Origin of the sequence: Bradyrhizobium sp. 132, from assembly GCF_023074185.1 — a bacterium.
GTDB lineage: Bacteria > Pseudomonadota > Alphaproteobacteria > Rhizobiales > Xanthobacteraceae > Bradyrhizobium.
Genome location: NZ_JADPKY010000158.1, coordinates 114,616 through 229,958, shown reverse-complemented (window position 1 = coordinate 229,958; position 115,343 = coordinate 114,616). Strand labels below are relative to the sequence as shown.

97 protein-coding genes and 3 pseudogenes (2 of these 100 only partly in view) are annotated in these 115,343 nt (G+C 64.1%); 62 read left to right on the top strand and 38 right to left on the bottom strand.

All coding sequences use genetic code 11. The annotated features are described in order from the left end of the window. From IVA74_RS34845 to IVA74_RS34810, 8 genes are all read left to right on the top strand, one after another. Positions 1-1,653 carry the 3' portion of a DUF3369 domain-containing protein gene (locus IVA74_RS34845; protein WP_247351856.1) on the top strand. The gene continues 93 nt to the left of window position 1, outside the view, so 1,653 of the gene's 1,746 nt are visible here — the last part of the coding sequence; its start codon lies beyond the left edge, outside the window; its stop codon occupies positions 1,651-1,653. Positions 1,654-1,663: 10 nt separating this feature from the next. Beyond that, a complete protein-coding gene (locus tag IVA74_RS34840; RefSeq protein ID WP_247351854.1) occupies positions 1,664-2,401 on the top strand; it encodes a response regulator in 738 nt (245 codons plus the stop codon). 286 nt (positions 2,402-2,687) lie between these two features. Beyond that, positions 2,688-3,299 carry a sigma-70 family RNA polymerase sigma factor gene (locus IVA74_RS34835; protein ID WP_247351852.1) on the top strand — a complete coding sequence of 204 codons (612 nt, stop codon included), beginning with the start codon at positions 2,688-2,690 and terminating at the stop codon, positions 3,297-3,299. Between the two features lie 368 nt (positions 3,300-3,667). Continuing rightward, a complete protein-coding gene (locus IVA74_RS34830; RefSeq protein WP_247351851.1) occupies positions 3,668-4,366 on the top strand; it encodes a cytochrome c biogenesis protein CcdA in 699 nt (232 codons plus the stop codon). Positions 4,367-4,398: 32 nt separating this feature from the next. After that, positions 4,399-4,962: a thioredoxin family protein gene (locus IVA74_RS34825; RefSeq protein WP_247351849.1), complete on the top strand. Its 564-nt coding sequence runs from the start codon at positions 4,399-4,401 to the stop codon at positions 4,960-4,962. An 87-nt stretch (positions 4,963-5,049) separates the two neighbouring features. Further along, the gene (locus IVA74_RS34820; RefSeq protein ID WP_247351847.1) at positions 5,050-6,027 is read left to right on the top strand and encodes a hypothetical protein; all 978 of its coding nucleotides are present in this window, start codon (positions 5,050-5,052) and stop codon (positions 6,025-6,027) included. 348 nt (positions 6,028-6,375) lie between these two features. Beyond that, a complete protein-coding gene (locus IVA74_RS34815) occupies positions 6,376-6,969 on the top strand; it encodes a L,D-transpeptidase (RefSeq protein WP_247351845.1) in 594 nt (197 codons plus the stop codon). Positions 6,970-7,022: 53 nt separating this feature from the next. After that, positions 7,023-8,060: an amino acid ABC transporter substrate-binding protein gene (locus IVA74_RS34810; RefSeq protein ID WP_247351867.1), complete on the top strand. Its 1,038-nt coding sequence runs from the start codon at positions 7,023-7,025 to the stop codon at positions 8,058-8,060. A 278-nt stretch (positions 8,061-8,338) separates the two neighbouring features. Here IVA74_RS34810 and IVA74_RS34805 read toward each other — a convergent pair whose 3' ends face one another. After that, positions 8,339-9,478 carry an acyl-CoA dehydrogenase gene (locus IVA74_RS34805; protein ID WP_247351843.1) on the bottom strand — a complete coding sequence of 380 codons (1,140 nt, stop codon included), beginning with the start codon at positions 9,476-9,478 and terminating at the stop codon, positions 8,339-8,341. A gap of 139 nt (positions 9,479-9,617) precedes the next feature. Beyond that, positions 9,618-10,817: an acyl-CoA dehydrogenase family protein gene (locus tag IVA74_RS34800; protein ID WP_247351842.1), complete on the bottom strand. Its 1,200-nt coding sequence runs from the start codon at positions 10,815-10,817 to the stop codon at positions 9,618-9,620. 135 nt (positions 10,818-10,952) lie between these two features. Between IVA74_RS34800 and IVA74_RS34795 the strand changes: the two genes are divergently transcribed. After that, complete coding sequence (locus tag IVA74_RS34795) at positions 10,953-11,498, top strand: carboxymuconolactone decarboxylase family protein (protein WP_247351840.1); 546 nt, start codon at positions 10,953-10,955, stop codon at positions 11,496-11,498. 90 nt (positions 11,499-11,588) lie between these two features. Beyond that, positions 11,589-12,083, top strand: a complete 495-nt coding sequence (locus IVA74_RS34790) for a VOC family protein (protein WP_247351838.1) — start codon at positions 11,589-11,591, stop codon at positions 12,081-12,083. An 88-nt stretch (positions 12,084-12,171) separates the two neighbouring features. On the opposite strand, the gene IVA74_RS34785 is transcribed toward IVA74_RS34790, so the two are convergent. Both IVA74_RS34785 and IVA74_RS34780 read right to left on the bottom strand, forming a co-directional pair. Beyond that, entirely contained in the window at positions 12,172-13,419 is a 1,248-nt protein-coding gene (locus tag IVA74_RS34785) for an MFS transporter (protein WP_247351836.1), read from the bottom strand. 140 nt (positions 13,420-13,559) lie between these two features. Next, a complete protein-coding gene (locus IVA74_RS34780; RefSeq protein WP_247351835.1) occupies positions 13,560-14,807 on the bottom strand; it encodes an MFS transporter in 1,248 nt (415 codons plus the stop codon). 230 nt (positions 14,808-15,037) lie between these two features. Here IVA74_RS34780 and IVA74_RS34775 point away from each other — a divergent pair, with 230 nt between their 5' ends. The 5 genes from IVA74_RS34775 (at position 15,038) to IVA74_RS34755 (ending at position 21,557) form a co-directional block, all read left to right on the top strand. Beyond that, positions 15,038-17,107, top strand: coding sequence for a prolyl oligopeptidase family serine peptidase (locus IVA74_RS34775; protein WP_247351833.1), 2,070 nt, complete (start codon positions 15,038-15,040; stop codon positions 17,105-17,107). A gap of 462 nt (positions 17,108-17,569) precedes the next feature. Then, a complete protein-coding gene (locus IVA74_RS34770; protein ID WP_247351831.1) occupies positions 17,570-19,198 on the top strand; it encodes a hypothetical protein in 1,629 nt (542 codons plus the stop codon). A 49-nt stretch (positions 19,199-19,247) separates the two neighbouring features. After that, positions 19,248-20,291 carry a TAXI family TRAP transporter solute-binding subunit gene (locus IVA74_RS34765; RefSeq protein WP_247351830.1) on the top strand — a complete coding sequence of 348 codons (1,044 nt, stop codon included), beginning with the start codon at positions 19,248-19,250 and terminating at the stop codon, positions 20,289-20,291. After that, the gene (locus IVA74_RS34760; RefSeq protein WP_247351828.1) at positions 20,288-20,917 is read left to right on the top strand and encodes a hypothetical protein; all 630 of its coding nucleotides are present in this window, start codon (positions 20,288-20,290) and stop codon (positions 20,915-20,917) included. Before IVA74_RS34765 ends, IVA74_RS34760 begins: the two co-directional genes overlap by 4 nt. Before the next feature lie 25 nt (positions 20,918-20,942). Beyond that, positions 20,943-21,557 (top strand): hypothetical protein, encoded by a 615-nt coding sequence (locus tag IVA74_RS34755; protein WP_247351826.1) that lies wholly within the window; start codon positions 20,943-20,945, stop codon positions 21,555-21,557. Here IVA74_RS34755 and IVA74_RS34750 read toward each other — a convergent pair. Next, positions 21,547-22,230, bottom strand: a complete 684-nt coding sequence (locus tag IVA74_RS34750; RefSeq protein WP_247351824.1) for a DUF938 domain-containing protein — start codon at positions 22,228-22,230, stop codon at positions 21,547-21,549. The two genes, IVA74_RS34755 and IVA74_RS34750, sit on opposite strands and share 11 nt — an antisense overlap. A gap of 227 nt (positions 22,231-22,457) precedes the next feature. Here IVA74_RS34750 and soxX point away from each other — a divergent pair, with 227 nt between their 5' ends. The 11 genes from soxX (at position 22,458) to IVA74_RS34695 (ending at position 31,760) form a co-directional block, all read left to right on the top strand. After that, positions 22,458-22,817, top strand: a complete 360-nt coding sequence (soxX, locus tag IVA74_RS34745; RefSeq protein WP_247351822.1) for a sulfur oxidation c-type cytochrome SoxX — start codon at positions 22,458-22,460, stop codon at positions 22,815-22,817. A 25-nt stretch (positions 22,818-22,842) separates the two neighbouring features. Then, complete coding sequence (gene soxY / locus IVA74_RS34740; protein ID WP_247351821.1) at positions 22,843-23,328, top strand: thiosulfate oxidation carrier protein SoxY; 486 nt, start codon at positions 22,843-22,845, stop codon at positions 23,326-23,328. 15 nt (positions 23,329-23,343) lie between these two features. Beyond that, positions 23,344-23,655: a thiosulfate oxidation carrier complex protein SoxZ gene (gene soxZ, locus IVA74_RS34735; RefSeq protein ID WP_247351819.1), complete on the top strand. Its 312-nt coding sequence runs from the start codon at positions 23,344-23,346 to the stop codon at positions 23,653-23,655. Beyond that, positions 23,655-24,518 carry a sulfur oxidation c-type cytochrome SoxA gene (gene soxA / locus IVA74_RS34730; protein ID WP_247351817.1) on the top strand — a complete coding sequence of 288 codons (864 nt, stop codon included), beginning with the start codon at positions 23,655-23,657 and terminating at the stop codon, positions 24,516-24,518. The genes soxZ and soxA overlap by 1 nt, the downstream gene beginning before the upstream one ends. Continuing rightward, positions 24,515-24,820, top strand: a complete 306-nt coding sequence (locus IVA74_RS34725; RefSeq protein ID WP_247351816.1) for a hypothetical protein — start codon at positions 24,515-24,517, stop codon at positions 24,818-24,820. The genes soxA and IVA74_RS34725 overlap by 4 nt, the downstream gene beginning before the upstream one ends. A gap of 55 nt (positions 24,821-24,875) precedes the next feature. Next, positions 24,876-26,627: a thiosulfohydrolase SoxB gene (soxB, locus tag IVA74_RS34720; RefSeq protein ID WP_247351814.1), complete on the top strand. Its 1,752-nt coding sequence runs from the start codon at positions 24,876-24,878 to the stop codon at positions 26,625-26,627. After that, positions 26,624-27,082, top strand: coding sequence for a hypothetical protein (locus IVA74_RS34715; RefSeq protein WP_247351812.1), 459 nt, complete (start codon positions 26,624-26,626; stop codon positions 27,080-27,082). The genes soxB and IVA74_RS34715 overlap by 4 nt, the downstream gene beginning before the upstream one ends. 264 nt (positions 27,083-27,346) lie before the next feature. After that, positions 27,347-28,384, top strand: a complete 1,038-nt coding sequence (locus tag IVA74_RS34710; protein WP_247351811.1) for an MBL fold metallo-hydrolase — start codon at positions 27,347-27,349, stop codon at positions 28,382-28,384. 90 nt (positions 28,385-28,474) lie between these two features. Continuing rightward, complete coding sequence (locus tag IVA74_RS34705) at positions 28,475-28,642, top strand: hypothetical protein (protein WP_247351809.1); 168 nt, start codon at positions 28,475-28,477, stop codon at positions 28,640-28,642. 145 nt (positions 28,643-28,787) lie between these two features. After that, positions 28,788-29,996 (top strand): MFS transporter, encoded by a 1,209-nt coding sequence (locus IVA74_RS34700; protein WP_247351807.1) that lies wholly within the window; start codon positions 28,788-28,790, stop codon positions 29,994-29,996. Positions 29,997-30,044: 48 nt separating this feature from the next. Next, a complete protein-coding gene (locus IVA74_RS34695) occupies positions 30,045-31,760 on the top strand; it encodes an amidohydrolase family protein (protein WP_247351805.1) in 1,716 nt (571 codons plus the stop codon). A 108-nt stretch (positions 31,761-31,868) separates the two neighbouring features. Here the strand turns inward: IVA74_RS34695 and IVA74_RS34690 are convergent, their stop codons facing one another. Further along, the gene (locus IVA74_RS34690) at positions 31,869-33,194 is read right to left on the bottom strand and encodes an MFS transporter (RefSeq protein WP_247351803.1); all 1,326 of its coding nucleotides are present in this window, start codon (positions 33,192-33,194) and stop codon (positions 31,869-31,871) included. A gap of 143 nt (positions 33,195-33,337) precedes the next feature. Between IVA74_RS34690 and IVA74_RS34685 the strand changes: the two genes are divergently transcribed. The 4 genes from IVA74_RS34685 to IVA74_RS34670 are packed head-to-tail and all read left to right on the top strand — an operon-like array spanning position 33,338 to position 37,936. Then, entirely contained in the window at positions 33,338-33,991 is a 654-nt protein-coding gene (locus IVA74_RS34685; protein WP_247351801.1) for an ABC transporter ATP-binding protein, read from the top strand. Next, complete coding sequence (locus IVA74_RS34680) at positions 33,988-36,450, top strand: ABC transporter permease (protein ID WP_247351799.1); 2,463 nt, start codon at positions 33,988-33,990, stop codon at positions 36,448-36,450. Before IVA74_RS34685 ends, IVA74_RS34680 begins: the two co-directional genes overlap by 4 nt. Continuing rightward, positions 36,440-37,522 carry a lipocalin-like domain-containing protein gene (locus tag IVA74_RS34675; RefSeq protein ID WP_247351797.1) on the top strand — a complete coding sequence of 361 codons (1,083 nt, stop codon included), beginning with the start codon at positions 36,440-36,442 and terminating at the stop codon, positions 37,520-37,522. Before IVA74_RS34680 ends, IVA74_RS34675 begins: the two co-directional genes overlap by 11 nt. Before the next feature lie 27 nt (positions 37,523-37,549). Then, a complete protein-coding gene (locus IVA74_RS34670; RefSeq protein WP_247351795.1) occupies positions 37,550-37,936 on the top strand; it encodes an MAPEG family protein in 387 nt (128 codons plus the stop codon). A gap of 84 nt (positions 37,937-38,020) precedes the next feature. On the opposite strand, the gene IVA74_RS34665 is transcribed toward IVA74_RS34670, so the two are convergent. From IVA74_RS34665 to IVA74_RS34655, 3 genes are all read right to left on the bottom strand, one after another. Continuing rightward, a complete protein-coding gene (locus tag IVA74_RS34665; RefSeq protein WP_247351793.1) occupies positions 38,021-39,211 on the bottom strand; it encodes an ABC transporter substrate-binding protein in 1,191 nt (396 codons plus the stop codon). A 155-nt stretch (positions 39,212-39,366) separates the two neighbouring features. Continuing rightward, positions 39,367-42,531, bottom strand: a complete 3,165-nt coding sequence (locus IVA74_RS34660; RefSeq protein ID WP_247351791.1) for a multidrug efflux RND transporter permease subunit — start codon at positions 42,529-42,531, stop codon at positions 39,367-39,369. Beyond that, entirely contained in the window at positions 42,528-43,739 is a 1,212-nt protein-coding gene (locus IVA74_RS34655; protein WP_247351789.1) for an efflux RND transporter periplasmic adaptor subunit, read from the bottom strand. The genes IVA74_RS34660 and IVA74_RS34655 overlap by 4 nt, the downstream gene beginning before the upstream one ends. 355 nt (positions 43,740-44,094) lie before the next feature. Here IVA74_RS34655 and IVA74_RS34650 point away from each other — a divergent pair, with 355 nt between their 5' ends. The 7 genes from IVA74_RS34650 to IVA74_RS34620 all read left to right on the top strand — a co-directional run bounded on the left by IVA74_RS34650 (position 44,095) and on the right by IVA74_RS34620 (position 52,487). After that, positions 44,095-45,249, top strand: coding sequence for an iron-containing alcohol dehydrogenase (locus IVA74_RS34650; protein ID WP_247351787.1), 1,155 nt, complete (start codon positions 44,095-44,097; stop codon positions 45,247-45,249). A gap of 18 nt (positions 45,250-45,267) precedes the next feature. Further along, the gene (locus IVA74_RS34645) at positions 45,268-46,818 is read left to right on the top strand and encodes an AMP-binding protein (RefSeq protein ID WP_247351785.1); all 1,551 of its coding nucleotides are present in this window, start codon (positions 45,268-45,270) and stop codon (positions 46,816-46,818) included. Positions 46,819-47,012: 194 nt separating this feature from the next. Beyond that, a complete protein-coding gene (locus tag IVA74_RS34640; RefSeq protein WP_247351784.1) occupies positions 47,013-48,611 on the top strand; it encodes an ABC transporter substrate-binding protein in 1,599 nt (532 codons plus the stop codon). Positions 48,612-48,646: 35 nt separating this feature from the next. After that, positions 48,647-49,594 carry an ABC transporter permease gene (locus tag IVA74_RS34635; RefSeq protein WP_247351782.1) on the top strand — a complete coding sequence of 316 codons (948 nt, stop codon included), beginning with the start codon at positions 48,647-48,649 and terminating at the stop codon, positions 49,592-49,594. Positions 49,595-49,603: 9 nt separating this feature from the next. Further along, positions 49,604-50,497 carry an ABC transporter permease gene (locus IVA74_RS34630; protein WP_247351781.1) on the top strand — a complete coding sequence of 298 codons (894 nt, stop codon included), beginning with the start codon at positions 49,604-49,606 and terminating at the stop codon, positions 50,495-50,497. Further along, positions 50,497-51,504, top strand: coding sequence for an ABC transporter ATP-binding protein (locus IVA74_RS34625; RefSeq protein WP_247351779.1), 1,008 nt, complete (start codon positions 50,497-50,499; stop codon positions 51,502-51,504). The genes IVA74_RS34630 and IVA74_RS34625 overlap by 1 nt, the downstream gene beginning before the upstream one ends. Beyond that, the gene (locus tag IVA74_RS34620) at positions 51,501-52,487 is read left to right on the top strand and encodes a dipeptide ABC transporter ATP-binding protein (protein WP_247351777.1); all 987 of its coding nucleotides are present in this window, start codon (positions 51,501-51,503) and stop codon (positions 52,485-52,487) included. Before IVA74_RS34625 ends, IVA74_RS34620 begins: the two co-directional genes overlap by 4 nt. A 147-nt stretch (positions 52,488-52,634) precedes the next feature. On the opposite strand, the gene IVA74_RS34615 is transcribed toward IVA74_RS34620, so the two are convergent. The 7 genes from IVA74_RS34615 to IVA74_RS34585 form a co-directional block, all read right to left on the bottom strand. Beyond that, positions 52,635-54,611, bottom strand: coding sequence for an acetyl-CoA carboxylase biotin carboxylase subunit (locus IVA74_RS34615; protein ID WP_247351775.1), 1,977 nt, complete (start codon positions 54,609-54,611; stop codon positions 52,635-52,637). Then, positions 54,608-56,224, bottom strand: a complete 1,617-nt coding sequence (locus IVA74_RS34610; RefSeq protein WP_247351773.1) for an acyl-CoA carboxylase subunit beta — start codon at positions 56,222-56,224, stop codon at positions 54,608-54,610. The genes IVA74_RS34615 and IVA74_RS34610 overlap by 4 nt, the downstream gene beginning before the upstream one ends. A 113-nt stretch (positions 56,225-56,337) precedes the next feature. Continuing rightward, on the bottom strand, positions 56,338-57,204 hold the full coding sequence (locus IVA74_RS34605) for a 3-keto-5-aminohexanoate cleavage protein (RefSeq protein WP_247351771.1): 867 nt from the start codon (positions 57,202-57,204) through the stop codon (positions 56,338-56,340). Positions 57,205-57,401: 197 nt separating this feature from the next. Then, entirely contained in the window at positions 57,402-58,202 is an 801-nt protein-coding gene (locus tag IVA74_RS34600; protein WP_247351770.1) for an AraC family transcriptional regulator, read from the bottom strand. A gap of 174 nt (positions 58,203-58,376) precedes the next feature. Then, a complete protein-coding gene (locus IVA74_RS34595) occupies positions 58,377-59,033 on the bottom strand; it encodes a glutathione S-transferase (protein WP_247351768.1) in 657 nt (218 codons plus the stop codon). Beyond that, positions 59,033-60,196 carry an acyl-CoA dehydrogenase family protein gene (locus IVA74_RS34590; RefSeq protein ID WP_247351766.1) on the bottom strand — a complete coding sequence of 388 codons (1,164 nt, stop codon included), beginning with the start codon at positions 60,194-60,196 and terminating at the stop codon, positions 59,033-59,035. The genes IVA74_RS34595 and IVA74_RS34590 overlap by 1 nt, the downstream gene beginning before the upstream one ends. 15 nt (positions 60,197-60,211) lie before the next feature. Continuing rightward, a complete protein-coding gene (locus IVA74_RS34585) occupies positions 60,212-61,348 on the bottom strand; it encodes an acyl-CoA dehydrogenase family protein (protein ID WP_247351764.1) in 1,137 nt (378 codons plus the stop codon). A 261-nt stretch (positions 61,349-61,609) separates the two neighbouring features. Here IVA74_RS34585 and IVA74_RS34580 point away from each other — a divergent pair, with 261 nt between their 5' ends. Both IVA74_RS34580 and IVA74_RS34575 read left to right on the top strand, forming a co-directional pair. Further along, positions 61,610-63,160, top strand: coding sequence for a long-chain fatty acid--CoA ligase (locus IVA74_RS34580; RefSeq protein ID WP_247351762.1), 1,551 nt, complete (start codon positions 61,610-61,612; stop codon positions 63,158-63,160). Positions 63,161-63,247: 87 nt separating this feature from the next. Continuing rightward, on the top strand, positions 63,248-64,468 hold the full coding sequence (locus IVA74_RS34575; protein ID WP_247351760.1) for an ABC transporter substrate-binding protein: 1,221 nt from the start codon (positions 63,248-63,250) through the stop codon (positions 64,466-64,468). Positions 64,469-64,533: 65 nt separating this feature from the next. On the opposite strand, the gene IVA74_RS34570 is transcribed toward IVA74_RS34575, so the two are convergent. Both IVA74_RS34570 and IVA74_RS34565 read right to left on the bottom strand, forming a co-directional pair. After that, positions 64,534-64,950 (bottom strand): hypothetical protein, encoded by a 417-nt coding sequence (locus IVA74_RS34570; protein ID WP_247351758.1) that lies wholly within the window; start codon positions 64,948-64,950, stop codon positions 64,534-64,536. Between the two features lie 212 nt (positions 64,951-65,162). Continuing rightward, positions 65,163-65,933 (bottom strand): helix-turn-helix transcriptional regulator, encoded by a 771-nt coding sequence (locus IVA74_RS34565; protein ID WP_247351757.1) that lies wholly within the window; start codon positions 65,931-65,933, stop codon positions 65,163-65,165. 186 nt (positions 65,934-66,119) lie between these two features. Here IVA74_RS34565 and IVA74_RS34560 point away from each other — a divergent pair, with 186 nt between their 5' ends. From IVA74_RS34560 to IVA74_RS34540, 5 genes and pseudogenes are all read left to right on the top strand, one after another. Then, positions 66,120-68,381 carry a marine proteobacterial sortase target protein gene (locus IVA74_RS34560; RefSeq protein WP_247351755.1) on the top strand — a complete coding sequence of 754 codons (2,262 nt, stop codon included), beginning with the start codon at positions 66,120-66,122 and terminating at the stop codon, positions 68,379-68,381. Between the two features lie 199 nt (positions 68,382-68,580). Next, positions 68,581-69,150 carry a class GN sortase gene (locus tag IVA74_RS34555; protein ID WP_247351753.1) on the top strand — a complete coding sequence of 190 codons (570 nt, stop codon included), beginning with the start codon at positions 68,581-68,583 and terminating at the stop codon, positions 69,148-69,150. 108 nt (positions 69,151-69,258) lie between these two features. Then, positions 69,259-69,714 (top strand): annotated as a pseudogene (locus IVA74_RS34550) (glycosyltransferase); the annotation flags it as partial. Between the two features lie 36 nt (positions 69,715-69,750). Beyond that, complete coding sequence (locus IVA74_RS34545; protein ID WP_247351748.1) at positions 69,751-71,970, top strand: acetate--CoA ligase family protein; 2,220 nt, start codon at positions 69,751-69,753, stop codon at positions 71,968-71,970. Positions 71,971-72,126: 156 nt separating this feature from the next. Further along, entirely contained in the window at positions 72,127-72,957 is an 831-nt protein-coding gene (locus IVA74_RS34540) for an MlaD family protein (protein WP_247351746.1), read from the top strand. Positions 72,958-72,960: 3 nt separating this feature from the next. Here IVA74_RS34540 and IVA74_RS34535 read toward each other — a convergent pair whose 3' ends face one another. Continuing rightward, positions 72,961-76,008 (bottom strand): autotransporter domain-containing protein, encoded by a 3,048-nt coding sequence (locus IVA74_RS34535; protein WP_346730997.1) that lies wholly within the window; start codon positions 76,006-76,008, stop codon positions 72,961-72,963. A gap of 546 nt (positions 76,009-76,554) precedes the next feature. On the opposite strand from IVA74_RS34535, the pseudogene IVA74_RS34530 reads away from it, so the two are divergent. Next, positions 76,555-76,761 (top strand): annotated as a pseudogene (locus tag IVA74_RS34530) (helix-turn-helix transcriptional regulator); the annotation flags it as partial. A gap of 71 nt (positions 76,762-76,832) precedes the next feature. Here IVA74_RS34530 and IVA74_RS34525 read toward each other — a convergent pair. After that, positions 76,833-78,335 carry an NAD(P)/FAD-dependent oxidoreductase gene (locus IVA74_RS34525; RefSeq protein ID WP_247351744.1) on the bottom strand — a complete coding sequence of 501 codons (1,503 nt, stop codon included), beginning with the start codon at positions 78,333-78,335 and terminating at the stop codon, positions 76,833-76,835. 124 nt (positions 78,336-78,459) lie between these two features. Next, a complete protein-coding gene (locus tag IVA74_RS34520) occupies positions 78,460-79,218 on the bottom strand; it encodes a trypsin-like serine protease (RefSeq protein WP_247351742.1) in 759 nt (252 codons plus the stop codon). 104 nt (positions 79,219-79,322) lie between these two features. On the opposite strand from IVA74_RS34520, the gene IVA74_RS34515 reads away from it, so the two are divergent. Further along, positions 79,323-79,958 (top strand): HAD-IA family hydrolase, encoded by a 636-nt coding sequence (locus IVA74_RS34515; protein WP_247351741.1) that lies wholly within the window; start codon positions 79,323-79,325, stop codon positions 79,956-79,958. A gap of 131 nt (positions 79,959-80,089) precedes the next feature. On the opposite strand, the gene mtnA is transcribed toward IVA74_RS34515, so the two are convergent. The 3 genes from mtnA to IVA74_RS34500 form a co-directional block, all read right to left on the bottom strand. Then, on the bottom strand, positions 80,090-81,205 hold the full coding sequence (gene mtnA, locus IVA74_RS34510) for an S-methyl-5-thioribose-1-phosphate isomerase (protein ID WP_247351739.1): 1,116 nt from the start codon (positions 81,203-81,205) through the stop codon (positions 80,090-80,092). Positions 81,206-81,223: 18 nt separating this feature from the next. Further along, positions 81,224-82,099: an S-methyl-5'-thioadenosine phosphorylase gene (locus IVA74_RS34505; protein ID WP_247351737.1), complete on the bottom strand. Its 876-nt coding sequence runs from the start codon at positions 82,097-82,099 to the stop codon at positions 81,224-81,226. Positions 82,100-82,243: 144 nt separating this feature from the next. Continuing rightward, entirely contained in the window at positions 82,244-82,516 is a 273-nt protein-coding gene (locus IVA74_RS34500) for a phosphopantetheine-binding protein (protein ID WP_247351734.1), read from the bottom strand. Positions 82,517-82,874: 358 nt separating this feature from the next. On the opposite strand from IVA74_RS34500, the gene IVA74_RS34495 reads away from it, so the two are divergent. The 7 genes from IVA74_RS34495 (at position 82,875) to IVA74_RS34465 (ending at position 92,644) form a co-directional block, all read left to right on the top strand. Beyond that, the gene (locus IVA74_RS34495; RefSeq protein ID WP_247351731.1) at positions 82,875-84,092 is read left to right on the top strand and encodes an acyl-CoA dehydrogenase family protein; all 1,218 of its coding nucleotides are present in this window, start codon (positions 82,875-82,877) and stop codon (positions 84,090-84,092) included. A gap of 94 nt (positions 84,093-84,186) precedes the next feature. Continuing rightward, entirely contained in the window at positions 84,187-85,167 is a 981-nt protein-coding gene (locus IVA74_RS34490; protein ID WP_247351728.1) for an amino acid--[acyl-carrier-protein] ligase, read from the top strand. 37 nt (positions 85,168-85,204) lie between these two features. Next, positions 85,205-86,080 (top strand): acyl-CoA acyltransferase, encoded by an 876-nt coding sequence (locus IVA74_RS34485; RefSeq protein WP_247351726.1) that lies wholly within the window; start codon positions 85,205-85,207, stop codon positions 86,078-86,080. A 328-nt stretch (positions 86,081-86,408) separates the two neighbouring features. Beyond that, a complete protein-coding gene (locus IVA74_RS34480; protein WP_247351724.1) occupies positions 86,409-89,276 on the top strand; it encodes a PAS-domain containing protein in 2,868 nt (955 codons plus the stop codon). A 204-nt stretch (positions 89,277-89,480) separates the two neighbouring features. After that, entirely contained in the window at positions 89,481-90,458 is a 978-nt protein-coding gene (locus IVA74_RS34475) for a tripartite tricarboxylate transporter substrate binding protein (RefSeq protein ID WP_247351722.1), read from the top strand. A gap of 187 nt (positions 90,459-90,645) precedes the next feature. Next, positions 90,646-91,131, top strand: a complete 486-nt coding sequence (locus tag IVA74_RS34470; RefSeq protein WP_247351720.1) for a tripartite tricarboxylate transporter TctB family protein — start codon at positions 90,646-90,648, stop codon at positions 91,129-91,131. A gap of 4 nt (positions 91,132-91,135) precedes the next feature. Then, complete coding sequence (locus tag IVA74_RS34465; RefSeq protein WP_247351719.1) at positions 91,136-92,644, top strand: tripartite tricarboxylate transporter permease; 1,509 nt, start codon at positions 91,136-91,138, stop codon at positions 92,642-92,644. Positions 92,645-92,654: 10 nt separating this feature from the next. Here IVA74_RS34465 and IVA74_RS34460 read toward each other — a convergent pair whose 3' ends face one another. Further along, the gene (locus tag IVA74_RS34460) at positions 92,655-94,349 is read right to left on the bottom strand and encodes a bifunctional diguanylate cyclase/phosphodiesterase (protein WP_247351717.1); all 1,695 of its coding nucleotides are present in this window, start codon (positions 94,347-94,349) and stop codon (positions 92,655-92,657) included. Between the two features lie 221 nt (positions 94,350-94,570). Here IVA74_RS34460 and IVA74_RS34455 point away from each other — a divergent pair, with 221 nt between their 5' ends. Further along, entirely contained in the window at positions 94,571-94,831 is a 261-nt protein-coding gene (locus IVA74_RS34455) for a hypothetical protein (RefSeq protein ID WP_247351715.1), read from the top strand. 6 nt (positions 94,832-94,837) lie between these two features. On the opposite strand, the gene IVA74_RS34450 is transcribed toward IVA74_RS34455, so the two are convergent. From IVA74_RS34450 to mtgA, 3 genes are all read right to left on the bottom strand, one after another. Beyond that, entirely contained in the window at positions 94,838-95,479 is a 642-nt protein-coding gene (locus IVA74_RS34450) for a hypothetical protein (protein WP_247351713.1), read from the bottom strand. 142 nt (positions 95,480-95,621) lie between these two features. Further along, a complete protein-coding gene (gene rpmF, locus IVA74_RS34445; protein WP_007598106.1) occupies positions 95,622-95,804 on the bottom strand; it encodes a 50S ribosomal protein L32 in 183 nt (60 codons plus the stop codon). 168 nt (positions 95,805-95,972) lie between these two features. Next, positions 95,973-96,647 (bottom strand): monofunctional biosynthetic peptidoglycan transglycosylase, encoded by a 675-nt coding sequence (gene mtgA, locus IVA74_RS34440; protein ID WP_247351711.1) that lies wholly within the window; start codon positions 96,645-96,647, stop codon positions 95,973-95,975. Between the two features lie 160 nt (positions 96,648-96,807). Between mtgA and IVA74_RS34435 the strand changes: the two genes are divergently transcribed. Both IVA74_RS34435 and IVA74_RS34430 read left to right on the top strand, forming a co-directional pair. Next, positions 96,808-97,731, top strand: coding sequence for a polyprenyl synthetase family protein (locus IVA74_RS34435; RefSeq protein ID WP_247351710.1), 924 nt, complete (start codon positions 96,808-96,810; stop codon positions 97,729-97,731). A gap of 7 nt (positions 97,732-97,738) precedes the next feature. Continuing rightward, positions 97,739-98,428, top strand: a complete 690-nt coding sequence (locus IVA74_RS34430) for a DUF1345 domain-containing protein (protein WP_247351708.1) — start codon at positions 97,739-97,741, stop codon at positions 98,426-98,428. Positions 98,429-98,467: 39 nt separating this feature from the next. Here IVA74_RS34430 and IVA74_RS34425 read toward each other — a convergent pair whose 3' ends face one another. Beyond that, positions 98,468-100,300 carry a caspase family protein gene (locus IVA74_RS34425; RefSeq protein WP_247351707.1) on the bottom strand — a complete coding sequence of 611 codons (1,833 nt, stop codon included), beginning with the start codon at positions 100,298-100,300 and terminating at the stop codon, positions 98,468-98,470. Between the two features lie 167 nt (positions 100,301-100,467). After that, complete coding sequence (locus tag IVA74_RS34420) at positions 100,468-100,896, bottom strand: GFA family protein (protein ID WP_247351705.1); 429 nt, start codon at positions 100,894-100,896, stop codon at positions 100,468-100,470. Between the two features lie 94 nt (positions 100,897-100,990). Here IVA74_RS34420 and IVA74_RS34415 point away from each other — a divergent pair, with 94 nt between their 5' ends. The 3 genes and pseudogenes from IVA74_RS34415 (at position 100,991) to IVA74_RS34405 (ending at position 103,945) form a co-directional block, all read left to right on the top strand. Continuing rightward, complete coding sequence (locus IVA74_RS34415) at positions 100,991-101,365, top strand: nuclear transport factor 2 family protein (protein WP_247351703.1); 375 nt, start codon at positions 100,991-100,993, stop codon at positions 101,363-101,365. A 53-nt stretch (positions 101,366-101,418) separates the two neighbouring features. After that, a pseudogene (gene bla, locus IVA74_RS34410) lies at positions 101,419-102,289 on the top strand (class A beta-lactamase). A 45-nt stretch (positions 102,290-102,334) separates the two neighbouring features. Next, positions 102,335-103,945 (top strand): Na+/H+ antiporter, encoded by a 1,611-nt coding sequence (locus tag IVA74_RS34405; protein ID WP_247351701.1) that lies wholly within the window; start codon positions 102,335-102,337, stop codon positions 103,943-103,945. A gap of 22 nt (positions 103,946-103,967) precedes the next feature. Here the strand turns inward: IVA74_RS34405 and IVA74_RS34400 are convergent, their stop codons facing one another. From IVA74_RS34400 to IVA74_RS34375, 6 genes are all read right to left on the bottom strand, one after another. After that, the gene (locus IVA74_RS34400; RefSeq protein ID WP_247351699.1) at positions 103,968-104,786 is read right to left on the bottom strand and encodes an N-acetylmuramoyl-L-alanine amidase; all 819 of its coding nucleotides are present in this window, start codon (positions 104,784-104,786) and stop codon (positions 103,968-103,970) included. A 3-nt stretch (positions 104,787-104,789) separates the two neighbouring features. After that, positions 104,790-106,127 carry a Rieske 2Fe-2S domain-containing protein gene (locus IVA74_RS34395; RefSeq protein WP_247351696.1) on the bottom strand — a complete coding sequence of 446 codons (1,338 nt, stop codon included), beginning with the start codon at positions 106,125-106,127 and terminating at the stop codon, positions 104,790-104,792. 85 nt (positions 106,128-106,212) lie between these two features. Next, entirely contained in the window at positions 106,213-107,109 is an 897-nt protein-coding gene (locus tag IVA74_RS34390) for a TauD/TfdA family dioxygenase (RefSeq protein ID WP_247351694.1), read from the bottom strand. Positions 107,110-107,263: 154 nt separating this feature from the next. After that, positions 107,264-108,547 carry a flavodoxin-dependent (E)-4-hydroxy-3-methylbut-2-enyl-diphosphate synthase gene (ispG, locus tag IVA74_RS34385; protein ID WP_247351692.1) on the bottom strand — a complete coding sequence of 428 codons (1,284 nt, stop codon included), beginning with the start codon at positions 108,545-108,547 and terminating at the stop codon, positions 107,264-107,266. 12 nt (positions 108,548-108,559) lie between these two features. Further along, positions 108,560-109,513 carry a DMT family transporter gene (locus tag IVA74_RS34380; protein ID WP_247351690.1) on the bottom strand — a complete coding sequence of 318 codons (954 nt, stop codon included), beginning with the start codon at positions 109,511-109,513 and terminating at the stop codon, positions 108,560-108,562. Positions 109,514-109,549: 36 nt separating this feature from the next. Continuing rightward, positions 109,550-110,044: a transcriptional repressor gene (locus IVA74_RS34375; RefSeq protein WP_247351688.1), complete on the bottom strand. Its 495-nt coding sequence runs from the start codon at positions 110,042-110,044 to the stop codon at positions 109,550-109,552. Between the two features lie 157 nt (positions 110,045-110,201). On the opposite strand from IVA74_RS34375, the gene IVA74_RS34370 reads away from it, so the two are divergent. From IVA74_RS34370 to IVA74_RS34360, 3 genes are read left to right on the top strand one after another with little or no spacing between them, the layout of a single operon-like run. Then, complete coding sequence (locus IVA74_RS34370) at positions 110,202-110,684, top strand: MarR family transcriptional regulator (protein WP_247351687.1); 483 nt, start codon at positions 110,202-110,204, stop codon at positions 110,682-110,684. Next, positions 110,677-111,840, top strand: coding sequence for an HlyD family secretion protein (locus IVA74_RS34365; protein WP_247351685.1), 1,164 nt, complete (start codon positions 110,677-110,679; stop codon positions 111,838-111,840). The genes IVA74_RS34370 and IVA74_RS34365 overlap by 8 nt, the downstream gene beginning before the upstream one ends. A 16-nt stretch (positions 111,841-111,856) precedes the next feature. Then, the gene (locus tag IVA74_RS34360) at positions 111,857-113,413 is read left to right on the top strand and encodes an MDR family MFS transporter (RefSeq protein ID WP_247351683.1); all 1,557 of its coding nucleotides are present in this window, start codon (positions 111,857-111,859) and stop codon (positions 113,411-113,413) included. 41 nt (positions 113,414-113,454) lie between these two features. On the opposite strand, the gene IVA74_RS34355 is transcribed toward IVA74_RS34360, so the two are convergent. Both IVA74_RS34355 and IVA74_RS34350 read right to left on the bottom strand, forming a co-directional pair. Beyond that, positions 113,455-114,546 (bottom strand): ecdysteroid 22-kinase family protein, encoded by a 1,092-nt coding sequence (locus tag IVA74_RS34355; RefSeq protein WP_247351681.1) that lies wholly within the window; start codon positions 114,544-114,546, stop codon positions 113,455-113,457. Between the two features lie 46 nt (positions 114,547-114,592). Then, positions 114,593-115,343, bottom strand: the final stretch of a protein-coding gene (locus tag IVA74_RS34350; RefSeq protein WP_247351679.1) for a HAMP domain-containing methyl-accepting chemotaxis protein. It continues 941 nt past the right edge of the window; 751 of the gene's 1,692 nt are visible here — the last part of the coding sequence; its start codon lies off the right edge, out of view; it ends in the stop codon at positions 114,593-114,595.

The following is a 115,343-nucleotide window of genomic DNA, read 5'->3' as shown; positions in this document are numbered from 1 at the left end:
GACGACGATCAGGCCGTGCATGACGGCACCCGCTTCGCGCTGTCGGACTACAGTCTCAACGGCCAGGGCCTGGAGATCCTCTCTGCCCATTCCGCGGCGGAAGGTCGCAAGCTGATGGCCGCGCACAGCGACATCGCCGCCGTGCTGCTCGACGTCATCATGGAAACCGACGTCGCCGGCCTCGACCTGGTCGAGTACATCCGCAACGAGCTCAAGAACGAGACCGTGCGCATCATCCTGCGCACCGGGCAGCCCGGCCAGGCGCCCGAGCGGCGCGTGATCGTGCAGTACGACATCAACGACTACAAGGCCAAGACCGAGCTCACCGCCGACAAGCTGTTCACCTCGCTGACCGCGGCGCTGCGCTCCTACCAGCAGCTCGAGCGCATGCTGCAGACCCGGCGCGGGCTCGAGATCATCATCGACGCCGCCTCGACGCTGTACGATTTCAAGTCGATGCAGCGGCTCGCCGAGGGCGTGCTGACCCAGCTCGCCTCGCTGCTCAATGTCGATTGCGCCGGTATACTGGTTTTGCGCGACAATGGCGGCATCGACCCCGAGCTCTCGGTGCTCGCCGGCAGCGGCTGCTACAGCCGCTTCATCGGCATGACCACCTCGAAGGCGCTCGACCCCGAGCTGCGCCAGATGGTGGAGGACGCGTTCCAGCGCCGCAAGAACGAGTTCGCCGACCACCGCAGCGTGATCTATTTGCGCACCGGAAGCGGCCGCGAGGTCGTTGTGCTGCTCCAGGCCGAGCGCGAGCTGTCGGAGACCGACCGCTCGCTGGTCGAGATATTCTCCAGCCGGCTCTCGATCGCCTTCGACAACGTCATCCTCTACCAGCAGCTCCAGGCCGCCAACACCCAGCTGGAAGACCGCGTCGCCCAGCGCACCCGGGCGCTGATGCAGGCCAACCGCCGCCTCTCGGCGCAATGGCTGCGGCTGCAGCGCGCCAACGGCTTCAAGAACGAGATTCTCGGCACCGTCGCACATGATCTGAAGAACCCGCTCGGCGTCATCCTCGGCCGCACCGAGATGCTGAAGGAGCTGATCTCGACCGGCGCGTCGTCAAGCGGCGTGGTCGCCCAGGTCGATCACATCCGCGATGCGACGAAGCGCCTGACCACGATGGTCGACCATCTGATCTCGGATGCGATGGCCGATGCCTTCGACATCACCATCCGCCGCGAGCCGGTCGACGTTGCGGCCCTGGTCAAGGAGGTCGCCGAGGCCAACCATCCGCTCGCGGTCAACAAGCAGCAGGCGATCAGCGTCATCGCGCCGGCCAACATCGTCACCATGTGCGACACCGACCGCATCCGCGAGGCGATCGACAATCTCATCAGCAACGCGATCAAATACTCACCGATCGGCGGCAAGATCGATGTCGCCGTCAGCCATGAGGGCGGCGACACCATCGTCCGCGTCAGCGACGAGGGCGCCGGCCTGTCGCCGGAGGATCTCGGCCGCCTGTTCGGCCGGTTCCAGCGGCTGTCCGCAAAACCGACCGCCGGCGAGAGCTCGACGGGGCTTGGGTTGTCCATCGTCAAGCGTATTATCGACATGCATGGCGGCGAAGTGACCGCCGAGAGCGAGGGCCCCGGCAAGGGCTCGACCTTCACCATCACCCTCCCCGCGACAGAAATCCCGTGATTTCAAGACCATGACCCAAAGCCAGCACATCATGATTGTCGATGACGAGGCCCCGGCCCGGGAGATGGTCGGCGATTACCTCAAGATGCACGGCTTCACCGTGACGCTGTGCGACGGCGGCAAGTCGTTGCGCACCGCGATCGACGGCAGCATGCCCGACCTCGTCGTGCTCGACCTCAACATGCCCGAGGAAGACGGGCTCTCGATCATCCGCGACCTCAAGAGCCGCATCAACGTGCCGGTGATCATGCTCACCGCGACGGCGAGCCCGATCGACCGTGTCGTCGGCCTCGAGCTCGGCGCCGACGATTACGTGGCAAAGCCGTGCGAGCTGCGTGAGCTGATGGCGCGCATCCGCTCGGTGCTGCGCCGGAGCACGCCGGTGAAAGCCGTGGCGGCGGAAGCGGCGGCTGCGAAATCGGACAAGGAGCAATTGGTACGGTTCGGGACAAAGTGGCTCGATCTCGAAGCGCAGGCCTTGCGCGACGACGAGGGCAACGAGCATCCGCTGACCGCATCCGAGTTCGGGCTGTTGAAGGTGTTCGCGGCCAACCCGAAGCGCGTGCTGTCGCGCGAGCGCCTGCTGGAATTGGCCAACGCGCGCGACGCCGAAGCCTTCGACCGCGCCGTCGATCTGCGCATCATGCGCATCCGCCGCAAGATCGAGCCCGATCCGACAAAACCCGCCGTGATCCGCACCATCCGCGGCGGCGGCTATTTGTTCTCGCCGGTCGGGGAGAAGGCTTGAGTGTCGTCCTCGCGAAAGCCAGGACGACATCGGGGTTGAGGCGACAGCGAACGCAAAGGCCCGAAATACGTTCCAAGCGTCCCTAACCCCCGCCCCGTATTTTCCGTATATTGAAATTCCACGCCTTTTTGCCCCGAATGTTTCGTCGCACCCTATCCGACGAAACAATTTGGCGGCGCACGAAACCATTTTCCTCTTTTCGTGCAGACGTCCCGAAACGTTGGCTCATTAACACTTTGCTCGAAGGAAACGCCGCTCGGTTGCGGCGCTACGGGGAGCCAGGTCAATGCCGAACGTCATCGCCATCAACGCCCAAGCCAGCCAGAGCATCATCGCCGCTCAGGCGACCTCGGACGACATGCTTCTCGAAAGCATTGCCGACGGCAACCGTACGTCCATGCACATCCTTTATTGCCGTCACAGTGTGCGCGTCTACCGCTTCATCCTGCGGATCGTGCGGGACGCCACCACGGCGGAAGACCTCGTCAGCCAGGTGTTTCTGGATGTCTGGCGGACCGCCGGCCAATTCCAGGGCCGCTCGCAGGTCTCGACCTGGCTGCTCTCGATCGCCCGCTTCAAGGCGCTGACCGCGATGCGCCAGCGGCGCTTCGAGGACATCGACCAGGAAGACGTGCGCCAGATCGCCGATGGTTGCGACACGCCTGAGACCTCGCTCGACCGCAGCGACACCAGCGCCATCCTGCGCGCCTGCGTTCAGAAACTGTCACCCGCGCATCGCGAAATCATCAACCTCGTCTACTACCATGAGAAGTCGGTGGAGGAGGTCGGTCAGATCATCGGCATCCCGCAAAGCACGGTGAAGACCCGCATGTTCTACGCCCGCAAGCAACTGGCTGAGTTGCTTAAGGGCGCCGGCGTCGAGCGTTTCGCTGCCTAAAGATGAATTATTTCAAAGAGATAGGATTTCGCAATGGCCCTATCCCGGACACGGAAGTGTTACCGCGGACGAAACAATTGAAACAAAGCACAACATCAGGCGGAAAAACTTCCCTCCTATAAAGATCACATACGGTTTCGTTAAACCTCCCAAGACCTCCAACGACCCGGACGGGATGCCCCCCTCCGGGTCGTTTTGTGTTTTGGGGGTCTGTGGGGCCAACCACGGGCTCCCGCCTCTCCCGCTTGCGGGGAGAGGGGGCACACCGCCGATGCGGCCACGGCTTCCCCGTCACGAACGTGTGACGCCGCGTAACGTCCGCCCCATCCCGCCCGAACTCCTCTCGTGACCCCCATCACGAGTGCCCCATGCTCGAACTCACCTTCGCCCTCCTTGCCGGCGTCCTCACCATCGCCGCGCCCTGCACGCTGCCGATGCTGCCGATCCTGCTCGGCGCCTCGATCGGGCGCGCGGGACACTTGCGGCCGGCGATGATCGTGCTCGGCTTCGTCATCTCGTTCTCGGCGACCGCGTTGCTGCTCGGCGCAATCACGCGGCTGTTCGATTTCGATCCGAACGTGCTGCGCGAGGCGGCATCGATCCTGCTGCTCGGCTTCGGTCTGTTGATGCTGTGGCCGGCGCCGTTCGAATGGCTGTCGATCCGGCTCAATGGCTGGCTCGATCTCGGCAATTCCAACGCTACGCAGCGCGAGGGCGCGCTCGGCGGGCTCTTGCTCGGCACCACGCTTGGCCTGGTCTGGACGCCCTGCGCGGGCCCGGTGCTCGGCTCGATCCTGACGCTGGTCGCGACCGCGAAGAATTTTGGCTGGGCCGGCACGTTGCTGGTGGCCTACGCGATCGGCGCGGCGATTCCGATGCTGGCGATCGCCTATGGCGGGCAGGCCGCGACCACGCGGGTGCGCAGCCTCGCCCGCATCTCGCCACGGCTTCAGCAGGGCTTTGGCGTCGTGGTGATCGGCTTCGCCCTCGCCGCCTATTTCCAATACGACACGCTGATCGTGGCGTGGCTCACCGGCTTTTATCCCACCGGCCAGATCGGCCTGTGATCATCGCGCATCTCAACCGGAGGACTCATCCCATGACTTTCAAACTGCTCGCCGTCTCCGCCGCACTGATCGGCATCGCTGTGACCGGCGCCGTCATCCCGCGTTTCTGCGACGAGGCCGCGCGCGCCGTGCCTGTCGTCACCGCTGCCGCCAGCCAGGAGGCCGCGCCCGACTTCGCCGGCATCAACAACTGGTTCAACTCCAAACCGCTGAACATTGCCGATCTCCGCGGCAAGGTCGTGCTGGTGGACTTCTGGACCTATGGCTGCGTCAACTGCGTCAACACGCTGCCGCACGTCACCGAAATCTATGCGAAATACAAGGACAAGGGCCTCGTCGTGGTCGGCGTGCACACGCCGGAATTCCCGTTCGAGCGCTCGGCCTCCAACGTCCAGGCCGCACTGAAGCGCCACGGCATCACCTATCCGGTGGCGCAGGACAATGATTCCAAGACCTGGAACGCGTACCGCAACCGATATTGGCCGGCGCAATACATCATCGACCAGAACGGCAAGATCGTGTTCCAGCACGAGGGCGAAGGCCGCTACGACGAGATTGATCGCACCGTGGCAAAGCTGCTGAACGCCAATAGCTGATGCCCGGGCTGCGGCGGTCCCGCCCTTGTTGCTTGACTCCACGGACCCGTCCGTGGAGTTTCGCGGCAACGCAATCAGCCGCCCGCGATGGACGACGCCAGCACCAGCACCGACATTCGCCTTCGTGAAGGCGCCTCGATCGCGCAGCGGCTGGTCATGGCCGGCTTTGCGGCCGCCGTTGCGCTGTGCTTCACGCCGGGCCTGTTCACGCACGACACCCTGGAAGTGATCATCTCCGTGGTCGCGCTCCTCGTGGGAGCAGCGTTCGTCGGCGTCATCATGCTGGCGCCGGCGGTGGTGTGGATCATCACGGCGGACGAGATCTTGATCGGAGAGCAGCGCCCGTTCGGAAAACTCCGGACGCGGGTCGTCGCCAAAGACGACATCAGGGGATTGCAGGTTCCCGGCAGCAAGAGGGCGAAAGCCCGCTTTCGGCTCGCCTTCACGCTGGCCTCCGGGGAGCGCCTGACATCCCCGCCGATCGCCGATGTCACCCACGTGCACGACACGGTGGCGCGGATCGCCGCACAATTCGACGTTCCCGATGTCGAGTCCCCCGTCAATCCGCTCGATGCCAGCAATCCCGAGATGCGTCTCGGCGACCCCCTCGAGCCGTTTTCCACGAGGGACATAAGGATCGTCGCACTGATCGTCGTCGCGCTATGTACCGTTCCCTACGCCTACAGGCTCTGGCGTGGCCTGTCGCCCGGGCCGGTCGACATGATGCTGCTGCCGGTTGGCGCGATTGCCGCTTTCGCCGTGCACAGATACGCCAATCTCGTGACCGGCGCTTTCTGGATCATCCGCCAAGGCGATATCCGCGTCGAACGCCTGTGGGGCGACGGCACGTTGCGCGCCGACCATATTGAAGGGCGCCAGGTGAAGACGATCACGGTCGAGCGCCGCGGCCGGTCGGAAGACGAGCACTGCATCGTTGTGATCCGGTTGCTCTCAGGACAACGGTTTCGCAGCCCGCGCATCGGTTCGCGGCCTGAGGCCCGGGCCGTAGGCGCCGAGATCGTCCGGCGCCTCGGGATCGCGGCTGAGAGCAATCAGATCCAGTAACAAGGTTGCCCTTCGGCTCACGTGATTTGGCCGCGTGCTCGCTCTAACCTCTCCCGCTTGCGGGAGAGGTCGGCGCAGAGCGCCGGGTGAGGGTTCTCTCCTCTGGGGGAGTCTTCCTGCGGAGCTACCCTCTCCCCGACCCTCCCCCGCAAGCGGGGAGGGAGCACATCGCGCCCAGCTCACTGCTTTTCGCGCCATGCCCCGTTTGTGGCATTGCCCGCGCTCCGCCAAAAAACCAAAGCATTCTCGTGACATACCAGCCGGGCGCAGCATCAACTTGCCATGAAGCTGCCCCTGGGTTCAGATGGTTTCTGATGATTTGCGCTGTGGCAGCGGGGAGAGCTTGAAATGACGGATATTCGTCGCCTGACTGGGATGTTTGTGGCTGCGATCGGCCTGGTCCTGGCCATCCCGCATGCCTACGCCCAGCAGCCCGACCGCGGCGACGAGCCGGGCCTGGTCGCCGACGATGCCTACCAGCTCGATCCGGAATGGCAGAAGCAGGTCGTCTACTTCCGCACCACCGAAGCGCCCGGCACCCTCATCATCTCGACCGCCGAACGGCATCTCTATCTGGTGCAGCCCGGCGGTCGCGCAATCCGCTACGGCATCGGCGTCGGCCGCGATGGTTTTCAGTGGCAGGGGCTAGTGAACATCACCAACAAGAAGGAGTGGCCGGACTGGACGCCACCGCCGGAGATGATCCAGCGCCAGCCCTATCTGCCGCGCTTCATGGCCGGCGGCCCCGGCAATCCGCTCGGTGCGCGCGCCATGTATCTCGGCACCACCGTCTACCGCATCCACGGCACCAATCGGCCCGACACGATCGGCACCAAAGTGTCCTCGGGCTGCTTCCGGCTCGTCAACCACGACGTCGCCGATCTCTACGATCGCGTCCCTGTCGGCACCAGGGTGGTGATCCGGCAGAAGCCCGAACTCTGATCTTCCCGCTTCGTCCAAATTCCTTTTCCCGATATTTTCGAGAGAGCAACATGATGCGCACTTTTCGAGGCGGCCTGCTGATCGGGCTCGCAGTCGCCGTGCTGGTCGCCGTCCTGGCCATCATCTATGAATTCTACGACACCCGCACGCTGAAGCGCACCGTGCGCCGCGGCGAAGTGCTGTGCGGCGTCAACAAGGGCCTGCCGGGGTTTTCGATCCCCGACGACAAGGGCAACTGGACCGGCTTCGACGTCGATTTCTGCCGTGCGGTGGCCTCCGCGATCTTCAACGATCCGAACAAGGCGAAATTCGTCGCGCTCGATGCCAGCGAGCGCTTCAAGGAATTGCAGAGCCGGAAAGTGGACATCCTCTCGCGCAACTCGACCTGGAGCATGGCGCGCGAACTCGAATATGACCTCTATTTCCCGGCGGTCGCTTATTATGACGGCGCAGGCTTCATGCTGCCGCGCGCGCGCAACAAGGAGACCGCACTGGACCTGACCGGCAGCAAGGTGTGCGTCCAGACGGGGACCACCACGGCGCTCAACGTCGCGGATTACTTCCGTGCGAACAATATGAAGTACGAAGAGATGAAGTTCGACAAACTGGACGACGTCGTGAAAGCCTACGACACCGGCAAATGCGACACGCTGAGCGCCGACGTCTCCCAGCTCTACGCGCTGCGGATCAACCTGTCGAAGCCCGGCGACCACATGATCCTGCCGGACATGATCTCCAAGGAGCCGCTCGCCCCCGTCGTGCGCCAGCGCGACGACGACTGGATGATGATCGTGAAGTGGACGCTGTACGCGATGATCAACGCCGAAGAGCTTGGCGTCTCCTCGGAAAACATCGACGAGGCCCTGAAGTCGAAGAAGCCGGAAGTGATGCGACTGGTCGGCACCGAGGGCAATTACGGCGAGCAGCTCGGCCTCACCAAGGACTGGGTCGTCCGCATCATCCGCAACGTCGGTAATTACGGCGAGATGTACGAGCGCAATATCGGCGAGAAGTCCAAGCTGAAGATCCCGCGCGGGATGAACCAGCTGTGGAATGCCGGTGGCGTGCAGTACGCGCCGCCGGTGAGATAAGGAGCTCTATCCGCCGTCATTGCGAGCGGAGCGGGGCTCGCGCCACATCCTCATTCGTCATGCCCGGGCTTGTCCCGGGCATCTACGTTTGAGGCACATTAAGAACGTAGCTGGCCGGGACAAGCCCGGCCATGACGACCTACGTAACGGGTGGCGCTCTCTCCCCCTCATCCTGAGGAGCGCGGAACGCGCGTCTCGAAGGATGCAGGCCCCAGCCGGGCCTTCATGGTTCGAGATGCCGCGCAAGAGCACGGCTCCTCACCATGAGGAGATGGAGTTCAATACCCTCTTGCCCTTGCCAACTGCTCGGTGTGGTAATTGGCGTCCCCGAACAATTCCTCGCACACACGCGCGCGCTTCATGAAGAAGCCGATGTCGAACTGGTCGGTCATGCCCATGCCGCCGTGCATCTGCACGCCTTCCTGCACCGCGCGCGTGGCGGTGGTGCCGGCGCGGGCTTTTGCCACTGCGACGGCTGAGGCGGCCTTGGCAACGTCCGTATCCAGCGCCTGAAGCGCCTTGATCGTCGCGGCGCGGGTGATCTCGATGTCGACATAGAGCTCGGCGGCGCGGTGCTGCAGCGCCTGGAATTCGCCGATCAGCTTGCCGAACTGCTTGCGGCTCTTCAGGTATTCCACCGTGCGGTTGAACACCTCTTCGCTCAAGCCCACCATTTCGGAGGCGACCGCGCCGCGGCCGATATCGAGCACGCCGTCGAGCAGCGCGGCACCCTGGTCGACTTCGCCGAGCACGCTGTCGGCATCGACTTCGACATTGGCAAGCTCGATGCGCGCCGCGTTGTGCGCGTCGACCATGATGGTGCGCTCGATCGCAACGCGCTTGGCCTTGGGGTTGACCAGGAACAGCGTCAGCCCCTCGCGCTCGCCGGCGGCGCCCGCGGTGCGCGCGGCGACGATGAGGAGGTCGGCGACATGGCCGTCGACGACCAGCGCCTTGGCGCCGGAGAGCCTGAAACCGTTACCGGCACGCACGGCCTGAAGGCTGGTCTGAAGCGGACGATGCTTTGCGCCCTCGTCGACCGCGAGCGTCGCGAGCAGCGAGCCATTGGAAATCTTCGGCAAATATTCCGACTTCTGCGCGGCATTGCCGCCACGGTTCAGCGCCGAGGCCGCGACCACGCTGGTGGCGAGGAAGGGCGACGGCATCAGCGTGCGGCCGATCTCCTCCATCACCACGCCGGCCTCGACATAGCCGAGGCCGCTGCCGCCGAACTCTTCCAGCACCAGCAAGCCGGCAAAACCCATCTCGGCGAAGGAATGCCAAAACTCCCTGGAGAAGCCGGTGGGGTCTTTGCTGTCACGCAGATGGCGCAGATGCGACACCGGCGCCTTGTCGCTGATCAGCCTGCGCGCGCTGTCGCGGAGCATCGATTGTTCTTCGGTGAGGACGAGGGCCATGGTGAGCTCCAACACAGTGCGGTTCGGCTGATTCGGTGGTGACCCTCATGGTGAGGCGACGCGTCAGCGCCGTCTCGAACCGTGCAGGCCATCCTTCGAGACGCGGCCTGACGGCCGCTCCTCGGGATGAGGACTTCGCTTACGCCCCCGGCAGATCGAGGATGCGCTTGGCGACGATGCCGAGCATGACCTCCGTCGTGCCGCCCTCGATCGAGTTGGCCTTGGTACGCAGCCAGGCGCGCGGACGAGCTCCTTGCTTCGAACGCTCGCTGTCCCATTCCAGCGCTTCGACGCCGCCGGCCGACATCAGAATCTCGTAACGACGCTTGTTGAGCTCGGTGCCGTAATATTTCATCGCCGAAGAGAACGCCGGATGCGCCTGACCCGCCTTGGCGAGGTCGACCGCGCGCTCGGCGCAGGCCGCGAGCGCGGCCTCGTCGACGTCGAAGCTGGCGATCCGGCCGCGCAGCATGGGATCGTCGAGCCGTCCCAGCGCATCGGTGCCGACGGAATCCGCCGCGATCTGGCCGAGCGGACGACCGACGCCGCGCTCGCCCATGCCTGATATCATCGCGCGCTCATGCTGAAGCAGATATTTTGCGACGTCCCAGCCGCGGTTGACGGTGCCGACCACATGCGATTTCGGCACGCGGACATTGTCGAAGAAGGTCTCGCAGAACGGCGAGTAGCCGGAGATCAGAAGGATGGGCTTGGTCGAGACACCCTTCGAGGTCATGTCGAACAGGATGAAGCTGATGCCGTCGTGTTTCTTTGCCGCGGAATCGGTGCGCACCAGGCAGAAGATCCAGTCGGCGTAGTTGGCATAGGACGTCCAGATCTTCTGGCCGGTGATGACGAAATCATCGCCGTCGCTCTCGGCACGGGTCTGAAGCGAAGCGAGATCGGAGCCGGCGTTCGGCTCGGAATAGCCCTGGCACCAGCGGATCAGGCCCGCGGCGATGTTGGGCAGATGCTCCTTCTTCTGGGCGTCGTTGCCGTATTTCAGAAGCGCCGGCCCGAGCATCCAGATGCCAAAACTCGACAGCGGCGGCCGCGCACCCAGCTTGGCCATTTCCGCGCGCAGCACCTTGTGTTCGGCAGCGCTGAGACCACCGCCGCCATATTCCTTCGGCCAGTCCGGCACGGTCCAACCCTTGTCGCGCATGCGCTCGAACCAGATGCGCTGCGGCTCGGATGCAAACTTTGCGTTACGCCCGCCCCAGAAGACGTCGGCGTCGGAGGTCGCGGGCTTGCGCATTTCCGGTGGGCAGTTGGCTTCCAGCCAGGCGCGCGTCTCGCTGCGGAATGTTTCGAGATCGGCGTTTTCAGCATCGCTCATGGGCGTTTCCATCAATCAAAAACGACTTGTTGTCGGCGACTCTGGGCCATCACCTCGTGGAATTCAACCACTTCCGCGTCCCGCATCGGCTATAGTCGCTGCCACGGCGAGCTTGAAAACAAAGAGGAAACAACAATGCGCCTGAAGCTTCTTTCGCCTGGCGAAATGAACGAGAGCCAGCGGCAGACCTATGACGAGTCGATTGCCGGCAAACGCGGCAAGCCGCCGGCACCGATGATGGCCTGGCTCAATAGCCCCGACATGGCCCGTCACGCCACGCGACTCGGCGAGGTCCTGCGCTACGACACGATCTTCCCCGCGAAACTTTCGGAGATCGCGATCCTGGTGACGGCGCGGCACTGGACAGCGCATTACGAGTGGTATGCGCACAAGCGCCTGGCGCTTGCGGGCGGTATGAAGCCCGAGATCATCGACGCCATCCGCGACCGCCGCACGCCCGTCTTCGACGATCCCAAGGGCAAGATGATCTACGACGTCGCGAAGTCATTGCACGAGGGCCACGGCGTCGAGAAGGGCCTCTATGACGAGGCGGTGAAGGTGCTCGGCGAGCGCGGCGTCGTCGAGGTAATCGGACTGTGCGGCTATTACACAATGGTGTCGATGACCCTGAACACGTTTGAGTTCGAGCTGCCGGAGGGCGAGGTCCAGGAGCTGGCTTGATTGCCGATTCGGAAACGCTGGGTTTCGGAATAGCCCCGTAGCGGTGTGCCGAGGCTCGCCTTATGTGGAATTCACCAACGGAGCAGCCACATGTCGCAAAGCCCAGCCGTCCATGCCGGCACCAGGATCGGCCACGTTCACCTCAAAGTCGCCGATCTCGATCGCGCGCTCGGCTTCTATTGCGGCGTGCTCGGCTTCGAGCTGATGCAGCGGATGGGCTCCGGCGCGGCCTTCATCTCGGCCGGCGGCTATCACCACCACATCGGGCTCAATACCTGGGAGAGCAAGGGCGGCTCGCCGCCGCCGCCTGATGCGACCGGTCTCTATCACACCGCGATCCTCTATCCGACACGGCCCGCGCTGGCGGATGCGCTGCACCGCGTGCTCTCGGCCGGCATTGCGCTGGACGGCGCCAGCGACCATGGCGTCAGCGAGGCACTGTATTTGCGCGATCCCGACCAGAATGGCGTGGAGCTGTATCGGGACCGGCCCAGGGAGCAATGGCCGTTCGGGCCGGACGGAAAGCTTGCGATGGTCACGAAGCGGCTGGACCTGGAAGAGCTGCTGAAGCAGCGCGAAGCGTGAACTACGCTCTCGCACTCTCGTCATTGCGAGGAGCCCTTTGCGACGAAGCAATCCAGGCTGCCTCTGCGGAAGACTCTGGATTGCTTCGCTACGCTCGCAATGACGACGCAGAATGCGACCTGCCTCGCACCATGATCAACGCCGCCGCCACCACCTCCAGCGCGATGCAGAGATAGAACGGAAGCGCATAGCCGCCCGAAAAGTCGCGCAGGAAACCGACCATCCCAGGGCCGAACGCGTAGGTCACCTGGTTGATCGCGGTGTTGAGGCTGATCAGCACGCCGAACGAGGCGGAGTCGAATTCCTGCTGCACGATCAGCGACGGCAGCGTGATGAGATTGCCGACGGAGAAGCCGAACAACGCGCAGGCGGCGATCAGAACGTAATCATTGTGCAAATTGATGACGACGAGAAGCGCCACGGCCTGGCTCAGGAACGACAGCGCGGACGCAAGCCGCTGGTTGAGGCGGTCGATCACCAGCGAGAACAGCACCCGGCCGATCACCGCCATCGCCGTCAGCACCGCGACGGCCACGGCGGCGCGCTCGCGTCCGATCACGGGATCGAGGAACGAGATCAGGTGGACGATGAAGCCGACCTGCGCGAACAGCACCAGCGCGAACGCGATGGTCACGGTGAGGAAGCCGACGTCGCGCAACGCCCCGGCGCGGATCTGCGCCGACGATTGCGGCTTTGCTTTCGTCGCTGCACGCCGACCATGGAGATCGGGCGGATGGCCGACGACAATCAGGATCACCGGCACGAGCAGCGCCAGCATGGCGCCGGCGACGGTGAACATCGCGCTGGCGAAGCCGATATGACCGATCAAGGTCACCAGCAGCGGCACGCCGACGATGCCGCCGAAGCTTGCGCCGTTCAGCGCCAGGCTGATCGCCATGCCGCGCTTCTGGTCGAACCACAGGCTGATCGTGTTGGTGATCATCGCCAGACTGGTGCCGGCCCAACCGAAGGCGAGCAAGGCGTTCGCGAGATAAAGCTGCCACGGCTCGCGCACCGCGCCGATCGCGACCGCTGCGACCGACATCGCCAGCGTGCCCGCGATCAGGCCGAGGCGCGGCCCGTACTTGTTGACGGCCTCGCCGACGAAAACGACGAGCAGCGCGCCGAACAGATAGAAGAACGTCGTGCCGGATGAGATCAGCGAGGCCGACCAGCCGCGCGCGCGCTGGAGCTCGGCGACATAGACGCTCTGGCTGTAGAAGCCGAGGCCCCAGCCGAAGGTCGCGAGCAGGAAACAGACCGCGACGATGCGCCAGCCTTCGTAACTGAGAGAGGATTCGTCGATGGATGCGTCGTGCCGGGGATTGTCGAGCATTTGCGCTTGTCCTTTGTTTCCCCGTGAGCGCCGCGCTTCACGCCCGCATGTTCATGACGGGCATCATGTAACAACCCAAGCCCCGAAAATCACTTCGACCCGGGTCGAACTATCAACGCTGCTGACAGTCTCCTGCCACCTTAAATCGCATCCGGGAGCTCACCCATGGCCGCGTCCAGCCGCGCCTTGCGGCGGCGGGCAAAGGAGGCGAACGAAAGCACGGCGAGGCCGAACAGCACCGGTGGGAACACCACCATGTTCACCGCGGACCAGCCGTAATTGGCGAGCAATTGGCCGGACGAGAACGAGCCGATCGCCATCATGCCGAACACCAGGAAATCGTTGAAGGCCTGCACCTTGTTGCGCTCCTGCGGCCGGTGCGTCTCCAGCACCAGCGCGGAAGCACCGATGAAGGAGAAATTCCACCCCACACCGAGCACGATCAGCGTCGCCCAGAAATGCATTGCGGTGATGCCGGACAGGCCGATGCCGGCCGCACCGGCCTCCAGCAGCAAGCCGGCGGCAACGACCTTCGGCGCGCCGAAGCGCGCAATCAGCGCGCCCGTGAAGAAGCTCGGCCCGTACATGGCGACGATGTGCCATTGAATGCCGAAATTGGAATCGGAAAGGCTCAGGCCGCACAACTTCATGGCGAGCGGCGCCGAGGTCATCACCAGATTCATCATGGGGTAGGAGATGACGCCGCACAGCGCCGCCGCGATGAAGCGTGGCTGGGTCACGATATCGAGCAGCGGACGCCCGCCGTGCAGATCGGCCGGCGCCGGCTTCGGCATGTCGACTCCGGCGACGATGCTCATCGCGACCAGCGCGACCGCGGCCTGCACCAGGAAGCTGAAGGCGAACAGATAAGGCTGCCAGACGTCCATGGTCCATTGCACGAGCTGCGGACCGAGCACGCCGGCGAACACGCCGCCCGCCATCACCCAGGAAACCGCCTTGGGCCGGTACGCCGCGCTGGCGCCGTCGGCGGCGGCGAAGCGATAGGATTGCGCCACCGCGCCGTAGAGACCGCCGAGGAAGGTTGCGACACAGAACAGCGCGAACGAGGCCTGCAGGATCGCGAACGAGCCGAGCAGACCGGTGAGCGTACCCAGACCCGTGCCGATGATGAACGCCCAGCGGCGACCGAAGCGGCGCGAGATCGCGCCGGTCGGCAAGGTGCCGGCCGCAAGCCCCAGCACATACATCGACAGTGGCACGGTCGCGAGCGACATGTCGGGTGCGAGCGTCGCACCGACGATCGAGCCGGTGGCGAAGATCACCGCCGAATTGGCGCCGGTCAGCGCCTGAGCGGCGGCAAGGCGCCCCACATTGGCGCGCACGCGTGCGTCGGCGGCGATCTCATTGGCTGCAGTCACGTCTAACATCGGCATTTCCGCCCCAAGAGGCTTTCACGGGGCTTTCAAGCGACCCTGTTGATTCCAGGCACTATGGCGGGTGATTCCAGGCACTATGGCGGGGCGCGCCAGGGCGGGCAACCGGCGCAAACGGGCGCAGGCCATGCCTCTGACGCAATCGGGCCGATGATAATGGGCCGCGCTCTTGACGGCTTGCGCTCGATCAAATCCTATCCGCCGCGATCTCAGGAGTTTCGTTCATGTCCGTCGACGACAGGCCTACGCTCAGTGCTCCCGACGACGATCCCTGGCTGTGGCTGGAGGAGATCGAGGGCAAGCTGGCGCTCGATTTCGTCGCGCGGCAGAACAGCCTGACGCTCGACGCGTTTGGCGGAAAGGCTTTTGAGCGCGATCGCGACATCCTCGCGGCGATCTACGATCGTCCCGACAACATCCCCTATGTCAGCCGGCGCGGCGACGACCTGCACAATCTCTGGAAGGACGCGACAAACCCGCGCGGCCTGTGGCGGAAAACTTCGCTTGCGGAGTTTCGCAAACCGCATCCAGCGTGGGAGATCATGCTGGATGTCGACCAGCTCGCCGCGCGCGAAGGCGAGGACTGGCTGCTGAGCGGCATCACCACACAGCCGGGAAACTCGCGGGCGATTTTGAGCCTGTCGCGCGGTGGCAGCGACGCTGTCACCTTGCGCGAATTCGACATCGACACCAAGAGTTTCGTTGAGGACGGATTTGCGCTGCCGGAAGCCAAGGGCGGCGCCGATTGGCTCGATGCCGACACGCTGCTGCTGTCGAGCGCCCATGGCGAAGGCATGGCGACGAGTTCGGGATATTCACGGACGGTTCGCCTGTGGCGGCGCGGCCAGCCTGTCGATCAGGCGCAAATGATGATCGAGACCACGGCCGATCATATGGCCATGTCCGGCATGGCCGACGACACCGCCGCGGTCCCACGCAGCTGGTTCGTCGACCAGATCGACTTCTTCAATCATGCGATCTGGCTGCGCGATGCAGACGGCACGACGACGAAGCTCGACCTGCCGACCGGCATCTGGATGCAGGCGCATGGCGACTGGTTCGCGATGAAGCTGCGCGAAGCCTGGTCGATCGATGGGAGAACCTATGCCGCCGACACCGTGCTCGGCATGTCGCTCTCGGCATTCCTCGCCGGCAGCCGCGATTTCGCGGTCCTGTTCGAGCCGGAGCCACGCCGCGCCCTGCAAGGTCTGTTCTGGGCCGGGGGCAGACTGGTGCTGTCGATCCTCGACGAACTCCAGCCGCAATTCGAGATATGCACGCCGTCCGCCACGAGCTGGAGCCGCGAGTCACTCGGCGGCCTGCCGCAGATCGGCGTCGTTGACATCTGGCCACTGGACCGCCATCCCTCCGAGAGCAATGGCGACCTGCTTGCCAATGTGCAGGATCCGCTGACGCCGCCGTCGCTGCTGCTGATGGAGCGCGGTGTCGCGAGCCCGATTGTGTTGAAGCAGGCGCCGAAGATTTTCACTGCCGACGGCCTCGTGGTGACCCAGCACGAGGCGATCTCGATCGACGGCGAGCGCATTCCCTACGTCCAGACCGGCCCCGCCGGCGAGAGCGGCGATGCGCCGGTCTATATGAGCGCCTATGGCGGCTTCGGTCTCTCGGTGAAGCCGTATTACAACGCATCGCTCGGCAAGCTGTGGCTGGACCGCGGCGGCACGACGGTGCAGGCGAATTTGCGCGGCGGCGGCGAATTCGGCACACGCTGGCACGATGCCGGCCGGCTCGCCGGCAAGAAACTGTCGCACGACGATTTCGCCGCGGTCGCCGCCGATCTCGTCCGCCGTGGCGTGACCAAGGCGAAGCGCATCGCCGCGCAGGGCGGATCGAACGGCGGCATCCTCATCACCAACATGCTGGTGCGATACCCCGAACGTTTCGGCGCGCTGTTCTGCACGATCCCGCTGATCGACATGCGCCGCTACACAAAGCTGCTCGCCGGCGCGAGCTGGATCGCGGAATATGGCGATCCTGACAAGCCGGATGAGTGGGACTGGCTGAAGACGTACTCCGCCTATCACAACGTCAAAGCCGGCCAGTCCTATCCGCCGATCCTGATCGCCACCACGCGGCGCGACGACCGCGTCCATCCCGGGCATGCGCGCAAGATGGCGGCAAAGCTCCAGGCGATGGGTTATGAAGCCTGGTTCTACGAACCGGAAGCAGGCGGCCACGGCTACGGCAAGGACAACAAGGAGCGCGCCGGCTTCGAGGTGCTCGGCTTCCGGTTCTTGAAGAACAAGATCGGGTGGGAGGACGGCGAGGCGTGATCGCCTCTTGCCTGAGTTCAGCGCACGCCGCCCAGCAAGTGGTGCACCTCTCCCGGTTGCGGGAGAGGTCGGCGCGTCCCGGGCGATGCGAAGCATCGTCCCGCGCGCCGGGTGAGGGTTTTATCCTCTAGGGGGTACCCCGTTGCGGAAACACCCTTTCCGCAGCCCTTCCCCAGCCCTCCCCGCAGGCATAGGGGAATCGCATGTGGCACCGCTGCTGCAGGCGAGGTGGAATAACGACTTCCTCCTCTCCGTCCTCGCCATATGCGATAACCCTACCCCCGCGCGGCGAGCCGGAGCGGCGGAGAATTTAATTTGATTTTGCATTAAAATTATGTGTTATATATTCAATTCAGCTATCTTATTTATTCTATGACATTAATTAATTCGATGAGTACCAAAACCATGCGACCAGGCCGATTAATCACGCCATTGTAGTTGTTATTGAAAGAGGCGTGATGCATGCGCCGCCCAATTGATATTGCGCCGAGGAACGGAGAAGACATCTGGGTGGAAGATGCGGCCGGGGCTGTTGAGGCCGCCCACTGGTCGTGCGAGGAGGGCAAATGGGTTTGGACGGACGGCTCTCCGATCGACATCGCGCCGACCCATTGGTATCCCGCAACCGAGGATGTCGATCCAGAGGATGAGCCGTCAGGCAGTTCGCTCGCGGCGGCTGTGATCTTGATCGTCGCAATCTTCGTGGGAGCAACCCTGCTCGGTGTGTTCGAGCCATTCAACGCGCGAACGGCTCAGGAGGCGACGCGCATCGACGGCGAAAGTGTCGTCAGCCTCGGTCGGCAGGCGGAAATCGCGACCAATTCGCAAGCAGCACCTCAGCCAGAAACGATTGGAGCCCCGGTGTTGGCGGTGCCGGCAAGCACGGGCGGGCAGCAGCTCGTCGACGATTCTCCCCGCAGAGATCCACTCGCCAGCGAACTGGCCGGGGCGCGCAAGGAGCTTGACGAGGCGGTCCAGCGCACGCAGGCGGCTGAAATGGCCACGGAGCGGCTGCGGCAATCGCTTCAACAGGAGCAAGCTCACAGCGCCGCGCTCGTGGACGAACTCGCCGGAACCCGCAGCGAGATCGAGACGCGGAACCAACAATCGCGCGACGCGGAGGCTATCGCTGCGCAGCAGAGAGATGCGGCGGCTCAGGACATCGCAGAACTGCGACGGTCAGTGGAGAAGGAGCGGGACAGGAGCGCCGTGCTCGAGAAGCAGGTGAACGCCGCGCAAGCAGCGACCGCGACCGCTGTGCAACAACGCCACGAGGCACAGTCACGCGCCGCGGCACTCGCGAGTGAACTTGCCGGAATACCTCGCGGACCGCTCACGCCGGATGGTGCGGCAGCTGAGCAAAGCGATCTAAAGGGACAGGAGATCGCGGAATTGCGGCAGTCCCTGCAGCAGGAACGGGAAAGGAGCGCCGTTCTCGTCGCAGAGGCCAAAGCGGCGCGAGCGGTAACGGCCGACGCCGAACAACAACGCCGCGCACTCGAAGAAGCCAGAGCGCACGCCGCTACGCTGGCGAGTAAGCTTACCGAAATGCGCCGCGAAATCGAAAGCCGGAACGTGCAATTGCGTGAGGCGGCCGATGCGGCTTCGCAGCAGGGACTGGCAGCGGGCCGAGAGATCGCCGATTTGCGGCAGTCGCTGCAGCAGGAGCGGAGCAGGGCCGACGCCAGGGAGAGGGACCACGCATCGGCAGGGCGCCCCGATGAGCGCGGCCCGGAGCAACCACCTGCAGGCTCGATCTTGCCGACGACGCAGAACGTGAAAGTGACCTCAGCGGAGCCGCTGATAGTTTCAGAGCAAAACGAGGTGGAGGCCAGATTGATCCCGCGCGCCAGGGAATTGCTCGATCAGGGAAATATTGGTGCAGCGCGAATTGTGCTTGAGCTCGCGGTTGAGAAGGACATTGCACGAGCAAGTTTCATGCTCGCGGAAACATATGATCCTGCGGTTTTGTCGGCCTGGGGTACCTATGGAACGCGCAGCGAAGCGGTCAAGGCGCGAGAACTCTACGCCAAGGCACAGAGAGGCGGCATTCGCGAGGCCAAGGAACGGCTGGATGCGTTGCATCCCTGAGTCTTGTTGCAGAACGGAAGGCTGCGATGGCGATCGAGAAGGGAACGACATGAACAAGGTGCCAAGGTCACTCTCGCTGCTGCTGGTCACCGCGCTGGTGCCAATGGCCATTCTGCTTCAGCCGGCCTGCCTGAAAGCACAAACTGGGAAAAACTCCACGGGCGATGCACAATTCGTCCGACGGCCACTCCCGCAAGTGAACGAAAAAGACCGAATGAACGCCTGGACGGTCGGCCTTGCCGGCGGCCTGCTCGAGGGCGCGCCGATCCGTCTCGCCGCAGAAATGGCCCGGGTCGTTGACGACGGTGCAGACCTGCATCTGCTCCCGATCGTCACTCGAGGCGCTACCGACAATCTTAATGCGCTGCTCTATTTGCGTGGTGTCGATACCGCCATCATCAATTCCGACGCGCTCGATGAATACAAGCTTCAGGTACCGCAGATCCAAAGTCGCATCACTTATCTGCTCAATCTTTTTCCGTCTGAGCTGCACATTTTCGTGCGACCGGAGATCACAAGCCTGCAGGATCTTGCCGGCAAGAAAGTGAACTTCAATACCCAGGGCACCGCAGCCGCCTATTCAGGACCGCTGATCTTTAGCCGTCTCGGCATCGAGATCGACAAGGCGTTCATTCCGCATCAAGTTGCCCTGGAGCAGATGCGCAAAGGAGAGATGTCGGCCGTCGTGTTCATCACATCGAAACCCGTCGACGCCTTCGTGCGCGGCCGCTGGGAGGCGGGATTCAAGTTTCTCCCAGTCCATTACGACAGGAAGTTCGAGGACTATTATCTGCCCGCGACCTTGGACGCAAATGAGTACCCCAATCTGATCAAGCAGGGTGAGCGGGTCTCGACCATCGCGGTGCCGACAGCACTTGTTGCATTCAACTGGCCGCCGCGATCGAACCGCTATCAACGCGTGGCGCGCCTTGTCGAGTACCTGTTCTCGCGCGTCGATCGCCTGCAGGCGCCCGGCTTTGACCCGAAATGGCGGTCGATCAATCTCGCGGCAACCGTCCCCGGTCTCACCCGCTTCCAAGCCGCGCAGGAATGGCTAGACCGCAAAGCGCGCAGCGCACAGGCGCCGCCATGAAGACTGCTGCTCCTCCACTCGCCGTCGCCTTCAACATTGCCTGCGGAATCGCGTACGCGCAAAGCACGAGCGATTCCATGGAAACACGCGGGGCATGTTCGGCGATGAAGGGATCAGCACAGCTGGAGTGTATGCAAGATTTGTCACCTAAGAGTCCACCGCCTGGACGGCGCGGGACGGATGATAGCTGGCTGGTCAGCGAGACCACATCGCCGGTCGACTATTCACCGGTCGTCACCGCCACCATCTCTTCTGTCAGCGGCCCGAACGGCGCCGCGATGCAACTCGCTATCCACTGCCGCAAAGGTCGCACGGAAGTCATGATCGCGGGACCGGCGCTCTCACGCGGCGCCAACGAATATGCTGTCTCTTATCGACTCAATGCGGATCCGCCAATTCAACTTGCGGCCGCCTCGCCGTCGTTCGGGTCTGGAATCGCTTTGGGAGGCGATGCCGTGCAATTGCTGAAGTCATTGCCCGATGACGGTAGCATCATTGTGCGTCTTTCCAGCCGCACCGGCGCAGTGCAAGAGGGACAGTTCCGGCTCGGCGGATTCAAGAACGTGCGTGAAAAAATGGCGGCTGCGTGCAAATGGCCACATAGCGTCGCCAGACCAGGAGGGTGATGGTCATGGAGCGGGGAGAAACAAGATGATCAGTCTGAAGTCGGCAATCGCAGTCATCAGCGGCTTGGCGATGATGTTGCTGGTCGGGCCAAACGTCCAGGCCGAGTCGGACAACCATATGATCCCGCAGGCGAGTGAGAGCGTAGCGAGCAATCAGAAACACCCGGGCGGACACAGGCAGGCGAGAAAGCCGGCGCAGAATCAAACAATTAACCGGGCCCCCGCGAGTGAGACGCGGCTGGCTCAAGCAACAAAACCCGAGATCGCCAATAAGTCGCATCGGCTGATCCTGCAAGTGAATTCCAACGAACCCGCGATGATGAACTTGGTACTCAACAATGCAACCAACGTCGCGCAATACTACCGCGAGCTCGGTGAGGCTGTGTCGATCGAGGTCGTCACCTTTGGCCCCGGCCTTCACATGCTGCGCGATGACACTTCGCCGGTAAAGCCGCGCATCGAGGTGCTCGCGATGAGCCATCCCGAAATTTCTTTCAAGGCCTGCGGAAACACCCAGGAAAATATGCGTAAGGCGGAGAACAAGGACATCAACCTGATTGCTCAGGCGACGGTTGTTAAATCCGGCGTCGTCCGCGTTATGGAGCTGCAGGAGCAGGGCTGGAGCTACATCAAACCGTGAGGTCACGCGAAAACACCAGGGTCAGATTGTTCGCCGGCATGTCGATCGTATCGACGAGGCGAAGACCTACGCCGCGTGCGAGGCTCTCGACGTCGCTGATGTCGCGCACGCCCCAGTCGGGATTGCCTTCACGCAAGGATGTGTCGAACACGGCATTGCTGAGCGCGGTGTGCTTGCCGTCGCGCTTGAAGGGGCCGTAGAGGAACAGCTTGCCGTCGGCCCGCAAATAGCGGCCGGCGCCGGCGAACAGGCCCTCGGCGACCTCCCATGGCGCGATGTGGATGACATTGGCGCAGAACACGGCGGCAAGACTTGTCGGCCCCTGCCCGCTCGTCATCTCCGGACACCAGTCGGGATCCGTGAGATCGATCCGCAAGGGCGAGCGGATGTTTTGCAGGCCGGCATGAACGCGCCAGGCCTCGATGCTCTTGAGGTGGCGCTGGTTGAGATCGCTGGGCCACCAGATCAGGCCGGGCGTGTGGCGGGCGAAGTGGACCACGTGCTGCCCGGTTCCGCTGCCGAGCTCGACCACGTCGCCGGTGCAGCCGGCGAGATGCTTTTCCAATACCGCCCAGAGCGATTCGTGATTGCGATGAAACGCAGGTGCATCGAGGCGGCCATCCGACTCGACCCGCCCGCCGTCCCTGCCAAATTCGACGACATATTCAGCCAATTGAAGTCCCCGGAAAAGAAGAAGCAGACGAAAACGCGATCAGAGCCAAGCGCCCGAGAAAAAATGACTGGCCCCAACAGGCCTTACGGACGAACTAGCTCCTTAAGTTGCAATGCAGAAGATATTAACTCCATTTTGCGGCCTGCATAGTCTTGATTGTCAGAACGAGCCGGGTGTGCTTTTGAGCACTATCTTTGGTACACCAGATCATGTTTCGGGACGACGCCTTGACCGCCTTTCCCTGCAAACCCGCCCTGCTCGTTGCGCTGGCCGCCTTGGGGCTCTTGGCGGCCGCGACCCCGGTACGGGCGCAATCCGCCGTGACCGAGGGCCAGAAACTCGCTTTCGACCGCGGCAAGGGCAATTGCCTGACCTGCCACGTCATCAAGAGTGGCGACCTGCCGGGAACGATCGGGCCGGAACTGAAGGACCTCAAGGCCAAGTACCCCGATCGCAACGAGCTGACCGCGATCATCTTCGACGAGACCAAGCGTAATCCGCAGACCATGATGCCGCCGTTCGGCCGGAACCGGATTTTGACCGAACAGGAGATCAGCGCGATCGTTGATTTCCTGCAAACCCTGTGACCGCCGGCACGCCAGGAGACCTGAGATGACCGCACTCACCGGCCCACGCGCGACGCGGCGCCTGATCCTCCAGGGCGCGGCCTCGGTCGCGCTGCTCGGCCTCGGCAATCTGCCGTTCGCTCCCGCGCGCGCCGCGGCCAACGACAAATATCCGGAAGAGGCCTTCAGGCAGAAGAGCGAAGCGGACGCCATCAAGGCGCTCTACGGCAGGACCGCCGAGCCGTCCGACAAAGTCAAGCTGGATGCCCCCGAGATCGCCGAGAACGGCGGCGTCGTGCCGATCTCGGTGACGACGACGCTCGACAAGGTCACCTCGATCTCGTTCTTCGTGGCCGAGAACCCGAGCGCACTGGCCGCGAGCTACAAGATTCCCGAAGGCACGATCCCTGGTGTCGCCAACCGCCTGAAGATGGCCAAGACCACCAACGTCGTCGCAATCGTGGAGGCCGACGGCAAGCTCTACAGCGCGACCAAGGAAGTCAAAGTCACCGTCGGCGGCTGCGGCGGCTAAGCGAGGAAGTTCGACATGGCATCCAGCATTCGCGTCCGCGCCACCGCCAACGGCGACATCACCGAGGTTCAGGCGCTGATCCAGCATCCCATGGATACCGGCTTCGTCAAGGATGCCAAGGGCGAGTTGATCCCCGCGCATTACATCCAGGAGCTGAAGTTCGAATGTAACGGCAAGGACGTCTTCGTCGCCGATTGGGGCACCGCCATTTCCAAGGACCCCTACGTCAAGTTCAGCTTCAAGGGCGCCAAGAAGGGCGACGATCTCAAGATCTCCTGGACCGACAACAAGGGTGGCTCGGACACCAACACCGCGAAGATCGCGTGATGAAGGCCCGCATCTCTCTCCTGCTTGGCTCGTTGAGTGCCGCGCTCGTCGCGTTCGCCCTCGCCTCTCCGCGTGTGGTCGCGGCCGACAAGGTCGATCCCATTGCCGATGCGAAAGCGTTCCAGAACTTCTTCTTCCAGAAGTTTCCGACCGTGAAGCACGAGGATTTCGTCAACGGTCCTTATTCCATGAACGAGGACATGAAGCGGCAGTGGCAGGAGAAGGAGGAATTCCCGCCTTACGAGTTCGCGCTCGACGCCGGCAAGGAAATGTTCGCGACCCCGTTCAAGAACGGCAAGACCTATGCCGATTGCTTCCCGAACGGCGGCATCGGCGTCCGCCAGAACTATCCTTACTTCGACGAGAAGGAAGGCAAGGTCGTCACGCTGGAGCTGGCGCTCAACCGCTGCCGCGAGGCCAATGGCGAGGCGCCCTATTCCTACGTCAAGGACGAGATGGCCTCGCTCACGGCGTACATGGCCTTCACCTCGCGCGGCAAGCCGATGGACATCAAGATTCCCGATGATCCCCGCGCGCTCGCGGCGTTCGAGAACGGCAAGCGGTATTTCTACACCCGACGTGGCCAGATGAATTTCTCCTGCGCGAGCTGCCATGTGCAGAGCCCGGGCGAGCGCATCCGCGCCGAGATCCTGGCGCCGGCGCTGGGCATCTTGAACGCGATGCCGATCTACCGCTCCGAATGGAGCGGCATGGGCACGACCACCCGCCGCTTCGTCACCTGCAACAGCCAGACCCGTGCGGTTCCGCTGGAGCCGCAGGCGGATGAATATCGCGACGTCGAGTATTTCCTGTCCTACGTCGCCAACGGCCTGCCGATATCGGGCCCGGGAGCGCGGCCATGAAGCGGTCACTTCCTCTCGCCATGCTGCTCGCCTTGGGCCTCGCGCCGGCGGCGCGCGCGGCAAATGAGGCGGATTACAAGACGGCCTATTTCGCCGCCGAAGCCGCATCGAAGGAGGCCGCCAGCTTGCGCCACCAATGGACCGTGACCGTCTCGGCGCTGGCCGCGGCCAAGAAGGCGGGCGATGGCGGCGATTTCGACCGCGCCGTGGCCGCAGCCAAGCAGGCCGAGGCGCTGGCGAAGGCGTCGATCTTCCAGGCCATTTCCGAAAAAGAAGCCTGGAAGGCGATGGAAATCCGCTAGACTGTTCGCTCGTGCAACAGCCTTGCGACCATTAGAGGGCGCGGAGAATTTCTGGATGGCGATCCGCCGCCGCGATTTCCTGAAGAATGCTGGCCTCGCCGCCGCATCGCTCAGCCTGCCGCGGCTTGCGCGCGGAGCCGAGGCCGCGAGCATTTACGACCTCGAACGGTTCGGCAATGCGCGCGTCCTTCACCTCACCGACACGCATGCGCAGCTCAATCCGGTCTATTTTCGCGAGCCCAGCGTCAATATCGGCATCGGCGAGATGGCGGGGCGGCCGCCGCATCTGGTCGGCCGCGCCTTCCTCGAACGTTTCGGCATCCGGCCCGACAGCGCGGATGCCTATGCCTTCAGCTGCTTCGAGTTCGAGAAGTCCGCAGGCCGCTTCGGCAAGCTCGGCGGCTTCGCCCATCTGAAGACGCTGATCGACCGCCTGCGCGGCGATGCCGGAGAAAAGCACTCCGTGCTCGTTGACGGCGGCGATCTCTGGCAAGGCACGGGGCTCACCAACATCATGCAGGGCCGCGACATGGTCGAGGTCGCAAACCTGCTCGGTATCGAGGCGATGACCGGGCATTGGGAATTCACCTATGGCGAGCAGGCGCTGCGCGACAATCTCAGGCGCTTCAAGGGCGAGTTCCTGGCGCAGAACGTTTTTCTCACCGAGGAAGCCGCATTCAACGACGCGCCCGCCTTCGACAAGGCGACGGGGCGCGTGTTCAAGCCCTCGGTGATCAAGGAGCTAGGGGGCCATCGCGTCGCGATCGTCGGCCAGGCCTTTCCATACGTGCCGATCGCGCATCCCAAACGGTTCACGCCGGACTGGACCTTCGGCATCCGCGAGGAAGAGCTCCAGAAGCATGTCGATGGCTTGCGCGGCACCGACAGGGTCGACGCAGTCATCCTGCTGTCGCACAACGGCATGGACGTCGATCTCAAGCTCGGAAGCCGCGTCACCGGCATCGACGTCATTCTCGGCGGCCACACCCATGATGCGATCCCGCAGCCGATCGCGGTGAAGAACGCGAGCGGCACCACGCTCGTCACCAACGCCGGCTCCAACGGAAAATTTTTGGCCGTGCTCGACCTCGCGCTCGACAAGGGCAAGGTCAGCGATGTCAAATATCATTTGCTGCCGGTCTATTCCGAGCTGTTGAAACCCGATCCCGGGATGGCCGAACTGATCGGCCGGTTGCGGGCGCCCTTCGTCACCGACTGGTCGGAGAAGATCGCAACGCCCGATCGCCTGCTGTATCGCCGCGACAATTTCGCCGGCCCGGTCGACGAGCTGATCTGCACCGCGCTGCGCAGCGAACTCGATGCCGAGGTCGCACTGTCGCCGGGCTTCCGCTGGGGCGTCACCGCGCTGTCCGGCCAGGCGCTGACCATGGAGGATTTGCTTGCGGAAACCGCGATCAGTTATCCCGAGACCTATGTGCAGGAGATGACCGGCACGCAGATCAAGGACGTGCTGGAAGACATCTGCGACAATCTCTTCAATGCCGATCCCTATTACCAGCAGGGCGGCGACATGGTGCGCGCCGGCGGGCTCAGCTACACCTGCACGCCGACGGCTGCGATCGGCAGCCGCATCTCCGAGCTGAAGCTCAATGGCGGCAAGGCGGTTTCCGCAAACCACCGCTACAAGGTGGCGGGCTGGGCCTCCGTCAACGGCCAGCAAGGCGCGCCGGTGTGGGAGGTCGTCGCCAAATATCTGCGCTCGGGCCGGATGTCACAGGAGCGGCTCGGCTCCGGCGTCACGCTGAAAGGCGTCGAGGGCAATCCAGGTATTGCAGGACAGGGATGATGCGATCGCAGATATTATCCGCGATGCTGCTGGCGCTGCTCGCCTTCGCTGCCACGCCGCTCGCTTACGCACAGCAGGTGCCACTCCAGGACAGGCCGTTCGCGGAGCACAAGGTCGTGTTGCAGCTCTCCGATGGCGATGCCAAGAAGCAGGCGCTGGTGCTGAGCGTCGCCAACAATTTGCTGAAGGCCTACGACCCCGACAAAATTGCGATCGAGGTGGTGGCGTTCGGTCCCGGCATCGATCTGCTGTTGTCAGGCAGCGAGCGCCGCAAGCAGGTCGAGAGCCTGATCGCGCAAGGCGTACGCTTCGACATCTGCCTCAACACCGTCGACACGATCGAGCGGGAGACGGGCAAGCGGCCGGAGTTCATTCCCGCGGCGACACCGGTGCAAGTCGGGGTCGGGCAGATCCTGTTTCTGGCGGAGAATGGGTACACATTGGTGCGGCCGTAATCTTTGGCGGGCGCGCGGGCCGGCATGGTTCGAGACGCGCCGTAAGGCGGCGCTCCTCACCATGAGGATCGAGGACTTCCCCGCGAAGACGCCCTCATCCTGAGGGCCCGCCAAAGGCGGGCGTCTCGAAGGATGGCCACAGCGAGGCCGCCGCGAACGGTACGTAAAATATTATTCCCTATTTCACTCCCGACACAGTGACTTGCTTCTCTTTTCAGCCCATGGCGTAGTAGAAACTGGAATCAGCTCACGCCGGGTCTTGCCATGATCTTCCGCCAGCTCTTCGACAGTGTTTCGGGTACCTACAGCTATCTTCTGGCGAGCCGCCCCGGCGGCGAGGCGCTGATCCTCGATCCCGTACTGGAGAAAGTCGACCGCTACTGCCAGCTGCTGCGCGAGCTCGACCTCAAGCTGGTCAAGGCGGTGGACACGCATCTGCACGCCGACCACGTCACGGGGCTCGGCGAGCTGCGCGACCGCACCCATTGCATGACCGTGATGGGCGACCAGACCAAGGCCGACGTGGTGGCGATGCGGGTTGCCGACGGCGACAAGGTGACGATCGAGGGCCTGTCGCTCGATGTGATGTACACGCCCGGCCACACCGACGATTCCTATTCCTATCTGATGGGCGACCGCGTCTTCACCGGCGACACGCTCCTGATCCGCGGCACCGGCCGCACCGATTTCCAGAACGGATCTTCGCGCGCACAATACGAGTCGATCTTCAATCGGCTGCTGAAGCTGCCGGACGAGACGATGGTGTTCCCGGCGCATGACTACAAGGGCGACACCGTCTCCACCATCGGCGAGGAGAAGCGCTACAATCCGCGGCTTCAGGTGCGCTCGGTCGATGACTATATCGAGCTGATGGCCAATCTGAAGCTGCCCAATCCGAAGATGATGGACGTCGCAGTGCCCGCCAACATGCATGTCGGCCTGCATCAGGAGGAGCTCGAGAAAGAGGGCCGCGCGCTCAGCGCCGTCGAGGCGATCCGCTCGCTCGGCCGGCCCGACATCCTGCTGGTCGATTTGCGCGAGACCAATGAGCGGATGAAGCACGGCATGCTCGAAGGCGCGCTGCATACGCCCTATCCATCCATTGAAGACAGCCTCAAACCCGGCGGCATGCTGCGCGAGGTCGCGGCCGCCACTGGGCGCCGCGTCGTGTTCTTCTGCGCCTTCGGCGAACGCTCGGCGATGGCTGTGGCCGCCGCCAAGGAGACCGGGCTCACCAACACCGCGCATATCGCCGGGGGGATCGATGCCTGGAAGAAGGCCGGCGGGCCGGTGGTGCACTGACGACGGCCTCGCCGCCATTCTTGAGATAGATCAGGAACCGCCCATATAGTCGGGCTAGGACGGATGCAGCATCACCATCCGGGAGTAGCCATGGCCAAGATCGGCAAGCCGAGCGAGCCGCCAAAGACGAAGACCAAGACGGCCGAGAACAAGGCAAAGCAGCCTCCGCCCCCGCGCGAGATCGACGACGATTACGAAGACGGCGATTTTGCTACACCGAAGCGTGATCGCCATGGGAATGACGATGAGCCGTTGTGAGGGGGTGATGTTCGCCCTACGACCGCTGAATGATCGAGATCGCAGCCAGTCACCTCTGCTACCTGCCATGCGCCTGCGTTCATGGACAAATAACCGCTGTCCCCGATAATTTGCGCGTCTCCAAATGACGTGAAACGGAACTGCAATGGTTGACGTTCTTGCCGCACCGCAGCAAGGCAAGGCGGACAGCGCGCTACGCACGCTGACCGGAATTTCGATCGCGCATTGGGTCAGCCATTTCCATCTGCTGGTCCTGCCGATGCTGTTCCCGTTCCTGAAAAGCAAGCTCGGCGTCGGCTATGTCGAGCTCGGCTTCGCGCTTACCGTGTCCGCCGTGGTATCGGGGCTGACGCAGGCGCCGACCGGCTATCTTGTCGACCATTTTGGCGCGCGAAAGATCCTGCTCGGCGGCCTCACCCTCGGCGGGATCGCGCTGATCCTGCTCGGCCTGCACCTGAGCTACACCTCGTTGATCGCCTGCGCCGTGCTGCTCGGGCTCGCCAACAGCGTCTACCATCCCGCCGATTACGCCATCCTCGCCGAGCACATGGACGAAGCGCGGATGGGCCGTGCGTTCTCGATCCACACTTTTGCCGGCTATTTTGGTGGCGCGGTCGCACCCGCAATCGTTGCTGCTCTCGTCACGGTGTCTGGCGGTGGCGGTGCGCTGATCGCATCGGGCGCGATCGGTGTTCTGGTCGCGCTGTTGCTGGTGGCCATGAACATTCCCGATGCCGGCGCGCACAAATCAAAGCCGGGCAACGAGAGCGCATCGAAGCAGGCCGTCATCACGCCGGCGCTGATCACGCTGACAGCGCTGTTCATGCTGCTCAGTCTGTCGGTGGCCGGCATCAACAATTTCGGCGTGGTGGCGCTGATGAGTGGCTATGGCGCGACCTATTCCGCAGCCAATGTCGCGCTCACCGCGTTCCTCGGTGCAAGCGCCGTCGGCGTGCTCGCGGGCGGCTTCCTCGCCGACCACACCGAGCGCCACGGCTATGTCGCCGCCGCCTGCTTCGCTGCGAATGCGCTGATCGTGCTGCTGATCGCGCTGGTGACGCTGCCCGGCTGGATCCTGACGGCCGCGATGATGATGGCAGGCTTCCTCTCCGGCGTGATCGCACCCTCGCGCGACATGCTGGTGCGCAATGCAGCACCTCCCGGCGCGGCAGGCCGCGCCTTCGGCATCGTCTCCACCGGCTTCAATCTCGGCGGCATCGTCAGTCCGCTGTTGTTCGGCTGGATCATGGACCAGAGCGCGCCGCATTGGGTGTTCGGGGCGTCCGTGATCTTCATGCTGGCGACGGTGGTGCTGTCGCCGTTCACGGAGCGGAAGCGGCAAGCCAAGGCGTAGCTACAACGCCAGGACGACAAGAAACAACAACAACCGGGAAGAAACACCATGAGCAACCCTGATCTCGTGATCCGCGGCGGCACGGTCGCGGATGGAAGCGGCGGCGAGCTGTTCGAGGCTGACGTCGCCATCACCGGCGGCAGAATCAGCGAGATCGGAAAGGTCGCTTCAAAGGGACGGGACGAGATCGACGCGCGCGGCAAGCTCGTCACGCCGGGCTTCGTTGACGTTCACACCCATTACGACGGCCAGGTCACCTGGAGCCAGGACATGACGCCGTCCTCGCAGAACGGCGTCACCACCGCGATCATGGGCAATTGCGGCGTCGGCTTTGCGCCGTGCAAGCCCGCCGACCACACCCGCCTGATCCAGCTCATGGAAGGCGTCGAGGACATTCCCGAGCCTGTCCTGAGCGCCGGCATCCCCTGGGCATGGGAGAGCTTTCCGGATTACATGGAATGGCTCTCAAAGCGCGATTTCGACATCGATGTCGGCGCGCAGCTGCCGCATGCGGCGCTGCGGGTCTATGTCATGGGCGAGCGCGGGGCGCGCCGCGATCCTTCAACGGCGGAAGACAACGCGGCGATGGCAAAGCTCGCGGGCGAGGCGGTGCGCTCGGGCGCGCTGGGCTTCTCGACCTCTCGCACCCTCAACCACCGCACCTCGACCGGCGATTTCACGCCGACGCTGAAGGCCGGCGAGGACGAGCTCACAGCGATTGCGGGCGCGATGCATCGTGAGGGACGCAGCGTTCTGCAATTCGTGCTCGATCTCTCCACCATCGACGAAGACTTGCCGATGATGCTGCGGGTGGCTGACGCCACGAAATGCCCGATCTCGTTCTCGATCACGCAGAACGACAAGGCGCCGCAGCGCTGGCGCCAGACGCTGGACGAGATCAATGCGGCAGCGAAGCGTGGCCTCTCGATCACCGCGCAGATCGCCGCGCGGCCCGTCGGCCTCCTGCTCGGGCTCGAGCTGTCGCGAAACCCGTTCCAGACCCATCCGAGCTACAAGGCGATCGCGCATCTGCCGCTGAAGGAGCGGCTGGCGCGGTTGCATCAAAGCGCGGTGCGGGAGGCAATTTTGAGCGAGACGGCGACTGCGACCGACGATCCGCTGTTCTTCCGTCCCAACTACGACAAGATGTTCTTGCTCGGCGATCCCCCCGATTACGAGCAGCCGCCGGAGAACGCGCTGGGCCCGCAGGCGCGCAAGCAGGGCCGGCAGCCGGAGGAGCTCGCCTATGAGGCGATGCTGTCGGACGACGGCCGCGGCATGCTTTACGTGCCGTTCCTCAACTATGCCGACGGCAATCTGGATGCGACGCGCGAGATGCTGATCGATCCGCAATCGGTGCCCGGCCTCTCCGATGGCGGTGCGCATTGCGGCATCATCTGCGACGCGAGCTTTCCGACCTATCTGCTGACGCACTGGACACGTGACCGCAAGCGCGGCGAGAAGCTGACGATCCCGTTCGTGGTCGCCGCGCAATCGCGCAAGACCGCGCTCTCGGTCGGCCTCACCGATCGCGGGCTGATCGCTCCCGGCTATAAAGCCGACGTCAATGTGATCGACTATGACCGGCTGCATTTGCATCCGCCGAAGGTGCATTACGATCTGCCGGTCGGCGGACGGCGGCTGTTGCAGGATGTCGATGGTTATGAGGCGACGATCGTGTCGGGCATGGTGACGCGACGGCAGGGCGAGGCCACGGGAAGACGGCCGGGGAAGTTGATTCGGGGTGCGCAGGGGATGCAGTAGCGCTAAGGCGCGGAGGCGCTGCCTCTATCTCCGGTGTCGTCCCGGCCTAATGGGCAATTGCGCACGAGGCCGGGACGACAGTGTTGGTTGGAACGAGCAGCGCGCTCCTTACGTCGCCGACACCGCGCTCTTCAGCGGCGCAGCTTGCGGGGCTTCACTACCGGTCAGCCTGGCCCTTTCCGTGTTCGGCCAGAGCAGAAGCAGCCCGAGCAGACCGGAGCCGACCATGACCGCCGCGTTGATGGTGAAGCCGGTCATGTAGCCGTCGAGCATGCTGCCGGAGCGCTGGATCACGGCGCCCATGACGTTGGGCGCGATGATGCCGGAGAGAGTGTAGAGCGCGCCGTAGATCGCGAGGATCGCGCCGCGCTGCGACGTCGGCGTGAACTCGCCGAGCATCGGCGGGCAAACGACATAGATTGCGCCGCACAGGCCCGAGCCGACGACGAGTAGCGCGATCTGCAATCCAGCGCCCTGCACATGCGGCATCGTCGCCAGGATCAGACCGCCGATGATCAGCGGCACCGAGCCGAGCACGCCGCGCGAAATGCGCGTGGTATAGCCGCGCGCATTCATCACCTGCGAGATCCAGCCCGTGAGAATAACGATTGTGGCGCCGAACACCCAAGGCAGGATCGAGACGAAGCCGGCCTGGCTCTGCGTGAACCCAAGACCCTTGACGATGAATGGCGTGAACCAGGTGAGGCCGAGCGACAGCGCCCAATAGGCGCCGAAGGTCGCGATCACGCAGCCGAGAAAGGTGCGTGAGGTTAGAAGGCGCAAGTAGGGGATTTTCGGTTGGGTCGCTGCCAGAGCCTGCGTATCCTCCAGCGGGCCTTCCTGGCCGAACGCGAGCCAGGCACAAACCCACATCAGGCCAACGACGCCGAGCGCGCCGAAAGCATAGTGCCAGGAATGGTTGACGATGATCCAGTTCAGCGCCGGCACCGCGAGGATCACACCGAAGGCCGAACCTTGCGACAGGATCGCGGTCGGCAGCGTCCGCTTCTCGTCGGGGAACCATTTGTAGATCGCGTGCGCGGCGACCGAGAAGGCGGGGCCTTCGCCGGCGCCCAGCACGATGCGGCAGATCAAGAACGTGGTGAACGAGACGGTGCCGACCATCGGAAACTGCGCCAGCGCCCAGACCACCGCCAGCGCGAGCAACACCCAGCGTGTCGGCACCTTGTTGACGATGAAGCCGACTACGATGGCGGAAATCGAGAACAGGAAGAAGAACGAGGAGCCGAGCAGACCAAACTGCTCCGGTTGGAGATTCAGGTCTGCCATGATCGGCACGCCGGCGAGGCCGACGACGATCTTGTCGGCGAAGTTTACCAGCATGAACAGAAACAGCAGAAAGGTAACCGTCCAGGCTCCCTTTGGCGTCCCCATCGTCTTGCCCGCCACCGCTGCCGTTCCCTGAGCGCTCATGATTCCCCCCGTCGTCTTTTTGGCACTTTTTTGATTTGACCGTCCTGGAAGCTAACAACGGCTTCGAGACCAACGCAACCCGGCATTTCCGGAGCAAGTGTGCTACGCAGCAATTCCGCTAATTCCGTCCGGCGCCATTCATCGTGCTGAGCATTCGAAACCTCTCCAAGACGTTCTCTTCGGCCGGCGAGCCGGTCCATGTGCTGCGCGGCGTCGATCTCGACCTCGAGGCCGGCGAGCGGGTCGCGCTGACCGGCGAATCCGGCAGCGGCAAGAGCACGCTGCTGCACCTGATCGCGGGGCTCGATGCCGCCGATGGCGGCACGATCCGGCTGGAAGGCACCGAGGTCACCAAGCTGTCTGATGCGGGGCGTGCAGGCCTGCGGCGCGATCGGATCGGCCTGGTGTTTCAGCAATTCAATCTGATCCCATCGCTCTCGGTCGCGGACAATCTCGCCTTCCAGGCGCGGATCGCCGGCCGGCATGATGCAGCCTGGTCCAGGGAGTTGATCGAGCGGCTCGGGCTCGACAGCCTGCTCAAGCGTTATCCAGAACAATTATCAGGCGGACAGCAGCAACGGGTCGCGATCGGCCGGGCGCTGGCGACAAAGCCCTCGCTGCTGCTGGCGGACGAGCCGACCGGCAATCTCGACGAGGCCACCGCCGAGGATGTGCTGGTCCTGACGCGCGATCTCGTCACGCGCACCGGCTGTGGCTTCCTGATGGTGACGCACAGCCTGCATCTGGCTGCCACACTCGATCGCCAGCTCGTCCTGCATGCAGGCCGGATCGCATGAGGCGCGCGCTCTGGATCCTCGCCGTGCTGCTCAGCCATTGGCGGCGCCACAAGATGCAGTTCGCGACGCTCCTGATCGGGCTGATTTCGGCAACGGCGCTGTGGAGCGGCGTACAGGCGATCAACCAGCAGGCACGCAACGCCTATGACCGCGCCGCGGCGACCTTCGGCGGCGCGCGCACCGCGATGCTGGTCGCACCTGATGCCGCGACCTTTTCGCAGGAGCTGTTCGTCAAGCTCCGCCGCGCCGGCTGGCCGGTTTCGCCGATGCTGGAGGGACGGGTCCAGGTCAACGGACGCTCGGTGCGATTGCTCGGGATCGAGCCAGTGACGCTGCCGGCGGATGTCGGCAACGCGCCGCGCCTCGGTGCTTCGGATCTCGGCAGCTTCATCGCGCCGCCGGGCCAGACGCTGGTGGCGCGGGAGACACTGAGCGATGTGCAGGAGCAGGAAGGCGCGGCACCACCGATGAGCAACGGCGCAAAACTGCCGCCGCTGCGCGTGCTGCCGCAGCTCGTGCCCGACGTGCTGGTGGTCGATATCGGCGTGGCGCAGCGGCTGCTGAACAAGCCGGACCAGATCTCGCGGCTTCTGATCGGCAAACCGAAGGGCAAGCCCGCGCCATTGGCGAGCGTCGTCGGCGACCAGTTGCAGCGGGTCGAGCCGAATGCGGAGACCGAGCTGGAGCGCCTCACCGACAGCTTTCATCTCAACCTCACCGCGTTCGGCCTGCTGTCGTTCTTTGTCGGTCTCTTCATCGTCAATTCGGCCGTCGGTCTCGCCTTCGAACAGCGGCTGCCGATGCTGCGCACGCTGCGGGCCTGCGGCGCCTCGGCGCGACTGGTCAACATTGTGCTGGTGGTCGAGCTGGTGGCACTGGCGCTGGTCGCCGGCCTGATCGGGCTGGTGTGCGGCTATTTCATTGCCGCCGCGCTGTTGCCCGACGTCGCGGCGTCGCTGCGCGGGCTCTATGGCGCGCAAATCCCGGGACAGCTCACGCTGCGCTCCGAATGGTGGCTCGCGGGTATCGGCATCAGCATTGCCGGCGCGCTGGTCGCGGCCGCGACCAGCCTGATCAAGGCGGTCAGGATGCCGGTGCTGGCGACCGCGCAGCCGCGCGCCTGGCAACAGAGGCAGCGCCGCTGGCTGATCCTGCAGAGCGGGGCTGCATGCGCCGTGTTCGCGGTCGCGCTGCTGCTGCTCCAGTACGGACAGTCGCTGATCGCGGGCTTTGGCGTGCTGGCAGCACTGATGCTCGGCGCGGCCCTGATCCTGCCGGCCTTCCTCGAACTCATCCTGCTCGTCGGTCAGCGTTGTGCACGAAAACCGCTCGCGCTGTGGTTCTGGGCGGACAGCCGGCAACAGCTCTCCGGGTTGTCGCTGGCGCTGATGGCGCTGCTGCTCGCGCTCGCCGTCAATGTCGGCGTCTCCACCATGGTGGAAACGTTCAGCCGCACTTTCGTCGGATGGCTCAACGGGCGGCTCGCAGCCGACGTCTACATCAGCGCCTCCGACAATGCGAAAGCCGTCGCGATCCGCAACTGGCTGAAGGAGCGCCGCGATGTCCAGGCGATCCTGTCGGGCGGGCGTGCCGAGACGCAAGTGCAGGGCCAGCCGGTGGAGCTGTTCGGCCTGCCCGACCACGCGCTCTATCGCGAGCGCTGGCCGTTGTTGGAGGCCGCGCCACGCGCCTGGACCCAGCTCGTGCCCGGCAATGCCGCCTTCATCAGCGAGCAGCTGAGCCGCCGCCTCAACGTCCGCGTCGGCGATGTCTTGGAGGTGCCAGCGCCGGGCGGGACCTGGGAGCTCGACATCGTCGGCATCTATGCCGACTACGGCAACCCCAAGGGCCAGCTGGCGGTGAATGTCGCGGCGCTGATCCGGCAATTTCCGCAGACGCCGCAGACGCGGATCGGCCTCATTGTCGCCAGGGAGAATATCCCCGGCCTGATCGCAGCGCTGCAGAAGCAATTTGCGCTCGACGACCGCAGCGTCGCCGACCAGGCGACGGTGAAAGCGGAATCGATCCGCATCTTCAACCGCACCTTTGCGGTCACTTCCGCCTTGAATGCGTTCACGCTCGGCGTCGCCGGGATCGCGCTTCTGACCAGCTTGCTCACACTGGCGAACTCGCGCCTGCCGCAACTCGCGCCGCTCTGGGCGATCGGCATCACGCGGCCTCGCCTCGCCGCGATCGAATTGACCAAGACGTTGTCGACCGCGCTGTTCACGTCGCTCTTGGCTGTGCCGCTCGGACTGTTGGTGGCGTGGTGCCTGATCGCGATCGTCAACGTAAAAGCGTTCGGCTGGCGGCTGCCGTTCCACGTGTTTCCGCTGCAATTGGTCGAGCTGGTCGCGGTCGCGCTGCTCGCCGCGTTGCTTGCCGCCCTGCTGCCGATGATCCGACTGGCACGGATGCAGCCGGCGAACCTCGTCAAGGTGTTTGCCAATGAACGCTGACAGGATTTCGCGGCGCACTTTCGCCGGCGGCATCGCCGCGCTCGCGGCTGTTCGCCGCGCCAGCGCGCAAGGTTATGCCGGGCTCGGCGGGACGGCCGACGGCTTTGCGAAGGTAACGCCCGGGAAAACGTTCGCCTTTCCGAACGATCACGGGCCGCACCCGGAGTTTCGTATCGAGTGGTGGTATCTCACGGCGAATCTCGTCGATGCCGGCGGCGCGGCTTGCGGCCTGCAATGGACGCTGTTCCGCCAGGCAGCGCAGCCGGGACCGCAAGGCGAGGGCTGGGCCAATCAGCAAATCTGGATGGCGCATGCCGCGGTGACGCGCGCCGACACCCACCGCTTCAGCGAACTGTTTTCGCGCGGCGGTGTGGGCCAAGCCGGCGTCACGGCAAAGCCGTTTGCGGCCTGGATCGACGATTGGGCGATGAACGGATCCGAGCGCATCGGCGACCGAACCCTGGCGCCGCTGACGCTGAAGGCCTCGGGTGCCGATTTCAGTTACGCGCTGACGTTAGAGGCCGATCGTCCCTTGATATTGCAGGGCGATGGCGGCTACAGCCGCAAGTCGGAGCGCGGGCAGGCCTCCTACTATTACAGCCAGCCGTTCTATCGCGCCCGCGGCAGGCTCACCATCGACGAAAAGACGCTCGATGTTTCCGGCCAGGCCTGGATGGACCGCGAATGGAGCAGTCAGCCGCTCGACACCGACCAGACCGGCTGGGACTGGCTGTCGCTGCATCTCGCGTCGGGCGACAAGCTGATGCTGTACCGGCTGCGCCAAAAGGGCGGCAAGGATTATCCGTTCGGCAACTGGATCAGCGCCGCCGGCGACACGCAAATGATCGCGGGCAACGACATCCAGATGAGTCCGAGGGCGACCGCCGAGGTCGCGGGACGCAAGCTGCCGGTGGAATGGCAGATCGCGATCCCCTCGCGATCGTTCTCGATCCTCTGCAAGCCGCTCAATCCAAAAGCCTGGATGGGGACCGGCTTCTCCTATTGGGAAGGGCCGATCAGCTTTGCCGGCACGCATGACGGCGTTGGCTATCTCGAGCTGACCGGGTATTGAACCGGGACCTCTTCGAAGGGATTAGCGATGTATCACCTCACCGGCCTCGTCACGCTGCTGGCGATCCTGTTCTACTTCTTCACAGCCATGAACGTGTCACGCTCGCGCACCAAAACCGGCGTCAAGGTGCCGGCAATGTCGGGCCATCCGGATTTCGAGCGCGCGTTCCGAATCCAGATGAACACGCTGGAATGGATGCCGATCTTCCTGCCGGCTCTTTGGCTGTTCGCGATCTATATCGGCGACGCGATCGCAGCGGGAATCGGCGCGGTCTGGATCGCCGGTCGTATCTTCTATTTCATCGGCTATTCAAAGGCCGCCGCAAAACGCGGCCCGGGCTTCATGATCCAGGGCATCGCCGCGATTGCGCTGTGGGCGGGGGCGCTGGGAGCCCTGGTATTGCGGCTGGTGTAGGGGGCGACAGCGTGAAGTAGCATGGGCCCCGGCTCTGCGGTGCACCGCCGAGAGGCGCTGCACCGCGTCCGGGACACAAGAAGCCTACTTCGTCAGCGGGCAGCCGCTTTCCTTGGCGGTGAAGAATGCCTGATCGCCCGGAACAACCGCGAGCTGCTTGTAATAGTCCCACGGCTTCTTCGACTCCGAGGGCTTTTTGACCTCGAACAGATACATGTCGTGGACCATGCGGCCGTTCTCCAGCACCTTGCCCTTGGCGAAGGCGTCGTCGACCGGCAGCTCCTTCAGCTTCTTGGAAACCGCTTCAGTATCCTTTGTGCCGGCCGCCTTGACCGCCTTCAAATAGCTCAGCGTCGCGGAATAGGTGCCCGCGTGGATCATGCTCGGCATCCGGCCGGTGCGCTTGAAAAAGCGTTCGGAGAAGGCGCGCGTGGTGTCATTCTGATCCCAATAGAAGCCTTCGGTCAGGACCAAGCCTTGTGCCGCCTGCAGGCCTAGACCGTTCACCTCGGCGAGAGTCATCAGGAGACCGGCTAGCTTCTGGCCACCCTGCACGATGCCGAACTCGGCCGCCTGCTTGATCGAGTTGGTCGTATCCTGGCCGGCATTGGCGAGACCGACGATCTTCGCCTTCGAGCTCTGCGCCTGAAGCAGGAAGGAGGAGAAGTCCGAAGAGTTGAGCGGCACGCGCACTGAGCCGACCACCTTGCCGCCATTATGGATGACGATCTCGCTGGTGTCCTTCTCGAGCGCGTAGCCGAACGCATAGTCGGCAGTGAGGAAGAACCAGGTGTCGCCGCCGGCCTTGGTCAGCGCGCCGCCGGTGCCAACCGCAAGCGCATGGGTGTCGAAGGCCCAGTGGAAGCCGTAGGGCGAGCATGCAGCGCCGGTGATGCTCGAGGAAGCCGCACCGACCACGATGTCGATCTTCTTCTTTTCCTTCGACAATTCCTGCACGGCCAGCGCCACCGACGACGTCGTCAGTTCCGTGATCATGTCGACGTTGTCGGTGTCGTACCAGCGCCGCGCGATGGAGGTGGCGAGATCAGGCTTGTTCTGGTGATCAGCGGTGATCATCTCGACCTTCTGGCCGAGCACTTCGCCACCAAAATCCTCGATCGCCATCTTGGCAGCTTCGACCGAGTATTTCCCGCCGTAGTCGGCATAGACGCCGGACTGGTCGTTGAGAATGCCGATCTTGACGCCTTGCGCGAAGGCTGGCGCCGCCAGCAGCAACGCCGACGTCGCGACAGCGGCCAAAAGTGCTGATTTCATAGGTTAGCTCCCAGCAGTGTTCTGTTTTGAAATCGCGCAGATATTAGTGAAGAACCCCGCGCCTGCCCATCCATTGCATGTTGGTCGTTAGTATGAAGGGCGGCACCATAATGCGCCGTCATCCAGGCTTTCGCAGGGACGACGCTGTGGGAACATCACGCCACGACCTCGGACTTCTTCTCGTTCTTCCCCTCCGCCAGATTCCTCACCACCACGTAGAAGATCGGCGTGAACAACAGGCCGAACAAGGTGACGCCGATCATGCCGAAGAACACGGCGACGCCGACGGCTTGCCGCATCTCCGAGCCCGAGCCGGACGATATCACCAGCGGCAGCACGCCAAGGATGAAGGCAAAGGACGTCATCAGGATCGGCCGCAGGCGCAGGCGGCAGGCGTCGATCACGGCTTCCAGCCGCGGCTTGCCTTCCTTCTCGATGTCACGGGCGAACTCGACGATCAGGATCGCGTTCTTTGCCGCCAACCCAACCAGCACGACGAAGCCGATCTGGGTGAGGATGTTGACGTCCTGCCCCATGATGCGCACGCCGATGGTGGCGGCGAGCAGGCACATCGGCACGATCAGGATCACCGCGAACGGCAAGGTCCAGCTGCCATATTGGGCGGCGAGCACGAGATAGACGAACAGCACGCAGATCGGGAACACCAGCAGGCCCGCATTGCCGCCGGTGATTTGCTGGTAGGAGAGGTCGGTCCATTCGAAGGTGAAGCCGCTCGGCAAGGTATCGTCCGCGAGCTTCTTGACGGTGTTGAGCGCGGTGGTCGAGCTCACGCCCGGCGCTGGCTCGCCTTGGAGCTCGGAAGCTGCATAGAGATTGTAGCGAGCGACGCGGTCAGGGCCGGAAACATCCTTGAAGTCGACCACGCTGCCGAGCATCACCATGTCGCCGGAGGCGTTGCGCGTGCGCAGCCGCGCGAGGTCGCTGGGCTCCTTGCGGAACGGGAAATCAGCCTGCGCAGTGACGTGATAGGTGCGGCCGAACAGGTTGAAGTCGTTGACATAGGTCGATCCGAAATAGGTCTGGATCGTGTCATTGATGTTGGCAATGGGAACGCCGAGCTTCTGCGCCTTGGTGCGATCAATGTCGACGAAGAGCTGCGGCGTGTTGGCTGAGAACGGCGAGAACACCGTCGGAGCGAGCAGCAAGGGCGATTTGCGCGCCGCGGCGACGAGTTCGTCGGTCGCGGCCGCGAGCATCTCCGGCCCGCGGCCTTGCCTGTCCTGGATGCGGATGGTGAAGCCTCCGCCAGTGCCGATGCCGGGCACGGCCGGCGGCGGAATCACGATGATGAAGGCGCCCTGGATCGCAGCGAGGCGTTTGCGCAGCTCGCCGGTGATGGCGTTCGCGGACAGGCCCTTCTTCATCCGCGCCTCCGGCTCATCGAATACCGGAAACAGCGCCGCCGCGTTGCCAGCCTGCGTGCGCGTGGCGCCGGAGAAGCCGGCGAAGGCGGCGACGCGGACGATGCCGGGCGTATCCAGCGAGATCCGCTCGATCTCGCGCACGACCTCGGTGGTGCGCGCCAGCGAGGCCGCGCCCGGCAATTGCACGGAGATAATGACGTAGCCGCGATCCTGCGCCGGAATGAAGCCCTGCGACGTGGTCGCGATCAGCCAGCCAGCGCTGCCGATCAGCACGACATAGATCAGGATCATCACCACCGAATGCCGGATCACGAAATTGGCGAGGCCGGCATAGCCATGCGCGAGACGGTCGAACACGCGATTGAAGACGCCTGTGAAAGCGTTCCAGCCGCGTGCGAGAAGGTTCCAGCGCGCCGGCGGCCGCTTCTCCTCGTGCGGAACGAGCAGAAGCGAGGCCAGCGCCGGCGACAGCGTCAAGGAGCAGAAGCAGGAGATTGCGGTCGCAACCGCAATGGTGACGGCGAATTGCTGAAAGAATTGTCCGGAAATACCACCCAGGAACGCGGTCGGGACGAACACCGCGCACAGCACCAGCGCGATCGACACCAGTGCGCCGCCGACCTCCTCCATGGTCTTCAGCGCGGCGTCGCGCCGGCTCATGCCGTGCTCGAGATGTCGCTCGACATTCTCGACCACCACGATGGCGTCGTCGACCACGATGCCGACGGCGAGAACGAGACCGAACAGCGTGAGATTGTTGATGGAGAAGCCGAGCGCCGCCATCACCGCGAAGGTACCGACCAGCGAGACCGGAATCGCGATGATCGGTATGATCGCGGGCCGCCATCCTTGCAGAAACACCAGAACCACGATGACCACGAGCAACATGGCCTCGTAAATGGTCTTGATCAGCTCGTGGACGGACTGCGCGATAAACTCGGTCGGGTTGTAGCCGATATTGAAGTCGAGGCCCTTCGGAAAGCTTTCCTTCAGCTTCGTCATCGTGTCCGAGATGTTTTTCGCGGTCGCGAGGGCGTTCGATCCCGGCCGCTGCGTCACCAGCATGGCGACCGCCGATTTGCGCAACAGGAAGCTGTTGGTGGAGTAGGCCAGCGCACCGAGCTCGATACGCGCGACGTCGCGCAGGCGTACCGTACGGCCGTCGGAGCCCGCCTTGATCAGGATGTCCTCGAACTGCTTCTGGTCCTTCAGGCGCCCCGTGAAGGTGAGGTTCGGCTGGAAGGCGCGGTCGGAAATCGGCGGTTCGGCGATCTGGCCACCCGCGATCTGCACGTTCTGCGCGCGGATCGCGGCGAGCACTTCGGCCGAGGTCAGGCCGAGATTGGCGATTCGATCCGGGTCGAGCCAAAGCCGCATCGAATAGTCACGCGCACCAAAAATCTGGATGTCGCCGACGCCGTCGATGCGCAGCAGCTGGTCACGGACCTGGAGCAGCGCGTAATTCGAGATGTAGAGCTGGTCGAAGGTGTCGTCGGGCGACAGCATGAACACGACCATCAGGATGTCGGGCGAGTTCTTGCGCGTGGTGACGCCATTGCGCTGCACTTCCTCCGGCAGACGCGGCTGCGCAATCGCGACGCGGTTCTGCACCAGCACCTGGGCCTTGTCGAGATCGGTGCCGAGCTTGAAGGTGACGGTGATGGTGAGCTGGCCGTTCGAGGTCGCCTGGCTGTAGAGATACAGCATGTCCTCGACGCCGTTGATCTCCTGCTCGATGGGAGCTGCGACCGTGTCGGACACGGTCTGCGCGGAGGCGCCGGGATATTGCGTGGTGACGACGACGGTCGGCGGTACCACTTGCGGATATTCGGAGACCGGCAGCGTGGTATAGGCCAGCGCGCCGACGATCAGCAGCACGATCGACAGCACCATCGCGAGGATAGGCTGATTGATGGAGAGACGGCCGAGATTCATGATTTGTCACCCGGCTTGCCACCGGCCGGCGCAGTCTGCGGCGCGACCTTGGCGCCGACACGGGCGCGCTGGATGCCGTTGACGATGACGCGATCGTCGGGCTTCAGGCCTTCACGGATCACACGCAGGCCTTCATCGAGCGGCCCAAGCGTCACAGGACGTGCCTCGACGGTGTCATCAGGCTTCACCACGAACACGATCTTGCGGGACTGGTCGGTCGCGACCGCGACGTCCGGAATCAACAACGCCTCATAGGGCGCGCTGCCGATCAGCCGGACACGGCCGAATTGGCCGGGCAAGATCGAGAGATCGGTGTTCTTGACCACGGCGCGGCTGCGCAACGTGCCGGTCGAGACATCGAGGCGGTTGTCGAGGAAGTTGATCGAGCCCTCATGCGACGGCTTGGTCTCGCCGGCGAGCGTCACCTGCACCGGGTTCGCGGTATCGCGCGAGCTGGGGCGGCGACCCTCGAACCACAGCTTGCTGTATTTGATGAAGGTCGCCTCATCCATGTCGAAATAGATGTAGATCGGGTCGAGCGTCACGATCGAGGTCAGCAGCGTCGACGAGCCGTTGTCGCTGCCCTGCACGAGATTGCCGGGGCTGACGAGATGGCGGCCGACGCGGCCGGTGAGCGGCGCAGTCACATGCGTGAACTCGATGTTGAGTCGCGCGGCCTTGAGTGCGCCTTCGGCCTGCGACACCGCGGCGTGTGCCCCCTGCAAGGCCTGGCGGCGCTGGTCGACGACCTGCTCGGAAACCGCGCTGGTCTGAACCAGGCTCAAGCCACGGTCGAGCTCGCGCTTGGCAAGCTCCACCTTGGCGCGTGCGTCGGACAGCTGGCCGTCCGCCTGCTCGGCCACCGCCTCGAACGGACGCGGGTCGATGACGTAGAGCAGATCGCCCTGATGCACGATGGCGCCGTCCTGGAACTCGACGGAGTTGACGAAGCCGCCGACGCGGGGGCGCACCTGCACCTCCTCCGTCGCCTCGAAGCGGCCGGTGAATTCGTCCCAATCCGTGACGGTGCGCTTGACCGGCTGGGCGACGGTCACCGGCGCGGGCGGCGGTGCACCCGCCTGCGACGTCGGCTGGCCGCAACCGGCGAGAGCGAATACCGCAACGAGAAGCCCGGCGATCGCGCGAGGTCGAGGCGAAACGAGATCGTGCATTTTGACAAACTGCTCGCTTCCGTCCGGTCCACTCATTCCAGGTCCTCGCCTAAAAGCCGCGGAAAAGGCAGGGTACGCCTCTACCCGCGGGCGCCACAAGATGGGTCGCAATGATGAACTGTTCAAGACCATCGCACGCGCAATGCTCGGAAGAATGCCCTGGCCGGATGGCGGGTTGACACGGACATAGCGGGCTTCGCACGCGATGATTAGCGGGCGGGATGCGAATGGAGCTATTCGCCGGGCTCATCAATGGCAGGAGGCGGTGCGTCGAAGGGGTCACCCTCCGCTGGAGATGGGAGCGGGGCCAGCGTCTTCGCACATGACGGCCGGAGCCGGCTCCGCTAGATTACCCCCAGAAGACAAGACGAATTGTCCGGGGAGGACAGGCGTGCACCAGGGACGTGTCGTTTACGGCGCGATCGAGGAGGTTGTGTTCGGCCACCCCGCGGCCGACGCCGTGGTCGCGCAGATGGACCGGCTGGGGACGCGTCGCGCCTTCCTGATGGTGTCGGGCACGCTCAACCGGCAGACCGACGAAATCGCCAAGATCAAACAGGCCCTGGGCACACGCTGCGCGGGCGTCTTCGATGCCATGCCGGCGCACACCCCGCGCGAGGCGGTGATCGCCGCCACCAATGCGGCGCGGGAAGCGGGCACAGACCTGATCGTCACCGTAGGCGGCGGCTCGGTCACCGACGGCGCCAAGGCGGTACAGCTTTGCCTCGCCAACGGCATCGACGATATCGACGGCATCGAGCGTATCCGCGTGCACAAGGGCGTCGCGCCCGAGATGACCGCGCCGACTGTGCGCCAGATCAGCGTACCGACCACGATCGCAGGCGGCGAGTTCAGCTCCATCGCGGGCGTCACCGACCGCACCACGCATGTGAAGCAGATGCTACGGCATCCGCTCGCGGTGCCGCGCGCGACCATCCTCGATCCCGCCATCACCGTGCACACGCCGGAATGGCTGTTTCTTTCGACCGGCATCCGCGCCATCGATCATTGTGTCGAGGCGATCTGCTCGCGCGAGACGCACCCTTATGCCGACGCACAGTCGGTGAAAGGCCTGGCGATGCTCGCCGACGCGCTGCCGCGGGTGAAGGCTGACCCGTCCGACCTCGGCGCGCGGATGGATGCGCAGATCGGCACCTGGCTGTCGATGGGCGCGCTCGCCGCCGGTGTGCCGATGGGGGCAAGCCACGGCATCGGCTACGTGCTGGGCGCGACCTTCGCCGTGCCGCATGGCTACACCTCCTGCGTCATGCTGCCGGCGGTGATGCGCTGGAATGCGCGCGACAATGCCGAGCGCCAGACGATCGTCGCAGCCGCGATGGGCTTTCCCGGCCACAAGGCAGCCGATGTGCTCGATGCCTTCATCCGCTCGCTTGGCATGCCGCGCAGCCTCGCTGAGGTTCACGTCTCGCCGGAGCATTTCGACGCCATCGCGGAGGCTGCAATGCGCACGAACTGGATCCCGCGCAACCCGCGCAAGATCGACGACCCTGCGCAGTTGCGCGAAATCCTGCTTCTTGCCGCATGATCTAAAGCCGGAGGACTGATGTACCCAGGTTACCATGCCCGCCTGCGCCCGCTCCAGCCCGCCTTCATCATGGCGGCGACCGGCGAGGCCGTCACCTATCGCGAGCTCGATGCGCGCAGCAACCGGCTGGCGCATTTGTTTCGCAAGCACGGCTTGAAGCGGCTCGACCACTACGCGATCTTCATGGAGAACAATTCCCGCTACATCGAAGCCTGCGGCGCGGGCGAGCGATCCGGGCTGTACTACACCTGCATCAACTCGTTCCTGACGCCGGGCGAGCTCGCCTATCTCCTCGTCAACAGCCAGTCGAAAATCCTGATCACGTCGGTTGCGAAGCTCGATATCGCCCGCGAGGCGATCAACGCCTGCCCCGAGATCAAGCTGTGCATCGTTGCCGACGGCCCGGGCGAGAGTGAGCGCATCGTCGGCCTCGCGGAGGTGACCGCCGATCAGCCGACGGCGCCGCTCCACGATGAATGGCTCGGTACAGCCATGCTGTATTCATCGGGCACGACGGGGCGGCCGAAGGGCATTATTCGGCCACTGCCGGAGGAGCCGCCGAAGCACAATCTGCCGCTGTTCGATTTCCTGACGAAGCTCTGGCAATACCGCGAGGGCATGGTCTACCTCTCGCCGGCGCCGCTCTATCATTCGGCGCCGCAGGCCGCCGTGAACCTCACGATCCGCATGGGCGGGACCGTGATCATCATGGAGACGTTCGATCCCGAGCGTTACCTCCAGCTCGTCGAGCAATGGGGCATCACCCACACCCAGCTGGTGCCGACGATGTTCTCGCGCATGCTGAAGCTGCCGGAGGGGGTGCGAAAGCGCTACGATCTCTCCTCGATCGAGATCGCGATCCACGCCGCCGCGCCCTGCCCGGCCTTGGTCAAGGACGACATCATCAAATGGTGGGGACCGATCATCCACGAATATTACGGCGCGACCGAAGGCCTCGGCTTCACCGCCTGCGACAGCGCGGAATGGCTCGCCCATCGCGGCACCGTCGGCAAGGTGCTGCTCGGCGACCTCCATATTCTCGACGAGAACATGAAGCCATGCCCCACCGGCACTCCGGGACAGGTCTGGTTCAAGACGGCCACGCCATTCGAGTATTTCAACGACCCCGAGAAGACGAAAGAGGCGCGCTCGGCCGATGGCAGTATGAGCACGGTGGGTGACGTCGGCTATGTCGACAAGGACAGATTCCTTTATCTAACGGACCGCGCCACCTTCATGATCATCTCCGGCGGGGTGAACATCTATCCGCAGGAATGCGAGAATCTGCTGATCACCCATCCGAAGGTCGCGGACGCCGCGGTGTTCGGCGTGCCCAATCCCGATCTCGGCGAGGAGGTCAAGGCGGTGGTGCAGCCGATGCCCGGCGTCGTGCCGGACCCGGCACTCGCCGAAGAGCTGATCGCCTTCTGCGGGGCGTCGCTGTCGCGGCAAAAGGTGCCGCGCTCGGTCGATTTCGAGAAGAAATTGCCGCGGCTGCCGACAGGGAAGCTGTACAAGCGCCTGCTAAGGGACCGGTATTGGGGGAACAAGGCGTCGAGGATCGTGTGAGCCCCGATGTCGTCCCGGCGTTCGCCAACGATGCCGGAGGAACTTCTCTCACATCGCGAGAGGAAATCGCCTGCGGCCTTCCGTCATCCGAATTGTCGAGAGCGTGGGCGGCCTTGCCGGTTGCCTCCCTCCGCCAGCGTCGCTATCGTCCATTCAAACAGGCCGCGAAAGGCCGAGGTCCAGGGAGGACGAGGATGCGGAGCGTACGAGCGCTCGCCGCAACGGCGGCGCTATCTTTGCTGGCGTTTTCGACGATTACATTGGCCGGCGAGCCCAAGCAGGGCGGGATTTTGCGGATGTACCACCGCGACAGTCCCGGCAATGCCTCGATCCACGAAGGCGCGACCTACTCGCTCAATGTTCCCTTCATGCCGGTGTTCAACAACCTCGTCATCTACAAGCAGGACGTGGCGCAGAACAGCATGGACACCATCGTGCCCGAACTCGCCGAGAGCTGGGCCTGGGTCAACGACAACAAAACATTGACCTTCAAGCTGCGCGCGGGCGTGAAGTGGCACGACGGCAAGCCGTTCACCTCGGCGGACGTCAAATGCACCTTCGACATGCTGATGGGCAAGTCACAGCAGAAGTTCCGGCAGAATCCGCGCAAGAGCTGGTATGAACAGGTCAACGACGTCTCCACCAACGGCGATCTCGAAGTCTCCTTCAACCTGAAGCGGCCGCAGCCTTCGCTGCTGGCCCTGCTCGCCTCGGGCTACACGCCGGTCTATCCCTGCCACGTCTCGCCCGGCGACATGCGCACCCATCCGATCGGCACGGGGCCGTTCAAGTTCGTCGAGTTCAAGGCCAATGAATCGATCAAGCTGACCCGCAATCCGGACTATTGGCGCAAGGGCCGGCCCTATCTCGACGGCATCGAGTTCACCATCATCCCGAATCGCTCGACCGCTATCCTCGCCTTCGTCGCGGGCAAGTTCGACATGACCTTCCCGACCGAGGTCAGCATTCCGCTGTTGAAGGACGTCAAATCGCAGGCGCCGAACGCGGTCTGCGTGGTCGAGCCCAACAACGTTGCGACCAACATCATCGTCAATTCGTCCGCGCCGCCGTTCGACAACATCGACATCCGTCGCGCCATGGCGCTGTCGCTGGACCGCAAGGCGTTCATCTCGATCATGTTCGAAGGCCAGGGCGACGTCGGGGGCACCATGGAGCCCGCGCCGGCCGGCCTCTGGGCCATGCCGAAGGAGATGCTCGAGAGCATTCCGGGCTACGGCCCCGACATCACCGCCAACCGCGAACAAGCCAAGAAGCTGATGCAGAAGGCCGGCTACGGCCCCGACAAGCACCTCGCCGTCAAGGTCTCGACCCGCAACATCCCGGTCTACCGCGATCCCGCGGTGATCCTGATCGACCAGCTCAAGAGCATCTATATCGACGGCGAGCTCGACGTGGTCGAGACCGCAAACTGGTTCCCGAAGATCGCGCGCAAGGATTACATGCTCGGGCTCAATTTGACCGGCAATGCCGTCGACGATCCCGACCAGTCGTTCTACGAGAACTATTCCTGCGGCTCCGAGCGCAACTACACCAATTACTGCAACAAGGAGATCGAGAAGCTGTTCGACGTGCAGTCCCAGGAGACCGACCTCAACAAGCGCAAGAAGCTGGTGTGGGACATCGACAAGAAGTTGCAGGAGGACGTCGCCCGCCCGATCATCTTCCACGCACGGACCGGCAGCTGCTGGCAGCCTTATGTCAAGGGCGTGACGGTGATGTCGAACAGCTCGTATAATGGATATCGGTACGAGGATGTCTGGATGGACAAGTAGCGCTAGCCGCGGACGGGTTCGACGGGAGGCGATGCATGTTTGCCTATCTGGTGCGGCGCCTGTTCCTGATGCTCGTGACCCTGTTCGGGATCTCGGTCGTCATCTTCTTCCTGCTGCGCATCGTCCCCGGCAACATCGTCGACATCCTGTTTGCCGCGGCCGGCTATGTCGATCCCGCCGACAAGGCCAGTCTGGAGAAGGAGCTCGGCATCGACCAGCCGCTGGTGGTGCAGTATTGGCACTGGATCAGCGGTTTTCTGCGCGGCGACTTTGGTTACTCCTATGTTTCCGAGAAGCCGGCGCTTCAGGAGATCCTGCCACGGATTCCGATCACCGCACGGCTCGCCGGGCTGGCGTTGTTGTTCTCGGCGTCGATCGGCATTCCCTTGGGCGTCATCAGCGCGGTGAAGCAGGGAACGAGGCTCGATTACGCGTTGCGTGTGGTGAGCCTCAGCGGATTGTCGCTGCCTTCGTTCTGGCTCGGCCTCTTGATCCTCACCGCGTCGGTGGCGATGTTCGGCCAGATGCCGATCTTCAACCCGAATCCGGCGACATGGCTGGAAGCCTTCGCAACCTATGCCGTGCCCGCCGCCGCCGTCGGCTTCCGCAGCGCTGCACTGACCATGCGCATCACCCGCTCCTCGATGCTGGAGGTGCTGCGGCAGGACTATATCCGCACCGCGCGCGCCAAGGGCGCATCGGATGCCGCCGTGAACTATCAGCATGCGCTCAAGAACGCGATTCTGCCCGTCATCACCGTGATCGGAATCGAGGCGGCGTTTCTGATCGGCGGTCTCATTGTCACGGAGACCGTGTTCAACATCCCCGGCGTCGCCCGCTTCCTGGTCGAGGCGATCCGCTGGCGCGACTATCCGATCGTGCAGAACCTCGTGATGCTGATTGCGATTGTGGTGGTGAGCGCGAATTTCATTGTCGACATGCTCTACGCGGTGTTCGACCCGCGCATCCGATTTACGGATTAGGAGATCAGTTTGACCGCGATCGACTATGACGTTGAACTGAGGCGCGCCGGCGCCTACGCGCCCGGCGGCTGGCGGCGCGTGCTGTTCCTGGCGCAGCGGCACGTGCTGGGCGCGGCTGGGCTCGTGATCATGACCCTGTTCGTGTTCACCGCGGTCTTCGCCGACTTCATCGCGCGTTATGATCCCCTGACGATCGACGCAGCCCGGGCGCTGGGCCGCCCAAGCCTGTCGCACTGGATGGGGACGGATTCCTTCGGCCGCGACGTCTTCAGCCGCATCATCCATGGCGCGCGGATCTCGCTGGCGGTCGGGATCGGCTCGACTGCGCTCGGCGGCACCATCGGCGTGATCGTCGGATTGACCTCAGGCTATCTCTCCGGCTGGGTCGATCTCGTGTTCCAGCGCGTCTCCGACGTTCTCCAGGCGTTACCGCTGCTGGTCCTGGCCCTGATCATGACCGCCGCGCTGGGTCCCTCCTTGCCGAACGTCATCATTGCGATCGCCATTCCACTGATCCCGACCGTGTCGCGCGTCATCCGTGCCAACACGCTGGCGCTGCGCGAGCTGCCGTTCATCGAGGCCGCCAAGTCGATCGGCATGAGCGAGGTGCGGATCGCGCTGCGCCATGTGCTGCCGAACACGCTGGCGCCGCTGATCGTGCTCGCGACCGCCCAGCTCGGCTCGACCATCCTCACTGAAGCCTCGCTCTCCTTCCTCGGTCTCGGCATTCCCGAGCCTTATCCGTCATGGGGCCGCATGCTCTCTGAATCCGCCGCCGAATATGTCCGCACCGCGCCATGGCTGGTGATCTTCCCGGGCATCGCGATCAGCCTTGCGGTGTTCGGCGCCAATCTGTTCGGTGACGCCTTGCGCGACATCCTCGATCCCCGGCAGCGCGGCTGATGGCGGACAAATCCGATCTCGTGCTCGATGTGAAGAACCTGAAGACGGTGTTCTTCACCAACTCCGGTCTCTTCAAGGCCGTCGATGACGTTTCCTTCACGGTGAGGCGCGGCGAGACGCTCGCGATCGTCGGCGAATCCGGCTGCGGCAAGAGCGTCACGGCCCTCTCCCTGATGCGGCTGGTGCCGGATCCGCCCGGCCGCATCGTCGGCGGCTCCGTCACGCTCGAAGGCACTGATCTTCTGGCGCTGGACGAAGCTGAGATGCGCGCGATCCGCGGAAATCGCATCTCCATGATCTTCCAGGAGCCGATGACCTCGCTCAATCCGGTGATGCGGATCGGCGACCAGATCGTCGAGGCGGTGCGGCTGCACCGGAACATGTCGAGCAAAGAGGCCCGCGACATCGCGATCGAGATGCTGCGCCTGGTGCGCATCCCCGAGCCGGCTCGGCGCGCGCGGGAATATCCGCATCAACTCTCAGGCGGCATGCGCCAGCGCGCCATGATCGCGATGGCGCTGGCGTGCCGGCCGGCGCTGCTGATCGCGGACGAGCCCACCACCGCGCTCGACGTCACCATCCAGGCGCAGATTCTGGCGCTGATCCTGGACCTTCAGAAGGAGCTCGGCACCGGGCTCGTGCTGATCACGCATGATCTCGGTGTCGTCGCGCAGACCGCGCAGCGCGTCATCGTGATGTATGCGGGTCGGAAGGTCGAGGAAGCCAGCGTCGAGGCGCTGTTCGCCGCGCCAAAGCATCCCTACACGCGCGGATTGATGGCCTCGATACCGGCAGTGCCGGCGCCGGGCGTCGCCGCGCAGGCACGGCTGAACGAAATTCCCGGCACGGTTCCGTCGCTGGTGCGACTGCCAAAGGGTTGCGCCTTCGCGCCGCGCTGCACGCTCGCGATCAAGCGCTGCGAGGCCGAATATCCGCCGCTCATCGATTGGGGCGGCGGCCATCTCGCGGCCTGCTGGCGCGCGGCCGAAGTGGCGGAGGTGGCATGACCGAGGCGCTGCTCGAAGTCACTGACCTCAAGAAACACTATCCGGTGCGCGCCGGCGTGTTGCGCCGACAAATCGGCACAGTGCATGCGGTCGACGGCGTCTCATTTTCGGTTGGCACCGGTGAGACGCTCGGCCTTGTCGGCGAATCCGGCTGCGGCAAGTCGACGGTGGCACGCAGTGTGCTGCGGCTGGTCGAGCCGACCTCCGGCCAGATCCGCCTCGACGGCGAGGACATCACTCGCCTCTCCAAGGCTGCGCTGCGGCCGCACCGTCGTTCGATGCAGATCGTGTTCCAGGATCCGTTCGCGTCGCTCAATCCGCGCATGACCGCAGGCGACATCGTCGGCGAGCCGCTGCTCGTGCACGGACTCGCGACCGGCAAGGCACTGGAGGCGCGTACCGCAAAGCTGTTCGAGCAGGTTGGCTTGCGGCCCGACCAGATGCGCAATTTTCCGCACCAATTCTCCGGCGGCCAGCGCCAGCGCATCTGCATCGCGCGGGCGCTCGCGCTGGAGCCGCGGCTGATCGTCTGCGACGAGCCGGTCTCCGCGCTCGACGTCTCGATCCAGGCGCAGGTGATCAACCTGTTGATCGATCTGCAACGCGAGCACGGCTTCTCCTATCTCTTCATCGCGCATGACCTCGCCGTGGTCGCCCATATCAGTCACCGCGTCGCCGTGATGTATCTCGGCCGCATCGTCGAGATTGCCGACAAGGACGAGCTGTTCAGGAACCCGCGCCATCCCTATACGCAGGCCTTGCTCGCCTCCGTGCCGATCGCCAACCCACTCGCCAAAAAGCTCACGCCGCTGGTCGACGGCGACGTGCCAAGCCCGGTCAATCCGCCGTCGGGCTGCGCGTTTCACACCCGCTGCCGGTTTGCGATGGAGCGGTGCAAGACGGAGCGGCCGGCGCTGGTGGGCGCGGGCGACGGACACCAGGTGGCGTGCTTGCTCAATGACGGGACGGGGCGGGGCTCTTGATTAGGCGCACGCCTTGCCGGGACGAAGTGCGAGACGGCACTATCTCCCCATCGTCATTGCGAGCGCAGCGAAGCAATCCAGAATCTTTCCCCGGATGCAGTCTGGATTGCTTCGTCGCTTCGCTCCTCGCAATGACGAGCTGCCGCTCTACCCAGCCCCGATCTCAGCCACGATTTTCCCCGTCGTGACCTGCTCGCCCTCGGCGACGTCGATCGCCGCGACCATCCCGTCGATGCCGGCCTTGTGGACGTGCTCCATCTTCATCGCTTCCAGTGTCATCACCGGCTGACCGGCGGTGACGCGCTCACCCGGCTTGACCAGCACGGCAACGACGCGGCCGTTCATGGCGGCACGGACTTTTCCGTCGCCACCATTTGTTGCAGCGGCCTTCGGCGCGGCGAAGGTGAGATCGGTCGCCGCGAGCGGGATGCCGCGGTACTGGAGGTAGAGCCGGTCGCCGTCGCGCAGGAATTTTGCGCTGTCCATCACGCCGTCATGGCGAAAGCGGATCACGTCGAGGTCGAGCTGATCGACCTCGAACTTGTCCTGCCGGCCGTCGATGGCAACGGTGTAGCTGCCATCGCGCTCCCGGGTGACTTCGAGCTCATGCGTCTGGCCGGCGATATCGATCTTTGCCGGTAGCGGAAACGTTGCCGCGAGGCTTCGCCCACTGCGCCACGACGGTGCCTGCGGGCTCGTGACGTAGAGCAGAAGGCCCGCAAGCGCGGCGCTGAATGTGCTACTCGCAACCGGCCCCAGCAATTCGTCGCGATGCGCACCAATGAACGCCGTGGTCGCTTCGCCCTTGGCAAAGCTGGGATGGCGCAGGCATGACATCAGGAACGCCTGATTGGTGGTCACACCGAATCCGGTCAGTTGCTCCAGGCCGACGATCAGCCGCCCCCTCGCCTCCTCGCGTGTCGCCCCATGGCTGATCACCTTGGCGATCATGGAATCGTAGAACGGCGGAATCTCAGAGCCCGATTGCAGCGCATGCTCGACGCGAATGCCATCCGGCACCTGCCAGCGCGCCATGCGCCCGGACTGCGGCATGAAATCATGCGCGGCGTCCTCCGAGCACAGCCGCACCTCGATCGCGTGGCCTGTGAAGCGAATGTCCTGCTGCTTCACCGGCAATTGCTCGCCGCGCGCGACGCGCAGCTGCAGTTCGACGAGATCGAGCCCGGTGATCGCCTCGGTCACGGGATGCTCGACCTGGAGGCGCGTGTTCATTTCCATGAAGTAGAACGCGCCACTCGTATCGAGCAGGAACTCCAGCGTCCCGGCGCCCTCGTAACGCAATGCCTTCACCGCGGCGACCGCGACCTCGCCCATCTTTCCACGCAACTCGGGCGTGACCGCGGGCGACGGCGCCTCCTCGATCAGCTTCTGGTGCCGCCGCTGTACCGAGCAATCGCGCTCGCCGAGATGAATGGCATTGCCGTGGCTGTCGCCGAACACCTGGATCTCGATATGACGGGGATTCTGGATGGCGCGTTCGAGAATGACGGAGGGATCGCCGAACGCCGCCTTTGCCTCGGACCGTGCACTGCGCAGGGCATCGCCGAAGGATGCAGCGTCGGTGACGAGCCGCATGCCTCGGCCGCCACCGCCGGCGACCGCCTTGATCATCACGGGGAAGCCGATCTTTTTGGCTTCCGTCAGCATGACCTCGTCGCCTTGGTCGGCGCCCTGATAGCCGGGCACGCAGGGCACGCCGGCCTTGTTCATGATCTCTTTGGCGCCGGCCTTGTTACCCATCGACTCGATCGCCTGCGGCGAGGGGCCGATGAAGACCAGGCCGGCATCCTTGCAGGCCTGCGCAAACTCCTCGTTCTCGGCGAGGAAGCCATAGCCGGGATGCACTGCATCCGCGCCGCTGGCTTTTGCGGCCGCAATGATCGCGGGGATGTTGAGATAGGAATGCGCCGGCAGCGCTTCGCCAATGTGCACGGCCTGGTCGGCCTGCCGCACATGGAGCGCGTCGCGATCCGCATCCGAATAGACCGCGACGACGCCGAGGCCGAGCTTCCGTGCGCTGCGCATCACGCGCAACGCGATCTCGCCGCGATTGGCGATCAAGACCTTGAAGAACGGCCGGTGCTGCACTGATCCGTTCCTCATGGGCGAGCCACCGAGAATTGCATGCGCTGGGGCGTGCGCGCATCGCCCTCGCGGCAGATCGCGAGCACCTCAGACAGGACCGCGCGGGTGTCGCGCGGATCGATCACGCCGTCGTCGAGCACGCGCGCGCTGGTCGAGAACACGTCCATCTGGCCGTCGAACACGCCGACGATCTGCGCCTTCATGGCATCGAGCTTTTCTTTTTCGACCGGCTTGCCGCGGCGAGCTGCGGCGGCTTCGGTGACGATCGCCATGGTCTCGGCGGCCTGCTCGCCGCCCATCACGGCGGTCTTGGCGTTGGGCCAGGAGAAGCAGAAGCGTGGATGGAAGCCGCGCCCGCACATGCCGTAATTGCCGGCGCCGAACGAGGCGCCGCAATAGATGGTGATCTGCGGCACCGTCGCCGACGTCACCGCCTGGATCATCTTGGAGCCGTGCTTGATCATGCCGGCTTCTTCGTAGGATTTGCCGACCATGTAGCCGGTGGTGTTGTTCAGATACAGCAATGGCGTGCGGGTCTGGCAGCAAGCCTGGATGAAATGCGTCGCCTTGTTGGCGCCGGCAGGATCCAGAGGGCCGTTGTTGGTGATGATACCGATTGCCTGGCCCTCGATGCGGGCATGGCCGCAGACGGTGGCCGGGCCGTAGTTCGGCGCCATCTCGGTGAAATCGGAATCGTCGACGATGCGCGCGATCACCTGCTTCATGTCCACGGAGCGCTTGTGGTCCATCGGCATGATGCCGAGCAGCTCTTCCTGGTGGTAGCGCGGCGGCTTGAACTGTGCTGCCGCCTTGCCCGGCCGCTCCCACTCCAGCGCGGCCATGATCTCCCGCGCAATGCGCAATGCGTCGCGGTCATCCTCGGCGAGATAGTCGCCGAGACCGGAAACCTGCGTGTGCATCTCGGCGCCGCCGAGTTCCTCCTCTGTCGCGATCTCGCCAGTTGCAGCCTTCAGCAGCGGCGGACCCGCGAGGAAGGCGCGAGTGCGGCCACGGACCATGACGATGTAATCGGACAGGCCGGTCTGATAGGCGCCACCGGCGGTCGAGGAGCCATGCGTCACGGTGACGACGGGCAGCCCGGCAGCCGAGAGCCGCGCGAGATTGCGAAAGATGTTGCCACCACGGACAAAGTCTTCGACGCGGTAGCGCAGGAGATTGGCACCGGCGCTTTCGACCAGCTGGAGATAAGGCAGCTTGTTCTCCAGCGCGAGCTCCTGCACGCGTATCGTCTTGTCCAGGCCGTAAGGTTGAAGCGCGCCGGCATCGATGCCGGAATCGTTGGCGCTGATCATGCAGCGGATGCCCGAGACGAAGCCGATGCCGGCAATGACGCCGCCGCCGGGCACGCTCTTGCTTGGATCCGGCACGTCGAACATGTAGCCGGCCAGCGTGGACAGCTCGATGAAGGGCGCGCCGGGATCGAGCACCAATGCGACGCGCTCGCGCGGCAGCAGCTGGCCGCGCTTGTGAAAGCGATCTTTCGCCACGGCAGACGCGGCACGCGTGCGCTCTTCCAGCGCCCGCATGCGGTCGATCAGGCCGAGCATGCCATCGCGGTTGGCCTGATGGGCGGCGCTGCCGGGGGAAATTGTGTTTTCGAGAATGGACATAAATTCATCCTGCTCGTCACTGCGAGGAGCGGAGCGACGAAGCAATCCAGACCGCCTTAGCAGAAAGATTCGGGATTGCTTCGCTGCGCTCGCAATGACGGGTGAGGCGATACCTACCTATTCGTACCAAAAATCTTCCGCGCTTCCGCCGGGCTCGCGATCTCGCGGCCCGCGCGCCGGGCGCAGGCGGCGATGGCTTCGATCAGCTGGCCGTTGGACGTCACCTTCTTGCCGTCGGCGAGATAGAAGGCATCTTCGAGACCGGTGCGCAGATGGCCGCCGAGCTCGGCGCAGCGCTGATGCAGCGGCCAGATCTCTTCGCGGCCGATCGCCGTGACCTGAAAATGCGCCTCGGGACGCTTCAGCTTGATCAGGATCGGCAGCAGATCGGGATCGGACGGCATGCCGGAGGCGACGCCCATCACGAAATTATACTCGAGCGGACCCTTGTACATGCCGACCTGGGTGTACATCCCAACGCAACGCACGATACCGACGTCGAAGCATTCGAATTCGGGGATGGTACCGACCGCGTTCATGACGTCGAGATAGTCCTTCACCTTCTCGACCGCATTGTCGAACATCATCGGCGGCCAGGCCCAGCTATTGTCGGCTTTCACCTTCAGATAGTTCAGCGAGCCGGCATTGCAGGCGGCGATCTCCGGCCTGGTCTCGCGGATGCAATCCAGCGCTCCACTGTAGTTCGGCCCAGAGACGCCGGAGGTGTGGTTGATGATCACGCCGGGGCAGGCTTCGCGGATCGCCTGCTGGATCTCCTTGCTGACGCTGACCTCCCAGGACGGCAGATGCCCCTTGTCCGGCGCCTGCTGGCGCAGATGGATGTGCATGATGGACGCGCCGGCATCGAACGCAGCCTTGGCCTCGCGCGCCATCTGCTCGGGCGTCACAGGCACGTTGTGCTGCCTGGGGTCAGTGAGCACGCCGTTCAGCGCGCAGGTGATGACGGCCTTGTCGCTCATGCCTTGAATGTCTCGCACGTTGATAATTCAACGCTTGCGATCATGTGATGGGCGGCACGCGGCTTCTTGCGCGGAGAAGCTAGCTAAACGCTAGCTGTCGTAGGGCGGGCAAAGGCGCCCTGGCGCCTGCCCACCATCTCTCCACACCTCACGAAGGTGGTGGGCACGCTTCGCTTTGCCCACCCTGCAAGAGCGAGCTAGCTCGCCTCCGCCAGCCTCACCGTCTCGCTGCTGCGATAGATCGCTAGATCCCGCGAGCCGACGAAGATCGCGCGCGGCTTCAGGCCGTAGAAGCGGCGGATCGAATGGCTGAAATGGGTGCTGTCGGGATAGCCGATATCCTGCGCGAGATGGGCGAGGTTGAGGTCCTGGTTGGCGAAGTGCAGCAGATGCCGCGCGCGCTTCCAGGCGCGGAAGGAGCGAAACGAGATGCCGGTCTCTTCCTTGAACAGATGCAGGAAACGCGAAGCGGAAAGTCCGGCGTCCGCCGCGCATGTGTCCGCCGTCACGGGCTCGCCCGTGAAGCGGCCGATGCGCGCCACCGCACGCGTCACGCGCGGGTCGAGCACGCGCCGCGGCAGCGCTTCGCCAAAACACATCTCGTCAAATTCGGCGGTGGTGATGTCGCCGTAGCGGCGCTGTCGCAACAACGTGTAGGCGGCGAGAATCTTACGGGCATAGACAGCCTGGTCGGGTCCGGTGAGCCGCGCGGCCAAGGCCTCGATCACGCCATCAGGCATGCTCTCCGGCTCCAGCGTCACGCTGATCGCCGTGCGGTAGTCGCTGGCAATGGAATGCCGCTGGTTCGGCAAGGTGACGAACAGCTCGCCGGTGGCGAGGACTTCGTCGAGCGTCAGATGCAGGCTACCCTTGACCGCGACATAGACGTGGCAGCAGCCGGGCGTCCGCTTGCGGGGGCGGCCGAGCAGGCCGGCATAGAATACCCGCTCCGGCGTGATCAGCATCAAATGGTCGGATTCGCGACCGTTATCTTCCATTGGGATCCTCCTCGCGCGGCTCTTTGGCCGCTGCGGACGGAGGTCACCTTAGCGGAAATTTGGGCGCTGTCACGGCGCGGTAGCGCTGTCATGGAGCGTAAAACATCGGCGTTCCCGGACGTCCAGAGGACGAACCCGGAACCGGCAAGCAACAATTTCGTCCAGGCGACGGAGCTACGCCCTCACACGCGCCGCGATGTTCTGTTCGACTCCAGCCTTCTGCTCCGCAGCAACCGCACGTTTGAATCCATCGCGCTGCTGCAAGCACGCCCAATAACCTGCGACATTTGGCCCAAAGTCCTTGGCGAGCCCGATGTTGCCGGCGAGGCGGAGCGCATAACCAATGACAATGTCAGCGGCGGTGAAGCGACCCGCGCACAATGTTTCGGCATTGGCGGTCGCGGCCTCGACGGCGCGCAGCCGGCCCAGGAACCACTTTGCATAGTCGGTAGCGACCTGCGGATTGCGGCGCACTTCCGGCTCGAGCTGGGTGTATCGGAGCACCAGCGTCTGCGGGAACGTTAACGTGGCGTCGCTGAAATACATCCAGTTCAGGAACGCGCCATAGGCGGGATCCTCAGGTCCCACCATCAGCGGCGTCGGCCCGTGCTTGATGCCGAGATAGTGGCAGATGCCGGACGATTCCGTCATCTTGGTCTCGCCGTCGACCAAAAAGGGAATCGTGCCCAGCGGATTGAGCGCGAGGTATTCCTTGGCGAAGACCCGCGGCGGGAACGGCAGCATCTTCAGTTCGTAGGGAAGTCCCATCTCCTCCAGCATCCAGAGTGGACGGAAAGAGCGCGCTGCGTCGCAGTGATAGAGCGTGATCATCAAGAGCTTCCTTTGCTGCCGGGCAGCGTGCCCATCATCTTGCACAGGACCATCAGCATGACCTCGTCCGCGCCGCCGCCGATCGAAGTCAGGCGGCTGTCGCGATAGGCACGGCTGACCGGCGTCTCGTTGGTAAAGCCCATTCCGCCCCAATATTGCAAGCAGGCGTCGGTAAGTTCGCGGCCGAGCCGCCCGGCCTTCAGCTTGGCCATGGTCGCAAGTTTTGTGACATCCTCGCCCGCCACCAGCGCCTCGCCAGCGCGGTAGATCAGCGCGCGCAGCAGCTCGACCTCGGTCTGCAGCTCCGCCAGCTTGAAGTGAACGACCTGGTTGTCGAGGATGGACTTGCCGAAGGCTTTTCGGTTGCGGGTGTATTCGATGGTCTCGTTGATGATGTATTCGTGCGCCTTCAGGCAGGCCGCCGCACCCCAGAGGCGCTCCTCCTGGAACTGGATCATCTGGTAGGTGAAGCCCTTGCCCTCCTCGCCGATCCGGTTGCGCCTGGGCACGCGGACATTGTCGAAGAAGATTTGGGCGGTGTCGGAGGAGCGCATGCCCATCTTGTCGAGTTTTCGCGCGACAGTGACGCCCTTGGTCTTCATGGGCACGCAGATCAGCGACTTGTTGCGGTGAACGGGCCCGTCGCCGGTGTTGGCGAGCAGGCAGATCCAATCGGCCTGGGTGCCGTTTGTGATCCACATCTTGCCGCCATCGATGACGTAGTCGTCGCCGTCGGTGCGCGCATTGGTCTTGATCGAGGCCACGTCCGAGCCCGCGCCGGGCTCTGAGACGCCGATGCAGGCTACATAGTCACCGGAGATCGAGGGTACCAGGAATTCGCGCCGCACCTCGTCCGAGCCGAACCGCGCCAGCGCCGGCGTCGCCATGTCGGTCTGCACGCCGATCGCCATCGGCACGCCGCCACAGGTGATGGCGCCGAGTTCCTCTGCCATCAACAGCGCATAGGAATAGTCGAGGCCGGAGCCGCCGAATTCGACCGGCTTGTTCAGCCCGAGAAAGCCGAGGCTGCCCATCTTCTTGAACAGCTCGTGCGCCGGGAAGATGTCGGCCTTCTCCCATTCATCGACGTAAGGGTTGATCTCATTCGCGATGAATTTTTGTAAAGAGCGGCGGATCTCGTCGTGGTCGGCGGTAAACAGCATTTCTTCCTCTCGTCGTCACAGCCCCATCTGCCGCGACGCCAGATCCTTCATGATCTCCTCGGTGCCGCCGCCGATGGCGTTGACCTTGACCTCGCGGTAGATGCGTTCGGCCTTGATGCCGCGCATGAAGCCGGCGCCGCCGAAGATCTGCACGGCTTCAGAGGCGCAGAACGCCATGGTCTGCGTCGCCTGGTTCTTCATCATGCAGATTTCGGCGACCGGGCTTTCACCCTGCTCCAGCCGCCAGGCCAGCATCTCCAGCATCGCTTGCGATGCGGCGACCTTCTGCGCCATGTCGACGATCTTGTGGCGGATCACCTGATGCTGCGCGAGCGGCTTTCCAAAAGTCTTGCGCTCCTTGGCGTAGGCAATCGCCTCGTCGAGGCACACGCGCGCGAAGGCGGTGCAGCCCGCCGCCATGCCCATGCGCTCGCTGTTAAAATTATGCATGATGATCTTGAAGCCCTGGCCTTCCTCGCCGATCAGGTTTTCCGCCGGTACGCGGCACGCGTCGAAATGCAGGGTTGCGGTGTCGGAGGCCCACCAGCCCATCTTCTTCAGCTTTGTCCGCGCCAGGCCGGGCGTATCCCCCTCGATCAGGAGCAGGCTGACGCCGCCGGCGCCCTCGCCGCCGGTGCGCACCGCAACTGTCAGATAGTCGGCCCGCATCCCGGAGGTGATGAAGGTCTTCTCGCCGCTCACGACGTAGTGATCGCCGTCGCGCCGCGCCTTGGTCCGGAGGCCCGCTACGTCAGAGCCGCCGCCCGGCTCGGTGATCGCGAGCGCGGAGATTTTCTCACCCGCGAGCACCTGAGGCAGCACGCGCGCCTTAACCTCGCTGCGCGCTGCCCGCGCGATCGGCGGCGCACCGATGGTGTGGCTCATCAGGCTGGCGCTGATCCCGCCGGCGCCGGCCCGCGCCAGCTCCTGGCTGGCGACGATCTTCATGAACTGATCGGCGGCGATCCCGCCATATTCCTCGGAGAATCCAAGCCCCAACAGCCCGATCCCGGCCGCCTTTCGATAGAGCTCGCGGGGAAATTCGCCGGCCTCGTCCCACTCGTGGGCGAACGGCGCGATCTCCTTGTCGACGAAGCGGCGCATCATCTCGCGAAAGGCATCATGCTCGGCGGTATAGAACGGGCTTTTCATCGCACTCTCGCCTTGCTGGCGGATTCGTCTCATCCACCATGGCCGGAACCCTGGCGGCTCACTTGCGCGGAGTGGCTGGCCGGGCCTCCCTCTGAGCAAGACCGGCCTAGCAACTCAACGCAAGACGATTTTCACCACTCGCGCGCCAACTCCTGATCAAAAAAAGCGTGATGCACAAACTCCGGCTGGCCCCAGGGCCACGCCGGGCATGGTGCAGAGCAATAGGGACGCAGGCGGCACCAGACCGCCAAGGGAGGAATTTTGGCCGTTCGTTACTACGACTGGATCGTCCATCATGGCCGCCGCACGCCGAACAAGGTTGCGGTGATTGATCTCGCGAGCGAGCGGCGCTTCACCTATGCGCAGCTGGATGCGCGTATTTCTCGTCTCGCTTCATTTTTGCGTCATACGCTGAAGGTCTCGCGCGGCGACCGCGTCGCGGTGCTGGCGCTGAACACGACCGATACGCTGGAGGTGCAGTTTGCCTGCGGCCGGCTCGGCGCGATCTTCGTGCCCCTGAACACCCGCCTCACCGTTCCCGAGCTTCAGTTCATTACCGGCGACTGTGCGCCGAAGGTGATGATCCACGATACCGATCTGGCCGAGACGGCGCTCGCAGTGGCGAGACTGTGCGGCGTCACCAGCAGCCTGCTGCTCGGGCCCGGCGGCTCTTACGAGGCCGGCATCGCGGCGGCAAAGCCGCTCGAGGCAATCGAGGAGGTCACGCTCGATGATGTTTCGACCATCATGTACACGTCGGGCACCACGGGACATCCCAAGGGCGCGACCATCACCCATGGCATGACCTTCTGGAATTGCGTCAATCTCGGCGGCCCTGCCTGCATCGGACCGTCCTCGGTGCTGCTCACCGTGCTGCCGCTGTTCCACACCGGCGGGCTGAATTGCTACACCAATCCGGTGCTGCACGCCGGCGGTGCCGTGATGATCATGCGCGCCTTTGATCCCGGCACGGCGCTCGGCCTGATCAACGATCCCGCGCAGGGCATCAACGTGTTCTTCGGCGTGCCCGCGATCTACCAGTTCATGGCGCAGCATCCGGCGTTCGCGACCACCGATCTCGGCCGGCTGATCGTTGGCGGTGTCGGCGGCGCTCCGATGCCGGTACCTCTGCTCAAGGTGTGGGAGGCGCGCGGCGTCGCGCTCCAGCAGGGCTACGGCATGACCGAGACCTCGCCGGCCGTGCTGGTGCTCGACCGCGAGGATGCGGCACGGAAGGCCGGCTCCGCCGGCAAGCCGGTGCTGCACACGGAAGTGCGCATCGTGCGTCCCGATGGCAGCGACGCCGATGTCGGCGAGCTCGGTGAACTCTGGGTCAAGGGACCGAACATCACGCCCGGCTACTGGAACAAGCCCGAGGCGAACAAAACGTCGTTCACCGACGGATGGCTGCACACGGGCGACGCGACACGCGTCGACGAAGAAGGCTTCTACTATATCGTCGACCGCTGGAAGGACATGTACATCTCCGGCGGCGAGAACGTCTATCCGGCCGAGGTCGAGAACGTCCTGCATCAGCTCACGGCCATCGCGGAAGCTGCCGTGATCGGCGTGACCGACGCGCAATGGGGCGAGGCCGGCCTCGCCATCGTCGCGGTCAAGCCGGGCCAAAAGCTGACCGAAGCCGATGTGTTCGCGCATTGTGCGGCGAATCTCGCGCGCTTCAAATGCCCGCGACGGGTTCACTTCGTCGACGCGCTGCCTCGCAACGCCACCGGAAAGATCCACAAGCCGACGTTGCGCAAGGAGTTTTCGGTGGCCTCGGAAGTCGACAAGAAAGCCGCCAACGCCTGATCAAAGCGCCCCACTCGCGGGCGCTTTTCTTTTTTCGACGTGCCTGCTCCAACCCGGAAGAACCCCAAGGAATTTCAAGGAATTTTCATGAACAAGAAACTCTCCCTGCTTGCCGCAACAACAGCGTTGGCGCTGCTCACAACCCAAACCGCGTATGCGCAAAAAGCGTACGACACCGGTGTCACCGACACCGAGATCAAGATCGGCAATGTCGAGGCCTATTCCGGCCCGGCTTCCGCCTACGGCGTCATCGGCAAGACCGAGGAAGCCTATTTCAAGATGATCAACGATCAGGGTGGCATCAATGGCCGCAAGATCAACTGGATCTCCTACGATGACGGCTACTCGCCGCCGAAGACCGTTGAGCAGATCCGCAAGCTGATCGAGAGCGACGAGGTCTTTCTGGTGTTCAACGCGCTGGGCACGCCAACCCAGACCGCCGTGCAGAAATATCACAATTCCAAGAAAGTGCCGCAACTGTTTCTCGCCACAGGTGCCAGCAAGTGGAACGATCCGAAGAACTTTCCCTGGACCATGGGCTTCCAGCCCAGCTACCGCGTCGAGGCACAGATCTTCGCCAAGTATATTTTGAAGGAGAAGCCGGACGCGAAGGTCGCGATCTTCTATGCCAATGACGATTTCGGCAAAGACTACCTCGCCGGCATCAAGGACGTGTTCGGCGACAAGGCATCGAAAATGATCGTGGCGGAAGAGAGTTACGAGACATCGGAGCCTTCGATCGATGCCCATATCGTCAAGCTCAAGGGCACCGGCGCCGACGTCTTCGTCAACATCGCGACCCCGAAGTTTGCGGCACAGGCGATCAAGAAGATTGCGGAACTGGAGTGGAAGCCGATGCACCTGATGACCGACGTCTCGGTGTCGATCGGCGCGGTGATGAAGCCGGCCGGCCTCGAGGCATCCGAAGGTGTGCTGTCGGCCGGCTACCTGAAGGACGCGTCGGATCCGCAGTGGAAGGACGATGAGGGTATGAAGAAATTCATGGTCTTCGTCGACAAATACATGCCCGGTGCGAACATTTCGGACGCTAATCTGGTGTACGCCTATGCCGCGGCCCAGACCATGGTGCAGGTGCTGAAGCAGTCGGGCGACAATCTGACCCGTGAGAACGTGATGAAGCAGGCCGCGAGCCTCAAGGACTTCGTCCCCGACACGCTGATCCCGGGCATCAAGATCAACACCTCGTCCACGGACTTCGCGCCGATCGAGCAGCTCAAAATGTGGCGGTTCAAGAAGGGCCAGTGGGAGCTGTTCGGCGATATCATCAGCGCCGAGACAGGCGGCTAGTTCGACTGAAAATATATGCAGATGCAGAATAGCGGCCGAAGGGCCGCTATTCTCTTTCGGCGCATTCAGCCTGCGGGATGTCCTGGCCAACGTCGATCGCCACGATGGGACAGGCCGAGGCGACGCGAATCTCCGAGACCCCTGAGCACGGGGCATGACCACGCAAGAGTGGCGATGCCGGTTGGCGGAAAATCGACACTCAGCGTGTAGCTGTCGCAACCGGTCACGATCGCTTCGGGATCGATCGGCGCGCCGTCGAGGTAGAAATGCGTTCCGATCCTGTCAAGTGGCGCGCGAAGCGCAGGGCTCGGAAGGCGGACGGTGTTGTGGCCCGGCTCTCCCTTGATCCGCACGGCAGCCTGCGGCTCGCTCCAGCGGAACGTGTGACTTGACCCGACGCGCTTCAGCGCGGTCAAGACCGCGCGCGCGTGCGGCCGCGAGACGCGCTGCTGTGCGCGCGCCGAGAAGCACTGATCCAGCACCTAGCGCCAGGGATGTTGCTTCATGCCGAACTCGATGTCGGCCTGGTACATGGCGGCCTCTGCCACGCCAGGACAGCTCCCGCTGTCCGCGATAATGTTCGAGGGGGATGATGACGGAGAACAGCGGCGATTCACCGCCGAATGGTGCGGGCACGTCCTGCATGCCTTCTTTCATAGACGTTTGCGATGCCATTCCGGATAGTGCTCGCGGACTATGCCGACAGAAACAGCGCGAACGATTCGTCGACCGTGCGACGCAGATGCTTTTGGTACAATTCATGATTGGCGTCGCCGGGCGCGACCCGTCCCAGCGAGGGCTTCGGGAAGTTCCGGAGCGGCACGTAGGCGATCGGCGCTGCGATCGGCGTCAGCTGCGAGCCGGGGCCGGCGCGGAGCGTCGATATGATTCCGTACATCTCGCCCGCAACCGTCGGCCGCGACACTGTGATCACGCGATGCTGGCCGTGCTTGATGATGACGAGATAGATGAAGCCGGACTGATGCGGCACCGCGACCTCGCCGGTGTGCTCATAGGCGGCATCGGTCCGCTCACCCTCGCGGAATACCAGTGAAGAGACCTTTGGCTCCCAGACGATCTCGGTGCGGTAGGCGAAGATTGCGTCCTTGTCGCCGAACGACGGGCGCAGCGTGATGTAGACGTCCTCGATCCAGGTCACCGCGCGATGGGCATAGGAGCCGAGGCTATCAGGCGCGACATCGCTTGCGGCCGGAGGCGTCGCCACGACGGGACTCTTGCGCAAGGAGACGCCCAGCGCCTGCTCCAGCCGCACCGTGGTCGCCAGCGTGAACGGCCGCCGGCCGCCGAGCACCTTCTCCAGCGTCGACAGGCTGAGCTTGGCCTGCTCGGCCAGCGCCTGCCGCGAGATCCGGCGTCTGGCCAGCTCCTCGCGAATGGTTTCCGCAATCTCGCGGCTCTGCTCGTCCGAAAGCTGCTTGTCGGCGAATTTGTCTTGGGTCTGCATCGTGGCCCCGCTCCAGGACGGCCATTCTAGCAGGGCGGACAAACCAGCACAAAATCACACTTGGCTGCCGCAGAGGCGGCCAACGCGGGCCAGCCGCGGCGGAACATTGCCGATCATTCTGCTCGCGAAATCGGGCCGTCCCGGCGGATGCTGAGAACCAGCAAACATGCTGTGGGAGCAGGCCAAATGGACACCTACGACACGATGGAGAGCGACGAGCACCCCATGCTGGGGCGGCTGATCAAGGTCGGATTGTTTCTTCTGGTGCAGGGCATCGCGGTGGCGCTGGTCGCCTTCGTGGCGCTGCTGGTGAGCTTCGAGCCGGGCTGGTCGGCGACGACGGAGCAGGCCAGCCTGCTCCAGCCCGGCGACGCCAAATCCGGATCTCTCCTCCTGAAGGAGGACGGCGCCTACACCGAAGCGATCCGCCTCGGCATCGACGTCGACATCACGGTATCGGGCCCGACGCTGCGCTCCCGCGTCACTCAAGTCTTCCGCAACCCGACCAGCGACTGGGTCGAGGCGACCTATGTCTATCCGCTCCCCACCGGCGGTGCCGTCGATACGCTGAAGATGGTGGTCGGCGACCGCGTCATCATCGGCGACATCAAGGAGCGGCAGCAGGCGCGCGTGATCTATGAAGCGGCGCGCCGCGCCGGCCGGAAGGCCGCGCTCACCGAACAGGAGCGGCCGAACATCTTCACCAACTCGGTCGCCAATATCGGCCCCGGCGAAACCGTGCTGGTGCAGATCGAATATCAGGAGCCGGTGCACCAATCCGGCAACGAATATTCGCTGCGCCTGCCGCTGGTGGTCGGACCACGCTACAATCCGACGCCGATCGTCCAGAGCGTCGACTTCCGCAACGACGGCTCCGGTTGGGGCGCGACGAATTCGGACCCGGTGCCGGACCGCGACCGTATCTCCCCGCCCGTGCTGGATCCCGCCAGGAATGCGCCGGTCAATCCGACCAGCATCAGGGTGCGCCTGAATGCCGGCTTTGCGCTCGGCGAGGTCAAGAGCCCGCACCATAACGTCAAGGTCGCGAATCCGGACGACACGACGCGAATCGTTACGCTTGCCGACGGTGCCGTGCCTGCCGACCGCGATTTCGAACTGACCTGGAAGCCGGCCGCTGTAAAGGCGCCGTCGGTCGGTCTGTTCCGCGAACGCGTCGGCGACGCCGATTATTTGCTCGCTTTCGTCACTCCGCCCGCCGCCGAGCAGGCAACGCAGAAGCTACTGCCGCGCGAAGTGGTGTTCGTGATCGACAATTCCGGCTCGATGGGCGGCACGTCGATCGTTCAGGCCAAGGCGAGCCTCACCTACGCGCTCTCCCGTCTCCAGCCGACCGACCGTTTCAACGTCATCCGTTTCGACGACACCATGGACGTGCTGTTTCCGGCCTCCGTGCCGGCGGATGCCGCGCGCGTCGGTGAAGCCACCTCGTTCGTCAGTGCGCTGCAGGCGCGTGGCGGCACCGAGATGGTGCCGGCGATGCGGGCCGCGCTGACCGACAAGCTCGGCGATACCGGCATGGTTCGCCAAATCGTGTTCTTGACCGACGGCGCGATCGGCAACGAGCAGCAATTGTTCGAAACGATTACGGCGATGCGCGCCCGCTCGCGCGTGTTCATGGTCGGCATCGGGTCCGCGCCCAACACCTATCTGATGACGCGCGCCGCCGAGCTCGGTCGCGGTGCCTTCACTCATATCGGCTCCGTCGAGCAGGTCGAGGAGCGCATGCGCGGCCTGTTCACCAAGCTCGAGAACCCGGCCGTGACCGGCCTCAGCGCAAAGTTCTCCGAAGCAAAGCCCGACGTCACACCGGCGATCATTCCCGACGTCTATCGCGACGAGCCGCTGGTGCTGGCGGCAAAGCTCGACAAGCTCGCAGGCTCGGTCGAGATTAGGGGCCGCGTCGGCGACCGTCCATGGTCGGTGACGCTGCCGCTGCAAAATGCAGCCGAAGGCAAAGGCCTGTCGAAGCTCTGGGCCAAGCGCAAGATCGACGATGCCGAAGTGGCGCGCACCCTGCACGAGATGACTCCCGAAGACTCCGACAAGGCGATCCTGACGCTGGCGCTCGACCATCAGATCGTCACGCGGCTCACCAGCCTCGTCGCGGTGGACAAAACGCCGAGCCGTCCCGAAGGCGAGCCGCTCAAGCTCAGCGAATTGCCGATCAACCTGCCGGCCGGCTGGGATTTCGCGAAGGTCTTTGGCGAACGACCGCAGGTCCCGACGCAGCTCCGCGAACGTCACGCCGATGCCCGCAACCAGCCGGCCACGAGGCGGCCGACACCCGCCGCACCGGATGCGATCCGCCTGCCCAAGACCGCGACATCGGCCGAGTTGAAGATGATCGCAGGCCTGATGCTGGTCGTGCTCGCCCTGATCCTGTTCGTGTTCGACCGACGTCAGACCTTGCTCACTGACGTCGCTTGAGAGAGGAGCCCCCCGATCTCCTCTGTTAGCGCGCGCGGCTGCCCGTCCCAAAGCAACGACCGCGCGCGCCTTTTTTGAACATGCCGCCTCAACCGAATTCGCAGTTTGCGAGCGAAGCGAAGCAATCCAGAAATCCCTCCAGGGACGCAGTCCGGATTGCTTCGTCGCTTCGCTCCTCGCAATGACGGGAAAATATGCCATGCCCCGCTTCATCTCTCCCATGGTTCTCGCGCTGATCGGCGTCATCCTGTTCGGCGACGGCGCCTATATCCATGCCAAAGCGTGGCTCGCGCAGGTGCTGCTGGAGCACGCGTTCGACCGGAGCGTTGCGACCGGCGAGGTGGTCAAGCCATGGTCATGGGCTGATACCTGGCCGGTCGCGCGGATCGAGGTGAGGCGGATCGGCGCCAGCGCGATTGTGCTGGAAGGTATCAGCGGCCAGGCGCTTGCTTTTGGACCCGGCCATATCCGCCAAACGGCTGACGCGGGCGAGCGTGGTGTTGCCGTATATGCAGCGCACCGCGACACTCATTTCCGTTTCCTGCGGAATGTCGCCATTGGTGATGTGATCGATGTCACACGCAGTGCCGGTGAACACTTTCGCTATCGCGCGGATTCCTCCGCTGTGGTTCGCTTCGATGCCTCGGGCATCGATCCTGCGGCACGGGATGCCGAACTCGTGCTCGCCACCTGCTGGCCGTTCGACGCCGTCACGTCCGGTCCGGAGCGCTACGTGCTGCATGCCACCTTGATGGCAGCCTATGAATAGCAGTTTGCAATCGGCCCGTCCGGGAGTAATCGCCCCCTCAATCCGTACCCGATCCACCGGACGTTCCCGCTCATGGAAGCGCTGAACTGGCGTCCTCGCCGGTAGACCTATCCGAACCTGAATTATCACGTGCAGGACGGCGCCTCGATCGACGGCACGCTCGATCTCCTGAAGAGCCGCGGCGAAAGCCTGAGTTGGAAGAGCGAACCAGACAAGGGGCAGTCCAGCGCCATCAATCTCGGCTTCGCCGGCAGCGATAGCGAGATCATGGCCTATCTCAACAGCGACGACATGCTGCTGCCCGGGACACTTGCCTGTGTCGCGAACTACTTCATGGCCCATCCGCATATCGACCTTGTCTACGGCCACCGCGTCTTCGTCGATCGCGAGGGACTCGAAGTGGGCCGCGCCGTGCTACCGCCCCATGACGGCGAGGCGTTGCGATATGCCGACTACATTCCGCACGAGACGATGTTCTGGTGCAGGATGCATCGCTCATTCCATCGCGCGGCATTAACACGCTTACGGTTGCCACTCCCAACAACTCCCCATAGAACAGCGTGACGCGCCGCCAAGAACAACAACAGGTGAGGTCACGCCATGGAAGCCCCGGTGTCTGCTGCGTCCGTTTCTCCGCGCCCGTGGTCTCCACCGCCCGATGCGAACGATATCGTCAAGCGCATCCACGCCATGCTGCACCCGCACAACATCGTGCTGGTGGGCGCGACCGACAAGCCCGGCAACTATGCCGAGCGCATCTGGAACAATCTGGTCAAATACGGCTACGAGGGCGGGCTCTATCCGGTCAACACCAAACGCGACAGCATTTGGGGCGTCCCCTGCTACAAAGACTTTGCCAGCCTCCCGGAAAAGCCCGATCACGTGCTGGTGCTGGTCCCGGCGCGCTTTGCCGTGCAGGTGATCCGCGATGCCGCCGCGGCCGGCGCGCGCTCGGCCACCATCGTCACCTCGGGCTTCAGCGAGTTGCAGGATGAGGAAAGCCAGAAGCTCGCCGCTGAACTGCAAGCGGCCGTGCGCGAGACGGGATTGGCGGTCACCGGCCCGAACTGCCTCGGCAATTTGAGCGCCGGCGAAAAGCTCTTCACCAATATCGACGACCGTATCGTCACCATGGAACAGGGAGCGGTGGCGATTGCCGGACAATCGGGCGCCATCGTCATGGCGATCCGCCAGGCACTGGAAGATCGCGGCGTCGGGGTCGGCTACATGGTGACGACCGGCAACGAGGCCGGGCTCGAGACGCCGGACCTGATGCGCTATTTCGCCGAGGATCCGAGCATCAAGGTGATCGTGGTTTACCTCGAAGGCGTGCGCAACACCAAGGCTTTCCGGGACGCCTGCAAGGCGGCGCGCGCCGCGAGCAAACCGGTGATCGCGCTCAAGCTCGGGGCCTCCGAGGGCGGCCGCGCGGCGGCGATGGCGCACACCGGCGCGCTCGCGGGCTCGATCGAGACGTTCGACGCCATCGCAACGCGCGAAGGAGTGATCAGAGTCGGCGGGCTCGACGAGTTGATCGAGACCACGGAATGCTTCGTCCATGCCGCGGTGCCCGAAGGCGACCGGCTTGCCGCGGTGACGCTATCTGGCGGTAAGCGTGGCATGCTGCTCGACGCCTTCTATGCCGCAGGCCTGAATTTTGCGCCGCTAAGCCCGCACGTCGGCTCCGAGTTGGCAAAAATGCTCGGCCCAGGCTCGATCGTCGGCAATCCGCTCGACGCCGGCTTTGCGGCGGTGGTCGATCCCTCCGTCTACATGAAATCGATCGAGCTGATGATCGAAGACCCCGATATCGATATCGTCATCATCGATGCGGAGCTGCCAAAGGCGCCGCACGAGCTGCGCGAGCGCAACCTGCGCATCGTCAACGAAATGGCGAGCCGGGCCGGCAAGCCGGTGATCTATATCAGCGCGATGTCGATCGGCTTCACCGAGTTCACCAAGACCTTGCGCAAATCGCTGCCGCATCTCGCTGTCATGCAGGGGATGGATCGCGCGGTGACCGCGATCAAGTCGCTGCTCGACTACGCCAAGCTGCGCAAGGAAGTGCCCGATATCGTCTCCAGCTCGAAGCCTGCCGCGCGTGCCGTGCTCGAAAAGGCGCTGAAATCGGCAACCGGCGCCGCGCTCGACGAGGTCGCCTCCAAGAGGCTCCTGAAGGCCTATGGCATCCCGATCTCGAAGGAGGCAATCGCACAGACGGCAGCCGAGGCCGTGAAGATCGCCAAGCAGATCGGCTTCCCTGTCGTGGCCAAACTCGTCAGCGCCGAGATTCTGCACAAATCAGACATCGGCGGCGTGGTGCTGAATCTCAACAACCCGGCCGAGGTCAAAAAGGCGTTCGCCGACATCACCGCGCGGGTGAACAAGCAGAAGGGCAAACCGAAGCTTGACGGCATTCTGATCGCGCAACAGGTCAAGGCCGATCTCGAGCTCGTGGTCGGGGCCTCGCTCGATGCCGAAATGGGTCCGGTCGTGCTGTTCGGCACCGGCGGCATCGACATCGAGCTGATGAAGGACGTGGCGCTCGCCGGTGCGCCACTGGACGAGGCCGAGGCGCGGCTTCTGATCGGCCGCACCAAGGCCGGCATCAAGATGCGTGGGTATCGCGGCAAGCCGGCCTTGCACGAGGCCTCCGCGGTGAAAGCGCTGGTCGGCCTGTCCAATCTGATCGCGGACGCCGGCGACCGGATCGCCTCGATCGACGTCAATCCGTTCCTAATCAATGCCAAAACAGGCGTCGCCGTCGATGCCCTGATCGTGCTGAACAATGCTGCGGCCAAACGCGCCGCCGGGCATTGATGTCGCGTAAGGCGGATTAGCGCAGCGTAATCCGCCAATCCTTGCGACAAACGCGAGAGGAAGTGGCGGGTTACGCTTCCCTAACCGTCCCACTTAGGATTACGGCCGCAGCATCATCCTTCCAACTTCCCCGCTTTGGCCGTAAAATCACCCTGCATGGCACGCGCGAGCAATCTGGTGATCGGAACGGCGACGCTGGCGGTGATCGCCGTGGCGTTCGGCGGCCTGCTTGGTGTGCAGAAATGGCGCACCGCCCAGAGCCGCAGCCAGTTGCGCGTGGTGTTCGAGGGCGGCTCGGCCAGCGGACTGCGCCGCGGCGGGCCGGTCAATTTCGACGGTGTTCCCGCCGGCCAGATCCTGTCGATCAAGCTCGACAATCCCCGCAAGGTCGTGGCGCTCGTGTCGCTCGATAATGCAGCGCCGATCCGCAAGGACACCGTGGCCGGCATCGAGTTCCAAGGCCTTACCGGCGTCGCCGCGGTGTCGCTGATCGGCGGCGCCCCCTCCGCTCCGCCGGTGCCGCTCGACGCCGACGGCATCCCCGTGCTGACCGCCGATCTCAGCGACGCCGAATCCATCGTCGACACCCTGCATGGTGTCGATCGCACCATCGTCAGCAACGCCCCGGCGATCAAGGAGGGCCTGCGCACGTTCGAGAACTACACCGCCGATCTCAGGAGCAAGGGCGGCGAAATCGATTCCGTCATGGCCAAGGTCGACAGCGCTTTCGCGGGCTTCGACAAGGCGGTCACAAAGATCGAGGGCGTAGTGCCCGGCTTCGCCGATGGTAAGGCGGATGAGCTGTTCGAAAAGATACAGGGATTGCACGAGCTCGCCGACACCATGAGAAAGAAATCGGCGAATTTCCTAGAGGACATCCGTCGCTCGCTGCTCGACGTCAGCGAGGCCGCCAACAAGATGAGCGGGACGTCCGCCCCCGCCGCCGCCCCGCGCCCGCCGCGCAAGCCCACGCAGCAGAAGCGGTAAAGCCTACCAGGCGTAGCGAACGACACCTTTGCCGGCGTAGGAGCGGGTGACGTTCGAGAACTCGCCCTCGAAGGTCGCCGACGCAGACCAGCCGTTCATCCAGCTCATCTGCACCGCCGCTGTGGTCAGCGCGGAATCGTGCGCCTGAGCGGCGCCGTTCACCACGAATGCCGATCCCGGCAACGTCTGGAAGACCGCACCGACGGTGCGATCCGGATTGTAGTCATGCGCCCAGGCGACGCGGCCGCGCAGAGTCATCAGGCCGCCGGCCGCGGCGAATGACTTGTCCGCGCGCAGGCCGAGCTCGGTGCGGGTGCTGGTCACGTCCTTGGCGGCATAATTCAGCGCGAAGACGTTGCTGCCGACCACCGCGAACTCTGAATAGCTCGGAAGGCTGAACACGGTGGCCTGGAGCGCCGCATAGGGCGTGAGGCCGATCCACTGCGAGGCATGGCGATAGCCGCCCTCGATGCGGCCCGAGAGCGCGTTGGCGTTGAACTGCGCACGCAACTGATCGACACCCGCGGCGGTGACGATGCGGTTGGTCGTGACGTCCTGCCAGCCATAGGCCAGCGCGGCCGTGATATAGGCTGGTCCGGCGGTATGACGCACGAAGGCGCCGGCCTGGAACAGATCGGAGCGGCCCCAGCCGAGCCCGTTGACGTTGAAGCCGGTCGCCCCGCCCGCAAGCGCAAAGCCGGCGATCGTCGACGGCGAGAAGCGGTAGTCGAGGCCGACGGCGGTCCCGTAGACGCTGCTGCTGGTGTTGTTTGAGCCGAGGCCGGCATTGCCGTCGCTGGTCTGCGAGCCACCATAGCCGGCAGCCCACACGTCCCAACGTTGTTCGAAATTCGCCGGCGGCGCCTTGCGATAGATCGAGGCAAGGGCGTCGCGTGCGCTCTTGCCGGTCGCGGCATACGCGTTCGCGCTCGTCTCGTCGGCGAAGGGCGTCGCACCCGGCGTCCCGCTACGCCCCGAGCCAAACACGTCGGTGAGCAGGCCGAGGAACAGGTTCATCGCGCTGAAGGTCGCCTGCTGCGAACCCGTCGCCGGCTCGCCGGAGGCCTGTGTCAGGCCGGCCGGGCCGAGGCCCGCGAATTCCGCTTGCAGAAAGCCGTTCGCGTTGAAGAAATTCTGAAGCGTGGTGGCGACGTTCTTCTGATTGACGTTGAGGGCGTATTTCGCGCCATAGTCCAGTGTGAAATTGAGATAGACAGTGCCGGCAGAATCTACGGTCGTCGTACCAATCAGGCCGCCGGGAGCGGCGACACCGGCAAAGTTATCGGTGGCAGCGCCGGAAAACTGCATGATCTTGTATTGCGGCAAGATGGTGCTGCCAGCGTACAGCGAGACGCCGACGGTGCCATTCAGGCCGGCGTTGCCGAAAACATTGGCAAAGCTGGCGGTGGTTCCGCTACCGACCTGCACGAGGTAGAGCGCGCCAGACTGGAACGCGAGGTCACCGAGAACCGCCATGCTCGAGCCCGGCCCGCCGTCGCCGGGCGCATAGATGCCGCCGGCAGCAATGGTGGTGTTACCGACGATCCCGGCGCCGAACAGTGCGCCGCCCGCCTTCACGGTGGTCAGGCTCGATTGGGAGATGTCACCATCGACCCGCAGGATGCCGCCATTCACCGTCGTCGTGCCAGTATAGGTATTCGTACCCGAAAGGATCAGCGTCCCGCTACCGACTTTTTCCAAGGAGCCAGAGCCGGGACCGCAGCCGCAGGAGTCGGCGATAACGCCACTAACTTCCGTTGAGAGATTGTTGCTGCCGACGACGAGCGTGTTGCCGGCACCGATGTAATAGTTGCCCGAACCTTCGATGGAGCCCGCGGTGATGCGACCGTCGCCATTTGGACCGAAGCTGCCACTGAAATCGACGATGCCGGTACCGTTCGTGATGAAACGCGCGTTCCCGCCGGTCGCGTTGTCAAAGAAATCTGTCTCGCCGCCGCTTTTGGTGACGATAGTGGCGTTGCCTGCGGTGGAATAGCCGTTGAACTCAGTCAAACCGTCGGCGTTATTGATGATTGTAGCATTCCCGGCGCTCACCGTATCGGTCGGAGATTGACCGAACCAGGTGAAGCCGAAGTTTTGGTTGATGATGGTCGCAGAGCCGGCCGAGGACTGGTCCAGGAAGAGCGTCCCACCGTTATCATTGGTGATCGTGGCCGAACCAGCCGTGGTCTTGGCGAAGAAGATAGTCACACCGGCATCGTTGAGGATGGTCGCGTCGCCCGCGGTCGCCGTGTCGATCCCACCGAACGAACCGAAATAAATCTGGCCGCCATTGTTGGCAATCGCGATCGAACTGGCGCTGGTCGCATTCAGGAACGTCGTGATAGCACCAATTCCGTCGTTCAGGATCGACGTAATACCAGTGGTGTTGGCATTGACGATATTGAACGTACCTTCGTTGGTAACGGCGCCGAGGATGCTCGCAGTATGCGTCGCGTCGCCGAGCTGCAATGACGCGCAGGAGCAAATGAAGGTGTCGCCGGTATAGGTGTTGGCGCCAAGCAGCGCCAATATACCCGGCGCCTGCACGGAGATTCCGCCACTGCCGACGATGCGGGATGCGATGACGGCGGACGGATCCGTGGTGCCGGTGACATCGGCGGTGTAGAACGTCGTCCCACCCGAGGCGAGCCTCAGGTCGCCACCCTGGATGGTGTAGACCGAATTATCCGCGGTAATGTCGAAGCCCAAGAGACCAGTGAGCTGGACGCCACTTGGCGCGACCGTCACGGTGCCGGCCGTAGCCGGTGTCGAGACTCCCGAGTAGCCGAATATCGTGCCGGCTGACGCAGGATCGTAGGCGCTGCTGGTCGAACCGAAGACGTCGCTCCAATTCGTGATGGTCGTGTCCCACACCCCGCCGCCGCCGTTGATGGCACCGTTCGGAGTGGTCTGCGATCCGTTGAAGACCTGCTGCGCGCCGGCGGGGTGCGTCGACAAGCAGAAGCCGAACAGAACCGCAACGACGGACGACCCGGCAGCACCCATGCGCAGCCGGTTCTGTCCGCCCGACTGCGATCGAAACTCCACCCCAGCGCCCTCGTTAGCGGCGCCTCAGCCGCGCCGCCGGCAAACTAAGCGACTAGTTCCCTCCGTCAAACTACGGAATCCGCGGAATGGCTGTCCGAGGTACAATTTGGGTTGATTCAGCAGATGATGTTGCAACCGCGCCACGGTTTTGCACCATAAATTCGCATTCCACACGCGTGGTCCTGCGTGAGAATGTCTACGCGCGTGTACGGCCGTTCACATTGATGGCTGGCAGCCCAGAGCGACGTTCGTCGCCAGCCATGGCGTCTTCAACTTCAATCGGCATAGGGGCGCGGAGATGGTATCTCCGCGTCCCCTGCCACACCACCCGGCATGCGGGTCCGCACCGGGCGGTTCGATGGGTTTAGGTCAACTGGCAAGTTTGGGGACTCCCAGCTGTTTGAAGTGGTTGTTCGGCGGCGCGGTTTGCACACCTGCGCGAGGCTTCGTCCGGCACTGCGCCGGGTCAGCTCGCGCACGCGCTGTTTCATGCGCGCGATGGCCTGTGGCGCCAATGGTGACGTCGAGATAGTGCTGCTTGCCGGCACCAGCGAGCTCGGCCTCACCACCCGCGAAGGCGAGGTGCTGGCCTGGCTCAGCAAAGGCAAGACCCACCGCGACATCGCGCAGATTCTGGGCCTGAGCCCGCGCACGGTCGACAAGCATCTGGAGCAGATCTACGCCAAGCTCGGCGTGGAGAACCGCACCGCCGCGGCGGCGATTGCGACCAATGCGACGCGGCGGAATTCGTAGTCTTGCTGCGAATGAGGTGAGACGTTGCCAGTCGAATAAATGGCGTCGTCCGCCGCTAGCACAAGCTATCCTCAGCCATACACAAACGCCGCGTCATCCAGATCCGTCTTCGGGATTTCGTCCTTCTCGGTCCAGTAGTCCTGGCTGTGCTGCCATTCCGGCTTGTCGCCGCGCTTCGGCAGCAGGTCCATGTTGCGCATCATGTAGCCCGGGTTGAAGTTTTCCGGATCGATCCAGGGCAGGATCGGCATGTTGTGGTCCTCAGGGCGCAAGCTCACCTCGACCTTCTTCGCGCCCTTCCCCTTCATGTGTCCGATCAGGCGACAGACGAAGTCGGCGACGAGATCGACGCGCAGCGTCCAGCTGGCGCGGAAATAGCCGAACACCCAAACCAGGTTGGGCACGCCCGTAAACATCATGCCGCGATAGGTCACGGTGTCGCCGAAGGCAAGCGGCTTACCGTCGATCTCGAAGGCGATGTCGCCGAGAGCTGCGAGATGGAAACCGGTCGCGGTGACGATGATGTCCGCTTCCAGCACTTTGCCCGATTTGAGCTGGATGCCGTTCTCGACGAAGCACTCGATCTCGTCGGTGACGACGGACGCCTTGCCGCTGGCGATGCCCTTGAACAGATCGGCATCGGGCACGAAGGCGATGCGCTGCCGCCACGGCCGGTAGCTCGGTGTGAAATGTGTGTCGACATCGTAGTCCGGACCGAGCACCGCGCTGATCTGGCCGATCAGCTCCTGCTTCACCTGCTCGGGCTTTGACAGGCAAAGCTTGGTGAACGCGTCCTGCTCGAACAGGATTTTGCGCCGGACGATCTCGTGGATCCATTCCTCGTCGACCTGAAGCCTGCGCAGCTCCTCCGCGATCTCGATTGCGTTGCGGCCGAGGCGAAAATAGGTCGGCGACCGCTGCAGCATGGTGACATGCGCGCATTTGTCCGCAATATTCGGAACCAGCGTTGCGGCCGTCGCGCCCGAGCCGATCACGACGACCTTCTTGTTCGTGAGGTCGATATCTTCAGGCCAGGTCTGCGGATGAACGATGCGGCCCTTGAAGCGGTCCGTGCCCTTCCATTCCGGCGTGTAGCCTTCCGAATGGCGGTAATAGCCCTGGCACATCCACAGGAAGTTCGCCGTGAAAGTTTTCGATTCCCCGGTGTCGGTCGTCACCGCCTCGATGGTCCAGAGATTCTGCTCGCTCGACCAGCTCGCCGAAATGATCTTGTGCTTATAGCGGATGTGGCGGGCGATATCGTTGTCGTCGATCACCTCGTTCATGTAGGTGAGGATTTCCTCGGCGGTTGCGATCGGCGGTCCGACCCAGGGCTTGAAGCTATAACCGAAGGTGTGGAGATCGCTGTCCGAGCGGATGCCGGGATAGCGATGCGTGGTCCAGGTGCCTCCGAACGTCGCCTGCGTTTCCAGGATGACGAAGCTCGCGCCCGGAAGCTGCTTTGTCATGTGATAGGCGCTGCCGATGCCAGAGATGCCGGCGCCGACGATCAGCACATCGAAATGTTCAGAAGCTTGTTTGGTCGTGGCGTGACTGCGAACAGCGACATTCATTGTTGCTACTTGCCTTGCTTGTTTTTGTGGCCGCCCTTGATCGGACGGCGCGTTTCCTCCGCGACGGGCGTGGTCGCCCATCGCGCTTCCGCTTTAAAATGGCATAGATCAAATCGCGGTCAAATCACAGCGTCGCACCCCAGCCCCGCGCGGTCCGCAATATCCAGTCGCGATAGAGCGTGAGCGGCGTGACCCCGGTCAATCCGCCGCAGCCGGCGGCGCCGTTCGGCCCGGTGGACCAACTGATGACGCCGACAAGCACAGGCCCGTTCGGCCTGTCCTCGAACACCGGGCCGCCGGAATCGCCGGTGCAGGCGCCAATTCCGTCGCGAACACCGTTAGTTACCGGATCGACCAGCCGGATCTGGAGCGTGCCGGGCTGCCCTGTGGCAACGAGACCGGCGACACGCGTCACACCGCCACTCTTGCCATCGCCGCGCACGGTGACGCCGATGCCGGCGACGACGAAGCTGCTGCCGGCCTGGATCGGAATAGTCGGCGCGCCGACCGGCACCGTCGATTTTCCCTTGAGTGGAATTTCCAGTTGCAGCAATGCCACGTCCGCGGTGGCGCGGTGCGCCTGCATCGCCTGCATGTTGAAGTTCGGATGGATCGCAACGGTGCGCACATTCAGTAATTGCGGCTGACCGTCGACACCGCGATCGACAATCTTGTAGTCCGCGCCGGGCTGCACGCAGTGGGCGACCGTCAGCACCAGCTTTGGCGCGATCAGGCTGCCCGTGCAGAAATTACCGCGCGAGCCGACGATGGTGACGACTGCGCGCGCGGCACCATCGGTCTGCGGCGTGCCGCCACCCACGATGGCATAAGCGGGCGTGGCGAGCAGCAGAGCGGCTGTGATGAGGGTTGCAAGCTTCTTCATGGGAACACGCTTTGGCGTCGGTGAATGCGGAGGATCGCTTCGGACTGGTCCTTGCCGATAGCGCATGCTAGCGCTCTTGGAAAGGAATTGACGAGGGCAGGGCAGTGACGATCGAGGCTGTGATCTTTGATTTTGGCGGTGTGCTGACGAGTTCGCCATTCGAAGCCTTCGCGCGGTACGAGGCGGAACGCGGCCTGCCCATCGACATCATCCGGCGGACCAACGCCGCCAATCATCTGGAAAACGCCTGGGCCAAGTTCGAGCGCGCCGAAGTCGATATCGACACATTCGACAAGCTGTTCGCGACGGAGTCACTGGCGCTCGGCGCGGAAGTGCGCGGGCGTGACGTGCTGCCGCTGCTGCAGGGCGATCTGCGCCCCGAGATAGTCGAGGCGCTGAAGCGCATCAAGGCGCAATTCAAGACCGGCTGCATTACCAACAATTTGCCGGCCAATGCGATCGGCAGCATGACCGGGCGCTCACTCTATGTCGCCGAGGTGATGGTGCTGTTCGATCATGTCATCGAGTCCGCCAAGATCGGCCTGCGCAAGCCCGACCCGCGCATTTATCAGCTGATGGTCGAGACGCTGAAGGTTGATCCGAACAACTGCGTCTATCTCGACGATCTCGGCGTCAATCTGAAGCCCGCGCGCGAGATGGGCATGACCACGATCAAGGTCACCAGCGGCGCCCAGGCGATCGCCGAACTGGAAGCCGCGACGGGATTAAGGCTGAGCTAGCGACGCTTACAAACCCTCATCCTGAGGAGCGCGCCCTTGCGCGCGTCTCGAAGGATGAAGGCTCCGCTCGTGGCCCTCGCCCTTCGAGACGCCACGCAAGCGCGGCTCCTCAGGGTGAGGGATTACACATCCTAATCAGCCGCCGCCGCCGTAGCGATCCGCTCCGGAAACGCCGCGGCGAGCGACGCACGATCCGGCTTCAGCACGCCCCGCTCGGTGATGAGGCCGGTGACGAGCCGCGCCGGGGTCACGTCGAACGCGTAGTTCGCGACCGGCGAACCCTCCGGCACGATCCGCACCGTCTCCAGCCGTCCATCCGCGGTGCGGCCGGTCATGTCGGTCACCTCCGTGCCGCTGCGCTGCTCGATCGGGATGTCGCGGATGCCGTCATCAACGGCGAAATCGATCGTCGGCGACGGCAGCGCGACATAGAACGGCACGTTATTGTCGTGCGCGGCGAGCGCCTTCAGATAAGTGCCGATCTTGTTGCAGACATCGCCATTGGCGGCAACGCGATCGGTGCCCACGATGGCGAGATCGACCATGCCATGCTGCATCAGATGCCCGCCGGTGTTGTCGGGAATAACCGTATGCGGCACACCGTGATGGCCGAGCTCCCAGGCCGTGAGCGAGGCACCCTGGTTGCGCGGACGCGTCTCGTCGACCCAGACATGGACCTTGATGCCGCGCTCATGCGCCAGATAGATCGGCGCTGTTGCCGTGCCCCAGTCGACGGTGGCAAGCCAGCCGGCATTGCAATGCGTCAGCAAATTGACGGTCTCGCCCGGCTTCTTCTTGGCGACGATCGCCTCGATGAGCTTCAAGCCGTTGCCAGCGATGCCACGGTTGATCTCGACATCCTGCTCGACGATCTCGTCGGCGCGCGCATAGGCGGCCTCCGCCCGCTCCAGCGGATCGACCGGCGCGAGCGTCGCGCGCATCTCGTCCAGCGCCCATTTCAGATTGATCGCGGTCGGCCGCGCCACCACGAGTGTATCGTAAGCGCGCCTAAGGCCGGCGTCGGAGGCATCCTCGCGCATCGCGAGCGCCATGCCGTAAGCTGCGGTCGCGCCGATCAGCGGCGCCCCGCGCACCAGCATGTCGCGGATGGCGAGGGCCGCGTCCTCGCACGAGGCCAGCTTTGCAATGATGAACTCATGCGGCAGCCGGCGCTGGTCTATCGCGCCGACCGACCAGCCGTCGCGCTCACGCCAGATGCTGCGGAAATGCTTGCCGTCGACCTTCATGGCATTCTGCCTTTCGTATCACGCCCGCAGGATGCGGCCGGCCACCGCATCGAGCTTCTTCAAAAGTTCGGGATCGCGCGCCTCGGGCACGGTGATGAGCGCAGTGTCGAGCGCGCGGTCCGAACCGATCGGACACGGTTCATGCTCGCGCGGGAAATCCTTGGCCAGCCGCGCCACCAGCGCCTTCGCCTTGTCGGCGTTCGAGCTGAGCACGCGGATGATGTCCTGCACGGTGACGGCGTCATGATCGGGATGCCAGCAGTCGAAATCCGTCACCATCGCGACGGTGGCGTAGCAAAGCTCCGCCTCACGCGCGAGTTTCGCTTCAGGCATGTTGGTCATGCCGATCACGGAATAACCCAGTGTCTTGTAGGTCATGCTTTCCGCATAGGTGGAGAATTGCGGTCCCTCCATGCAGACATAGGTGCCGCCGCGCGCAAACGCGATGCCCTCGGCTTCAGCGGCCGCGGCAAGATGAATACGCAAGCGCGGCGAGACCGGGTGCGCCATCGACACATGCGCGACGCAGCCCCGGCCGAAGAACGAGCTCTCGCGCTTGTGGGTGCGATCGACGAACTGGTCGACGAGAACGAAGGTACCGGGCGGCAGCTCCTCCCTGAACGAGCCGCAGGCCGACAGCGAGATCAGATCGGTGACGCCGGCGCGCTTCAGGACGTCGATATTGGCGCGATAGTTGATGTCGGAAGGAGACAGCCGGTGGCCTTTGTCATGGCGCGGCAGGAACACGATCGGCAGGCCGGCCATGGAGCCGCGCCGCAAGGACGCCGACGGCTCACCCCAAGGGCTCTTGATCACCTCTTCGCGAGCGTCCTCGAGTCCCGGCAGATCGTAGATGCCGGAGCCGCCTATGATGCCCAGTACCGCCTGCGTCATGCCTGCTCCACCCCGTTCGCGCCATCGCGATCCCGTGGAGAAGCTATGCCAGTTTTGCGGCGCTTTTGGAACGGGGGTGGTGGGCGGGGTGTCGATGCTGTGAGGAGCGACGCCGCATATTCCGTGTCGTCCCGGAGGGGCTGACTAGGCCGCGGTCGCCGGCTGCAGCTGGGTCGCCACCATGCGCTCCAGCGTCTCGATGGACTGGAAGTTCTCCGGTGTGATCTCGGACTGGGGAATCGTGAAGTCGAACTCGGCTTCGACGCCGAGCATCAGATTGACCATGTCCATCGAGGTCAGGCCGACGTCGACGAGCTTGGCCTGCGGCGTGACGTCAGCGGCAAGCGAATTCTGTGCGAGAATGCCCTTCACCAGCTTGATGACACGATTGCGCAATTCGGTATCGAAGCCCTGCATCGGCAAATTCCCATCTGTCTGTTAAAGGTCGGACCGGTTGCCGGCTACGATGGGCACGGCGGGCCGATCCCGCAATGGACGCCACCATTACTTCGCGTTTCTTAGTAAACGATGACTCAGATTGTCTGGAATTCCGGCCTCTTACAGATCCCTAACGCGATCGCGGAAATACGGGCGATGCAAACAACCCGACCTTAACTGCTTGTTCGGAATTGGACTTTGTTTACCCTCTATTTCATCGACGAATTTGAATTAAATCCGTAGCCTCATCTCATAAGCAAAGATGGTCGGAGGATCGCTCAAGCGGCATCGCGAATGATGCCGGCGATCCTGAACGGCAAACCGGAGGCGGACGAGCATGAACGTGCGTGAAGCAGTCCTCACTGTCGACGAGACGCAGACGAGCTATCTCGAGCAGGGTCCTTCCCTCGTCGAGCGCACCGCCCGGACCGCCGCCGCGGCGGCAGCCGACGCAGACGGGGTCGATCGCGACGCCCGCTTCCCCCACAAGGCTTTCGAGGTCGCGCGCGAGCAGAAGCTGCTCGGCGTCATGATCCCGGTCGAGTTCGGCGGCTTCGGCGCCTCGATCCACGACGTCACCGATATCTGCTACGCGCTCGGACGCGCCTGCGCCTCCACGTCGATGGTCTACGCGATGCACACGACAAAGGTCGCCTGCGTCGTCAGGCACGGTCACGGCATTCCCTGGATGGAAACCATGATGCGCCGGGTCGCGCGCGACCAGTGGCTGCTGGCCTCCTCCACCACCGAAGGGCAGAACGGCGGCAACATCCGCGCCAGCGCGGCTGCGGTCGACCACGCCGGCGATACCGTCTCGCTCGTGCGAGACGCCACCGTGATCTCCTACGGCGCCGAGGCCGACGGCCTCGTCACCATCGCCCGCCGCGCCACCAATGCTTCTGCGTCCGACCAGGTGCTGCTGGCGCTCGCCCGGGACGATTATTCGCTGAAGCGGACGCTGGGCTGGGAAACGCTCGGCATGCGCGGCACCTGTTCGACCGGTTTCGAGTTGAAGGTCGACTGCCCCGCCGACCGCGTCTTCCCGGAATCCTATGACAAGATCCACGCCCAGACCATGACGCCGTTCGCGCATCTGTGCTGGTCCTCGGCCTGGGCTGGTATCGCTGCAGCCGCAGTTACCCGTGCGCAGGCCTTCGTCCGCAAGGCGGCCCGCACCTCGGGTGGTCAGATGCCGCCGGCGGCCGCGCATTTCACCGCCGCCAAGATGTCGCTCGCCAAGCTGCGTGCACTGATATCAGCCAATATCGACACCTTCGCCCGTGCCGAACACGACGAACGGGCGCTCGGCTCGCTCGACTTCCAGTCTTCGATCACGCTTCTGAAGGTGCAGGCCTCGGAGCTCGCGGTCGAGACCGTGATGCATGCGATGCGCACCGCAGGCCTTTCCGGTTACCGCAACGACGGTGAGTTCACCATGGGCCGTCACCTGCGCGACGTGCTGTCATCGCCAATTATGATCAACAACGACCGCATTTTGGCCAATGCCGCGACATCGACCCTGATGAGCGGCGTGCCGACCAGCCTTCATGACTGACGTGCCTCTTCGTGCCTGACGTGCCTTGGCGTGACTGACGTACCTTGGCGACTAAACCAACAAGAACAATTTTGAGATAGCAGGACACCGAACCATGAACATTGCCGTCCTCCCCAATTCGCCCGAGACCGCGCCGCAAATGGCCGATCCGCTCGATCATCTCGCCGGCAAGCTGTTCCACTCCATGGGCTCGGACGGCGTCTACGCCCGCACCGCGCTCTATGAGGGAATCGTCGAGCGGCTCGCCGCACTGATCACGAGCCATCGCGAGGCCGGCACCGAGGTGATGCGCTTCCCGCCGGTGATGAGCCGTTCACAGCTCGAGAAGTCCGGCTATCTCAAGAGCTTTCCAAACCTGCTCGGCTGCGTATGTGGCCTGCACGGCACCGAGCGCGAGATCAACGCCGCGGTAAGCCGCTTCGATGCCGGCGGCGACTGGACCAGCTCGCTCTCGCCGGCAGACCTCGTGCTGTCGCCGGCGGCCTGCTATCCCGTCTATCCGATCGCGGCGAGCCGCGGCCCGCTGCCGAAGGGTGGCCTGCGTTTCGACGTCGCCGCCGACTGCTTCCGCCGTGAGCCGTCAAAACATCTCGACCGGCTGCAGTCGTTCCGGATGCGGGAATATGTCTGCATCGGCAGCCCCGATGACGTCGCCGATTTCCGCGAGCGCTGGATGGTGCGCGCGCAGGCGATCGCGACCGATCTCGGTCTCACCTTCCGCGTCGACTATGCCAGCGACCCCTTCTTCGGTCGCGTCGGCCAGATGAAGGCGGTGAGCCAGAAGCAGCAGCAGCTCAAGTTCGAGCTGCTGATCCCGCTGCGCTCGGAAGAGCAGCCGACCGCCTGCATGAGCTTCAACTATCACCGCGAGCATTTCGGCACGACCTGGGACATCCAGGACGCCAATGGTCAGCCGGCCCACACGGGCTGCGTCGCCTTCGGCATGGACCGCCTGGCCGTCGCCATGTTCCACACCCACGGCACCGACCTTTCCGCCTGGCCCGCCAAGGTGCGGGAGATCATGGGCCTGCAGTCGCGGACCGCGGCCGATGCCCATGGCGAAGGCTGGCGCTAACGGAACGAGGCCAGTCATTTCCACGGGAAAAACCAGCGTGATCCACACCAAGGTCCGATGCCGCGAGATCACCGAGTCCGACGTCGAGGCAGTCGCGGACTTGCTGACACGCGGCTTCGTGGGCCGCTCGCGCAACTACTGGATCCAGGGCCTGCGCCGGCAGGCCTTCCGGCCTGTGCCGGAAGGTTACCCGCGCTTCGGCTACATGCTCGACAATGACGGCACGCCGGTCGGCGTGCTGCTGCTGATCTACACGGCGCGGAAGGACGGCGGCGAGACCGCCATCCAGTGCAATTTGTCGAGCTGGTACGTCGATCCGGCCTACCGCAACTACGCCCCGCTCCTGACCAAGATCGCGCAGCGGCACAAGGACGTTACCTATCTCAACATCAGCCCGGCGCGGTGGACCTGGCCGATCATCGAGACGCAGGGCTTTCGCGCCTATTGCCGCGGCATATTCTTCTCGGTACCTGCGTTGGCGCGCGCGCCGCGCTGGAGCAAGATCGAGGTCATCTCGCAGCACGCCAAGATGATCGATGGACTTTCCGAACCCGAGACCGAGCTCTTGACGCGGCACGCGCGCTACAATTGCCTCAGCTTCGTGTGCCGCACGCCGAAGGGAACGTTCCCTTTCATCCTGCAACCGGTGCGCATCCGCCGCGGCTTCATTGCGCCTCCCGCAATGAAGCTGATCTACTGTCGCAACGCCGCCGAATACACCGAATGCGCAGGCCGCATCGGCCGGCTGCTGCTGCGGCTCGGCAAGATCTCGGTTGCCATCGATTCCAATGGCCCTGTTCCCGGCCTCGTCGGCATCTACACCGAGCGGCGTGGCCGCAAATATTTCAAAGGCCCGCACCGGCCGCAGCTCGCCGACCTCACTGATACGGAGCTGGTCCTGTACGGGCCGTAGAGCGGTACGGAGACTGCACTCTGGCCCCGTCATCCTGAGGTGTTCGCCGTGCGCAGCGCGGCGAGCCTCGAAGGATGGACGGTCGGGATGCAGCCGGGCCGTCGCCCTTCGAGGCCTCCGCTTCGCTCCGGCACCTCAGGATGACGGCGATAAGGTCCGGGCTGATGGTAAGACCTCACCATTCAGATGTCGGCATACACGCCTCTCTGCACCGCCGGTCACCCTCCGTAAACTACGGCGCTTAAGGGAATTTTCCCGCCTCTTCGCTACCCTCAGCGACTGAATTACGCTGCGTTAAGTCTATTGCCCGCCGAGACCCCGCCGCCCCATGACGTCGATCCGCGCCAACGAGCTTGATGCACGCCGCGAAGAGGGCCCGGAGGCCCTCGTCGGACTGAGCCAGCTTGCGCTCGACCACATGGAGCAAGGCGTCTGCGTCTACGACGTCGCCAACCGGATCGTGCTGGTCAATCAGCGCTACCTCACGCTGTTCAACATGTCGGCCGAGATCGTGCGGGTCGGCACGAGCTATCGCGACGTGCTCGCTCATAGCGCTGAGCTCGGCAACTTCCCGGCGAACGACCTCGATGCGCTCTATGCCAGGCGCATGAAGCAGATCGCGGACGGTCAACCGTTCCGAACGGAGCAGCATCTGGCAAGCGGCCTCGTCATGGCACTCGAGCTGAAGCCGCTCCCCGGCGGCGGCTGGATGACGATCTGCGACGACGTCAGCCGCCTCGCCCGGCTCGAGGCGGAGCTGCACGTGCAGACCGAGCGCAGCCAGCACGCACTCGCGAACATGTCGCACGGGCTCATCATGTATGATTCCGACAGCCGCGTCGTCGTCTGCAACGAACGTTTCCTGAACCTCTACAATCTCGACCCGGAAATCGTGAAGCCGGGCGTCACGCACCGCAAGGCCATCGATCACTGGCTTTCGCGCGGCAACCTGCCAGGGATGTCTGCCGAGGAATTCCACGACACCAGGCTGAAGGACGTGTGCGCCAGGAAGGCAAAAACCCTGCTGGTGATGCGCTACGACGGACGGATGGTGCAGGCGGTCTCCCGTTTCCTGCCCGACGGCGGCTGGGTGACGGTGCACGAAGACGTCACCGAGCGGCTGCAATACGAGGAGACGCTGAGGCAGCAGAACTTCATCCTCGATGCCGCGCTGGAGAACATGGCGCACGGGCTCGCCTTCTACGACAGCGACATGCGCCTGCGCGTCTGCAATACCACCTACCGGAAGATCTATCGGCTGTCGCCGGAGGAGACCAAACCCGGTACGCATCTCGGCGAGCTGATCGAGCGCTCGATGACGAACGGCGCGTTCTCATCCGAATATAGTCCGCAGCAGCTCCTGGAAGCCGCCAGCGCGAGGATCGCCGACCGTGACTCCTCGCCGAGGCGCCGGCGCATGTCGAACGACACCATGATCTCGGTGCGCTATTGCGCGCTGGCCGAGGGCGGCTTCGTTGCCACCTATGAGGACATCACCGAGCGCGAGCACGCGGTCGAGGAGTTGAGCGAGCAGTATCGGCGCTTCGACGCGGCTCTGAACAACATGAGCCAGGGCCTGTGCATGCTCGATCCGAGCCTGCGCGTGATCGTCTGCAACCGCCGCTATATCGAGATGTACGGACTGTCGCCCGAATTGGTGAAGCCGGGCGTCTCGATGCGCGAGATCATGGAGCACAGCTGCGACCTCGGTATCCATCCGAATACCACCGGCGCGCGGCTCTATGCCGACTATGTCGAGAGGCTGCGCGAGGGCGAGCACACGCTGCACCACCATCTGAGCGACGGCCGCATCATCAAGCTCAATCACAAGCGAATGGAGCACGGCGGCTGGGTCGTCACCTATGAGGACGTCACCGAGCGCCACAAGGCGCAGGCCCGCGTGGCGCACATGGCCCTGCACGATTCGCTCACTGACCTGCCCAACCGCACGCTGTTCCGCGAGAAGATGGGCGAGGGGCTGAACCAGGTCGCGATCGCCGGCGGCGCGATGGCGGTGCTGTGCTTCGACCTCGACAATTTCAAGACCGTCAACGACCGCCTCGGCCACGCGGCCGGCGACCGGCTGTTGCGCTGGGTCGCGGCGCGGCTGAAAGAGAATGTCGGCGAGCACGACACCGTCGCGCGGCTCGGCGGCGACGAATTCGCCGTTCTCCAGCGCGGACCGCAGCCGCAATCGGCGGAAAAGCTCGCACGCCGCCTGGTTGAGGTCATCGGTCACCCGCCGCCGCTGGAGAACCAGTCGATCCATGTCGGCGTCTCCGTCGGCATCGCAATCGCGCCCGAGCACGGGCTCGATGCCGACGAGCTGATGAAATGCGCCGACCTCGCGCTGTACCAGGCCAAGGCCAAGGGGCGCGGCGCCTATCAACTGTTCGAGCCCGAGATGGAGGAAGAGGCCCGGAGCCGGCACGCGCTGGAGCACGACCTGCACGGCGCGCTGGAGGCACGGGAATTCCACCTTGCGTTCCAGCCGCAGGTGCGGCTCGACTCGACCGAACTCACCGGCTTCGAAGCGCTGCTGCGCTGGAAACATCCGTCGCGCGGCGTCGTCTCGCCGGCCGAATTCATCCCGATCGCGGAAGAGAACGGGTTGATCGTTCCGATCGGCGAATGGGTGCTGCGCACGGCGTGCGCGGCTGCCGTGTCCTGGCCCGATCTCACCGTCGCGGTGAACCTGTCGCCGGTGCAGTTCCGCGCGCGCGGGCTGGTGGCGATGGTCACGAGCGCGCTTGCGGAGGCCGGCCTGCCGCCGCACCGGCTCGAGCTCGAGGTCACCGAGACGGCGCTGCTCGACGACAGCGAGGCGACGATCGAGATCCTGCACCAGCTCCGCGCGTTAGGGGTGCGTGTCAGTCTCGACGATTTCGGCGTCGGCTATTCCTCGCTGAGCTATCTGCGCAAATTCCCGTTCGACCGCATCAAGATCGACCGCTCCTTCGTCGGCACCCTCGGCGAAAGCCCGGAGAGCGTGGCGATCGTCCGTACCATCGCCAGCCTTGGCTCGGTGCTGGGCGTCGAGACCACGGCGGAAGGTGTGGAGACGGCGGAGCAACTCCATTTCGTGCGCGAATGCGGCTGCACCGACGTGCAGGGATATTATTTCGGCAAGCCCTGCCCGGCCGCGGAAGTCGAACGCATGATCGAGACGCTGAACGCAGTCCGCCGCGTGGCGTAAAGGCTCCGCCGACGGCAAATTCCGTATCTCGGCACACTTCCAAACGACCAATTGTCGCACGTGCGTTTTTCGCCGGAATCACCGTCTCGCCCCGGCGGAGCCGCCGCGCAATGCGCTTTTCTTCTCCCATGATTTCGGGGACAATCCCGTCATAACAATGAGAAACGGCGGCCCGAACGAGGCCACTGCGAGGGAGGAATTTCGATGTCGCGATACGGGCTGAAGACAATCGCGTTTGCCGCCATGCATACCGTCGTGAGCGCGTTGCTCGCAACCGCCGCCGGTGCGCAGGACTATCCCACCAAACCGGTGACGCTGATCGTGCCATGGCCGGCCGGCGGATCGACCGACATCTCGATGCGCGCGATCGCCGACAGCGCCTCCAAGGTCCTCGGGCAGCCGATCGTGATCGACAACAAGGCGGGCGGCGGCGGCACGGTCGGACCTGCCACCATGGCCGCGGCCGCGAAGCCGGACGGCTACACCATCTCACAGCTTCCGATCACCGTCTTCCGCCTGCCCCTGATGCAGGAGGTGTCGTGGGATCCGGCAAAAGATTTTACCTACATCATTCATCTCACCGGCTACACCTTCGGCGTAACCACCAGCGCGGAGTCGCAGTTCAAGTCCTGGAAAGACGTGGTTGCGTTCGCGAAGGCAAATCCGGGCAAGGTGACCTACGCGACGCCGGGCACCGGCACCTCGCTTCATATCGGCATGGAGCAGATCGCCGCGATGTCCGGCATCAAGCTCACGCAGGTACCGTTCAAGGGCGGGGCAGAGACCAACGCCGCGGTACTCGGCCAACACACCATGCTGCAAGCCGACTCCACCGGTTGGCGGCCCTTGGTTGACGCCGGCAAGCTGAAGCTTCTCATGGTGTGGACCGGCGCGCGGTCGCCGAACTATCCTGACGTGCCGACGCTGAAGGAGCTCGGCTATCCCATGGTCTTTGATTCCCCGTTCGGCATCGCAGGACCCAAGGGCATGGATCCCAAGATCGTCGCCAAGCTGCACGACGCCTTCAAGAAGGCGGTCGAGGACCCCGCGGTGGTCGCCACGCTCGCCAAATACGACATGGTGCCGAGCTACAAGAATACCGAGGACTACAGGAAGTTCGTCGTCGAGGTCACGGAGTCAGAGCGCAAGGTGATCGACACGCTCGGGCTTGCGAAGAAGTAGGATTGAGCCACTTTTATGTCCCGGACGCGGTGCAGCGCTTCTCCAGCGCTGCGTCGCGTCCGGCATCTACATTTGCCACGCATCTATGGACCCCGGATCTGCGGCGCACCGCCATAGCATGTCGAAGACGTGCGTGAACGCACTTATGGCGCTGCGCAGCGTCCGGGGAACGGCCGAGAGGGCGTCTATGAACGACAAAACCAACGTCAAACTCCGCCTCAACAACTCCGAACTCTGGGGCGGGTTGATCGGGCTCGCGCTGGGCGGCTTCGTGATCTGGCAGGGCGTTAAGCTCAAGCTCGGCACGATCAACGACCCCGGCTCCGGCTACGTGCTGTTCTACACGGGCATCTTGATGTGCGTGTTCGCGGTCAGCATTATCATTTCGGCCATCACGGAGGGCGGCCCGACGCTGGCCTCACGCTGGGATAATGTGAGCTGGGGCAAACCACTCCTCGTCATCGCCTGCCTCACCGCATTCTCCTTTGCCCTGGAGCCGCTGGGATTCCTGTTATCGTCGATCCCGTTGATGCTGCTCTTGTTACGGTTGATCGATCCCGTGCGCTGGACACTGGCGATCCCGGTCGCGGTGCTGGTGCCGCTCGGGATGTGGTGGGTGCTCGAGCGGGTGCTGCTGATCCAGTTGCCCTCGGGCCTGTTCGGGATGGGTTAGCCGCATGGACACGCTCGTCAACGTCGCGCACGGGTTTGGCGTCGCGCTGCTACCGATCAACCTGCTCTATTGCTTCATTGGCGTCTTCATCGGCACGCTGGTCGGCGTACTGCCGGGCATCGGACCGATCTCGGCGATGTCGCTGTTGCTTCCGGTGACGCTGTCGGGAACGCCGGAGTCCGGCATCATCATGATGGCGGGCATCTATTACGGCTCGATGTATGGCGGCTCGACCACCTCGATCCTGGTCAACATCCCCGGCGAAGCCGCTTCCGTCGTCACCTGTATCGACGGCCACCAGATGGCGAAGCAGGGCCGAGCTGGCCCTGCGCTGGGCATCTCTGCCTTCGGTTCCTTCATCGCCGGCACGTTTTCGCTGGTCGCGCTGATGCTGGTGGCGCCTCGGCTTGCGGGCATTGCGATCGCGTTTGGCCCGGCCGAGTATTTCAGCCTGATGGTGCTGGGCCTCGTGGTGCTCACCTTCCTCACCCAGGGCTCGATGCCGAAGGCGCTGTTGATGGCATGCACGGGTGTCGTGCTCGGACTGATCGGGCTCGACAGCATCACGGCGCAGCCGCGGCTGACATTCGGCCGCATGGAGCTGATCGACGGTATCGGACTCGTCCCCGTCGTGATGGGCCTGTTCGGGGTCGCCGAGGTGCTACTCAACATCGAGCAGGCGATCAAGCGCGACATCATCAACGCCAGGATTACGCAACTCCTGCCCACCAAGGCCGATTGGCAGGCGAGCGCCGGTCCGGTCGCGCGCGGCACCGTGCTCGGCTTCCTGCTCGGCATCCTGCCGGGCGGTGGCGCGGTGGTGGCCTCGTTCGCGTCCTATGCGCTGGAGAAGCGGCTGTCGAAAACGCCGGAGCGTTTTGGCCATGGCGCGATCGAAGGCGTCGCAGGCCCCGAATCCGCCAACAACGCGGCAGCCGGCGGCGCGTTCATCCCACTGATGACGCTGGGCATCCCGCCAAACGTGGTGATGGCGCTACTGCTCGGCGCTTTCGTCATCCACGGCCTTCAGCCGGGACCGCTGCTGATCACGCAAAACCCCGGTCTGTTCTGGGGCATCGTCGCCAGCATGTATATCGGCAACGTCATGTTGCTGATCCTCAATCTGCCGATGATCGGCATGTGGGTGCAGCTGCTCAAGCTGCCCTACAACATTCTCTTCCCCCTGATCATCCTGTTCACGATCATCGGCGTGTACTGCTCGAGCAACAACGTGTTCGACGTCTATGTGATGATCGCGTTCGGTATCATCGGCTATTTCATGCGCAAGCTCGGCTATGAGCCGGCCCCGCTGGTGCTCGCCTTCGTGCTCGGACCGATGCTGGAGAACAATCTGCGCAAGTCGCTGATCCTGTCGCAGGGCGACCTCTGGACCTTTGTGCAGCGTCCGATCTCGGCGGCGTGTCTCGTACTGGCGCTGGTGCTGCTGGTCGCGCCGCTGTTGCCGGCGCTGCGCAAAAAGCGCAAGCTGGTGGCGCTGGATGAAGGGGCGTGAGGGTTTTGTCTCAGCCTGCCGCAGGCAGCACGTTATCCGGCGACGCGCTCCACGGACGGTCGGCCGACGCGAGCCCGATCAAACGGCCCTGGATGTAGTCGCAGCCCCAGTCGCGCAGCATGTTTGCGGCCTCTTCGTCCTGCACCCATTCGGCCACCGTCTTGATGTCGAGGCGGCGGGCGAGGTCGATCAGGGTCTGCACGAAGGCGCGGTCGTCGGCGGAATGGGTGATGTTCTGCACGAAGGCGCCGTCGATCTTCACGATATCGACGCCGAGCTTGCGCAGATTGCGGAACGAGGTGTAGCCGGCGCCGAAATCGTCGATGGCGATGCGGCTGCCGAAATTCTTCAGCCGCGTGACGAAGCCGCGTACGTCGTCGATGTCCTGGATCGCGACCGTCTCGGTGATCTCGACGATCAGACGCTCGGCAACACCGGGATGCGCGCGCATCAGCGATTCGATGCTGGCCCACCAGTCCGGATCCATCGTCGTGTCTGGCGAGATGTTGAGGCTGAGGCAGATGTCAGGCGCGGCCGCGAGCTCGGCGACCACGAGCTCGAGCACGCGGTGATCGACCAGGCGGATCAGGCCGAGCCGCTCAGCGACCGGCACGATATCGGGCGCGAGCAGCACCTGGCCGCCGCCCTGGTCCATCCGCACCAGGCATTCGTGGAACGCGCGCTCGCGCGAGGCGGCCGAGACCACCGGCTCATAGGCGAGCTTGATACGGCGCTCGTTCAGCGCGGTGACGATCTCGTCGGTAACGCGGATGTTGACGCGGCGCTGCGCGTCGCGCGCGGCATCGGGACGCCAGGTCGCGAACGAACCCACGCGGCGTTGTTTTGCGGCGTCCAGCGTCTCGTGGGCGCGATTGACGGCCTCGTCGGTGTTGCGGGCATAGCGCGGCACGCTGACCGCGCCGATCGAGGCGGTGACCGACACCGGGCCGGATTTGGTCGGCACCACCTCGTCGCGGATGCCGGCGAGGAAGCGCTCGGCGGCGACGTTCATGTCGTCGACGGTGCAGTTCTTCAGGATCAGGCCGAACTTGTTGCCGGAGAAGCGGCCGAGCACATCGCCGCCGCGCAGGCGCGCACGGATGCGCTTGGCGACGTCGAGGATCACGGCATCGGCAACGTCGAAACCGAAGGCGTCGTTGACGCGCGCGAGATGATCGATGCCGACCAGCATGAAGGCCGCGGTCGACCGGAAACGGGTCGTCTCCTCGATCGCCTCGGCCAGCGCCGCGATCAGATGCGAGCGATTGAGCTCGCCGGTCAGCGGATCGAGCCGGGCCAGCTTCGTCAGTTCCTCGTCGCGGGCGTGGCGCTCATTGTTGATGCGGACGGAGCCGATCGCGCGCACCGGCCGACCATCGGGTCCCGAGAACCAGCGGCCGGTCTCTTCGATCCAGACCACGGGATCGGCAGCGCTCATGCGCACACCGTACTCGACCCGGTAGGGCGTGCCGTCGGCGCCGTGCACGGCGGAGGTCTGCGCCAGCGCAGCGGTCCGCAGCGATTGTGCGGGCTCGATCAGCTTGGCGAATTCGGTGCCGGTGGCCAGCCGCTCGGCGGGAATTCCGGGGAAGATGGCGCTGACCTGCTCACCCCAGATCATTGCATCGCTGGCGATGTCCCAGGCGAACACGGCTTGGCCAAGGGCGGCCAGGATGTCGGAGGCTTGCGGCAATGCGGGGGTCAAAATCGCCTCGTTTCGGGACAGCGGGGAGTCCTGAGTCGGCACAGGATAAAGCCAGATTCGCCATTGACCCTAGGCAAAGTTGATAAACAATTTGGAAACCACGTTTCCTCACGCCGCAGGAACCAAACCGGCCCGTCCGGCATAGGCCTTGCGAGTACATGACACGCACCGGCGCCAGCGTCCCGAAACGCGACAGGCTTGCCGGATCAACGGTGATAGCGATGTTGAGTACGAACCGATCGGACCAGGCGGACAACGGCACGGGCACGGCCCTGGTGCCGCAGCTGCCGATTTTGCAGTGGGTCCACAAGGCGCCGCTGCCGCGCCCCGATCCCAGCTTCGTCACCCAGCTCATTGCCAATGCCGAGAACCTGCCCCAGACGAGCCGGCTCCGCCGTGCGTCTTCCGAGGATGCGCAGGTAGCCTATGGCAGCAAGCATCCGCTTCCGAGCGTCACCGCGCGCACGCGGCAGGTGGCTTGAAGTAGATCAGCGCGGCGCGTCGGGAGACGACGGCGTGCCGTTGCCGGGCTGAAGATGCGGCGAGGGGATTTCCGGCGAGGACGTGCTCTGAGCCGGCTTCGGCGCGGGGTGATCGATCAGCACGGATTCGGCGACCGACTGCGCGGAGGGTGCGGATGCGGGCGGCACCGCCGGCGCAGAGACGGGCTCGAACTTGGACTCGACCACCGCTTCATCGGCTGCCACTTCAGCCTGGCGCCTGGCCTTGCGCGATGCCGGCACAGTCTCGGCGACATAGGCGCCGCGGCGGCGCGTGCGCTGGGCGATGCCGCCGAGGAAGTCGGCCATCGCGAGCAGCACCAAAAGGAAATAGGTGGAGTTGCCGAATTTCGGCCACATCACGAATTCGGCCGCAGCCGCGCCGAACACGATCAGCGACAGCAAATGATCCATCAGGAATTTCGAGCCGGGCCGCGCGCCCTTGACTATTTCGAGCAGCAACAGCACGACGCCAAGCGCGAGCATCACGTCGGCGAGTGTGACCGGCCAGGCCTCGCCCGTGATCATCGGAACCTTGAACAGCACGTCCGTAAAGGACACGCTCGGCATCAGGAAGGCGATGATGTTGTAGACCGCGAGCGGGATCAGAAGCAGCGGGAAACCGACCATCGGCGAATGCCTTCTCGATCAAGATATCCAGACAGGACAATGCGGCGGCGAAGCATTCGCTCCGCCGCCGTCACTGTCATATCTCATGGGTTGGCCGAAATCAGGCAGGCGAAATCATCCTGCCTGGGGAAAGGTCCTGAATTCAGGACTCTTTCTTCTTCAGGACCTGACGGCCCTTGTACATGCCGGTCTTGAGGTCGAGATGATGCGGACGACGGAGCTCGCCGGAGTCCTTGTCTTCCACATAGGTCGGCTTTTTGATGGCGTCTGCCGAGCGGCGCATGCCACGACGCGACGGCGAGGTTTTTCTTCTCGGAACGGCCATTTCAATATCCTCTAGGGATTGGTGTTTCGGGGCATCGTCCGCGAGGGGACGGCTCAGCACCCGCAAACCGAGGCGAGCTGAATGCCGGTCAAGGCCGGGCTTATAGAGGAAGGTCGGGCTTAAATCTAGGGTTCTGGGACGGAAAATGCGCCCGAAAAGGACCCGAAATCAGCGATTTTCCCGCCAGCAGGTCGAAAGCGAGCTGGCCTGCGCCCGCGCAACATAGGTCCCGGCCAGCCGCCGGACGCCCGGTCCCGGCGTCCTGGCGCTGCGTTTGACCGGATTCGGCAGGATTGAGGCCAAAAGGGCGGCCTCCCGGGGGGAAAGACTGGCGGCTGGCTTGCCGAAGGCATAGGCGCTGGCCGCCTCCACCCCAAACTGGCCCTGCGGTCCCAGTTCGGCGATGTTGAGGTAAATCTCCAGGATCCGCGCCTTGGGCAGGACCAAGTCGATCCACAGCGCCAGCGGGAATTCCAGCGCCTTGCGGACAAAATCGCGCCCCTGCCAGAGGAACAGGTTTTTCGCCAGCTGCTGGGTGATGGTGGAAGCGCCCCGGAACGGGGTGCCGTCCTCCTGCGCGTCGTCGATGGCCTCACGCAGCGCGCCCCAGTCGATGCCGTGATGCTTGCAGAAATGGGCGTCCTCGGCCGCCACCACCGAGCGCGGCAGTGAGGGCGACATCGCCGCCAGATCGATCCACTCCCGCTGCATCGGCGCGGCCCGGAGCGAGCGCCATGCCATCAGCGTCGAAACGGGATGGCCAATGCGGTAGAACGGCGCGATCGCATAGGGCGCGAGAGCCGCGACCACGAGCACCAGGAGAACGGTTTTGACGACGCGCAAATCAACCTTTCCGGCGCAGAACGTAACGCGGCCACGGGCCCGGCATTAAGTCTGTGATAATTCGGGCGTTTTCCAGCACTTTTTAGGCCTTCCAAACGATTGACTGAGGCGGGCGCATAAAGGATTGTCCCGCCGAATTTTAGTTCTGGAGCCCTTCTTGATGACCGGCACGTCCCCGTCCGATTTCGCCAAACGTCTGGACAAGACCGCTGATGACACCGAGGCGCTGCTCGGGCGCCTGTTGGCGGACGACATCCTGCCCGATGAGATCGCCCGGCCCAAGCGACTGATGGACGCAATGCGCTATTCGAGCCTCAACGGCGGCAAGCGCCTGCGGCCGTTCCTGGTGGTCGAGAGCGCCGCCGTGTTCGGCGTGCCCCGCGAAGCCGCGCTGCTCGCTGGTGCGGCGCTCGAATGCATCCACTGCTATTCGCTGATCCATGACGATCTTCCGGCGATGGACAATTCGGACCTGCGCCGCGGCCGCCCGACCCTGCACAAGAAGACCGACGACGCCACCGCGATCCTCGCCGGCGACGGCCTCCTGACGCTCGCCTTCGACATCATCACCCGCGACGAGATTCATCGCGATGCCAATGTGCGGCTCCTGCTGACGCGCGCGCTGGCGCGCTGCGCCGGCATCGGCGGCATGGTCGGCGGCCAGATCCTCGATCTCGCCGGCGAAGGCCGCTTTGGCGACCGCGAGCCGGTGGACGTGGCGCGTCTTCAGCAGATGAAGACCGGTGCGCTGCTGCGTTACGGCTGCATCGCCGGGGCGATCCTCGGCCAAGCCTCGCAAAAGGAATATCAGGCGCTCGACGATTACGGTCGCGCACTCGGCGAGGCCTTCCAGATCGCCGACGACCTGCTCGACGTCGAAGGCGACGCGGCTGCGCTCGGCAAGCCCTCGGGCCAGGACGCAGCGATGGGCAAGACCACCTTCGTCACCCAACTCGGCCTCGAAGGCGCCAAGCAGCGCGTCCGCGACCTGCTCGCGCGGGCTGACAGCGCCGTGTCGATCTTCGGCGATCGGGCCGCCGTGCTGCAAGCGGCCGCGCGGTTCGTGGCCGAACGGAAGAGCTGATAGCGCTATGGCGAGCGGCAGCAAGGAAGATCTTGCCCTCGCTCGCTTCCGCAAGATGTCGAGGCCGGTGCGCCTGGTGTATGCGCGGCCGCGAACGTTCATATCGCTTGCCGTCGGTATCCTCGTCTGCCTGCTCATACCGGGTTCGTACCGGCTGACGACGCGGCTTGTGCTTGGCTGGGATGCGCTGATCGCAATCTATCTGGTGCTGGTCTACGCGATGATGCTGTGCAACGACCACCAGCACATCCGCCGCGCCGCTGCGATGCAGGACGACGGCCGCTTCGTGATCCTGCTGGTAACGGCGACCGGTGCCTTCGCCAGCATCGCAGCCATTGTCGCCGAACTCGGCGTCCACCGCGGCGCCGCGGAGCTGACCATCGCGATCACCACCATCGCGCTGTCCTGGGCCGCCGTGCACACGACTTTCGCGCTGCATTACGCGCACGACTATTATCGTCACGCCACGCCGGGCGGCCTTCAGTTTCCAAGCGGCGACAAGGAAGACCATGCTGACTATTGGGACTTCGTCTATTTCTCGTTCGTGATCGGCATGACCGCGCAGGTCTCCGACGTCGGCATCACCGACAAGACCATCCGCCGCACCGCCACCGCGCATGGCATCGTGTCATTCATCTACAACACCGCCTTGCTGGCGCTGACGGTGAACATCGCGGCGAGTGCAATCGCGACTTGATCCCGTCGTCCCGGCGAAAGCCCGGACGACCCGGTAGTGTCAGTTACACACCTCGACATTTGCATCGTTGCCGGGGCCGCCGCCGCCGCGATATTCGAGATGGCAGCCGCGGTTGACCGCACGACAGCCGCCGTTATTGCAGAATAGCTGTCCGCCACCTGCGGCGCGGCCGGCGCCGGCCGCAGACGCAACGCCGGCAGCGCCACCAAAGCCGCCCGCCGCACCGGCACCTGCGCCGCCTGCCTGACGACGCTGCCGCACCGGACGGTCTTCGCCGTCGTCGCGTCGCGAGGTCGCGGGCTTGGAAGCCGTGGGCTTTGCGGCACGCTTCTTCTCGCATTCATTGTCGTCGTTCAGCGCATAGCCGTCACGGCAGACGATCCTAGTGCACTTGTCGCCGTCGGCCTTGAAGCCGTGCTCGCAAACCCGCGGACAGACGCGCGACTGTTTTGACTTGACCGTGTCGAGTGCATCGATGATCGCCACCTTCACGTCGAGCTTGGTGCCGGCATAGCGGTTGAACTGCGACAACGACCGCTGCGCGGACGTCGTCCAGTTGCCGTCGGCAGCACCGGAGAAGCAGCCGACGCGGCCGAGCTCGGTCTGCACCGAGCGGCTGAGATCGGCCGGCGCAGTGGCCGGCGTCAGCGACGCGACGTTGGTGCCGGCGGGGCTCGCCGTGCTGGCGGGCGCAGCACTTGGCGCCGTGGCGGCGAGAATGACGCGTTGCTGCTCGGCAGCGGCCGCCTGCTGCTGCGCCTGCTCCTTGGCCTTTTGCGCGGAAAGCTGCACTTGCTCCGCGACCTTCGCGTCGGCGGCTGCCTTGGCCTGCGCATCCTTCTGCGCACCGACAGCAGCAAGGCGATCGCGCTCGGCCTCGGCCTGCTTCGCCTTCTCGGTGGCCGCCGCATGAGCCTGCTCGGCGCCGATTTTTTCAAGCTGAAGCTTGGCGAGGCTCGAATAGAAACCATCGGGATGCTGGGCGAGGAAGGCATCCCACGCCGGCCTGTTGCCGACCTGCAGCGCGAGCTCGTAATCGCGGCGGATGTCGGCCTGCGGATTCAGCGCAGGCGCTGCCGGAGCCGCGGCGGCGACCTTGACCGGCACCAGCGGCACGTCCTCGCCGCCGAGCGAGCCATAGACGAACGGCTCTTGCTTGTTGCCGGTCGACTTGAGCACGTCGTCACGCGCGAAGCCGAAGGCGCGGCGAATGTCGAGGCCCGGTGTCGTCAGATGCTTCGACAGCGCCATGGTAAAGGGGCTGTTGGCGCCGTCGCCGTCCTGAGCCGTGAAGCCGGCCTTGGCCGAATAGGCGATCAGCGTGTTGGGGCTGGTCGGCTCGACCTGGGCGAGGCCGCGGCCGATGCCGCGCGAGGCGACCGTGCGCTTCATGGTCTTGCCGAACGGATTGTCACGGCAGGCGTCCAGGATCACCAGTCGAAGCTGCTTGGCCGGTTCGACCGCGACCAGGACGCGGTCGAGGGAGAGCGCCTCGTCAAAGACGTCGGTGTCACGCTCCAGCTTGGCATCGACAGGGATCAGATAGTTCGAGCCTTCGACCTCGATGCCGTGGCCGGCATAGTAGACCACAGCGATGTCGGCATCGCGGGTCCGGTCGGCGAATTCGCGCAGCACGCGCCGGGTGTCCAGCGCCGTCAGATCGTGCCGGGAATCGACGATGTCGAAGCCGGCCTCTTTCAGTGTCCTGACCATCACCGAACCGTCATTGACAGGGTTCGTAAGCGACGGCGCGTGCTGATAGGCCGAGTTGGCGATCACCAGCGCGACGCGCTTCCCGGCCAAAGCGGGCCCGGCGCCAAATAGCAGCGCGACCGCGAGGAGAAGTGGGCAAAGTCTGAGCGATTTGCGCATGACACGACTTCCGGGTTAAGGGCAGTTCGAGCCCCTTTGGGATGGCTTTAGCAGGGTCCGCCGCGGGCGCTTGTGATGGAGGTGGCGCCGGCGGCAGGCCGAAAGACCCCATTTTGTCGCGCCAGTCCGGTCGCGGTTCGCCGAGAATAGGCGCGCAGCAGGTTCCCTCAGGCATCCCCCACGTGGCCCTGATATTGCGGCAGATTGTCCGTAATCTCGTGCCAGGGCGCCTTCGAGCCCACGAAAATGTGGACGCTCGGTCGGATCGAGGGGGCATCGACCAGGGTTCCCATGGCGACATGGACCCATTTTCCCTCGCGCACCCGGGAATAAAGCAGCGAGCCACAGCGGGCGCAGTGGGCGTCATGGGTGGTCTCGTCGCCGAAGATGAGGCGCTGATCTTCACCATGGGTGATGCGCAGCTTGTCCTGGGTTATTCCGGCAAACGGCTTGAAGGCGGCGCCGGTGGTGCGGCGGCAATTCGAGCAGTGGCAGTTCATCGCATAGGAGAATGCGTCCGCCACCTCATAGCGCACGGCGCGGCAGTAGCATTCGCCGATCAGGATACGAGCGTTCGAATTCTCTGATGCGGTCATCACAGTGTCCTCGCGCAAATGGTACGCACTCCCATAGCGCATTTTGATGAGTACGACTAAGTTCGCCCCGAGCCATCATTCAAAGGGATGACCCATGAGCCAGAACCGCGCGAGCGTCGAAGCCGTCGTGCAATCCTATTTCGATGGACTTTACGAGGGCGATGCCGAAAAACTCGGCGCCATCTTCCACCCCTCCGCCGATTTGCGCTGGGTCGAGAAGGGCGAGCTGCAGGTGCTGACCGTGCCGGACTGGCTCGACCGCGTGCGCAAGCGCCCCTCCGGCAAGGCCGAAGGCAAGCCGCGCGAGGATTTCATCGTCACCATCGACCGTTCGGACGACAAGACCGCCTTCATCAAGGTCCGGTGCCAGTTGCCGCCGCGTTTTTTCACCGACTATCTGGTGGCGATGAAGCTCGCCGACGGCTGGCAGATCGTGTCGAAGTCGTATCGGTATGACCTGCGGGAGTGAGGGGCTTCCCTCCGGCTCGCCGCTGCCTCCTCCGTCTCGCCTGAAAGTCCTCGATGCTTCTCGACCGCCGTTCGCTGCTCGCCTCGCTGTGCTGGATGGCCACATCTCCCGCGCTCGCCGCGGACGCGCAGCCTGAGCTCGAAACGTATGAGCGCGAGAGTGGCGGCCGGATCGGGGTCTATGCGGAGAACCTCGCGACCGGCGCAAAGCTCGCCTGGCGGGCCGACGAACGGTTCGTCATGTGCTCGACATTCAAGGCTTCGCTCGCGGCTTGCGTACTGGCGCGGGTCGATCGTGGCGAGGATCAGCTCGCGGCCATGATTCCGTACGGCAAGGCCGACCTGCTGGAGTACGCACCGGTCGCCAGGCAAAATCTTGCCGCCGGCGCAATGTCGGTCACCGAGATGTGCAAGGCGATCGTCGAGCTCAGCGACAACACCTGCGCCAATTTGCTGCTCGCGCGGATCGGCGGTCCCGCCGCGCTCACCGCCTTCTGGCGGTCGCTCGGCGATAGCACCTCGCGACTGGACCACAATGAGCCCGAGCTCAACCGCTCACCGCCCGGCGATCCCCGCGACACCACGACCCCGGCGGCGATGGCGGGCAATCTGCGGCGGCTGGTGACGGGCGCGGCGCTGTCGCCGGCCTCGCGTGCTCAACTCATGGAATGGATGGTGGGCTGCAAGACCGGCGCGAACCGGCTGCGCGGCGGGCTTCCCGCAAACTGGAAGATCGGCGACAAGACCGGCAACAACGGCAAGGACGCCTCTGGCGATATCGCGGTGGTCTGGCCCAAGCCCGATACGAAGCCCGATGCACCGATCCTGATCGCGGCCTACGCCCAGGGCGGGCACGCCCAACGCTGCGCAGTTCGAAGCCGTGTTCGCGCGCATCGGCCGCATGGTGGCTGAGCGGCTGGCCTGAGCCGCGCCGCATTGACCTTGCGGTTGCTTCCGGCCAAGACAGGCCATGATCGAAGCGAAATTTCAGATCTTTCTCATCCTGCTTGCCGTGTTGGCGGGCACTGCGCTTGTCGCGCGCCGCTTCAACATCGCGCCTGCCATTCTGCTGATGCTCTCCGGTATCGGCCTCGCCTTCGTACCGGGCATTCCGCCGGTCGAACTGCCGCCGGAACTGGTGCTGCTGATGGTGCTGCCGCCGCTGATCTACTCGGCCAGCGTCGCCATGAGCTGGCGCGAGTTCAGGAACAATTTACGCCCGATCGTGCTGCTCGCGGTCGGCGCGGTGATCTTCACCGCGGCGCTGGTGGCGGCCGCCACGCATTATGTGATTGGCCTGCCCTGGGCTATCGGCTTCCTGCTCGGCGCCATTGTCGCGCCGCCCGACGTGGTGGCACCGCTCGCGATCGCGCGCCGGCTGCACATGCCGCGCCGGCTCCTGGTCATCCTCGAAGGCGAAGGGCTCGCCAACGACGCTACCGCGCTGACCCTCTATCGTTTCGCGCTCGCCGCGATCATGGTCGGGCATTTCTCGCTGCCTCTGGCAGCCGGCGAGTTCTTGCTCATCGTCGCCAGCGAGATCGCCTTCGGCATCGGCGTCGGCTGGCTGTCCCTGCGCTTGCGCAAATGGTCCATGGATCCGCAGGTCGAGCTGACGCTGTCGCTGATCACGCCCTTCGTCTCCTATTGGCTGCCCGAGCACGTCGGCGGCTCCGGCGTGATCGCCACCGTCGCCTGCGGCCTCTATGTGAGCTGGAACGGGCCTTTGCTGATCTCGGCATCGACGCGTCTGCAAGGCATCTTCTTCTGGGACCTCGTGATCTATTTGATCGAGGGCTTGCTGTTCCTGCTCACCGGATTCCAGATGCGCGCGCTCTATGAGAAATCGAAGGCGTTTCCGCTCGACGACATCATGATCGCAACCGCCGTGGTCCTGGTGGTCGTCGTGGGCGCGCGCTTCGCCTGGCTCTATCCCGCGACCTATCTGCCGCGGATGTTCAGCAAGTCGCTGCGCGCCCGCGATCCCTCACCGCCATGGCAATGGCCGTTCGTGCTCGCGTTCACCGGCGTGCGCGGCGCCGTGTCGCTGGCGGCTGCGCTGGCGCTGCCTTTCACGTTGCCGGGCGGCGAGGCCTTTCCGTACCGCGACCTGATCCTGTTCGTCGCCTTCGCCGTCATTTTCGTCACGCTGATCGGAGTCGGCCTCACACTGCCACCGGTGGTGCGCTGGCTCGGCGTCGCGGAAGCCGGTCGCAACGAGCATGTCGCCGAGCACGAGGCCGAGATCGCGGCACGCCGCCAGGCTCTCGATGCCGCCCTGAAGTCGCTCGACGTGCTGACCGAGGAGAAGGAAGTCACGGACGAGGTGATGCGGCTGCTGCGCGCACGCCACGAGATTCGCGTCAACCAGCTACCGGACTCGCTCGATCCCGCCCACCACGACGTTTCGGCCGCCGGCACCGCCCTGACGCGTGACCTGATCGAGGCCGAGCGGAAATTCATCCACGACCTGCTGCGGGACGGCCAGATCACCGACGAGACGCGCCGGCGGATCGAGCGGGATCTGGATCTGGAGGAGGCGAGTTTGGCGAACCGGGAGTATCGGGGAGGGCCGCTATAGATTCTCGTCATTGCGCGAGCAATCACCGCCTCTCGCAGAACTCCCTGATCGCCACCGCCACGGCGCCCGCAATCATCTCCTGCCGCCCCGGCGAATTCATCGCCATTTCCTCGTCGCGGTTGATGATCGAGCCAGCCTCGAGCAGCACGGCGGCGCTGCGGGTTTGCGCGAGCACCACGAGCCCGTCATAGCGGTAGACGCCGACATCCTTGTCGAGCAATTGGCGCCGGTAGCGGCCCATCACCGGCAGAGTGTATTGGCTGGCATAGTGCAGGTCCTGCTCTTTCAGCTGCCTGCCGATCATCCGGGCCAGCATCAGGCTGGCGGCGAAGTGCTGGTTCCGCTGCGACACGAATAGAGAGTGGCCCGAAAAACGATCGCTGAAATAGCTGTGCGCGCCGTCGAACTCCCAACTCTCGAGCAGCTTGTCCGGCACCGAATCGTGATGGATCGACAGGAAGAGATCGGCCCGACCGTCATTCGCGGCACTGACCCGCTTGAACAGGCTCGGCCGTGCCTTGCCGTCCATGACGAGCAGGCGGGCTGCGGCGAAGCCTTCAGACTTGAGCTTCGCCGTGATGAGCCTCGCAAGCCGGAAGTTGAAGCCGAACTCCGGATCATTGCGCGCGCTCAACGCGCCGTAGGAGTCCGGCGTGTGCCCGACATCCACGACGATCCTGAAGTTCGGCACCTCGCATTTGGCCGGTGATTGCGGCGGCTTGGGCTTCGCATTTTTTCGCGCGATAGCAGCATGACCGGCGTCAGCAGGCGTCAACGATAGCAAGATCGACGCGACGAGCGGCAAGACGAGACATGCGATGATGCTGCGCGAATGCCTCAAACCCTACTCCGCTGCCGCAATCCTGGGACGGCCGACGAATCCCGCGACGTCGCCAAAGCGTTCCAGCATCACGGCGGGCAAATCCTTGGCCTTACTGGTGACGCAGGCGCCCGAGCGCACGGCGTAGCGATCCTGATGCGCGGCCTGCGGCGGCGGCTCGCCTTGCTGAAGCGCCCGCGCCAGCTCCATCACGACTTTCCGGAAATGCATGATACCGAGATCGGTCGGGCCGAGATGCTCGCGGGTGCGGTCGGCGATCGGGCCTTGGCTGTCCTGGACGGCGGCGTCCTGTTCGGAGACGCCCTTGATGCCGGTGTAGCTCCTGGTCTTCTGGAGTTTGCGGTCGATCAAATAGTCGTTGCCCTTGTGCCGCATCGGCACGTAATTGTCGTCGACCTCCGCGATCACGCCATTGCCGCGGTCGAAGGCATCACGCTCGGCTTGGGTCAGCGGCCGCTCCGGATTCCAGGCATAGGTGTAGATCCAGCAATTGGTGTCAGTGACGGGCACAAAGGTCTGGCCAAAAATGTTCTCGCCCGGCATCGCGCTCGGCGCATAGGCGTGGAACGGCATCAGGAATTGCGCGATGCGCCAGTAGATACTGTCGCCGCCGGTGAGACGCCCACCGGCAATCGTCAGCCCCGCGTCGTGCGGCTGGATCTTGATCACAGGGCGCGGATCCTCCGCGATCCAACGCATGTGGTCGCTCGACATCCGCGCGATCGGATTCACAAAATGCTTCTTGATGTCCAGAACCTCGTTCTCCTCCTTGTCGAAGGAGAGATGGGCGAAGGTGAAATGCGCGGTGTCGATCGAGCCTTCCAGCGCCTGCACCCAGTTGCAGTCCTGCCATTTCTTGCCGACATAGCGGTGCGAGGCCGGCAGCAGCGCCATTTCGAGATCTGGCAATTCGGGCATGACCTCGGCCGGGCCCATATAGGCCCAGATCATCTCGCCCCATTCGCGCACCGGATAGGATTTGATCCGGATGAGGTCTTTGGCGTTGATGTCGGGATAGGAGGTCGGCATGTCGACGCATCGGCCGTCGGTGTCGAACTTCCAGCCGTGATAGACGCAGCGAATGCCGCATTCCTCATTGCGCCCAAGCCAGAGATTGGCGCCGCGATGCGGGCAATACTGATCGATGATTCCGACAGCCCCGCGCGAGTCACGGAAGGCGAGCAACTCCTCGCCAAGCACGATGATCTTCTTCGGCTCGCCGTCCGGCTCGGAAAGTTCTTCTGAGAGAGCCACGGGAATCCAGAACCGGCGCAACAGCTCGCCCATTCCCGTGCCGGGGCCCGACTCGGTCAGGAATTTGTTGTCCTCGGCGCGGAGCATGGCTGATCCTCCCGACGTCTTTGTTTTCGGCAAGATTGGCGCGGACGCGGGAAGACGTCAACGCGGAACGCGGTGCGCAGGCGGATTAAACCGGCCGCTCGCCCTTCACCGTCACGCGCGTGCCGGAGCGTGTGTGCGGCCAGTAGTCCCACATCGCGCGGTGCTGGGCGCAACGGTTGTCCCAGAACGCGATAGCGTTCTCGGTCCAGCGGAAGCGGCACTGGAACAGCGGGTTTTCGGCGTGCTGGTAAAGATAGGCCAGCATCGCGTCGCTCTCGTCGCGCGGGATGCCGTTGATGTGGCGGGTGAAGCCGCGATTGACGTAGAGCGCCTTCCTGCCCGTGACCGGATGCGTGCGCAACACAGGGTGCTCGGCGTTCGGATAGGACGGACGGTCAGCCACGCCGTAATTGGCATAGAGCCCACGATAGATCGGCTCGCCGTCGTGCAGCGCGGTCAGGCCGTCGAGATAGGCCTTCATGCGGTCCGACAGCGCCTCGTACGCAGCGTACATGTTCGCGAACAGCGTGTCGCCGCCGCGCGGCGGGCACTGCTTGATGTAGAGGATCGAGCCCATCGGCGGTTCGAGGTCGCAGGACACGTCGGAATGCCAGCCTTCGCCGTTGGCGCGCGGCGAGTTCGCATCCGCGTAGATCTTCATCAGCGCCGGGTCTTCATCCTCATGCGGCGCGGCAGGATGGAAATGCAGTTCGCCGAACTTGCGGCCGAAGGCGAGATGCTGCTGCGGCGTGATGCGCTGGTCGCGGAAGAAGATGACGAGGTTTTCGGCGAGCGCGCGGTGAATCTCGTCCATCTGCCGGTTGGAGCCGGCATCGTCCGAGACCAGCTTGCCGATGTCGACGCCAGATATTTCCGCACCGATGATCGGGGTGAGCTTTTCGACCGCGATGGTCTCATAGGGCGCGCCGTCGTCCGCCGTATGGCGATAGCGCGGGCCCTGCTTGCCGGCGAGTGAACTCATGGTGTGCCTCCCGATCGTTTTGATTGGGGGCATGGTAGCGCGGGGTGACAGATACGCAATCTGCGCTGCAAACACAGCCGTCGTCCCGGATCTGCGCGCGCTGAGGCGCGCTTGTCCGGGACGACGGCGGAGTGTGAGCCCGAGTGAAGTTAGATCACTCCGCCGCGGTCACCGGCACCTTGGCGCCCTGACCATAGCGCTGCTCGATGTAGTCGATCACGAGCGCCTTGAAGTCGGTGGAGATGGTCGGGCCGCGCAGGGTCCGGAACTTCTTGCCGTCGACGAACACGGGGGCAGCCGGCGCTTCGCCCGTGCCCGGCAGCGAGATGCCGATATTGGCGTGCTTGGATTCGCCGGGGCCGTTGACGATGCAGCCCATCACCGCGACGTTGAGTTCTTCCACGCCGGGATATTTGGTTTTCCAGGTCGGCATCTCGTCGCGGATGAAACCCTGGATCGAGCTGGCCAGTTCCTGGAACGTGGTCGAGGTGGTGCGGCCGCAGCCGGGACATGCCGCAACCAGCGGCACGAAGGTGCGGAAGCCCATGGTCTGCAACAGCTCCTGGCCGACCTGCACCTCACGGGTGCGGTCGCCGCCGGGCTCCGGTGTCAGCGAGATGCGGATGGTGTCGCCGATGCCCTGCTGAAGCAGGATGCCGAGCGCGGCGGATGAGGCGACAATGCCCTTGGTGCCCATGCCGGCCTCGGTCAGGCCGAGATGGATGGCGTAATCGGAGCGGCTGGCGAGAACCTCGTAGACCGCGATCAGATCCTGCACCGCCGACACCTTGGCCGACAGGATGATGCGGTCCTTGGGCATGCCGAGCTCTTCGGCGCGGGCAGCCGAGAGCAGCGCCGACTGCACCATGGCTTCGCGCATCACCGCGCGCGCATCGCGCGGATTGGCCGAGGCGGTGTTCTCGTCCATCAGCCTGGTCAGAAGCTCCTGGTCGAGCGAGCCCCAATTGGCGCCGATGCGGACCGGCTTGCTGTTCTTGTTGGCGATCTCGATGATGTCGGCGAACTGCGTGTCGCGCTTGTCCTTGAAGCCGACATTGCCGGGATTGATGCGGTATTTGGCGAGCGCCTCGGCGCAGGCCGGATAGGCCGCGAGCAGCTTGTGGCCGATATAATGAAAGTCGCCGATCAAGGGCGTGGTGATGCCGCGCTTGAGCAGGCCGTCGCGGATATGCGGGACGGCGGCAGCGGCTTCCTCGCGGTCCACGGTGATGCGGACCATTTCGGAGCCCGCGCGCGCGAGTGCTGCGACCTGGGCGATGGTGCCGTCGATATCGGCGGTGTCGGTGTTGGTCATCGACTGCACGACGATCGGCGCACCGCCGCCGACGGCAACGTCGCCGACCTTGACCTGGGTGGTGTGATGGCGCGGCGCAGGCCCCGCGATGTCGGAATCGATGGTGGTTTCGAGCTTGTTCATGGGGTCCAAATATCAGGTTTTGGTGACGTTCAGCAATGCATCGCGCGGCGCCGCAGCGGATTGGCTGGGACGGTTAACCAGAAAAAGCCCAGCAATTACAAGGACCGCTGCCGCCCCAAATGTCAGGTTCAGGGTGTCGTGCATGATGAAATAGCTACCCACCACGCCAAACAAAGGGGTGATGAAGGTAAAAGCCGACAATTTGCTGGCCGAATAGGTCTTCACCAGCGCGAACCAAAGCGTGAACGTGGTTCCCACCACCCAGATCGCCTGGAAGGCCATCAGGCCCAGCGACAGCGTCGACGGGGTGCGGGGGATGGTCTCCCCGAACAGCCAGGCGGCCGTACCGAGGATCGGGATCGAGGTCGCGACCTGATAGCCGAGTGCCTTTTCTGGCGCCGCGAAGCGCAGCCGGGTGCCCTTGGCAACCAGCGTGGTCGCCGCCCACAGCGCGGCGCCGCCGACGATCATGAGGTCGCCGAGCAGAACATGCGAATCGACATTAGGCTGCGGTACCCCGATCGCGAGTGCGACACCGGCAAAGCTGACGGCCAGCCCCAGCCATTGCGTACCGCCAAGTCGCTCGCCAAGCACCTGGTAGGAGCCGAGCGCGACGAAGAACGGCGCGGTGTAGAGGAACACGACTGCCCGCGACGCCGGTGTGAAGCGCAGGCCCTGGAAGATCAGAACGAACTCGATGCCGAACATCAGTCCGGCGATCACGCCGGGCTTCCAGGTGCCGTCGCGCTCGAAAAATTTAACGCCGCGCAAGCTGCCGATGATGAACAGCACCGGCAGCGCGCCCATCGAGCGGAACGTGGCCTGAAGCATCGGCGGGATGTCCGGCAGCACCAGCTTCACCGCGATCTGGTTGAACCCCCAGGTCAGGCACAGCATGAGCATCAGAGCGATGGCGCCGGCACTGAGGGGACGACCGGCGGACGATAGGGCTTGTGGTGAGGACATGTCTTCCTGAAAAACCGGCGTTGCGCCGTTGTTGCTTTATGCAGCTTTCTGACAATGCGCACAGACGCCCGTGATTTCCACCACGGACAGTTTGGGAGCGAAGCCTGAACTGCGCGCGGCGGCGGTGAGGTCCTTGGCGAACGACGCCGACGGAATCTCACCGACCAGACCACAGCGCTCGCAGATCAGGAACGTCACCGCCGAGGTCGCGTCATGGTGGTGGGCGGCGCAGGCGAGATAGGCGTTGCGGCTTTCGATGCGGTGCACGAGGCCGTTCGTCATCAAGAAATCGAGAGCACGATAGACCGTGATCGGCGCCGGCCGCGGCATCGATTTCGCCAGCTCGTCGATCACTTCATAGGCTCCCAGCGGCCGGTGGCTCGAGAGCAGCGCCCCCAGCACATGGCGGCGGATCGGCGTGAATTTCTGCGTGCGCTGCTCGCAGACGGCCTCGGCATGCGCCAGCGCATCGGCGGTGCAACGGCCGTGATCGTGATCGGGCGCGGGAAAAACCGGCTTTGCGAAGGTCATGGGACCGGCGTTCTAGCATTTCGAAAGGGGAACCCAAAGCAGGACCGGCGGTGCGGCGATCAGCCATGCTCTTGCTGCGGGACAGCATCCCGCTATCCCGCCATGAAATAATCATAAGCTTGCTTATTATATCCCAAGCTTATTGGAGACCAAGCTCATGAGCCGCGGGCCCGTGGACCAGAACTTCCTGTTTACGCTTGCCGAGCTCTATCGCCTGCTCCGCGTCTATGCCGACAAGGAAGCCTCGCGCTTCGGTATCACCCGCGCGCAATGGGCGGTGCTGGCCAAGGTCGAGCGCAGCGAAGGCATGAAGCAGTCGGAACTCGCGGAGCTTCTCGAGGTGCAGCCGATCACGCTGACGCGCCTGATCGACAAGCTCTGCGACAGTGACTGGATCGAACGCCGCAACGATCCTTCGGACCGCCGCGTCAAGCGGCTGCACCTGAAGAAGGCGGGGCGGCAATTGCTCGGACGGATGAGCGGGCTGAAGTCCGAGCTCACGGCCAACGCGCTCGAAGGCATCACTCCGGCGGACGCCCATCGCCTCCTCACCCAGCTCGAAACAATCAAGGAAAACGTGCGTACCGCGATCCAGACATCGGTGGCGGAACAAGCGCGTAAGGAGCAGCGCTATGGCTGATCAGGTTCTCAAATTCCAACCCGAGCAGAAAATCGACAGCGGCAAGCCCACCAAGAAAGCCGGCACCAATCCGCGTCGCCGCCTGATCGCCGGCCTGCGCCGTTATCGCCGCGTCCTGCTTCTGGTCGTGCTGCCGGCCGTCGTCGCCATTGCCGGCCTGACCTTCTATCTCAATGGCGGCCGCTATGTCGGCACCGACGACGCCTATGTCGGTGCCCAGAAGGTGCTGGTGACGCCCGACATTTCCGGCAAGATCGAGAAGGTCATCGTGAAAGAGGGCCAAGTCGTCAAGCAGGGCGACGAGCTGTTCGAGATCGACCCCGTGCCGTTCCGCCTCGCGGTCGATCAGGCAAAGGCCGCGCTCGACCAGTCTCGCACGACCTATGACAATCTCATCGCGAACATCAAGATATACGCACAGATGCTCGATTTGGCGCAGCGGGGCGTCGACCTGAAGCAGCGCGACGTCGAGCGCAAGCAGTCACTGGTAAAGAGCAATTTCGGCTCGCAGCTCGACCTGGACAACGCTGCCAATGCGCTGGTCACCGCTGGCGCCCAGACGCAGTTCGTCAAGCAGCAGTTGTCCAATGCGAAGACCCAGCTGCTCGGCAATCCCGACCTGCCGCTCGAGCAATTCCCGCCCTATGCCCAGGCCAAGGCCAAGCTCGACGACGCCCAGCGCAATCTCGACCACGCCGTCGTGCGGGCCCCGATGAGCGGCGTAGCGACGCAGGTCGAGCAGATCCAGCTCGGCCGCTACGTCACCGCCGGCACGCCGGTGTTCTCCATCATCGACGTCGCCCATCCCTGGGTCGACGCCAATCCGAAAGAAAGCGACCTCACCTACGTCACCGAAGGGCAACCGGTCACGCTTGAGGTCGACGCGTTCCCGAACCATGTCTTCAAGGGCAAGATCGGCTCGCTCTCGCCCGGCACCGGCGCGCAGTTCGCGATCCTGCCGCCGCAAAACGCCACCGGCAATTTCGTCAAGGTCGTGCAACGTGTGCCGATCCGCGTCTATTTCGACGAGACCGACAAATACGTGCGGAAGCTGAAGGCGGGCATGAGCGTCTACGCCACCATCGACACCGGCCATCAGCGCTCGCTCGCCGGCCTGCTCGGCCTGGCGGCGACCGCAGGCCACGAAAACGACTGAGACAAGGACCGATCCGATGTCCGGCCCCCATGCGAGCCTGATGGTCCCCGGCATGCGCCGGAACATGGTGACGATCTGCGCCATGACGGCGACCATCATGCAGGCGCTGGACACCACCATCGCCAATGTCGCCCTGCCCTACATGCAGGGCACGCTGTCGGCCTCGCAGGACCAGATCAACTGGGTGCTGACGTCCTACATCGTCGCCGCTGCGATCATGACGGCGCCGGTGGGCTGGATCTCCAACCGCTTTGGCCGCAAGCGCATCTTCATCGCCTGCGCGGCCGGCTTCACCTTCGCCTCCGTGCTGTGCGGCCTCGCACAGGACATCAACCAGATGGTGCTGTTCCGCCTGCTGCAGGGCGTATTCGGCGCAGCGCTGGTGCCGCTGTCGCAGTCAGTGATGCTCGACTATTACACGCTTCAGGAACGCGCCACGGCGATGTCGATCTGGGGCATGGGCGTGATGATGGGCCCGATCATGGGCCCGTCGCTGGGCGCCTGGCTGACCGAGAGCTATTCCTGGCACTGGGTGTTCTTCGTCAACCTGCCGTTCGGCGCGATCACCGTGCTCGGGCTCGCCGTCTTCATGGACGAGACCGATAAGAATCTCAGCCTGAAGTTCGACTGGTTCGGCTTTGCCGCGCTGGCGATCGGGATCGGCGCACTCCAGCTCGCGCTCGATCGCGGCGAGCAGCTCGACTGGTTCGAGTCGGTCGAGATCGTGACCGAGTTCGCCGTCTCCGGCGTCGCCTTCTATTACTTCTTCGCCCACTCCTTCACGACCTCGCGTCCCTTCATTCAGTTCGCGCTGTTCAGGGATCGCAACTTCCTCACCGGCTGCATCTTCATGACGGTGATGGGCCTCGTGCTGTACTCGACCATGGCGCTGGCTTCGCCCTACCTGCAGAACGTGATCGGTTATCCCATCATGACCGCAGGCGGCCTGCTCGCAAGCCGCGGCTTCGGCACTTTCTTCGCCATGATGATGGTCGGCCGCATCATGCGCTGGATCGAGGCGCGCACGCTGATCATCTGCGGCCTGACGCTGACGGCGGCCTCGCTGTTCCAGATGACGGGCTGGACCGACCAGACCCAGGTGCCGGAAATCGTGGTCGTCAGCGTGATCCAGGGCTTTGGCTTCGGCCTCGTCTTCGTGCCGCTCTCGACGGTGGCGTTCCTGACGCTGCCGAACCACTTGCGCACCGACGGCACCTCAATGCTGACGCTGCTGCGCAACGTCGCGAGCTCGGTCGGCATTTCCATCGTCGTCGCCGAGCTGACGCAGGGCACGCGCAAGACCTATGCGATCCTGTCCGAGAACATCAACCCGTTCAACCACGCGCTCCAGATGCCCAACGTCAGCGGCATGATCAATCTCTCCACCGACGCCGGCCGCGCCATGGCCGACAGGATGGTCAGCGTGCAGGCGCAGATCATCGCCTTCGCGCACGACTACATGTTGGTGATGATCTTCATCCTCTGCACCATCCCACTCGCCCTGATGATCGGCTCGTCCAAGGCCACGCTGCGCAAGCAGTCGGCCGGGCCGGAACATGCGGTGATGGAGTAGGGTGCGTCACAACTTGGACGACGGCGAGCGTGCAGCGCCAACTACCCCAAAAACTCCTCGCACCCCAAATCCTCGACCGCCAGCATCACCCGCTCCAGATTGTTCCACCAGATCACCGGCGGGATGTTGATGCTCCATTGCCAGACCGGCGTGGTGATGTGCCAGAGCACCGACCAACGGTAATCCTGATCGAGCGCGCCGCGCGTATAGCCGCTGACGCCGTGCGCGATCAGCGTCTCGTAGTAACGGTTGAGCAGCGCCCGCTCGAGCGTCTGACGGCGTTCCGGATACCATTGCATCGCCATCATGTAGGCGAGGTCGTTGGTCGGCACGTTGATGTTCCACAGGTCGAAGTCGAATATCCGCACGGTATCGGCGACGCCGGCGCGCGGCAGCAGGAAATTCCAGATGTGGGCATCGCCGTGGGTGATGCTGGCATGACGTCGCAAATGATAACGCTGGGATAGCCGGGCCGACTGATTGATCAGGCGGCGGTAGAAGATGCGGCGCTCTTCGCTGAGGCGATCGCCGAGCAGGTCCGCGAAGCGATCGTAATGGCCGGCGAAGGTCTCCATGTGGGTTGCACTGTCCTCCTCGCTCGCCCAGGTGCCGACGGTCTCGCCGAGACCGGGATGGTCCCACCAGGCCGCGTGCCATCGCGCGAGCGTCGTGACGATCGCCATCGCCTGATCGCGCGACGGTGGCAGCGGCCATTGCGTCGCAATCTCATGGCTGTCGGTGAGGTCTTCGAGCAGAAGATGCCAGGTCTCGCTCTCCTCGTCGAAATGCCCGTCGAAGCAGCGCGGCACAAGCCCCGCCGGCGCTGTTGGCGCGAGCTGCGTATAGAAGGCCACTTCGTGCCGGCCGCCATTTGCAAGCGTCTTTGCGAAGTCGGAATGCGCGGTCTTCAGGATCAGCGATTGCGGGGCGCCGGCGGATTCCCCCACATAGCGCAGGCCAAGGCGGATAATGTGCGACACGACGGTGTCGCGCTGATGCAGCACTTTCACCTCGCGGACTGCGCCGGCGTCCAGCACGCCACTCCTGCGGAGCGCTGCCGTCAGTCGGGCGGGCTCAACGACCGCCGGCAATTGTGGAGGTGTCATAGCCACGATGCCCCTGTCCCGCGTCATACTGCACGATCACGCCCCACGCACCAGCGGCCAACCCGATGCCGGCCTAAGCCGCAGCGGTCGAGGCGCGCACGGTCCTGACCACGACCGACCGGAGCTGTTCGAGATTGGCCGCCATGCCGGCGATCGCCTGTCTGACCTCCGCGGCGCGCTCGTTCACGGAGGCGGCGTCGCGGCTGACATCGCCGATCTTGGCCGAGACCTCCTTCGCCGCGGAAGCCGATTCGGAGATCGACCGCGTGATCTCACGCGTCGCGGCGTCCTGCTCTTCCATCGCGGCGGCAACCGAGGTGGCAACTCCGTCGATCTCGAGGATGTGGCCTCCCATGGTTTCGACGGCATCGACCGCGGCCTGCGTCGAGGCCTGGATCTCGGCAATCAGCCGCGCGATCTCCTCGGTGGATTTGGCGGTCTGGTCGGACAGGGATTTCACTTCGGCGGCGACCACCGCGAAACCGCGGCCGGCTTCGCCGGCACGCGCGGCCTCGATCGTGGCGTTGAGTGCCAGAAGGTTGGTCTGACCGGCGATGCCGCCGATGAGATCGGAGACCTCGGCGATTTTCTTGACCGAACCGGCCAACGCCTGGATGGTCGAACGCGCCTGTTCACGACCGGCGACCGCCGATTTTGTGACCGTGCTGGTCCGCGCGACCTGGGTCGCGATCTCACGGATCGAAGCACTCAGTTCTTCCGCCGCGGCTGAAACGGTTTGCGAGCTGCTCAGGGCCTGGGTGGACGCCGAGGCAACCGCCTGCGACTCCGTGGACAACGACCGCGCGATCTCGGACAGGCTGGAG

Excerpts from the sequence above, each read along its gene's own strand:
- IVA74_RS34840 (WP_247351854.1), top strand. The coding sequence starts at position 1,664 with ATGACCCAAAGCCAGCACATCATGATTGTCGATGACGAGGCCCCGGCC.
- IVA74_RS34835 (WP_247351852.1), top strand. The coding sequence starts at position 2,688 with ATGCCGAACGTCATCGCCATCAACGCCCAAGCCAGCCAGAGCATCATC.
- IVA74_RS34830 (WP_247351851.1), top strand. The coding sequence starts at position 3,668 with ATGCTCGAACTCACCTTCGCCCTCCTTGCCGGCGTCCTCACCATCGCC.
- IVA74_RS34825 (WP_247351849.1), top strand. The coding sequence starts at position 4,399 with ATGACTTTCAAACTGCTCGCCGTCTCCGCCGCACTGATCGGCATCGCT.
- IVA74_RS34820 (WP_247351847.1), top strand. The coding sequence starts at position 5,050 with ATGGACGACGCCAGCACCAGCACCGACATTCGCCTTCGTGAAGGCGCC.
- IVA74_RS34815 (WP_247351845.1), top strand. The coding sequence starts at position 6,376 with ATGACGGATATTCGTCGCCTGACTGGGATGTTTGTGGCTGCGATCGGC.
- IVA74_RS34810 (WP_247351867.1), top strand. The coding sequence starts at position 7,023 with ATGCGCACTTTTCGAGGCGGCCTGCTGATCGGGCTCGCAGTCGCCGTG.
- IVA74_RS34805 (WP_247351843.1), bottom strand. The coding sequence starts at position 9,478 with ATGGCCCTCGTCCTCACCGAAGAACAATCGATGCTCCGCGACAGCGCG.
- IVA74_RS34800 (WP_247351842.1), bottom strand. The coding sequence starts at position 10,817 with ATGAGCGATGCTGAAAACGCCGATCTCGAAACATTCCGCAGCGAGACG.
- IVA74_RS34795 (WP_247351840.1), top strand. The coding sequence starts at position 10,953 with ATGCGCCTGAAGCTTCTTTCGCCTGGCGAAATGAACGAGAGCCAGCGG.
- IVA74_RS34790 (WP_247351838.1), top strand. The coding sequence starts at position 11,589 with ATGTCGCAAAGCCCAGCCGTCCATGCCGGCACCAGGATCGGCCACGTT.
- IVA74_RS34785 (WP_247351836.1), bottom strand. The coding sequence starts at position 13,419 with ATGCTCGACAATCCCCGGCACGACGCATCCATCGACGAATCCTCTCTC.
- IVA74_RS34780 (WP_247351835.1), bottom strand. The coding sequence starts at position 14,807 with ATGTTAGACGTGACTGCAGCCAATGAGATCGCCGCCGACGCACGCGTG.
- IVA74_RS34775 (WP_247351833.1), top strand. The coding sequence starts at position 15,038 with ATGTCCGTCGACGACAGGCCTACGCTCAGTGCTCCCGACGACGATCCC.
- IVA74_RS34770 (WP_247351831.1), top strand. The coding sequence starts at position 17,570 with ATGCGCCGCCCAATTGATATTGCGCCGAGGAACGGAGAAGACATCTGG.
- IVA74_RS34765 (WP_247351830.1), top strand. The coding sequence starts at position 19,248 with ATGAACAAGGTGCCAAGGTCACTCTCGCTGCTGCTGGTCACCGCGCTG.
- IVA74_RS34760 (WP_247351828.1), top strand. The coding sequence starts at position 20,288 with ATGAAGACTGCTGCTCCTCCACTCGCCGTCGCCTTCAACATTGCCTGC.
- IVA74_RS34755 (WP_247351826.1), top strand. The coding sequence starts at position 20,943 with ATGATCAGTCTGAAGTCGGCAATCGCAGTCATCAGCGGCTTGGCGATG.
- soxY (WP_247351821.1), top strand. The coding sequence starts at position 22,843 with ATGACCGCACTCACCGGCCCACGCGCGACGCGGCGCCTGATCCTCCAG.
- soxZ (WP_247351819.1), top strand. The coding sequence starts at position 23,344 with ATGGCATCCAGCATTCGCGTCCGCGCCACCGCCAACGGCGACATCACC.
- soxA (WP_247351817.1), top strand. The coding sequence starts at position 23,655 with ATGAAGGCCCGCATCTCTCTCCTGCTTGGCTCGTTGAGTGCCGCGCTC.
- IVA74_RS34725 (WP_247351816.1), top strand. The coding sequence starts at position 24,515 with ATGAAGCGGTCACTTCCTCTCGCCATGCTGCTCGCCTTGGGCCTCGCG.
- soxB (WP_247351814.1), top strand. The coding sequence starts at position 24,876 with ATGGCGATCCGCCGCCGCGATTTCCTGAAGAATGCTGGCCTCGCCGCC.
- IVA74_RS34715 (WP_247351812.1), top strand. The coding sequence starts at position 26,624 with ATGATGCGATCGCAGATATTATCCGCGATGCTGCTGGCGCTGCTCGCC.
- IVA74_RS34710 (WP_247351811.1), top strand. The coding sequence starts at position 27,347 with ATGATCTTCCGCCAGCTCTTCGACAGTGTTTCGGGTACCTACAGCTAT.
- IVA74_RS34705 (WP_247351809.1), top strand. The coding sequence starts at position 28,475 with ATGGCCAAGATCGGCAAGCCGAGCGAGCCGCCAAAGACGAAGACCAAG.
- IVA74_RS34700 (WP_247351807.1), top strand. The coding sequence starts at position 28,788 with ATGGTTGACGTTCTTGCCGCACCGCAGCAAGGCAAGGCGGACAGCGCG.
- IVA74_RS34695 (WP_247351805.1), top strand. The coding sequence starts at position 30,045 with ATGAGCAACCCTGATCTCGTGATCCGCGGCGGCACGGTCGCGGATGGA.
- IVA74_RS34690 (WP_247351803.1), bottom strand. The coding sequence starts at position 33,194 with ATGAGCGCTCAGGGAACGGCAGCGGTGGCGGGCAAGACGATGGGGACG.
- IVA74_RS34680 (WP_247351799.1), top strand. The coding sequence starts at position 33,988 with ATGAGGCGCGCGCTCTGGATCCTCGCCGTGCTGCTCAGCCATTGGCGG.
- IVA74_RS34675 (WP_247351797.1), top strand. The coding sequence starts at position 36,440 with ATGAACGCTGACAGGATTTCGCGGCGCACTTTCGCCGGCGGCATCGCC.
- IVA74_RS34670 (WP_247351795.1), top strand. The coding sequence starts at position 37,550 with ATGTATCACCTCACCGGCCTCGTCACGCTGCTGGCGATCCTGTTCTAC.
- IVA74_RS34665 (WP_247351793.1), bottom strand. The coding sequence starts at position 39,211 with ATGAAATCAGCACTTTTGGCCGCTGTCGCGACGTCGGCGTTGCTGCTG.
- IVA74_RS34660 (WP_247351791.1), bottom strand. The coding sequence starts at position 42,531 with ATGAATCTCGGCCGTCTCTCCATCAATCAGCCTATCCTCGCGATGGTG.
- IVA74_RS34655 (WP_247351789.1), bottom strand. The coding sequence starts at position 43,739 with ATGAGTGGACCGGACGGAAGCGAGCAGTTTGTCAAAATGCACGATCTC.
- IVA74_RS34645 (WP_247351785.1), top strand. The coding sequence starts at position 45,268 with ATGTACCCAGGTTACCATGCCCGCCTGCGCCCGCTCCAGCCCGCCTTC.
- IVA74_RS34640 (WP_247351784.1), top strand. The coding sequence starts at position 47,013 with ATGCGGAGCGTACGAGCGCTCGCCGCAACGGCGGCGCTATCTTTGCTG.
- IVA74_RS34635 (WP_247351782.1), top strand. The coding sequence starts at position 48,647 with ATGTTTGCCTATCTGGTGCGGCGCCTGTTCCTGATGCTCGTGACCCTG.
- IVA74_RS34625 (WP_247351779.1), top strand. The coding sequence starts at position 50,497 with ATGGCGGACAAATCCGATCTCGTGCTCGATGTGAAGAACCTGAAGACG.
- IVA74_RS34620 (WP_247351777.1), top strand. The coding sequence starts at position 51,501 with ATGACCGAGGCGCTGCTCGAAGTCACTGACCTCAAGAAACACTATCCG.
- IVA74_RS34615 (WP_247351775.1), bottom strand. The coding sequence starts at position 54,611 with ATGAGGAACGGATCAGTGCAGCACCGGCCGTTCTTCAAGGTCTTGATC.
- IVA74_RS34610 (WP_247351773.1), bottom strand. The coding sequence starts at position 56,224 with ATGTCCATTCTCGAAAACACAATTTCCCCCGGCAGCGCCGCCCATCAG.
- IVA74_RS34605 (WP_247351771.1), bottom strand. The coding sequence starts at position 57,204 with ATGAGCGACAAGGCCGTCATCACCTGCGCGCTGAACGGCGTGCTCACT.
- IVA74_RS34600 (WP_247351770.1), bottom strand. The coding sequence starts at position 58,202 with ATGGAAGATAACGGTCGCGAATCCGACCATTTGATGCTGATCACGCCG.
- IVA74_RS34595 (WP_247351768.1), bottom strand. The coding sequence starts at position 59,033 with ATGATCACGCTCTATCACTGCGACGCAGCGCGCTCTTTCCGTCCACTC.
- IVA74_RS34590 (WP_247351766.1), bottom strand. The coding sequence starts at position 60,196 with ATGCTGTTTACCGCCGACCACGACGAGATCCGCCGCTCTTTACAAAAA.
- IVA74_RS34585 (WP_247351764.1), bottom strand. The coding sequence starts at position 61,348 with ATGAAAAGCCCGTTCTATACCGCCGAGCATGATGCCTTTCGCGAGATG.
- IVA74_RS34575 (WP_247351760.1), top strand. The coding sequence starts at position 63,248 with ATGAACAAGAAACTCTCCCTGCTTGCCGCAACAACAGCGTTGGCGCTG.
- IVA74_RS34565 (WP_247351757.1), bottom strand. The coding sequence starts at position 65,933 with ATGCAGACCCAAGACAAATTCGCCGACAAGCAGCTTTCGGACGAGCAG.
- IVA74_RS34560 (WP_247351755.1), top strand. The coding sequence starts at position 66,120 with ATGGACACCTACGACACGATGGAGAGCGACGAGCACCCCATGCTGGGG.
- IVA74_RS34555 (WP_247351753.1), top strand. The coding sequence starts at position 68,581 with ATGCCCCGCTTCATCTCTCCCATGGTTCTCGCGCTGATCGGCGTCATC.
- IVA74_RS34545 (WP_247351748.1), top strand. The coding sequence starts at position 69,751 with ATGGAAGCCCCGGTGTCTGCTGCGTCCGTTTCTCCGCGCCCGTGGTCT.
- IVA74_RS34540 (WP_247351746.1), top strand. The coding sequence starts at position 72,127 with ATGGCACGCGCGAGCAATCTGGTGATCGGAACGGCGACGCTGGCGGTG.
- IVA74_RS34525 (WP_247351744.1), bottom strand. The coding sequence starts at position 78,335 with ATGAATGTCGCTGTTCGCAGTCACGCCACGACCAAACAAGCTTCTGAA.
- IVA74_RS34520 (WP_247351742.1), bottom strand. The coding sequence starts at position 79,218 with ATGAAGAAGCTTGCAACCCTCATCACAGCCGCTCTGCTGCTCGCCACG.
- mtnA (WP_247351739.1), bottom strand. The coding sequence starts at position 81,205 with ATGAAGGTCGACGGCAAGCATTTCCGCAGCATCTGGCGTGAGCGCGAC.
- IVA74_RS34505 (WP_247351737.1), bottom strand. The coding sequence starts at position 82,099 with ATGACGCAGGCGGTACTGGGCATCATAGGCGGCTCCGGCATCTACGAT.
- IVA74_RS34500 (WP_247351734.1), bottom strand. The coding sequence starts at position 82,516 with ATGCAGGGCTTCGATACCGAATTGCGCAATCGTGTCATCAAGCTGGTG.
- IVA74_RS34495 (WP_247351731.1), top strand. The coding sequence starts at position 82,875 with ATGAACGTGCGTGAAGCAGTCCTCACTGTCGACGAGACGCAGACGAGC.
- IVA74_RS34490 (WP_247351728.1), top strand. The coding sequence starts at position 84,187 with ATGAACATTGCCGTCCTCCCCAATTCGCCCGAGACCGCGCCGCAAATG.
- IVA74_RS34480 (WP_247351724.1), top strand. The coding sequence starts at position 86,409 with ATGACGTCGATCCGCGCCAACGAGCTTGATGCACGCCGCGAAGAGGGC.
- IVA74_RS34475 (WP_247351722.1), top strand. The coding sequence starts at position 89,481 with ATGTCGCGATACGGGCTGAAGACAATCGCGTTTGCCGCCATGCATACC.
- IVA74_RS34470 (WP_247351720.1), top strand. The coding sequence starts at position 90,646 with ATGAACGACAAAACCAACGTCAAACTCCGCCTCAACAACTCCGAACTC.
- IVA74_RS34465 (WP_247351719.1), top strand. The coding sequence starts at position 91,136 with ATGGACACGCTCGTCAACGTCGCGCACGGGTTTGGCGTCGCGCTGCTA.
- IVA74_RS34455 (WP_247351715.1), top strand. The coding sequence starts at position 94,571 with ATGTTGAGTACGAACCGATCGGACCAGGCGGACAACGGCACGGGCACG.
- IVA74_RS34450 (WP_247351713.1), bottom strand. The coding sequence starts at position 95,479 with ATGGTCGGTTTCCCGCTGCTTCTGATCCCGCTCGCGGTCTACAACATC.
- rpmF (WP_007598106.1), bottom strand. The coding sequence starts at position 95,804 with ATGGCCGTTCCGAGAAGAAAAACCTCGCCGTCGCGTCGTGGCATGCGC.
- IVA74_RS34435 (WP_247351710.1), top strand. The coding sequence starts at position 96,808 with ATGACCGGCACGTCCCCGTCCGATTTCGCCAAACGTCTGGACAAGACC.
- IVA74_RS34430 (WP_247351708.1), top strand. The coding sequence starts at position 97,739 with ATGGCGAGCGGCAGCAAGGAAGATCTTGCCCTCGCTCGCTTCCGCAAG.
- IVA74_RS34425 (WP_247351707.1), bottom strand. The coding sequence starts at position 100,300 with ATGCGCAAATCGCTCAGACTTTGCCCACTTCTCCTCGCGGTCGCGCTG.
- IVA74_RS34420 (WP_247351705.1), bottom strand. The coding sequence starts at position 100,896 with ATGACCGCATCAGAGAATTCGAACGCTCGTATCCTGATCGGCGAATGC.
- IVA74_RS34415 (WP_247351703.1), top strand. The coding sequence starts at position 100,991 with ATGAGCCAGAACCGCGCGAGCGTCGAAGCCGTCGTGCAATCCTATTTC.
- IVA74_RS34405 (WP_247351701.1), top strand. The coding sequence starts at position 102,335 with ATGATCGAAGCGAAATTTCAGATCTTTCTCATCCTGCTTGCCGTGTTG.
- IVA74_RS34395 (WP_247351696.1), bottom strand. The coding sequence starts at position 106,127 with ATGCTCCGCGCCGAGGACAACAAATTCCTGACCGAGTCGGGCCCCGGC.
- IVA74_RS34390 (WP_247351694.1), bottom strand. The coding sequence starts at position 107,109 with ATGAGTTCACTCGCCGGCAAGCAGGGCCCGCGCTATCGCCATACGGCG.
- ispG (WP_247351692.1), bottom strand. The coding sequence starts at position 108,547 with ATGAACAAGCTCGAAACCACCATCGATTCCGACATCGCGGGGCCTGCG.
- IVA74_RS34380 (WP_247351690.1), bottom strand. The coding sequence starts at position 109,513 with ATGTCCTCACCACAAGCCCTATCGTCCGCCGGTCGTCCCCTCAGTGCC.
- IVA74_RS34375 (WP_247351688.1), bottom strand. The coding sequence starts at position 110,044 with ATGACCTTCGCAAAGCCGGTTTTTCCCGCGCCCGATCACGATCACGGC.
- IVA74_RS34370 (WP_247351687.1), top strand. The coding sequence starts at position 110,202 with ATGAGCCGCGGGCCCGTGGACCAGAACTTCCTGTTTACGCTTGCCGAG.
- IVA74_RS34365 (WP_247351685.1), top strand. The coding sequence starts at position 110,677 with ATGGCTGATCAGGTTCTCAAATTCCAACCCGAGCAGAAAATCGACAGC.
- IVA74_RS34360 (WP_247351683.1), top strand. The coding sequence starts at position 111,857 with ATGTCCGGCCCCCATGCGAGCCTGATGGTCCCCGGCATGCGCCGGAAC.
- IVA74_RS34355 (WP_247351681.1), bottom strand. The coding sequence starts at position 114,546 with ATGACGCGGGACAGGGGCATCGTGGCTATGACACCTCCACAATTGCCG.